We start from the raw sequence: 114,360 nt of genomic DNA on the forward strand, positions 1-114,360 counted from the left end.
CGCCGTTCCCGTCGGCTCCCACGGCGGCGCCGACGCCGCCGGCCCCGCCGGGACCGCCGTTACCGAACAGCCAACCGCCATGGCCCCCCATGCCGCCGGCCCGGCCGGGGCCGGACGCCCCGAACCCGCCGGCCCCGCCGACCCCGCCGGCGCCCAGCAGCCCCGCAGCGCCGCCGGCACCGCCCGGCAGGCCGTTTGCGCCGGAGCCGCCGGCTCCGCCGTCGCCGAGCAACCATCCGCCGGGCGTCCCGCTGGCTCCGCTGCCCGCGGCGCCGGGGACGCCGTTGCCGATCAGCGCACGCCCGGTCAGGGCCACGCTGGGCGCGTTGATCACGTTGAGCACCGCCGCCGGCATCAACAGCCCGTTGGCGCCGTTGCCGCCGGCCGGTGCGCCGAGGCCGCCGATCCCGCCAGACCCGCCAATGCCGAGCAGCACCGCCCTGCCGCCGGCCCCGCCGACCCCACCGGCAAAACCGCTGGCGCCCTGGGCGCCGGCCCCACCGGCACCGCCGTCGCCGGCCAGCAGGGCACCGGCGCCGCCGGCACCGCCGGCACCGCCGGCCCCGGCCGACGCGAACCCGCCGGCCCCACCGATCCCGCCGAAACCGATCACGCCGGCGTCACCGCCGGCCCCGCCGTGGCCGCCGGTGCCGCTGCCAAAGTTGTTGCCGCCGGCGCCGCCCGAGCCGGCGGAGCCGAGCAGCCAGCCGGAGTGGCCGCCGGTACCGCCGGCCCCGCCGTCGCCGCTGAAGCTTGTGCCGCCGACACCGCCGGGACCGCCGTTACCCACCAGCAGGGCGCCGGCGCCGCCGGGTCCGCCGGCGCCGCCGGCCCCGGTGCCGCCCAACCCGCCAGCGCCGCCGGCGCCACCGGCACCGACCAGCATGCCGCCGGCTCCGCGGCACCGCCCGCCCCGCCGATGTCCCCGGCTCCGCCGGCCCCGCCGGCGCCGCCGCCGGCGCCGAACAGCCCGCCGAGCAGCCCACCTGACCCGCCGGTTCCACCGATTCCGCCGGTCCCGCCCGCCGAGAACCCGCCGACCCCGCCGGCCCCGCCGCTGCCGCTGGTGCCGGGGGCGGCGTTGGCGCCGTTGCCGATCAGCGGCCGGCCCGTAAACGTCAGTGAGTAGGCATTGAACGTGTCCAGCAGGTTCCGCTCGACGGCCCGCAGGCCGGGAAGCCCCAGAAACGCCGCGCTGGTCGCCTCGGCGGCCGCGTATGAGCCCGCGCCGCCGCTCAGGGCCTGCATGAACTCCTGCTGAAACGCGACCGCCTGGGCGCCCAGCGTCTGATACGTCTGCGCATAGTTCCCGAACAGCCGCGCAATCGCGGCCGAGACCTCGTCGGCGGCAGCCGGCGCGATCCCCGTGGTGGACGGGGCCCACGACGCCGTAGCCTCCTTGATCGCCTCACCGATTCCGCTCAAATCCGCCGAGGCCGCGGCCAACGCCTCCGGTGCGACGATCAGGTAACTCGACATCTGCGGCTCCCCTCAACTTCATCGGGGTGACTCGAACCGGCAAACTGTATTTAACAAGACCCAGGTCTGTATAGCCCAGATATTTCCGGATCGAAGCTCGGTTCTTTGCGCCACGCGGCTTCGTGTTGGCGTCGTGCTCCGACTCGAAATTCAGACGGCCGCGATGGCCGCTCGAGGAGGCGCGTTACGAGCCCGCCGCGTGGGCCAGATCGATGGCGTACTGGCTCACGAAGGTGCCCGCCGGTGGATCACCTTTGTCGCACGTTCCGTCGGATTCGCCGGGACGTTTGATCCACAGGTAAGCGTCGGCGTGCGCGCCCGCGGTAGCAGTGGTCGGGGGAGCGCCGAGTCCTCGGCCACTGGGATTGCACCAGTTGAGCCCGGAGTCGGGAGCCGGCCCGGCGCCGTTGCGCGACGTGTCGATCACGTAGTGCGAGCCGTTCGTGAGCCCGGAAATCGCCTCCCCGTAACCGATTTCGTCCCCGGTGGTGAAGAAGTTCGCGGTGTTGAGGCTGAAACCCCGCGCACGGGCGACATCGACCTTGTTGAGCCGGGCGGCCATGTCCTCGGCGCTATGCCAGCGCAAGTGACCACCGTCGACGTACACGGCCGTGCCCGGATTGCGCGTCAGCGTGTCGACGGCGTAGCGAATCAAGTCGTAGCGTTCCTGGCGCTGGTCGGCCGACAGGCAGTCGGCCATGGCGAGCGCATCGGGCTCGAGGATGATCGCCGTCCGCGTGCCGCCCACCTGGGATGCGATCCCGTCGATCCACCCGCGGTAGTCATCGGCCGACCCCATGCCGCCCGCCGCGAAGCTGCCGCAGTCGCGGTGCGGAATCCCGTAGATCGCCAGAACCGGGATGGCGCCGGATGCCGCGGCGTCGCCGGTGTACTTCGCGACCGTCGATGCGGACGAGCCCGGGACGATCCAGTACGCCTGCGGCGTGTTGGCGATCGCGGTCAACTCGGGACTCGCCGGATCGGCATGCTGTGCCGCACGCATGGCCGCCGAGTTCGGGTTGACGTAGAACGGCATGCCGGCCAACGGGTTGGCGTCATCGATCAACCGCACCGCCGGGGCGGGACCGACGTGCACCGGGTCGGCTAGAAAAGCCGCAACCGCTAGAAGAGGGGCGATCCACCGCGCGACTGCGCCAGCTGAGAACGTCACCCGAGGAAAATTAGTGCATTCAGCGCCGATCGCCGACGGCAGGTGATGGTGCGGTCGCCGCTTGGCGCGGTGGCGACCCGCCGGGCGGCGGCCGGCGGCGGGCTAAATTACCGGTATGCGCGCTGTTCGCCTCTTCGGTGTGGTCCTGACGATCCTGACGGCGGGGCTGCTGTGGGCGACGCCCGCCGGCGCGCAACCGCCGTCCAAGCTGACCGATCACATCACCGACACCACCGGGGCGCTGACGGATTCGGACCGGGCGGCGGTCAGCACTGCGATCGACCGGTTGTACCGCGATCGCCACATTCAACTGTGGGTGGTCTACGTCGACAATTTCTCCCGGTTCAAACCCGAGAACTGGGCCGACCGAACCCGCAGCGCGAGCGCGATGGGCGACTACGACGCCCTGCTTGCGGTGGCAACGAACACCAAACTGTACGCGTTCACCGCGCCGCCGAACATGGAGGGCCTCACGGCGGCCGAGCTGAACAGCTTGCGCAGCAACAAAATTGAACCAGCGGTGAACGCCAAAGACTGGCGCGGTGCCGCGGTCGCCGCGGCCGACGGGTTGAACAAAGCGCCAAGCTCGTCTAAACGGATCTGGCTGCTGATCGCGATCGGCGTCATCGTCGCCGTGATCGTCGTCGTGGTGGGTCTCGTGCTCTATCGCCGTCACCGCCGCCGTCGCGCCGCGCAGCGGGTCGACGCCGGCGACGCGCAGGCGACCATCGAAGCGCGCTCGTTGGCGCAAGCGTTATCCACCGCGGACGCCAGATTGCGCCAGATCACCGACTACGTGGCCAGGCATCGCCAGAGCATCGGTGCCGAGGCCCAGCGCCGGTTGGACGAGGCACAACGGCATTTGCAAGCGGCGCACGGCAAGGAAAGAACGAACGAACCCGAAGCGATTGCGCATGCCAACAGGGCGTCGACGCTGGCCGCTCAGGCACAGACGCTGGCCAACGCCGACGTGCAGGCAGCGCATCGCCCGCCACGGCGTCGAGCGTCGACGCGATGATCGGTGCCGGGCTAACCCTTGCCTGAATAGATCGTGCGTTTCCAGATCGTGGCCAATGTGTCCACGAGCGCGCGCATTTCCGCGTCAGAGGTGTCAGGGGTCAACGTCAGCAGCCGGTGAACGTTCATGGTCACCAATGCCGTCGCGGCACCCCGAGGATCGTCGAGATTGCTGTCCGCGCCGTCGATGATGGCCTCGGCAACGTCGATCACCGGGTCGATCAGCGCCGAGCGGGCCGCGGCCACCTCGGGATCAGTGCCCGACGACCAGAACACCGCACGCAGAATCGCGCCGTGCCGGCGATAGGTGTCCGCCGCGCTCACCAAGGCCTCGCGCCCGGCCGCGACCGGATCTTCAGCCTGGCGCCATCGGGCCAGGGCGGCGTCCGCCTCGACGCGCAGGGGCCGCACCAGCGCGCCGATCAGTTCGGCGCGGTCGCGGAAATATACGTAAAAGGACTTGCGCGACAGCGTGGTTCGATCCATGATCGCGGCCACGCTTACGGCGTGCGCGGGCTGCTCGGCCAGCAACCCGGCCGCGGCCTCGAGGATTTCGCGGCGCGCCTCCGCGGGCGCGCGACGGCGCCGGCGCGGGGGACCGGAGTCCCGGCCATTGGTCACTCCCCTTATTGCCACAGTGGCAGTATAGTCAGTCTCGTTACTGCCGCTGTGGCAGTAACGGAATTGAGAGGAGCTTCCGATGAGCTCTGGCTGGACGGGTACGACGATGGCCCCGCGCTGGTATTGCGTCGTCGTTGCGTTATTTCTCGGGGTGCGCGCCACCTCAACATTGGTGGCGGGGGCCAGCTTCAGCCTGCCCGGAGACGGTTGGCGATCGGTCTGGCAGCTCGCGACGGTCGTCGTGCTCGCGGTCGGTATCGCATACCGCCGAGTCGCGTTCGCAGCAGCCCTGGCGGTCGGACTCGTCTATGCCGTCGTGACCGGGCTTGAGGCATTTCACGGCACCGACCTGATGGGCGTGGTGCCGGTCGACATGCGCGACCGCATCGTTCACCCGTTGCTGGGGGGGTTCGCCCTGTTTTGCGTGCTACTGGGACGTCGCCGCAGCACCGACCGGCAGCCGTCGCGTCGCTGACCAGCAAGGCCCACAACAATTTTCGTCATTGTCCTTGCGCCGCTTGGCATCTGGCCTGGGCTATCCCATCGGGGACCGGAAAAGCCACCTCAAACCGCCGTCGACCTCACAGGGCCTACGTGCCGGTTTGTGAGTGGCTTGTAGCAAGTAGGTCATCGCGGGCAAGCCTTGCCGCAACAACACTTTCCTACCGTTCTCGCATGCCGCTAATGACGCGCCAACACACGATCGACGACTGGGACGCCGAAGACGTCGACGCCTGGAACAACGGCGGAGCCAAGATCGCGCGCCGCAACCTGATCTGGTCCATCTTCGCCGAGCACGTCGGGTTTTCGGTCTGGTCGATCTGGTCGGTGATGGTCCTTTTCATGCCGCAGAACATCTACCACATCGATGCCGCCGGAAAGTTCTTTCTGGTCGCGATGCCGACGCTGGTCGGAGCGATCCTGCGCCTGCCCTACACGTTCGCGACCGCAACATTCGGCGGGCGAAACTGGACCGTGTTCTCCGCGATGGTGCTCGTGATCCCAACGGTGTTGACGCTGTACTTCATGGCCCATCCCGGGACGTCCTACACGACGTTCATGGTCGTGGCGGCGGTGGCCGGATTGGGCGGCGGCAACTTCGCGTCGTCGATGACCAACATCAATGCCTTCTATCCCCAGCGGCTCAAGGGGTGGGCGCTGGGGCTCAACGCCGGCGGCGGGAACATCGGCGTCGCAATGATCCAGGTCGTCGGACTGTTGGTGATCGCGACCGCGGGCAACCGCTCCCCGCACTGGGTGTGCGCGGTGTATTTGGTGCTCCTGTCCGTCGCCGCCGTGGGCGCCGCGCTGTTCATGGACAACCTGACCAACCAGCGCACCAACGGCCGCTCGATGATCGACGTGATGGCCTACCGCGACTCGTGGCTGATTGCCGTGCTCTACATCGGCACCTTCGGATCGTTCATCGGCTTTTCGTTCGCCTTCGGCCAAGTTCTTCAGATCAGCTTCCTGGCCAACCTGAGCCACGGCGCGAAGGTGACTCCGGCCATGGCGGCGCACGCGGCGCTGCACGCCGCGCAGATCGCGTTCATAGGGCCGCTGCTGGGTTCGATCGTGCGGCCGGTCGGCGGTTGGCTGTCCGACCGCATCGGCGGCAGCAAGGTCACGCTGTACACGTTCGCCGCGATGATCGCCGCGGCCGGGTGGCTGGTCGGTTTCGGCGCGATGGCCGACGCCAAACATCGCGCCCCGTCGGGCGGCGTGCTGGTTGCCTACGTGGTCGGGTTCGTCGCCCTGTTCATCCTGTCCGGAATCGGAAACGGTTCGGTATACAAGATGATCCCGTCGATCTTCGACGCCAAGGCGCAGAGCATCGACGGTGTCAGCCCAGGGGAGAAGGCCGACTGGTCGCGCCGGATGTCGGGCGCGCTCATCGGAATCGCCGGCGCCATCGGCGCGCTCGGCGGCGTCGGCATCAATGTCGTGCTGCGGGCGTCCTACCTGTCGCCGGCGAAATCCGCGACGACGGCGTACTGGGTCTTCTTGGGCTTCTACGTGCTGTGCGCGGTGATCACCTGGTTCGCCTACGTGCGCACGCCCGGCACGAAACGCGAAGCGAAAGCCGCTCTGGCCGGAGAAGCGCTGGCGCCTGCTGCGTGAACTGGTTGGAACCCAAGAGGATTGAGCGAACCGGCTACAAGAACGGCTTGATCGGCGCCATCCAAATCGGCGAGAGCAGGACCGGGTCGGTCCAGGCTGGCCACAGCAGCGCCGGGTTCGCGCCCGGCGGTGGCCAGTTGTTGTCGTTGTTGTACGCCCAGACCTCCCAAGGGTTGTCGTAGTACGACGCCGTCTCGACCAGGCTGAACCAGTCCAGGTTCGGGTGCAACAACCAGTAGCCCGTCCCCACGAAGTATCCGCCGACCGCCCAAGCGGCGTAACTGGTTTGGAACAGCGGGCCGAAAAGCCTGCTCTGCCAGACGTGCACCTCTTCGTGGTTGACCATCACGTCGTCGGCGCCCGGGCCGGTTCCCAGATGGGTGGTGACGTTGCCCATCGTGCTGGCAAAGCCGGGCAGCCCGATGCCGCCGCGGTAGACGTAGGATCCCACCAGCGCGCTGAAGGCGGCGTCGTAGCCGCCCCCGTTCGGCGTGAACGCGTTGAGGGCTTGCACGCCGTAGCCCAGCGCCGTGCCTTCCAAGCCCCACGTGTAGTCCAACAAAAACGCGGCCCATCCGCGCCAGTCGCGAAAGTTGTAGATGCCGAACTCGCGCTGGGCGAGCAGGTTGAGGTCGTTGATCGCCGCGTCGGCCACGCCTGTCCCGGCGGCACTGCCGGTGCCGATCAGCGGGCGGCCCGACACCGCTTCGGTGGCTGCGTTGACGGCACCGAGCAACGACGCCCCCGCTTCGTCCACGGCAACATACGAGCCGGCCGCCGCATTGAGGGCCTGCGCAAACTGTCGTTGAAACGCGCCGGCCCGGGCGCTGAGCGCCTGATACTGCTGCCCGTAGGCGGTGAACAACGCCGCCACCGCCTGCGAGACCTCATCGCCGGCGGCCGCCGCCATCCCCGTCGTCGGAAGCGCGGCCGCCAGATGCGCCGCGCTCACCGACGAGCCGATGCTCTCCAAATCCGCGGCGGCCGATGTCAATAACTCCGGGGCCACCACCAGAAGCGACACGTTTCCTCCTTGTCCCTGTGCGGATGAAGCGTATGCACTTCTCGATTCGCCAGATGCGTTTTCACCGCGTCGGTAATCGAGCTGTTGCCAAAACCTTGACAGTGTCATTGTGACAGTGTCAGTATCGACGGATGGCCGACGTGGCGTCCTGGACGCTGGACGAGCTGGTGCGACGGGTGGCCTCCGGGCTGGCCGATCCCGCGTATCCGGGCGCGCCCAACGGGCGCGTCCGGGGCCTGCCCGATCGCCGGGCTGTCCGGTGGTACACGACGACCGGGCTCGTCGACCGGCCGACCATGCAGGGGCGCTCGGCGCTATACGGCCCGCGGCACCTGCTGCAGATCGTCGCGGTCAAACGGCGCCAGGCCGAGGGCCGCTCGCTCGCCGACATCCAGGCCGAACTCGCGGGAGCGACGGACGAAGCGTTGCGCAAAGTCGCCGCCGTGCCCGACGAACTGATGGCTGCGGATCTCGAGGAACCGGCGCCGAGTCCCGTTCGCCGACAACGCTTCTGGGCCGAACCACCCGCCGCCGCCGAACCGGCGGCCAACGGCGACGGCGCTGACAGTGTCACCAAGTTGGCGGCCGTCAGCCTGCCCGGCGGGGCACTGTTGCTGCTGCCCGCCGGGTCTACGGGCGGCGGCCGGCCCGACGAAGACGACATCGACGCGATCCGTGCGGCCGCCCGGCCGCTGCTCGAACTGCTGGCCGAGCGTGGCCTGCTGACCCCAGATGAACGGAGCCCCTCATGACCGTCCGCATCACGTCGATGGCCGACGCCGAAACCGATCGGGTGGCCGCCCCGGACGACGAGGCCGGGCTTGGCGCTCTGAGTACCGAGCGCGGGAACCTGCCGCTGGAGCGCATCGACGTGCGCGCCGAGATCACCGGGCTCACCAGCCGCGTCGAGCTCACGCAGGACTTCGTCAATTCCTTCGACGTGCCCTTGGAAGCCAGCTACGTGTTCCCCGTGCCGGATCGGGGGGCGGTCACGGGGATGCGGATGACCGCCGACGGGCGGGTCGTCGATGCCGAGCTGCGGGAGCGCGGGGCCGCCCGCCAGGCGTACGACGACGCCATCGCCTCGGGCCGGCGCGCGTCCATCGCCGAAGAAGAGCGGCCGGACGTCTTCACCATGCGGGTCGGCAACATCCTGCCCGGCGAACGGATCAGCGTCGCCCTGACGCTCGTCATCCCTTTGGCCTACGCGGACGGCGACGCGACGTTCCGTTTCCCGCTTGTGGTTGCGCCGCGGTACATCCCGGGTCGCGCGCTCGCGGATATCGCGGTCGGTGACGGGCACGCCGACGACACCGACGCGGTCCCCGACGCGTCGCGCATCACCCCGCCCGTGCTGTTGCCCGGGTTTCCTCACCCGGTTCCGCTGTCCATCGAGGTGGGCATCGACCCCGCCGGTCTGGCGCTGTCGGAGGTGCGCTCGAGCCTGCACGCCGTATCCACCGACAACGGCCGGATACGGGTCCACCCCGGCGAGCGCGCCAACCGGGATTTCGTGCTGCGGCTGCGCTACGGAGCGGAAGATATCACCGATTCGCTTGTGCTGGTGCCCGATTCGGAGGGCGACGAGGGCACCTATCAGCTCACCGTGCTGCCGCCGGCGGCCAGCGCGCCACCGCGCCCGCGGGACGTGGTGCTGGTGCTCGACCGCTCCGGCAGCATGGCCGGCTGGAAGATGGTGGCGGCCCGCCGCGCCGCGGCGCGGATCGTCGACACGCTCACCGCCGAGGATCGCTTCGCGGTCTTGACGTTTGACGATCGGACCGACCGTCCCGCCGGACTGCCCGACGGGCTGGTCGAGGCCAGCGAGAGACGCCGGTACCGCGCCGTCGAGCACCTTACCCGAGTCGACGCGCGCGGCGGCACCGAGATGGTCGCGCCGCTGCGGCAGGGCCTCGCGTTGCTGGGCGGATCGCGCAACGGCGAGGCCCGCGACGCCGTCGTCATCCTCGTGACCGACGGTCAGGTCGGCAACGAGGACCAGCTCCTGTACGAACTGTCCGGCGACCTGCAGCAGGTGCGCGTGCACGCGGTCGGCATCGACCAGGCCGTCAACGCCGGATTCCTTTGGCGCCTCGCCAGTGTCGGCGGGGGGCGCTGCGAACTGGTGGAAAGCGAGGACCGCCTCGACGAGGCGATGGACGCCATTCACCGCCGCATCTGCGCGCCGCTCGCGTGTTCGTTGTCGCTGTGCGCCGAGGGGCTGGCGATCATCGAGGGCACCGCGAGCCCGGCCCGGCTGCCCGACTTGTTCCCCGGGGTGCCTTTGGTGGTGAGTGGGCGGTATCGGGGGAGCGCGTCCGGTTCGTTGACGCTGCGCGGCACGACGGGTGAGGGCGGGGACTGGTCGGTCACCGTCGCCGGGCGACGCCTGGCGGCCCCGGCCGTGACCGCGCAGTGGGCCCGGGCACACCTGCGCGACCTCGAGGACCGCTACGCCGCGGGTGCCACGCCGGACCTGGAGAAGCGGATTATCAAGACGTCGTTGCGGTTTGGCGTGTTGTGCCGGTTCACGGCATTTGTCGCGGTGGACAGCCGCGTCGTTGCCGACGGTGAAGTGCCGCACCGCGTGATGCAACCCGTCGAGGTGCCAGCTGGCTGGGAGCAGCCCGCAGACCACGCCGTGTTTGCGGCCGCGCCGCGGTCCCTGTTGGTCGGGGCCGCCGTGACGCCCAGTCAACCTGCCCCGCCCACCAAGGAGCCATCGGGCAAATCGCAGGCGCGAACCGTCAAGCTGCGCAACGTGATTGCCGCGGCGGTGGTCGGCGCGCTACTCATCGGCGGCGGCTGGACCTGGTCGGTGAGTCGGGACGGTCGTTCCGCCCCGACGGCTGACGGCATTGTCAGCGGCAAGATTCCAGCATCAGAGGATAGGGGCGCCGCGGGCCAGATTTCCGGGACGAGGGCCGGCGTTCCGGAGAACACCGTCTCGCTACCGGAAGCACCGCCACCGCCACAGGCCCCTGCGGACGCGACCTACAAACGTGACGTCATCACGACGGGGTCGATGCAGATGGTCGTCTCCGAGCCCGCCCAGGTGGCCGACCGGCTCGTCACCGCCGTCATCGACTCCGGCGGCCGAGTGGACTCGCGATCGGAGCGGTCCGGATCGTCCTCGCCGACAGTGGATCTCGTCTTGCGCATCCCCGCCGACAAACTCGACGGGGTGCTTGGCGACGCCAAGAAACTGGGGACCGTCGACTCGATGTCGATCGGGCACAACGACGTGACGTCGCAGCGCGTCGATCTCGACGCCCGCATCCAAGCGTTGCAGACCTCGGTCGATCGCCTGTTGGACCTGATGCGCCGGGCCGGCAGCGTCGGTGACCTGCTCGCGGCGGAGTCATCGCTGACCCAGCGACAGGCCGAGCTGGACTCGCTGCGGGCGCAGCGTGCCACGCTTGGCGACCAGGTCTCCTACGCGACGATCAACGTCAGCCTTTCGACCAAACCGGCGGCGATTCCTCAGCCTGGTTTCCTGAGCGCGCTTCAACACGGCTGGCAGTCGCTGCTCTCCGCTATCCACGGCGTCGTAATGGCGGTCGGATTCCTCATCCCGTGGATACCGGTGCTGGCCGTGGGGGCATTGGTCGTCGTGTTGGTGGTGCGCCGCAGGCGCTTTCGGGGTAAACCGTCCGGCGAGGCTAGCCAGGCCGATTGAGCTCGCCGAATCTCGCGAGTGCGGCCTCGAGGTCGGCCTGGTCGTAGACCTCAACGCGGTCTAACAGATCGCCTTCGACTGTGAGGACGTTGATTGTTCGCCACTCGGCGTCAAAGCCTTCGTGCGAGGTTCCACGCGCAGCATGGGTGATGACGCATCCGAATTCACACAGCCGATGCACCGCCTCGATGTAGGCGCTGATGTCCGGCATGAGGTCCCACATGGCGGGAAGATACGCGGCCAGATCCTCCGCCTCGGTCGCTACGCCTGGCCGATGGTCGACGAAAGCCGAATCCGGTGTCACTCCAGGAAGTTCGTGCCTGTTAGCTCGGGCGTACGCCTGCATCGCGACCGACCACGACTGTGCGTAGGTGGCCGCTTCGCCGGCGAGGTAGCGGGCGTCGAGTTCCTCGAAGGCTCCGTCGATGTCGTCGGAATCGAAGAGCACGGTGTCGTGCATCAGCTCGTCGTCGCCGACTTGCGTGACTTGTAGGAGCTCAACCGCAATCGATCGATCGGCATCATCGATATCTCGGTAACGAGCCCGGGTCAGCGAGAGGCGGGAGCCCCTGACGGCGACTGGGTCGACCTTTAACCGCCAGGTGCCGGGAATCGTCTCGAACATGGCCTGCAGTGACTTTCGTCCCGGTGTTGGCCCTTCGAACGCATCGCGCAACCCTAATCGGCGGTCCTCGAATCGGTGGTCCACACTGGCGAGCGCAAGGAGCCCGTCGACGTCGCGGCGGTTGACCGCGTCGGCGACGAGTGCCCAGATCCGCGTCGCCGCATTCTCTAGCAGCGGCGGCCGATTGAGCTCGTCGAACCTAGCGAGCGCGGCGTCGAGGTCTGTGTCGTCGAACATCTCGCAGCGGCTGACCAGGTCGCCCTCGACCGCAAAGATGGTTGTCATTCGCCACTCGCCGTCGAAACCCTCTTGTGAGGTCCCGCTCGACACGAGGGTGACGGCTGCTCCGAGGTCGTTCAGCCGATGTACGGTCTCGACGTAGATGCTGTACACGCCATCGTTTAGCGCCGCACGGATGTAAGCCATCAGGTCACCAGATCCGACTGCGGCAAGGGGCCGATGGTCGATGTCGACAAAGTCTGCGGTCGTTGCGAAGAGTTCGCGTCGGTTGAGCGCGGCACACGTTTGCATGATGACCGACCACGTGTGTGCGTGGGCGGCGGCTTCGCCGGCGAGATAGCGCGTATCGAGTTCCTCGAAGGCAGCCTTGATGTCCTCGGGATCAAAGCTCACGCTGTCGCGCATTAGTTCGCCCCCGTCGACTCCCGCGACTTGCAAGAACTCGACGGTGACTGGTCGATCGGCGTAATCGGTATCGCGGTAACAGATATGGATCAGTGAAAGACGAGATCCCCTGATCGCGATGGGGTCCGCCGTCACCCGCACGCTGGTTGGTAGGGACTCGAACATCGTTTGCACGGCCTTACGCCGTTCTAGACCCTCGAATTCACCGCGCAGGCCTTTTCGTCGATCTTCATATCGCAGGTCCGCAGCGGTTAGGGCCAGGAAACCCTCCATGTCGCGACGGTTTGTCGCGTCGGCCATGCGAGACCATGTACGGGTGGCGTTGTTCTCAAGTGGTGGTGGCCGATTGAGCTTGTCGAACCTCGCCAGGGCTGCGTCAAAATCCGCCTCGTCGAACAGCTCCGTCCGTTTGATTTTGTCGCCGTAGTACGTCGAAACGTCGATGGTCCGCCACTCGGCTTCAAAACCTTGGTGTGAGGTCCCTTTCACAACTTGGGTGACGACAGCTCCGACCTTGCTCAACCGATGCACAGCCTCGATCCGAATGCCGGATTGCGGCGAGAGGTCCCATGTTGCAAGAAGGTATGCGCTCAGACCACCGGCCGGGATTGGCGCGAGTCGGCGGTGATCGATGTTCACCCAGTCGTGGGCCGTCTTGGGGAGTTGGCGTCTGTTGAGCGCTGCATACGCGCGTGTTACGAGTGACCACGTGTGCGCGTGGGCGGCCGCTTCACCGGCGAGGTAGCGGGCGTCGAGTTCCTCGAAGGCCGCGTCGAGGTCTTCAGGGTCGAACACGACGTGCGCCGTCAGTCGCTCGTCGGCATCGATCTCGACGATGCTGAGCATCTCACTGCGGAACGCCCCATGCGGCAAGTCGCTGTTCGAGGAACAGATACGGGTCAAGGCGAGGCGCTCCCCGCGGGTCGCAATGACGCCCAATGTCGTATGTGCCCCTGCCTCGCCGAGGGTCCGCAAGTTTGCGATCACGACATCGCGACCGTGCCAAAGCCCAATATTCACCACGTGTCGGTGATCATCGATGTAACCATCGTCCGCCAGGACTTTGGTCAGGGTGTTCCACTCGCGATCCCGTAAGTATGCAAGGAAGCGCCCGTAGACCCGGATTGCCGCGTTTTCCAGGCGCCGCCTCTGTGAGTGCAATTCATTAAACCGGGCCAGTGCCGCTTCGAGGTCTGCCTCGTCAAATATTTCGCAGCGGTTGACCAACTCACCTTCGAATGTGTAAAGGGCGATGTGTTGCCACTCGGCTTCCAGGCCCTTTCGGGATATCCCATGTATCGCTTGGGAGATGACCGCGCCGAGACTGCTCAATCGATACACCGCGACAATGCGGAAGGCGGCGTCCGGCATGTCGTCGAACGTGTCACGGGCATACCGGACGATGTCGCCTGGCGCGAAAGCTATCCCGCGCCGGTGGTCGATGTTGACCCAATCTGGCGTCGTCGGGTGCATCTCGTGGCGGTTGAGCGTGGCGTGTGTCTGAGCTATGACCGACCATGTGTGCGCGTGGGCGGCGGCTTCGCCAGCGAGGTATCGGGCGTCGAGTTCCTCAAAGGCGGCGTCGACGTCGTCGAGTTCGAAAGTCACGATCGCCTTAATCATGTTGTCGGCGTTGGTCTCGACGACGCCGAGCGCTTCTACGATGAACGTCGCGGACGCTTGATCATGACCCGAGAAGCAGACACGACCGAGGTACAGGCGCTCGCCGCGCGTCGCCAGGACGGTCCCTGTCATGTTCTTCGTCCCCACCGCGGCGGTGGCCTTCATGCCCGCGATCTCGGCGTCCCGGCCGTGTCGGATTCCCGCGCCGACGATGCGACGGCGATCGTCGGTGCAAACGTCGTCGGCGAGCAATCCCGCCAATGCGTTCCAATCGCGGGCCGCGAAGCAGGCACCGATTCGCTCTCCTATCCGGGTTGCCGCGTTTTGCAGTCGCGGTGCCGGTGCGTGAAGTTCTTCAAAGCGGGCGGTCGCGGCATCGAGGTCTGCTTCGTCAAAGACCTCCACCCGGGTGTAGAGGTTGCCTTCGACTATGCCAACGACGATTACTCGCCATTCGGCGTCAAAGCCGTCTTGCGAGGTTCCATGCGCAGCATGGGTGATGACCGCTCCTAAATCACTCAGCCGATGCACCGCCTCGATGTGGACGCTGATGTCCGGCATGAGATCCCAGATACTACGAAGATATCCGGCCACATCCTCCCGCTCGGTCTGCAACGTCGCGCGATGGTCGATGAAAACGGAAGCCGGTGTCATGCTGGTAATTTCGTGACGATTGGACTCGGAATAGCTCCGCGCGATGACTGACCAAGCGCGCGCGTGGGCGGCTGCTTCGCCGGCTAGGTAGCGGTCGTCGAGTTCCGCGAAGGCGGCATCAATATCGTCGGGCTCGAACAGGACCGCCGCCGCGATCTTGTTGTCGGTGTCAATCTCGATGAGATTAAGTAGCTCGATGCGGAACTCCCCATGCTGCAGGTCGCGATTTGAGCTACTGACACCGGTGAGCGCGATGAGCTCGCCGCGGGTCGCAATGACGGTAACCGTTATGTCCGCCCCGATGTCGGCAAGAGCTCTCAGGTTGGCGATTTCGACTTCTCGCCCTCGTTGAATCCCAGCGTTGATGACCCGGCGTCGATCATCCGTGCGAATGTCCTTGGCGAGCAACTCCGCCGCGCAGTCCCAGGATCGGGCGGCGTAGTGGCTCCAAAAGTCTTGACAAACATGGCTGGCTGCGTTTTCTAGTCGGGGCGCCTGCGGTTGCAGTTCGTCAAAACTAGCGACCGCGGCGTCGAGGTCTGACTCGTCGAAGATCTCCAACCGGGTGATCTGATCACCTTCGAATATCAGAACGGCAATCAACCGCCACTCGGCGCCGAATCCTGCCTGCGAGGTGCCGCGCGCTGCGTGGGTGAGCACCGCTCCGTAGTTGCTGAGCCGACGCACAGTTTCGACGTAGTGGCTGAGGTCCGGAATGACTTCCCACACCTCGCGGATCCATGTCGCCAGATCGGCCGTCTCGATCGGTACGAGGGGTCGACGATCGATGCACACCGAATCCTTTGTCAGCGCCGGATACTCGTGTCGATTGAGCGCGGAGTAAACCGCCCTGACGGCCGACCATGTGGATGCATAGTCGGCCGCTTCATCGATAAGGTAGCGCGCCTCGAGCTCCGCGAACGCGGCGTCGACGTCGTCGGGGTCGAAGGCGATGACGGTAGCCATCTTTTCGTCAGCGTCGATCTCAATGATGATGAGCCCCTCGACGAGGAACGCCTGCGGCTCGGTGTCGAGGCCCGAGAACCGGGCACGAGTAAGAGCGAGGCGGTCGCCGCGGGTCGCGATGACGTTAATCGTCGGCCTGAGCCCAATATCGGCGTACGCCCGCATGTCTCGCATTTGGGCATCGCTTCCCTGCAGGACTCCAGCACCCACCATCCGACGGCGATCATCGTGGCGCATGTTCTCAGCGAACAACACATTCAGCTTGTCCCAGTCGCGCGCGTCGAAGCATTCCCAAATCCGGTCGTTCACTCGGGTTGCGGCGTTTTTCAGCCCAGGGGCTGGGCGGCTCAACTCCTCGAACCTCGTGATCGCCGCGTCGAGGTCGGCCTCGTCGAATACCTCGCAGCGGTTGAGCCTGTCACCTTCCACCGTTCCAATGGTGATCACCCGCCACTCGGCGTCGAAGCCCTCGTGTGAAGTCTCACGCGACGCGTTAGTGACGACGGCTCCGAGATCACTGAGGCGATGCACTGCCTCGATGGAATGCCTGAGGTCAGTCGTGAGGTTCCAGGCCGCGTCAAGCAACGCAGGCATTTCACCGGACGCAAACGATGTTCCTCGGCGGTGGTCAACGTTCACCCAATCTGCCGTCGTCAAAGGCATTTCATGCCTATTGAGTGCGGCGTAGGCCTGCAAAAGGACAGACCATGTGCGTGCATGGGCCGCCGCCTCCCCGGCGAGGTACCGGGCGTCGAGCTCCGCGATGGCAGCGTCGATGTCGTCGGCGTCGAACACGACTACCGCCGCCATCCGGTCGTCGGCATCGATCTCGACGAGCGCGAGCATCTCGATGCGGAACGCGTCGGGCCGTTGGTCGCGTCCCGAAAATCGGTAATGACTTAGCGCGAGGCGCTGTGCGCGTGTCGCAATGACCGTTGATGTCACATTCTCGGATCCGACAACTGCGTATGAATGCACGCCGAGTTCGGCATCTCGACCCTGCAGGTTCCCCATGTTCACGACTCGACGCCGATCTTCAATCGAAAATCCGTCGGACAGCATCTCGGCCATTGTTTCCCAGTCGCGGGCGGCGAAGCACGCCTGAAAGCGCGTATCCACCCGGCTTGCCGTGTTTTCGAGCTGGGGTGTGGGCTGACGGAGCTGTTCGAATTTCGCAAGCGCGGCGTCCAGATCTGACTCATTGAACAGCTCACAACGGCTCACTAGGTCGCCTTCGACCATGAGCAGGGAAACATCCCGCCACTCGGCATCGAAGCCCGCTTGCGAGATCCCATGTGCCACATGGGTGACGACCCCGCCAAGATTATTTAGCCGATGCACAGCCTCGATGCAGATCTTGGTGTCAGGCGAGTCGTCCCATGCGGCTTGGAGGTACGCGATAATGTCGCCGGGGGCAAATGCTGCTCCGCGACGGTGGTCGATGTTCAGCCAGTTCGGTGTCGTCGCGGACAGCTCACGCCGGTTGAACCCGGCATAAGCCTCCGTGATTGCCGACCAGGTGCGCGCGTGAGAGGCCGCCTCGCCGGCGAGATAGCGGGCGTCGAGTTCGGCGATGGCGGCGTCGGTGTCGCCGGGTTCGAACACGATGCGCGCCGCGATTCGATTGTCGGTGTTGACTTCAACAACGCTGAGGGTATCGACGAGGAAGCCTTCGGCCGCTTGATCTGCGCCCGAGTGGCGCGTGCGCGTGAGGATGAGGCGCGTTCCGCGGGTCGCGATGACGGTCGACGTCATGTTCGTGCCCCCGAGGTCGTAACCGGCACGGATGCTTGCGATTTCGACATCTCGGCCGTGTCCGAGGCCCGCGCCCACCACGCGTCGGCGATCCTCGTTGAAGAAGTCGGCGGCGAATATGTCCGTCAGGGCGTCCCAGTCGCGGGCCGCGAACCGTTCTAAAAAGCGTTCGGCCACTAGGCTCGCCGCGTTTTCGAGCCGCCGTGCCGGCTGGCTAAGCTGTTCGAACCTCGCGAGCGCTGCGTCGACATCCGTTTCGTCGAAGACCTCGGTGCGGTTGACCATGTTGCTTTCGACTGTGAAAAACGCGATCCCGCGCCACTCGGCCTTCATGCCCTTTGGCGAAGTCTCTTGTGCCGCGTAAGTAACGACTGCCCCGATATCGCTTAGCCGATGCACTTGCTCGACATAGATATTGATGCCTGGGGCGATGTCCCATCCAGCGCGGATGTATGCGGTCAGGTCGCCGGGCCCAAACGCTGTCTCCCGGCGGTGATCGACGTTTACGACGTCCGGCGAGGTCAGGGGCGGCTCGCGGCGGTTGAGTGCAGCGTAACTACCCGCAATGACGGACCACACTTCAGAGTGAGTCGCCGCTTCGCCAGCGAGGTAGCGGGCATCGAGCTCGGCGATGGCGGCAGCAATGTCGTCGGCGTCGAACATAACGTGGGCAGAAATCTGGTCGTCGGTGATCTCGACAACGCCGATCACGTCGTAAGCCTCGGTCCAGTCGCGGAAAGACACATCGTGACGACAGAGGACGAGGCGCTCTCCACGCGTCGCGATCGTGGTCGGCGCGATGTTGATGATCCCAATCTCGGCAAATGACTGCATGTTCGCGATTTCGGCATCCCGCCCGCGCCGAACCCCTGCGTTAACCACTCGCCGACGGTCGTCGGTCAGAAAGTCGTCGGTCAGCGTCTCGGCCATGACGTCCCAGTCGCGGGCGGCAAAGCGGGCGAAGTAGCGCTCGAGCATTCGGATTGCCGCGTTTTCCAGCCGTGGTGTGGGCCCGCTCAGCTGATTGATCCTCGCGAGGGCATCGTCGACGTCCGCCTCGTCGAACAGCTCACAGCGGCTGAGTAATTCATCTTCGACCGTGAGGAGGAAGACCTCCCGCCACTCGGCTTCGAAGCCCTCTCGTGAGCTTCCACGGGTGACATGTGTGACAACCGCACCGAGGTTATTCAATTCGTGGACCGTCTCGATGTAGGTGCTGCCGTTTTGTGCGAGATCCCAAGTAGCGCGGACGTATGCGATCAGGTCACCGGGCGCGAACTTCGTTCCGCGGCGGTGGTCGATGCTCGCGAATTCTGTTGTTGTTGCGGCGATCTCGTGTCGATTTAGCGCGGCGTAGGCGCCGGTGACGACTGACCACGAGTGCGAATGGGCGGCCGCCTCTCCGGCGAGATAGCGCGCGTCGAGCTCGGCAATGGCGGCATCGAAATCCTCCGGGTCGAATGTTACGGTCGTCGCGATCCGATCGTCCGCGTCGATCTCGACGACGTTCAGGGCATCATTTGAAATCGCCTCGGGGTCGCGGCCGGCGGCGCGAACACGTGCGAGTACAAGACGCGTTCCGCGAATCGCAACTGCGCTCACCATCGAGATCGTGAAGCCGACTTCGGCGGCCGCCGCCAAGTCTCTGACCACCGCAGCCCGACCATATTGCGTGTCCGCGCTCACGACCCGCCTGTGATCGACGCCGATATAGTTGTCGGCGACGGTGTCCCCCAAGGCGTCCCAGTTGCCAGTGGCGAAGTGAGACCAGACATGCTCGAATACCAGCGCCGCCTTGTTCTCCAACCGCCGCCGGCCTGGCTGCTCCGCCTCGAATCGGGCGTCGAGTTCGGCGATCGCGACGTCGATGTCTTCGACGTCGAAGAACATCTGCAGCGCGACTCGACCGTCATCGTCGATGGCATACAGGTGAAGCAATTCGTCGTACGGGGCCCCAGGGTCCACGTCTTCGGTGCCGGCCCTCATTCGAGCGAGCGCCAGGCGCTCGCCTCGCGCCGCGACCATGACGTGCTTGACCCGCACGCCGCTCGTCTCGACCTCGCGCCTCCAACCGCGTAGCCACTGGTCGGATGGCAGCGTAAGACCGACGACCTTCCGGCGATTCTCGATCAAGACCCCGGGCGCGAACAGTCGCTCGACCTCGTCCCAGGCTCCGCGGTGAACGGCGGCCATCACGCGTTCGCCCACCCGCACGGCCGCGTTGTCGATTTCGACGCTCGGAGGTTCGGGTAGAGCCTCGGCCACCGGCGGGACGCGCTCGTGAACTCTGGTCGCCGCATTTTCCAACCGCCGCGCCGTCGGCTGCTCCTCCTCGAATCGGGCGTGCACGGCGTCGAGTTCGGCGATCGCTGCTTCGATGTCTTCGACGTCGAACCACACCTGCAGGTCGAATCGACCTTCCTCGTCGATGCCGTAGAGGGAGAGAAATTCGTCATACGGCGCTCCGGGGCTTACATCGGCACTGCCCACCCTTAGTCGGGAGAGAGCCAGGCGCTCGCCCCGTACGGCGATAACCACTTGGTTGACCCGCGCGGCACCCGTCTCGAACATGGGCCTTTGCGCTGGTACCCAGTCGCTCGACGCCATCTGCGTAAACCCGACTACCTTCCGGCGACTCTCAATGAATGCCTTCGGCGAGTACATCTGCGCAATTTCGTCCCACGCTTGGCGTTCAAAGAGAGCGCTCATGCGTTCACCTGCTCGCACGCACGCGTTGTCCGCTTCGACCTGCCGCGGAGTTTCCCGTGGAGCCGGGAGGGTTCGGTCTTCGGCGCCGAGAAGTGCATGTGCCTTCTCCGCAAGTGCCGCCGCACCTTTGCGCTCGTACAGCCCGACGGCCCGCTCGGCGGAGGCCCGCGCGCCCGCGACGTCGCCGGCGGCGCCCAATACCGTTGCCAGGGAAAGGCATGCGTCGGCGTGATCGACCAGCGCGTCGGTCCGTTCGGCCAGGCCGACGGCCGCCTCGGCGACGCGCCGAGCCTCGCCGTGTTCGCCCGCGCGCGACAGCAGCCGTGCCCGAAGCGTGCGCCAGGCGATCGACGGCTTCAACGCGTGACCGGCGAGACGCTCGCTCTCCGAACACAATTCTTCGGCCTCAGCGTCTCGGCCGAGCGTCAGACACGTGCGGCCCAGCAGCGCGGCGGTCTCGGCCGTGTCGGCGTCTAGGCCCATGCGACGAAAGCCGTTGTAGGCCTTGCGCAGGTGTGGCTCGGCGGCCGCGGGATCGTCGACGACCAGCTCGACGATGCCGGCGAACTGCTCGACCTCGAGAAGGGCATGGCGCAGGCCGAGCTCGGTAACCGTGCGCCGGGCGGAGTCGATCATCCGTCGGGCCGCCGCGGCACGGCCCCGGAAGGCCTCCAACACAGCCTGGCACCGCGTCGACGTCGCCTCGACGGCGGGCGAGTCCGTCGTGATCCGCAGCAGGCGCACGACGTCAAGGCACCGCCCGCCCGCGCGCGGCACCGGGTTCGGTCCCCACAGCGCCGCGAGTGGCGCATTCGCCAAAACCGCATTCACCCGGCGATGTTCGCGTGCGCGGCGCGCCGCGGTCAGGGCGTCGTCCAAGGCGACTTCGCAGTCGCCGATTCTCCCGAGCCGTGCCAGGCAGCCGGCACGAACGGTGTGCGCCTTGGCTTCGCCTGCGGCATCGCCCAGTTCGGCCAGCTTGTCGGCCGCCGCGCCCACCGCAGCCTCGACCTCGTCCAACCGCTCGGGATCGGTCAACATCGACAGCTGGCCGTCGAAGCACGTCGCCCAGGCCGCCAGCCGGGCGGAATCGACTGTGGTCCCCTGCAATTGAGAGACCGCCCTGGCGGCGGAAGTCACGTCACCCGCGGCCAGCAGGGCCTCGCAGCGCGCGATCAGCAGCTCGGCGGTCTGGTCGTCGCGGTCGGGCAGCTCGTCGTCGATTTCCTCGAGCGCGTGCAGCGCCCGGTCGTAAAGGTCGGCCGCGCCCTCGTACGCGAGGCGGGCCATCGCCTGGTCCGCCGCGCGCCGGCAGTACTCGACGGCCTTGAGCGCGTTTCCCGCCCAAGCACATTCGAAGTAATGGTGCGCCAGCTCGGCGAGCAACTCGTCGTCGGCGCCGGGCTCGTTCTCCAGCGTCGTGGCGATGCGTTGGTGTAGCCGCATGCGCCGCACCGACGGCAGCTCGGCGAGCAGAGACTGTCGGACGAGCGCGTGGTTGAACCGGTAGTGGCCGCCGGGCTCTTCGATGACAATGCCGGCCTTGCAGGCCTCGTCGAACGGGTCGACCAGGTCGTCGCCGACCACCCGCTCCACCAGCTCCAGGGCGAATCGGCTACCGACGACCGCCGCCGCGGCAAGGGCCTTGTTCGTCTCCGTGGTCAGCCGAGAAAGGCGGCGACTCACCGCCTCCCGGACCCCTTGCGGCAGCGTGCTCTGATCCCACCTGCCGCCACTTTCGTCGACGTGCCGCAACGCCTCGATGAGGAAGAACGGGTTGCCACCCGTCACTGACGCCAAAGCCCGAGCCAGCTCCTCGTCGTTGTAGCCGGCCTCGGCGACGTAGGCGGTCACGTCTTCCTCGTCGAGCCCGCCGAGCTGAAGGCGATTGGCGGTGCCGTCACGGTGCAGGTCGGCGAGCATGGCCGAAAGGGGATGGGAGCGGTCGAGATCGGTGCTGCGATAGGTGCCGATGATTTGCACGCGGGCCCGCTCGCCGAACCGCAGCAGATGCCGCAACAGGAGCAACGTGGGTTTGGCCGCCCAGTGCAGGTCATCGAGGATCAGGACGACGGGCGCGCTCGCCGACGCGACACTCAGCAGCGCAACGACGGCGTCGAATAGTGCGTAGCGTTCGGTGTCGGGGTCGGCGCGCGTCGGCGCGGCCAGGTCGGGCAGGACATCGGTCAACGCGGGAACCAGGGGGAGGAGCGCTTCCGCGCCCCGCAGCTCACGAAGCCGACTGCTACCAAGGCATGGGACCAATGAACGCAGGGCTTCCGCGAACGGCTGGTACGGCGCACCGAGGTCCTCGTCGCAGCGCCCGTAAATGACAAGGGCGCCTTGGTCGTAGGCCTGTCGTGACCATTCGCCGGCCAGGCGCGTCTTGCCGACACCGGGTTCGCCGGCGATCAGCACGGCGTTCGTGCCGCCCTCGAGCGTGGTCTGCCACGCGAAAAAAAGCCGCTCGAGCTCTTGCCCGCGACCGACGAACGGCCCCGGGCCGACCAGCACCGCCGGCAGGCCCGGGCGTTCCAGAGGCGCCTCGCCGGGGACTTCCGCACCGGGGTCTTCCGCGGTCTCCAGCCGCAGCTCGAAGACGTGCTCCGGGCGCGCGAGGTTGCGCAGCTGGCGCGTGCCGAGGTCGGCGAGCACGACATCGTCGGGCAGGGAGTCGATTACGAGCTCGGCGGTCGCGCCCGAACACAGGATCTGCCCGCCCGCCGCCAGCGACCGCAGCCGCGCGGCGCGGTTGACCGCCCTTCCGAAGTAGTCGCCGTCGCGGAACTCGGCCTCCCCGGTGTGCAATGCCACGCGGACCCGCATGGGCTCCCGCAGCGCCCACGGCTCGTGCGTGATCGCGTCCTGCAGCTCCAGAGCGGCGGCGGCGGCCGCGGACGGCCGCTCGAAGACCGAGAACGTGGCATCGCCCTCACCGCGGGTCTTGATCAGCCGTCCGCCACGGGACGTGACGACCTGTTCGACGAGCTCGTCGTGGCGTGCGAGCGCGATGCCCATGGCGGCGGCGTCGGCCTCCCACGCGGCGGTCGACCCCTCGATGTCGGTCAGTAGGAAGGTCACGGCGCGGGTCACCGACGGAACATTTTGCGCGCCAGGTGTTTCCAGCGCGCCGTCCTGCGCGACGATCGCGGCCTCCAGCCGGCGCAGCTCCGGCCCGGGATCGACGCCCAGTTCATCGGCCAGCAGGGTCCGTGCCCGCTGGTAGGCGCCCAGGGCCTCACCTTGCCTGCCGGCACGGTAGAGGGCGAGCATCAGCTGGGCCCAACGCCTTTCGCGCAGTGGCGCATCGGCCACCGCGGCCTCGAGCTCGCCGATGATCTCGGCGGCGCGACCCGTCGCGAGCAGCGCATCGGCCCGGTCCTCCACCAGCGCGGCGTGGCCCTCGATCCACCGCGTCTTCTCGGATGTTCCCCTGCGGCCGTCGGGCAACTCGGGGATGCCGCGCCAGAGTTCGAGCGCCTCCTCGAAGCGGGCCACCGCCTGGCCGGTGTCGCCGGCCGCGGCGGCGTCGCGTCCCCGTCGTGCGGCCGACTTGTAGCGCGAGGCGTCAACCGCGCTCTCGGCCAGGGTCCAACCGGAGCCTTCCGTCAACACGAACCCGTCGCCCAGGGCGCGACGCAGTGCGGAGATGTGGGTTTGCAGGGCCTTGGCTGCCGTTCGCGGGGGATCCTCGCCCCACAACAGCTCGACGAGCGCGTCGGCCGACACGACCGAACCGACATGCAGCCCGAGCATGGTGAGGATCGCCCGGGGTTTGGCGCCCGGAATCGCGACCGGCACGCCAGCGCGCCGGACCTGGAGAGGCCCCAAAACCCCCAGTTCCACCTCTAGAAGACTAGTCACGTCCGCAATCGTCGGTAAGACGATTCAACAAGCAGTCAAGATCGAGTAAAAGCGGGCTCACCTGCATTTCTGATCGTGCGGGCCTGGGCTTCGGTCTTGGTGCGCAGCAACGTGATCAAAACGGGGCCGGACCTCGCCAGTATTGGGTTTTTCAGGCCGTAAGTCCGAGGAATACCAGCAGCGCGCGGTTGAGCTGAACTAAGTCTCCGTCCGATAGACGACCGACCTGCTGGCTCAGGCTGGAGCGGGGTACCGTCGTCACCTTGTCGAGCATCAGTCGGCTGGCCTGAGCCAAGCCGGTGGTGTCCGAGGGCTCAACAGGTATTCGAAGTAATGGCGCCTCGACGTCGCTCGTCGTGAACGGCACAACGGTTACGGAGGCCGTTGCGTCGAACCGATCATCTTGAATGACCACCACCGGACGTGGTTTCCCGCTGTAAGCACCGCGGGCTGCGGCGGTGTAGATGTCGCCTCGTCGCATGTTTAGGTGGCGTCATCCCAGTCGGCCGAGATCGCGTCGACGAAGGCCTGGTCGTCGAGTTCCTGTTCGCTGGCGGAGACCAGTGCCGATTGGCGGTGCGCTTCACGAACGAACTCAGGGGCGTTCACGTCCGGGACCCAGATTTGGATTGGCCGCAGGCCTCGTTGCCGTAGTCGTTCGCGGTGTCGCCGAACGCGATCTCGGGCAGATGACATAAAGCTATGTTACATGTAACGGCGCCAAGGTGGGGTGGAAGATACGAATCGCATCCGCTGTTGAGTAGGCGCGGTAGCTCGGTCACACCTCCACGGCGGCGGCAATCTTGTTGACGACCTCGCCCGCTTGATCGGTGGTGTCGAATCCACACCACAGCGTGTCGATGACGACGTTGTTGCGCACCCCCACCGCGCGTTGGCACGAGAAGCCGCGGCCGGTGTCGAGGGTCTGCACGAGGCTCAACGTGCTGTCGGTCGCCACCAGTCCGCCGAACTTCCACGCGACCGGGTTGTCGCCGGGTTGGGTGATGGTCAGGGGCCGGTTTGCGCACGCGGCCCACCGCGGCTTGGCCTGGCTGAAGAACTGTTGGGCCACGTCGGCGTCGCGGAACCTAACTACCGCCTGAAGCAGCGCGTGCTTGTTGTGGTCGGCCTTCGCGCGAGCGTTATCAAGGAACTGTCCTTCCAGCGCGACCCAGTTGCTGTCTCGGTAGACGCTGGCCTCGACCGGCGAGTAGGCGTCGAGGCAATTCCGGTCGGAGACCACGTCGTCGCTGTGCGACATCTCGGAGATCGGCCTGCGCAGTGCCATGGCGGTCGTCTGCCCGACGGCGTTGACGTCCTTGGCGCTCAAAAGCAGGTTCGCCAAGCGCGCGTTGAGGATTGGCGCCGGTTGCCAATGGCCCAGGTTCGGCGCCGCCACGGGTCGCCCTGTGGCGGACACCGTGCAGCCGGTCAACATCAGGCACAGGCCCACCGCGGTGACAACCACATAGCGCACACCGGCACCGACGGATCCGGATGCGTTCACTGATGTTGCAGTCATTCGCTGTTCTCCTGCCCGGTCGTCCTCCCGCACAACACCGCAAGTGCGATTTAAATTCACAGTGTGGTCTCGTGTGGCACCGTTTGCGCTCAACTATGAAGTTATGAACAGCAAAAGCGGGTGTGAAATGCCGGTTATGAGCTATCTATGCGTTTTTGCATGAACTCAGAGTGTCGGGTGCCTACTTCCGGGTCGGATAGACGATCGCCTGGGTCACGCTGCCACCGTTGACGGTCGGCCCCAGCAACGCAGTGAACGTGTTGGCCGCGGGGTCGTAGGCCAGCAGCGAAGTGCCGGGACCGCAGCCGGCCTTGGCCACGAGGACCAGCTTGTCACCGCTTACGCCGTCGACGACCACACTGTCGGACAGGCCGGGCACCTTCACTCGGGTGGCGTGCCCGTCGGAAGTCAGGCGGGACAGGAACACGGTGCCGCACCCGCCGATCGACTGCAGGAATGTGCCGCTCGGCAACTGCCATGCGTCCGTGTCACCAAGGTCGCCGCTGAATCCGGGATCGCGGCCATTTCCCGAGTTGACCGCGGTCAGCGCGGTCGGCGTCGTGCCGTCGACGGGCACTTGCCACAGCTGGCCGGTGTGGGAAAAGCGGCCGGTGTCCGTGCAGTTGGCGAGGACCACGGTCGAGGTCCACCACCGAACCGGTGAGCACACGGTGAGGTTCCCGGGCACCGGCAGTTGCTTGCCGGGCGTCCCGTCGCTGCCCATCAGAGCAAGGCCGTCGACGGCGCCAAGGACCAGCTGCGTGCCGTCGGGTGCTGGCAGAGCGCCGCCCGTGTACTCCGGGCCCAGCGGATACGTCAGCTCCTCCTTGCCGGAGAGGTCGACCCGATGGAGGGTGGGCCTATCCGGGTAGTGCCCCCTGCTGATTAGCATGGCGGTGCCGTCGGGGCGCGCGTAGCCGATGGGGCCGCCATCGGCGATGGGGAATGTGGTCTGGTTGCCGTTGCGAAGGTCGACTGCGATGGCCGATTCGTCGTACAAGGACCCGGGTTTGGTCGTGTACATAAGCGCGTGGGTCCGGTCCCCTGACCAGTCGAGCAACCGGGCGGTGGATCCGGGCTGGAACGTGGTGATCGGGTAGCGCCCGCCGGCCGGGTCCACCAGGTACAGCGTCGTGGTGACCTTGTTCGCGTCGGGCTCGTTCGGGTCGCGTTTCTCTCCGGGCCGGTGGCTGATGGCCGGGCTCCACAAGGCGAGCATCCAGCCCGGGCCGACCTGCGACCACGGAATGGTCTGGATCGCGGCCTCGACACCGTGGGCCGCCGGTTGTGTTTCGGCCGCCGGCGCGCCCGACGGGCCATGCGCCGCAGGGATTCCGCTCGACGGCGCGCACCCGGCGGCCAGCACCGCCGCCAGCGCGGCGACGCCGACACGAGCGCGCCATGCGGCGGCTCGTCCTCGAATACCTCTGTGTTTCATGTTGATTCGTTCCTTTCCCGGATCAGCTCAGGATTGATGCGAGTTCGATGCGGGGCACCGCGACTTTGTGTGGTCCCGCGTTGTCATGCACCACTTGGTCTTGGCCGAAGAAGAAGATCACCGCGTCGTCGGTTATCCCGAAGTTTTGGTACGTCGTCGCGTCGAGATCGGCAGCAGGCGCGTCTAATTCGGCCCGCACGATCGGGTTGAGCAGCTCCAGTGGTTTGCTCCCCGGCTTGAACAACGTGTCGAACGTGATGGGGACACGTTTGGCGAGGTCGAAGTTGAACGCCTGGAACGTGGTGTTCGGGTGACCTTCGTGGGCGAAACCGGTATCGTTGTCGATCTTGAGGAGAAGGCTTTGGGTGCGGGCGTCCGGTTTTCCGGAACGATAGGTCTTTGCGGTGACGGAGTACTGATACGGCCGGTTGCGCCCACCGTGCGGCCCGATCTTTACGACCCAGTCGACGAAGTCGTCGCGATTCTTTTTCAGGAATGCGGCGACCGCCGGCATTTCCGGGTAGTCGAGGGGAAAGCTCATGTCGATCGTGTAGCTGGGGGTCGCGCTTCGGACCTGGCAGATCCCTTTGGGTCCAATGGTTCCGCCGAGATCGGTGCACGCCGATTGTCCTTGCGCCGCGGCCGATGCGGTCGCCGTCGTGGACGGGGCCGTCGCTGTGCCGCTGGTCGTGGAGCAGCCCGCCGTTGACATCGCCGCCGCGGCGAGCCCAACCGCCAGGGCTCGGATGAGCAATCTCTTCATGCGTATAAGGCTGCGGGGGAGGCCTTGCGCGATTCTTGCGTGAGCCTTGCGTCAGTTGACGGCCTGAGCTCCGTCGCTCGTCATCGTGAGGTCGCCGCAGCTGATGTTCGCCGCCGAGGTCCACGCCGGGTCTTGAGCCGACGTCGCGGTGACGGTGTCCGAGCGGCCGATCGTCGCCGTCGCGCCATCGAGGTCGATCTCGGTGCGGCGCACGGAAAACAGGGGCGTTCCGTGTTCGTCCCGCAGCTGGAGCAATCCGACCAGGCGGCGGCCGTCGCCGAGGTCGCTGCAGCCAATGCCGTCGCCGTTGCCCCTCCGGTGGCCGCGGTCGAATCGGAATTCCGTGCCCTGCGGGTCGACAACCGGCGTGATGGTGCAGCCAGACACCGTGTATAAAATCGCCTCCCGGCCGGTGTCGACGATGATCTGGTGATTGCCGTCTTGCTGGGCGTCGATCAGCAACGCCGAGCGCCGGATGGGGCTGGCGCTCAATACCTTTGCCTCGCCGTAGCCCTGGGCGGTCGTGATGCCGACGGCCATGTCGTTGATCCACAGCGTGGCCGGCTGGCCGTAGACGTCGCTGACGTCCCTGCTCGCCGCACCGGGCGGCGGCCCGCCCGGTCCGCACCCGGCGTCGGCGATCGCGGGCGGCGCGATGACGACACCGAACGACGCCATCGCGATGGCAACCAGGCCCGACAGCTTCGGCTTCATTTCTGGTCTCCTGGATCAAGTTTGACCACGTTGTGGTTGCCGATGTCGGTGACGTAGACGCTGCCCGTGGCGTCCACCGCGACCGTTACCGGTTGATTGAGGCCACTGAACGGCAGCACGATCGGCTTGTCCGCCCCGGCCGCCAACTTCAGCACCTGCTTGCGTTCGGCGTCGACCACGTACACGCCTCCGGTGGAGTCCACCGCCATGCCTCCGACACCGCCAAGGTCGAGCGGCAGCACCGTTTGGGTGTCCGTGCCCGCCGCCAGCTTCAGCACTTGTTTGAACTCGCCCGCGTACACATTTCCGGCGGCGTCCACCGCCATTCCGCCGAGGCCGAGGATGTGTGTGAACGGCAACACTTTCGGGGTGTGCGACCCTGCCTCGGCCTTCACCACGTTGACACGCCTGCAGCACCCGCCGTCGGGGTACACCCCGCCTCCGTCGGTGCCGTAGGCGCCGCCGGCGGAATCCACTGCGAGAAGTTCGCTGCGCAAGCCGAGATCGGGCAGTGGCAGCACAGTCTGGGGGCTCGACCCCGCCGCCAGCTTCACCAACTGTTCGTGTCCCGCGTCGATGACCCACACGCCGCCCGCGGAGTCCGCCATCAGGTCGGCATTAACGAACTGCGGCAACACCGTTTGGGTGGTCGACCCTGCCGGCAGCTCGATCACGCGGGTGGTCACGGAGGGCAGTCCCGTTTCGCCCTTGGAGTGATGAAGGTCGGTGACGTACACGTTGCCCGCGGTGTCCACCGCCAGACTGTGCGGACTTTCGAGGCCGGTGAACGGCAGCACGGTCTGTCGGGGCGCGGGCGTCCGTCCACTGGGCGAGCTGGTCGACGCCGCGTTGGGGGTGCTCGTTGAGCATGCGGCGCCGAACGTGGCAGTCGCGATGGTCAGCGCCGCTATCAGCAGACGTTTTCTAAGTCGTTGGCGGCGTGCGGTTTTGGTCACGTCGGTCGCCCTCTCTACCGCTGGCCCGGGTAGGGCACCGCTGTGATGACACCGCCGCCGTTGACCGGCGGCCCGAGCAACACGGTAGAGGTGCCTGCGGCGGGGTTGAAGTCGATCAGTGCCTGACCGCCCCCGCACCCGGCCCTGGCCCTGAGCTCGAGGTGGCCGTCGTTGACGCCGAGCACGGTGACGCTGTCGCTTTTCGCCTCGGGCACCGAGACCTTCGATGTGGTGCCGTCGTCGTTGACCTTGGCGAGGAAGATGACGCCGCACGCGCCCGCGGCCTGAACGTACCTGCCGGCGGGGACCTGCCACGCGTTCAAGTCGCCGTAGTCGGGCCCCTTCTGGCCGTTGTTCGGCGCGGTGAGCGCGGTTGGTGTGCCACCGTCGATGGGCACCAGCCACAGCTGCGATCCGGCGGAGCCACTGCAGCGCGTGACGGCGATCGTCGAGTCGGCGTCCCAGAACCGGGTCGGTGTGCACTCCCGCTCCCCAGCGACCGGCAGCGCTTTGCCAACCGCACCGTCGTTGCCCATGAGAGCCAGGCCGGAGGCGGTGCCCAGCACCAGCTGCGTGCCGTCCGGTGTGGACAGATACCCGTCGAAATCCTGACCGACCGGATAGGTCAGCTGATGGTTGCCGGCAAGGTCGACTCGTTCGAGCGACCCGGGCTTCGAGTCCTTCCACTTGTACAGCAGCACCGCCTTGCCGTCGGGGCGGGTGTAGCGCGGGTTGACGCCGGTGCGGTCGACGGTGAACGTCGTCTTCGCGCCGCTGCGAAGGTCGACCTCGGTGAGGACCGTGCGGTCCTTCTCGTCCATGGAGAACAGTGCGCGGCTCCCGTCGCCCGACCAGTCGACCAGCTTCGGGCTTTGACCCTTGCCCGGCGGTGGGAAGGTGGTGATCGGGTAGCGGCCACCGGCAGGGTCGACCAGGTACAGCGTCGTCGTTGCCGTCTCCCAGGTCGGTGCGCCGGGCGGCGGCGTCTCGCCCGTATGCAAGCCGGGAACCGGGCTCCAGACGGCGAGCATCCAGCCAGGACCGACCTGCGACCAGGGGACGGCCCCGAGCGGGGCTTCGACGCCGTGGGCGGCCATCGGCTGGGAGTTTTCGGGTTCGGCGTGCGCGGCCGGTGCCAGGGTGATCGTCGCGGCCGTGGCCATTGCCATCAGCGCGAACGTCGCGCGGGACGTGGTGGTCATATCGGGCTCCTGAAGTACGTGTCCGGGTCTTCTGCCCGGTCACGTAGAGGCTGCGGCGCCGACCTTGCGCGTTTCTTGCGCCAACCTTGTGCACGGCCGACAAGCCGCCGGTGACGGCGCGCGCAGCAAAGAGCTGCACCGCCCGGCCGCCTCGGGAGATACTGCCTCGGTACCCGAGGAATCGAGGCGGTGGTGGTGGACTCGCGCGTCGGTACGACGTTCGGCAAGTACAACCTCACGCGTCTGCTCGGCAAGGGCGGCGGCGGGGTGGTGTACGAGGCGTACGACACCGGCAAAGGCCGGACCGTCGCGCTGAAAATCCTCGCCGACGAGCTCTCGACCAGCGACACGTTTCGGGCCAGGTTCCAGCGCGAGTCCCAGGCGGCGGCGATGCTGCAGGAGCCGCACGTCATTCCGATCCACGACTGGGGCGAGATCGACGGCAGCCTCTACATCGACATGCGCCTGGTGCAGGGCCAGACGCTGCTCGACCTGATCGCTCAGGGCCCGCTCGCGCCCGCCCGGGCGGTGGCCATCATCGGGCAGGTCGCCGCCGCTCTGGACGCGGCGCACGCCGAGGGATTGATTCATCGCGACGTCAAACCGCAGAACATCATCGTCACCCCGGCCGATTTCGTGTATCTGGTCGACTTCGGCATCGCCCAGACCAAGGGCGACCCCCGGCTGACGACCGTCGGGACTCAGATCGGCACGTTGAATTACATGGCGCCCGAACGGTTTAACGACAGGGCGACGACCCCCGCCGTGGACGTCTACTCCCTCGCGTGCGTGTTGTACGAGGCGCTGACCGGAGACGCCCCGTTCGCCGGCGACAGCCTCGAGCACCTGGTAGCGGGCCACCTCGTGTTGCCGCCCCCGCGACCGAGCGTGGTGAATCGGCGCGTTCCAGCGGCGCTCGACGAAGTCGTCGCCCGCGGCATGGCCAAAGACCCCGACGAGCGCTACGGAACGGCGGGTGCCCTCGCCCGCGCGGCGCAGCGCGCGCTGGGCAGCTCGTCGACCGACGGCGACGGCACCCGCCCGTTTACGACCGTCGGCCTGGCGTCAGGCGGCGCGACGGACGAGATCGCCACGGGCGAACTCCCGAAGCGCGGTTCGAGCGGACGCAAGCGGAAATGGCTGCTGCCGACCGTGATTGGGGTCTCGGCCGCCCTGATTCTCGCGGGCATCGGTGTGGCCATCGCGCTCGTCGCCCATTGGCCGAGCGGACAGCCGCAGACCTCGCCACCGCGCGCCGCGGTGCCCCCGCTGATAACAGGACCGGATCTGAGCGTCCTGCATCAGTCCTGCGACCAAGGCTTCTCCCTGCCGACGGCCACCGGGTTCGGCACCCACGCCGGACGCGGGACTCCGGAAACGTCATGCCTTTTCGCCAACAGCGTCCTGACGTCCTATTGGGCTGAATACGGCAACGCCAGCCCGCTGCCTCGGGCCGTCTCGGCACCGGGCGCCGTCGACTGCAAGACCGTTCCCGGCGCCCTGTGCAACGGCTCGAACTTCCTCATGCACTGCCAGCAGCACCCGGGTGACAGCTGGATTACCTGCGTCGGGGGCAGCAGCGCCCGCGTGTACCTCTGGTGACGGCGAAGGGACGCGCGATGGCCGATGACGCTCTCCGGTTCGGGGTGTTGGGACCGTTGCAGTTGTGCGCCAACGGCACCGAGATTGCGCTGGGCCCGGCGAAGCAGCGAGCCGTGCTGGCCGCCCTGCTGATCAATCGAAATCGCACCGTTTCGATCGACTCGCTGATCGACGCGGCGTGGCAACAGCAGCCGCCGCCCGAGGCGCGGGCGAGCCTGCACGCGCACGTGTCTCGGCTTCGTCGACTGATGGGCAGCGCCGCCGTTCTGGTCAGCGCCCAGCCGGGATATCGGCTCAACGTGCCCGACGAGGCATGTGACGTCGGGCGCTTCGCCGTCGAGCAAAAGGCCGGAATCGAGGCGGCCGCGGCCGGCCGGTTCGATCAGGCCAGCCACCACCTGTCGACCGCATTGGCCGAGTGGCGGGGCCCGGTGCTGGAGGACTTGCGCGACTTCGAATTCGTGGAGGCCTTCGCCGCCGGATTGGGGGAGGACAAGCTGGTGGCGCTGACCGCGCGCGCGGAAGCCGAGATCGCTTGCGGGCGAGTCCATTCGGTTATCGGCGAGCTCGAAGCGCTGGTTTCCGAGCACCCTTACCGAGAACCGTTGTGGGCACAGCTGATAACGGCCTACTACCTGAGCGAGCGCCAATACGACGCGCTCGACGCGTACGGCCGGCTGAAGACGACGCTCGCCGACGAGTTGGGCATCGACCCCGGTCCCACTTTGCGGGCCCTGCACCAGCGGATCCTTCGCCAGGAGCCGCTCGACGTCAAACAGGTGGCCCGCGCGACGGCGAAACGTGTTGTCGCGACTCTGCGTAGGCCTACCGAGGACTCACGTGACTCCGTCGTGGCGTACCTGCGCGATGCCGCCGGCGGTCGTCATCCGCTGCGCGGAGCGACGACCAGGATCGGCCGCCTCTCCGACAATGACATCGTCATCGACGACGACACGGTCAGCCGCCACCACGCCGTGATCGTCGACACCGGGAACAGTTTCGTTATCACCGACCTGCAGTCCGCCAACGGCGTCGACGTCGCGGATCGACGAGTCCGCACCAGCGCGACGCTGGCCGGCGGCGACCGCATTAGCATCTGCGGCCACGAATTCACCTTCGAAATGGGTGAAACCTGAACAGCTTCAGGCTTGGGAGGCCGCTTTTGGCCGGTCGGTGAGCTTCACGTCGCGCCCGGCGCCGGCCGCCATCGTCGCGGCCTCGCCCCGAGCCAGGCCGATGGTCGCAACGATCACCACCACTGCGGCCACCGCCAGCAGGAACCAACCTTTGCCGTCGGCGTTCAAAGTCTCGGAAAGCACGGTGATTCCGAGCACCCCGGCGACGACGGGTTTGGCGACGATGATCGTCGGCAGCGACGCGGTGAGCGCTCCGGCGCGATAGGCCGATTGATGGATGATCATCCCGGCGACTCCGGTGAACAGCCAGGCATACAGCTCGGGCGTGTGCCACAGGTCTCCCGCGTGGTGTTCGATGACGTCGACAACGCCCTTCATCAGCACCGAGAACACCGCCAGCAACGAACCGGCCACCGCCGCCAACAGCAATGCCGCGGCCGGACGGTTCGACCAGATCCGGGCGCCCAGCAAGAACAGCAGCAGCGGCGGGCCCATCACGATCGCCACCACCAGCCAGGCTGCGAGCGTGCCGCGCTCCTGGCCACCCGCCGGTTGCCCGACCGCGATCATGACCGCCAATGCCGCGGCCAGCACTATCGCCCACAACCATTCGCCGCGGCTCACCCGATGACGGGTCACCCGCGCGTAGATCGGCAGTGCGAACAGCAGCGCCGTCACCTGAAGCGACATCACCAACAGCACCGATCCCTCGTCGAGGGCCCAGGCCAGCAGAAGGTAACTCGAGATGTCGCCCAAACCGCCTAGCCACCAACGCTTGTCGCGCAGCAACATGCCGAACAGTGTCAGATGACCGACCTGTTTTTCGGTGACCTCCTGCGCGGAGCGCTGCCGAATCACATTGCCAATCGCGGATGCCAGCGCGGCGCACAGGGCGAGCAGAACCGCCAGGTTCGTATCCGACATGGCATAACCTCCTCACCCGAACTCGTTCGCTGTTAGCTGGCTCGCCGTAGCGGACCCGCGCAGCAAGCTGCTGACTGGCTACCCACAAATCTAACCGCGACTCGTGGGAGGGGCGCGTCGACGGCTTCGCGGTCAGCCTCAGAGCGGGAATTTCGTGCCGGTGAGCTGTTCGGACAGCTCCCAGAGCGCAGCGGCAGTGGTTGCGCGCCTGGCCGGCCAATTTCGCCAGGTCGGCTGGCTGCGGCCGTACAGGCCGAACCGAGGGCCGACGAACGTATCGCCCGCCAGGTCTTGCGATGCGGCATACAACGTTTGCCGGGCACCGAAGTCGGCGTCGGTGGACACGAGGCGGTCGACCGCCAACACCGCCGCGTCGCCGAATTTGCGACCCGAGTTGCCCTGCAGGTTCGTGTGCGACCAACCGGGGTGCGCCGCCAGCGCGCGCAGCGGAGAACCGACCGCATCCAGGCGCCGCTGCAGCTCGCTAGTGAACAGCAGGTTGGCCAGCTTCGACTGGCCGTAGGCCAGCCACGCCGAGTACGGCCGGGACTGCCAGTTCAGGTCTTTGCGGCTGATGTAGCCGATGTGGTGTAGCAGCGAAGACACCGTCACAACGCGATCGGTCAGCCTGGGCAGCAACAGGTTGGTCAACGCGAAATGACCGAGGTGATTGGTGCCGATCTGGCCCTCGAACCCGTCGACGGTGAACGCGCGCTTGGTCGCCATGATGCCGGCGTTGTTGACGAGTACGTCGACTCTGTCGACCTGGTCGGCGAAGTGTCGCACCGACGAGAGGTCTTGCAGGTCGAGCCGGCACACCTCGACTTGGCCGGTCATTCGCGCGGCCGCGGCGTCGCCCTTGTCGGTGTTGCGCACCGCCAGGATGACGTGGGCGCCGACCCGCGCCAACTCCCGCGCGGTCACTTCGCCCAGCCCGCCGCTGGCACCGGTGACGATGGCGGTCCGTCCCGAAAACGACGGCAGGTCCGCCGCGGTCCAACCTGACATGGCAGCCACCCTAGCCGCGAAGCGGCAGGGGCCGTCCCGGGCAATGCTTTTGCTCCACCGCGACCGTGCGGAGATTCGCGTCGGCTCGCCCACATCGCCATCGCGGGTATCGTCGCGGAGATGGCCAGCGAAATCCCACGTCCGCGTTGCGGCCGGCGTGAGTCGGGGAGCCCCAGATGCATCTAGGGGTCATCGTCAATCCGCTTGCGCGCAAGAACCGTGCCGCGCGCCACGATGTCGCCGCCGACATGCGCCGCATCGTCGGCCCGTGGGGCGAGGTGTACGAAACCACCTCGGTGGCGGAGCTGCGCAACGCCGTCGGGCACCTATACCCGCGGGTCAGCCACCTGATCAGCGACGGCGGCGACGGGTCGCTGAACTGGTTGATCAACGAAACCCGGCACTGCGTCGACGATCCGGACCGCTGGCCGGCGTTCGTGCCGAGCAATGGCGGCAGCGTCAACGCCGTCGCGCGCAAGGCGCGGGTACGAGGCCGGCCCGAAGCGGTTTTGCGTGCCCTGGTCGCCGCGGCCGAGGCGAATCAGCCTCCGCCGGAAACGTTTCTGGACACCCTGGAGCTCGACGGCGAAACCGCGGACGGCGCAGAGTTTTACCGGCTCTGCTTTGGCCTGGCCGCCGGGGGCGTCGGCAACCGGTTCTACGACAAGTACTACGACAACCACACCCATGGCCGGGCGGACGTTGTTCGGGTAATGGCCCGTTCGTTCGGCGACTACGTGACCAACAAGGTGGTCCCCGGACACTCGAACAAGTCCAACTATGCGACCCGCCTGTTCGCGCCGACGCGCGCGCGTGTCCTGATCGACGGCGTCGAGGTCCCTACGCGGACACACACATTGCTGCACGCCGGCGCGATCGACCTGCACATCGGCGCAGGTTTCCGGCTCTTCCCGAAAGCGGCTGAACCTGGCGCGCTGCACTTCCAAGCCGGGTACCTGAGGCCGTCGAGGATCATCGCGCACCTGCCCGCGGCGCTCCGCAACGGAACGCTTCCCGGTGATCGGGTGCGGGATGTCAACGGCGAAGAGATGATCATCGAGTCCGAGGAGGAGCCGCTGTCGCCCATCATCGACGGCGAGCGTTTCGACGGCATCGTCCGGCTCGTCGCCCGCGCCGGACCCCGAATCCGCATCGCACAGGTCGGTCGCCAACTACCGGCCGCGCTCGACGCGACGCCGCTGCGTGACGCAGTGGCCCGCGGAATCGATTCGCGGCGTTTGGAATCCTGACGACGGGCGCTACCGCTTGGCCTGGATGCTGCGCGTGATCTGGGCCGCGAGTTTGGGGTCGGTAAGCAGTTGGTCGACGAGCGTGGCGAGCACCTCTTGCCCAGTGACGCGGGCGACGCCGAGGCGGTCGGCGGCCTCTCGCTGCCAAATGTCGAGAGCTCGATGCTGGGCGGGCGTAAGGTCAACCGTTCGTCGGGTGCGGGGATTACGTGTGCGCCCGACCGCGAAGCGATCGGTCGGCGCCGCGGCCATGCGGTCCGGAGTGCTCATGGGTGACTCTCTCGTCGTAGCCGGTAGGCGATTGATCAGTAAGTCAGTTTCAGTATATCCGTAGGTTCTGAGTCCTGCCCCGGTCGCGTCGCCGCTGCGCCCATCTAGCTCACGCCTCGAATTGCGGTCGTCATTCGGCCGGCCTTGGGCGTGTTGGAAAAGCAACTCCGCAATAGCGGCGAATTTGCAAAGGGGCCCTTTCTGGCCGGCTTATCAGAACGGCGTCATTGGCCGGCCGCGCCCGGGCTGCGTCGTTGCGTACGGAACGTCGTATGTCCGTAGGTCAGTATCCGCGTATCGTTGCCCCACCAGGGTTTATCACGGAGCCAGGGCGCACTGAACTACTGAAACCAGTATCCACATAAACAATTCCTGGCTACCCCGAAATTGCCCGCGCTGTGGGATGCGTCACGCGCACCTGTGAAATCCGTGTGTGGCATCGAAATGGCTTTGCGAGACACCGATTAACGGCGCTACCGTGAGTGAATTACGACGTAACCAGTTCTTCTTTTGATTTCGGCTAAATCGGGCCACCAACCTGGAAGGGGAGTGACTCCGTGACGGAGACCCTGATCGACTACCTGCAGATGTGGGAAGCGCGGAAACCGGACCAGACCCTCTTCCGGTTCGTCGATGCCGACGGCCACGAGCTCGAGCATTACACATTCCGAAGCTTCGCGGAGCGGACGCGCGAGCTGGCCGCCTACCTGTCCACCGAAGCCGGGCTCCGGCCGGGAGATCGGGCACTACTGGTCTACACGCCCGGTCTGGAGATGGTGGCCGCGTTCTACGCCTGCGCGCGCCTCGGAGTCATCGCCGTCCCGGTAAGCCCCCCGCTGCCCATGGCTTTCGAGTCGGGGCTGGCGAAGCTCAGCTTCATCGCCCGGGACTGCCAAGCCAAGGCGGTGCTGTCGACCAAGCAACTCGAGTCCGACTTCCGTCAGCTGCTCGACCACCGGCAGGGCGCGATGCCTTGGCCCGACGCCGAGAGGCTTCCGGAGCTCCCGTGGGTCGCGACCGACGGGACGCGCAACTTCGGCGGTGCTCCCGTCGCCGACAAGCCCGGCCGAGTGCTCTTCCTGCAGTACACATCCGGTTCCACCAACGATCCCAAGGGTGTGGTGGTGACCCACGCCAACGTCATCGCCAACGCGTCGGCCTTCCCCGACAGCGAGGTGGTGGTCAGCTGGCTGCCGCAGCACCACGACATGGGCTTGATCTCTGCCTACCTGTTCATCGTGGTGATCGGTGGCAGCACGCACGCGATGTCACCGGAGGACTTCCTGAAGCGGCCCGCATCCTGGCTGCGGCTCATCAGCGAGGTGCGCGCCACCCGCACGCCCGCGCCGAACTTCGCGCTCGAGTACTGCCTGCGTGAGGACAAGCTTCCGGCGTCGCATCTCGACGGCATCGATTTGAGCAGCCTCGAGTCGATGCTCATCGGGGCAGAGCCGTTGCGGGCCAAGACGTTTACCCGCTTCCGGGAGCGCTTCGCCCCCTATGGACTGCGGCCCGACGCCGTCACCGGCGCCTACGGCCTGGCCGAGAACACCCTGATCGTGTCCGTGCGGGGCCGCCAGACGCTGGCCGTGAACAAGCGGGCCCTGCAGCAGAACGTGGTTCGAGTTGAAAAGGCCCTGCCGGAGAACAACAACCAGACCCCCCTGGTGAGCAGCGGCAAGCCCGCCGAAGGGAATGTCGTTCGCATCGTCGACCCCGAATCCCGGCAGGCGCTGGGCCAGGGCAAGGTCGGCGAGATCTGGCTGGACGGACCGTCCAAGGGGGGCGGCTACTGGCATCGCCCCGAGGCCAGCGCGGAAACCTTCGGCGCTCGCATCGCCGGCGATGATGAGCACACCTATTTGCGGACGGGCGATCTCGGCTTCCTCTACGAGGGCGAGCTGTTCGTCTGCGGCCGGACCAAGGACCTGATCATCGTCCGCGGCGTCAACTGCTACCCGTCGGACATCGAAGCCGTCGTGGAACGGTCCGCCCCGCAAGTCCGGCATGGCTGCGTCGCCGCGTTCGCGGTCGAACGCGAGGAGTCCGAGGCGGAGGAAGCGTTGGTCGTGGTCGCCGAGGTGCGCGACGGAAACGACCTCCCGGACGGCAAGGCCCTGGCGCGAGCGATCCGCAGGCACGGCCACATCGATCCGCACACGATCGTGTTCGCGCCGCCGCGCAGCATCCCGAAGACCACCTCGGGAAAGATCAGGCGTTCACAGACCCGCCAGCTATGGCTGGACGGCAAGCTGCCCGCGCTGGCGAGCTGGGTTAACCAGACGGCCCACCACACCCACAACGGGCCGGACGCCGGCGCGGGCCCCCTCGCACGCTTCCAAAACCTCATCGAGAGCTACGACCTCACCGGCTACGAAGATTGCTCCTTCGCCGATCTCGGGATCGACTCGCTGGCTCTGGCGGAGCTGCGCGCGGACCTACAGGCGCTGCTGGAAGAGCACGGGGCGGGGGAGTTGGCCGAAGAGGTCAACACGCGCCTGCTTCAGCGCCTGACCGTCGCCGAGTTCTTCCGGCTCATGCGGCAATTCGGTGATCGGTCCGGGCAGCCCGTGGAGGCACTGCGGCAGGCGCTGGACCAGATCTCCGCCAGGTACGAGGCGCAGGAGATCGAGCAGATGCGCGCCGATGCGCGGCTGCCCCTGCCGGCGCTGCCGATCGCGCAATCGGGCCCGGCGAGCGACATCCTGCTCACCGGGGCGACCGGATTCCTGGGGCCGTTCTTGGTGAACAGCCTGCTGGGCCAGACTTCCTACACGATCCACGCGTTGGTCCGCGCCACGGACGCGGCCCACGGGCTGGACCGGATCGTCGCCTCGCTGCGCCGCGCCCAGCTGTGGTCCCCGGCTCTGGAAGCCGAGGTTCGGGCGCGGGTGCGAGTGATCTGCGGTGACCTCGCCGAGCCCCACCTGGGCATCGGTGAGGCGGCGTTCCTGCGACTGGCCGAAAGCGTCGACGCGATCGTCCACAACGGCGCCTTGGTCAACTACGTCAGGACCTACGACGCGCTGCGCGCGGCCAATGTGATTGGCACACATGAGCTTTTGCGCCTGGCGATGACCGCTCACCGCAAGACCTTCCACCTGATTTCCAGCACGTTCATCTACGGCTGGAGCACCGAGCCGGTGGTCGGGGAATGGGATGCCAACACCAAGATGAGCGGTCTGGACTTCGGCTACTCGCAGACCAAATGGGTCGCCGAGCAGTTGGTCCTGGCAGCGCAGCGGCAAGGGCTCGACGTGCGCATCTTCCGGCCCTCGCTGATCTCGCCCACCCGCGCGGGTTTCGGCAGCGAGGACGACATCCTGGTGCGCCTGACCGCGTTCATGATCGAGCACGGGGTGGCCGTCAACGCGCTCAACCAACTCAGCATGCTGCCGGCGGACCTGATCGCCGATCACATTGTCGCGCTGATGGACCTCCCCCCCGAGGCCGGCAGCGTCTTTAACATGACCGCGGATGACTACTACAACCTGACCGACATCACGCGGATCCTGTCGGAACGCTACGGCTACCGCTTCGAGTACCACGACATCCCGTCCTTCACCGAGCAGCTGAACCGCCGGTGCACGCCGCGCGATCAGCTCTATCCGCTGGTCGATTTCCTCACCCGGTCGGCGGACAAGATCGCGGCGATGCGGGAAAAGCGTTACGACAACACCCAATACCGGCACGCTCGCACGCTGGCCAAGGTTCATCTGCGGGAGCCGGCCCTGACGAAGACGGTCGAGAATCTCGTGCGGTTCTTGCGTCAGGAGGGCCTGATCACCGAGGCTGAGGGGGAGGCGCAACGCAGTGCCTAGCGACGTTGGGGGGTCCACCATGTTCAAGGTCGATGACCAGGCGACGGGTCCACACGACGCATCCCTCGATCACGAGCGGATCGTTCTGCAGGCGCGTGACGTTGACTTCGACTGGGCGGCGCTGCCGTTCTACTACGTGCCCAACGAGCCCTTCACCACCCATTTCTGCAACGTCCTACACCTGCTGCTGCCCGCGGGCGAGGAGTTCATCGTCGAGGCGTTCAAGAGCACCCTGCCGCTGATCAAGGACGATCAGCTGCGGTTGGACGTTCAGGGGTTCATCAGCCAGGAGGCGATGCATTCCCAGGCGCACGCGGGGGTGCTCGGGCACTTCGCGGCCAAGGGCATCGACGTGACACCGTTCACCGACCAAATGGCCTGGCTGTTCCAGCGGCTCATCGGCGACCGGCCCCAGTGGAGCCGGCGACGACGCGAAAGCTGGTTGCTCGAACGGGTTTCGATGGTGGCCGCCCTCGAGCACTACACCGCCATCCTGGGTGAATGGATCCTCGACACGCCGCAACACGACGCCTTGGGCACCGACCCGGTGATGCTGGACTTGCTGCGCTGGCACGGCGCGGAAGAAGTCGAACACAAGGCCGTCGCGTTCGACACCATGAAGCATCTGCGCGCGGGCTACTGGCGGCAGGTACGGACCCAACTACTGATCACGCCGGCGCTGTTGTGGTTGTTCGTCCGCGGCGTCCGGTTCATGTACTCCGTCGACCCGAACCTGCCGCCGGGGACCAAACCGCGCTGGCGGGATTATTTCCGCGCGGCGCGACGGGGATTGGTACCCGGCCCATTTGAGTTCCTGGGCGTCATCGGCGCCTACTACCGGCCGAGCTTTCACCCTTCCCAACTGGGTGGGGTGGGACGTGCGGTCGACTACTTGGCCAGATCGCCCGCCGCGCGGGCGTCGCACTGAGCCCGCGGAGAACTCGAGCATGACCTATACCAGCACCGTGACCGCCTCCGACGGGGTGGCGCTCGCCGTGCACGCGCACACCGGAATCGACCCCGAGCGGCCGACCATATTGGCGATCCACGGTTACCCGGACAACCACCACGTATGGGACGGCGTCGCCTGGGGACTCGCCGACCGGTACAACTTCGTCGCGTTCGACGTGCGTGGCGCCGGCGAATCCTCAACGCCGGCAAATCGATCGGGCTATCACCTCAACCAGCTGGTCGATGACATCGACTCGGTGATCGACAGCCTAGGTGTCGACGAGGTCCACCTGCTGGCCCACGATTGGGGATCGATTCAGGGTTGGGCCGCGGTCACCGACGAGACGGTGATGGGCAAAATCGCCTCGTTCACGTCGATCTCGGGGCCGCACCTGAACTACGCGGGCCGGTTTCTGCGGTCGGCACGTACGCCCCGCGCCGTGCCCGACGTCGTCAAACAGGTTCTGGCTTCGTCGTATATCTGGTTCTTTCTGTGTCCGGGTGCGCCCGAGGTGGCGATTCGATCCCGCGTGACCGTGAAAGTCTTTGAGGCGGTTGAGCTTATCGGCCGCTCCAGGCGCCGCGGCCAACGGCGTGCGGCGTCGATCCGCTCGATCGATGACTACCTCAACGGGCTCAACCTGTACCGTGCCAACATGCCTGCGCCGATTTTGGCGCCGCCGGAAAGGCTGCCGCAGACCGAAGTCCCGGTGCAGGTGCTGGTGGCTCGCAAAGACTATTTCGTCAGCCCTGCCCTGCAGCGGTTCACCGGCTCGATACCGCCCGAGGGCAGGATCGTCTCTATCGAGGGCGGCCACTGGGTGGTCGCCTCGCATCCCGACGTCGTCGCCCGGTATACGGGCGAGTGGGTCAAGCTGACCTCCGGAGTTCGGCAGGCATAGGAAATTGACTGTGGCAGAGAGTATTTGGGCGAGCAGACCAGTCGACCTCTACGGTCGCCGCAAGCGCGACCGCAGCTACACCGCGTTGTGGGGTGTGGGTTCGCTCTTCGGCGGCTTCGCGTCGGCGTCGCGATGGACTCCGTCGCGGATATCGCCGGTGCAACGGACCGTCACCGCGGCGGTGATCAAACGTGAGCTTCTCACGCCCGACGTGGTCGCATTGACATTGGCCGATCCCCAAGGCGGATTGCTGCCGTCCTGGACTCCTGGCGCGCACATCGACGTTCGGCTGCCCTCGGGTCGCCGCCGGCAGTATTCGCTGTGCGGTCCGCCCGGGCGGCGCACCGACTACCGCATCGCGGTGCGCCGGATCGCCGACGGCGGCGGCGGTTCCATCGAGATGCACGACGCGTTCGACGTGGGCGACACGTTGGAGTTCGAGGGCCCGCGCAACGCCTTCTATCTCGTCACCGACGAACGTGACATCTTGTTCATCATCGGCGGCATCGGGGTGACGCCCATCCTGCCCATGATCCGGCTGGCTCATCAGCACGGAATCAACTGGCGCGCAATCTATGCCGGCAGGCGACGCGACCACATGCCGCTGCTGGACGAGGTGCTGGCGGTGGACGCCGATCGGGTCACCGTCTGGGCCGACGACGAGCGGGGCCGCTTCCCGACCACCGAGGAGCTCCTGGCCGGCGCGGGCCCGGCGACGGCCGTGTATATCTGCGCGCCAACCGCCGTGCTCGAAGCGGTTCGTGCGGCCCGGGACTCTCACGTTGACGCGCCACTGCACTACGAGCGGTTCAGCCCGCCGCCGGTCGTCGACGGTGTCCCGTTCGAACTCGAACTGGCGCGATCCAAACAGGTGCTCAGCGTGCCGGCGAACCGGTCGGCGCTCGCCGTCATGCTCGACCGCGAACCGGCGACCGCGTATTCGTGCCAGCAAGGGTTCTGCGGGACATGCAAGGTCAAGGTGCTTGGGGGGCAGGTCGATCGCCGGGGCCGAACCGTGGAAGGCGACGACGAAATGCTGGTCTGCGTGTCCCGGGCGACAAGTGACCGGGTGGTGATCGACGCCTGACGGCCGGCTACGACCCGGCGCCGAGCGCGAAGGCGAACTTTCGCCGGCGGCACGTTTCGAACACGCGTGCGATGGTTATCTCTAGTGCATGACTGACGACACGCAACAGGCCCCGCGCGAGACTCCCGAGAAGGACAGATCCGAGTGGGTAACCGGCGACGAGCCGATGACGGGACCCCAGCGCAGCTATCTACATACGCTGGCCCAGGAGGCGGGTCGCGACGTTCCCGACGACATGACGAAAGCGCAAGCCTCGGAGCTGATCGATGAATTGCAACAACAGACGGGACGGGGCGCCAACTAGCCGGCGGGCCGGCTACGGACGGCCGGCGTCTGCTGATCGCCTTCCTTGCGGGTGAGGTCGCGGAACCTGACGCTGACTCGCTGAAAGCCCTTCACGCGCTCGGCTTTTGCTCTCTTGGCGTAGGTCTTCCGGTCGGCCTCGGTGAGATCCGCGTCCTCGACGAACGGGGTGAGCAATGCGCGCGGGTATAGCCGCTCCACGAGAACGACGTTGATCTCGGCGCACAGGACCAGCGTCGTCGCGATGAGGTACAAGAACGCCAGCAGCCCCAGCACCAAGGCGAAGACGCTGTTGGTGGCGCTGGCCGTCTTGACCGTGTGCGCAACGTAACCGGCGCCGAACCGCTGCAGGATCTGCCAAATGAACGCCGCCGCAAGCGCTCCCGGCCAAACCTGGCGGTAGCTGAGCTGGCGGGCGGTGGTCACGCGAAACGCCACCAGGCAGATCAGACCGTTGATGGCTATGGCGGCGAGCGTGAGGCCGAACTTTCCCACGAACCCGAGGGAGCCCGTGGCCTGGCCGATCGCGGACAGGACGGTGGACGCGACGGCAGCCGAACCGAGAACCAACAACAACAGCGCGCTGCGCACGCGCGACAGTATTGGGTTGGGGCGCTTGTTCCTTGGCACGGCCCACACGGAGTCCATCGCGTTCTGCACCGCCTGTCCGACGCCCAGGCCGCCATAGAGTGCGCCTGCGATGCCGACGACCACAGCGACGGTCCCGCCGCTGAGCCCCTCGGGCTGATGCAATTGGCTTCCGATGACGGGGAATTGGCTCAACGTGCTGTGCAGCACCTGCTCCTGCAGGTCGGGGCGTCCGGCCAGAATCACCCCCAGCCCGGTCGTCAGCAGGAGCAGCAGTGGGAACAGCGACACGAACCCGTAATAGGTGATCAAGGCCGACAGATAGCCGCCTTGGTCGTCCAGGTATTTATAGATGACGGCGATGGTTACGCCGACGGGGCGGTTCCGCCGCTGCAGCCTGTCCAGCCAGCCGACCATGCGTGCTCACTTCATTTCTCAAGCCGACACCCAATCGATGGGATGACCAGGTCATACCCAGATTCTTGAGGTGTCAATCCACCGCCCTGACTCCTCGCTCCCTTCGTGCGGCCCCACTGTTCGTAGATGCAGCGAGTCTAGGCCTGATGGCGAACTTATTGCGTTGGCGCACAAGCGATTCCCGATCCGCCGCGCGGGCCTGCAACGGCCATGCACCGATTGCCGTCGGCTGCGGGACCACATAGACTTTTGCCGTCGGTATGCCCGCACGACTTCCCAGAGGCCCGCCGGCTCAAACGGAGGGATCGGCTGATGGCCAAAGTCCTGTTCGTCATGACCGCAACAAGTTTCTGGACCCTCAAGGACGGGACCAGGCACCCGACGGGTTACTGGGCCGAGGAGTTCGCGGCCCCGTATAGCGCGTTCAGCGGCGCCGGCCACGAAATCGTGGTGGCGACTCCCGGTGGCGTGGTGCCCTACGTGGACGTGATGAGCCTTCGTCCGTCGATGGCCGGCGGCGAGGAGATCGCCCGTCAGCTCGAAGAGATTCTGCGGTCCGCCGAAGAGTTGCGCAGGCCAATCGAACTGGCCGACGCGCGCCTGGATGACTACGACGCGGTGTATTACCCCGGCGGGCACGGCCCGATGGAGGACCTGTGGCGGGACGCCGACTCGGGTCGGCTGCTCACCGCCGCCCTCGCGTCGGGTAAACCCCTCGCCATCGTGTGCCATGCGCCGGTCGCAATGCTGGCCACCCGGCGCAACGGCGTCTCGCCCTTCGCCGGCTACCGGGTCACCGCCTTCACCAACGACGAGGAGGACGGTGTCGGCTTGCGTGAGACGGCGCCCTGGACGGCCGAGGACGAACTGGTCAAGATGGGCGTCGACTTCGTCCGCGGCGAGATCTGGAAGCCTTTCACCGTCGTCGACCGAAACCTGTACACCGGGCAAAACCCCGCCTCGGCGGGGCCGCTCGCGCAGGAATTGCTGAAAGTCCTCAAATAGGAAGTCCTCAACTGGGCGCGGACGCGAGCGCTCGGCCGTCCACGTCGGTGTTCGGTCCGCTCGACGCGCGGCGCCGGCGACCCCACCGGCGTCCCACGCTCAGCCACAGCAGCGATGCGAACGCGGCCGCAGTCACCACACACAACCCCGTCATGGCAGACCAGCCGAGGTGCGCGTGGCCGAGCGTGAGCAGATACGGCACCGCAAATCCGAGGTAACTCAACGCTTGATAGGCGGACGTCGCGACCCCAAGCCGGGCCGGCTCGGCCACGCGTTGGATGTCGGCCAGACCCGCGAACTGGGTGACGCCATACGCGGCGCCCAGCACCGCCGCGGCGATCAGTACCGCCCACACGCTGGACGCGGACGCGGCCCATACGGCGACGATCAACGCGCCGACGGCGATCAGCATGGCCGGCGTGAGGATTCCGGACCGGGCGTCGGGGCGCAGGCGGGCCGCCAGCGGCTGGACGAGCACTCCGGCCACCGCCGGGATGGCTGTCGCGACCGCGGCGAAGGTCAACGGTTGCGAACCCGCCCGATCTGCGACCAGAGCCGGCAGGTACGCCAGCGCGATGGCGGCGGTCCCGAATACCCAAGGCGCGAAGGGCGCTGACACCGCCAGCAAATGCTTCGCCAGCGACTCCTCGCGATCGGCACGGCTTTGGGTGCTTGCCGTCGGCGCGACACCGCCCGATGCGTCGCCGCCGGCCCGGTTCACCGCGAAGAGCGCCAGCACCGAGAGCGCGATCTGGGGCACGTAGGGCCACAGCTCGGGACGCGAAACCTGTTGCGCGATAAGCCCCGCGACCAGCGGGCCCCCGGCGAAGCCGATCGTCATCGCGATCGTCGCGCGCCGGGCCCCCGCCTGGTGATGAGCGTGCGACGACGACAGCTCCTTGATCCACGCGGCACCGGTTCCGAACGCCAGGCCGCTGCTGATTCCGGCCAGCAGCCGCCCCGGGAACAGGAGGCCATGCCGCGCCGAACCCGCCATCAGGACGGCCGAGGCGGCCAGTGACACCACCAACGCCGTCATCACCACGACGCGGCGCCCCGCCCGGTCCGACCACCGGCCACCCACCAGGAGCGCCGGGACCAGACCCACCGCGTAGAGCCCGAACATCACCTCCGTCGCGGCGACGGAGACGCCGCGCTGCTGATACAGCACGATCAGGGGCGCGAATTGGTTTGCGCCCCAACCGATTGCCGCGACGGCGGCGGCGGGCCGCAGCCAGTCCTTCATGGGGGTTCTCCGAGTCATGCCTTCAGCATCAGGCCCACGGCAGCGACACACCAGTGGCCGATATGACACAAACCGTACAATTTCGGTCATGGCCCATGTTGTGGCGATCGCACTGAGTGACCAGGTGCCGATCTTCGAGCTCGCAGCGCCGTGCGCGATCTTCGGCACCAACCGGTCGGACCTGGCGGGGGACTGGTATGAGCTCAGGGTGTGCAGCCCGTTCGCGGGCGCACGCGTGGACCGCTGGTTCACCACGACGACGCCCTATACCTACGCCGACCTCGTCGCCGCCGACACCGTCATCGTCCCCGCCTGCCACGACGACGCCCTGGAGCCGCCGCGCGATCTGGTGGACGCGATCAGGCTGGCGTCGCAGCGGGGTGCCCGGGTCGCGTCCATCTGCACCGGCGCTTTCGTCCTAGCGGCGGCCGGTCTCCTCGATGGCCGGCGCGCGGCGACCCACTGGATGCACGCGGGCACGCTTGCCGAGCGCTACCCCAAGATCCGGGTGGACTCGGCGGCCCTGTACGTCGACGAAGGCGACGTGCTCACCTCCGCGGGGAAATCCGCCGGCACCGACCTGTGTCTGCACATGGTGCGACGGGATTACGGCGCGACGGTTGCCAATCAGGTTGCGCGACGGCTGGTGTCGCCGCCGCACCGCGAAGGACACCAGCGTCAATACGCGAACCCGATACCCGAGACCGCCAGCAATGACGTCGTCGGGGACACGATGGACTGGGCGCTAACGCATCTCGACGAACCCCTGACCGTCGAGGGGCTCGCCCGGCGATCCGGCGTGAGCGTCAGAACCCTTCACCGACAACTGGTTACGCGGACCGGAAGTACGCCCCTCGATTGGCTGAACGGTCAACGCGTGCGCCGAGCGCAACAGCTCCTGGAAACTACCGATTTACCCATCGAGCGCATCGCAACCGACTGCGGCTTCGGCAGCGCCGCCACGCTGCGACGGCACTTCCGGGACACGCTTGCCACCACGCCGGACGCTTACCGGCGCACCTTCACCACCGCCGGATGACCTGAAAATCGCAAAAATGCCGGTAAACACCCGTGCGGAGCGATTAAATCGGTAGGCATACGGCATGAGGAGGACCGACATGACCAAAACAAGGGATCTTCGAACGCGTTGCGCCATTGGCGCGTTCGCGCTCGCGTTGGTGGGGTTGCCTGCGATCGCGATCGCCGCGCCGGCGATCAGCAGGGCCGACGATCCGCCCCCCTGCGCGCCGGGGTGGGCGTGGAGCGTCGACTTGAATCAATGCGTGTTCGTGCTCCCCGCGGCAAATGGGCCCGGCGGCCCGGGCGGGCCCGGCGGTCCGGGTGGCCCGGGCGGCCCCGGCGGGCCTGGGTTACCGGGCAGTCCCGCCGGACCGGGCGGTCCCGGCCGGCACTAGCCCGGCCCGGCGTTTGCGTGTGAATCCTGGTCTTACTCTGTGCATCCTGGGCGGGAAAGCGGCCGAGATTTCGCCCTGGGCACCCACGCAAAGCCGCCAGCGCACACTGACGCGGCGACCAAGGCCATACTGGGCGGATGACGTCAGCTCAGCGCCGCGGGCTCAACGATGCGGTCACCCGGATGTGGAGCTTCCTTGCCCCCGCCTACGACCTGCCTTTTCTGCAGCGGTGGGTGTACCGCCCGCCACACGACGAGGTGATCGCGCAATTGCGCGCCCACAACTGCCGCAAGATCGCTGACATCGCTTGCGGCACAGGCATTCTCAGCGATCGAATCGAGCGTGAACTGCATCCCGGCGAGATCTATGGCGTCGACATGTCCGACGGCATGCTGGCCCAGGCGCGCGCCCGGTCCGACCGGGTGCAGTGGCGGCGCGGCCCTGCCGAGCAGCTGCCCTTCGCCGACGGGTCCCTCGACGCCGTCGTGACGACGTCGGCCTTTCACTTCTTCGACCAACCCGCGGCCCTGCGGGAATTCCATCGCGTGCTGGCCTCCGGCGGGCTGGTGGCCGTCTCGGCCCTAAGCACCCGGCAACCGATGTTGCAGGCTCCCGCGACCAATCGGTGGAAACCACAGCACAACGCGTCGCCGGCCGAGATGCGGACTTTGTTCGAGGACGCCGGGTTTACCATCAGCGATCAACACCGCATTCAACGGCCGCTGTGGACGCGGGTCGTGTCGGACCTGATCACCGTCGGCACCAAGAGCTAGCGCAAATGAAGTTCGCCTTCCCGCTACCGCACATGCTGCGCCTCAAGGCGATCAGCCAGCCCTGGGAGGCCGGCGTCACCGGCGCCGATCAGACCCGAACGGCCAAGCGCGCCGAAGCGATGGGCTACGACATGATCGCGATCCCCGAGCACTACGTCATCCCCACCGACCACGTCGAGCTGTCGGGCCCGCATTACCTTTCAGCGACCGTCGCGCAGGCCTACATCGCGGGAGCCACCGAGAAGATTCGGCTGAATTCGTGCGTCACGATACTGCCGCTGCAGCACCCGATCGTGCTCGCCAAGGCGCTGGCGACCGCCGACTGGATGAGCAGTGGGCGGATGATGGTGACCTTCGGAGTCGGTTGGCTCGAGCGCGAATTCGACGTCCTCGGCGTGCCCTTCCGCGAACGCGGCCGCATCGCCGACGAGTACCTCGAGGCGATCATCGAGCTGTGGACCAGCGACTCGCCCCGTTACGAGGGCCGTTACGTGTCGTTCCAGGACATGGCGTTCGAGCCCAAACCCGTTCAGAAACCGCATCTTCCGGTATGGATCGGTGGCGACGCCGATGCCGCGCTGAAGCGCGCGGCGCGATTCGCGTCCGGGTGGTGGCCGTTCTTGACCCCGCCGGAAAAGATTGCCGAGCGGCTCGAGTTCATCAAGGTTCAACCCGCCTACGACGGGCGCCCGTTCGAGGTGATGCACGGGCTGGGCACCAACCGCGTCGGCGAGGGACATCGCGCCGTCAGCGATCCACACGCGCCTCCCGGCATGAGCGCGCAGGAGATCGTCGACCGCCTGAATTGGCTCGCCGAGCAGGGGGTGACCTTCAGCGCGGTGCCCGTTCCCGCCGTCCGCGGGGTCGACGAGTACCTCGACTACGCCCAGTGGGTCATCGAGGAGATCAAACCCAAAGTGGCCTAGGCTCGACCGATCCCGACCGATCCCGCCGATGCCCGCCCCGCCGGTCGGCGAGACGGGCATCGGGCCGGTCGGCCTGTTACAGCGGAATCCAGACCCCGAAGAACCAGAACCCCCACTGGTTGAAGCCGGGATCCCAGACGGGCGTCTCGTCGTAGCCGTAGTAGTGGATGGGGCCATACCCCCACGGGCCGCCGGGTGGCGGCAGCGGCCGATCCCACGCCGGCCGCGGCGGTGGACCGTATCCCCAAGGTCCGGGCCCGTCGCCCCACGGGGCGCCGTGGAAGTAGCCGCGCTGCGGGTCGCCATGCCAGGGACCGCCCGGACCGCCGGGTCCACCGGGTCCGCCGGGATGGTCCGGACCGCCGGGTCCACCGGGTCCGCCGGGATGGTCGGGACCGCCGGGTCCGCCCGGGCCGCCAGGCCCGCCGGGACCACCCGGTCCATCGCGGTGATCGGGTCCGCCGGGACCACCCGGAGGACCACCAGGCCCGCCCGGGCCACCCGGTCCGCCCGGGTCATTCGGCCCCGCCGGGCGGTGATCCCCGGGCGCCGGGCCGCCGTGGTTACCGGGCGCCGGCGGAGGCGCTCCCGGAGCGGCGAACGCCGACCCGGCGCCCATGCCCAACGCGGCGGCGCCGAGAGCGCCGGCGATCGTTCCCCCCGCGATCAATTGCTTTAATTTCATAGTCCTTCACCTGTCCATAAGTGAGTTCCTAGAACCCCCCAACAACCCACACGTTAGATAGCGCGTCTATGGATTAGCTGTGACGGGCCCATGCGCGACGTTTGGGCGGCGACAAGTCACCGAGAACGGCGAATGAGGCAAGGCCGCGCTCGCTTTGGCAAGCCTATATTTGCTGGTCGGAAGCCATTTCGCCGTATATGGTTGCGGACGTGTCGACTACCTCCCACCCGGCCGAACCCCATGTGGGTTCGGTCTCGTCGAGGCTGAATTGGCTGCGCGCCGGCGTGCTGGGCGCCAACGACGGGATCGTGTCCACCGCGGGCATCGTCGTGGGCGTCGCGGCGGCGACGGTAGAACGCGGCCCGATCTTGACCGCCGGCGTCGCCGGTCTGGTCGCCGGGGCCGTGTCGATGGCGTTGGGCGAATACGTCTCGGTCAGCACGCAACGCGACACCGAGCAGGCGCTGCTGACCAAGGAAATGCAGGAGTTGCGCGACGACCCGGCCGCCGAATTGGACGAACTGGCCGAGCTTTACGAGGCCAAGGGTCTGTCACCGGCGACGGCGCGCACCGTGGCCGAGGAACTCACCGACCACAATCCCTTCGTCGCCCACGCCGAGGTCGAACTAGGTATCGACCCCGACGAGCTGACCAATCCCTGGCAAGCGGCGATGTCCTCGGCGCTGTCGTTCACCGTGGGCGCGTTGTTGCCGTTGATCGTCATTCTCTTGCCGCCGACGGCATGGAGAATCCCTGCCACTGTCGTCGCGGTGCTGCTGGCCTTGGTGCTGACGGGTGCGGTGTCGGCGGGACTGGGCGGCGCGCCGCAGGGCCGGGCGGTGGCCCGCAACGTCATCGGCGGTGGGCTCGCGTTGGCGGTCACCTACGCGATCGGACACCTGGTGGGCGCCGCGATCGCATAATCCTCTCGGCTGGACTGGAAACAGAAACTGTAATATCAACTGTTGCCGTCCTGACGAGAAAGAGCGTGCTTTGACCGAAACCAATATCGCGCCGGATGACGTTGATTCCGCGGCGCAGGCGCCGTACTTTCTGCGCGACGAAAACCGTTTTGTGCCAAACGGAATCGCGCGGGGCGGTTGGGGCCCGTCGCTGAGTGGACACGTCGTGGGCGGTCTCTTGGGGTGGGCCGCCGAACGCGCGGTGGACGATCCGCAACTGCAACCCGCGCGGCTGACCGTCGACCTACCCGCGCCCACCGCGCTCGAACCGATCGAGGTCCACACGCAGGTGCACCACGATCGCCGGCGACTGCGGCTCGTCGAGATCGTCCTCACCCAGCGCGGTACGCCTGTCGCGCGGGGGAGCGCATTGTTTCTGCGGCGCGGCCCGCAGCCCGAGGGGGATGTGTGGTCACCGACCGTGCAGATGCCGCCGCTACCCATCGACGACGGCCCCGCGCCGTCGCTTTTCATGCGCACCTACGGCTGGGGCACCGAGATTCAGAACCCCGATCCCGATTGGCCGGACTCGGGACCGAAATACACCTGGCTGCACGAGACCCGTGCGCTGATCGACGGCGAGCCGCTCACCCCTTTCACCCGCGCGGCCATGGGCGCGGACATCACGGCCTCACTGGCCAATTGGGGCACAAACGGTTTGCAGTTCATCAACGTCGACTACACCCTGACGCTGACCCGGCTGCCCGAAGGACCCCACATCGGGCTGGCCTCACTCACGCATTACAGCCACGACGGCGTCGCCACCGGCTCGGCCGTCCTCGTCGACCACCGCGGACCGATCGGCAGTTCCGTGTCGGTTGCCATCGCGCACTCCGGATTTCGGCCGATCACCGCGCCACCGGCCGGATGAAGGACCTCACCTACTGGGCATTGATCGCCGAGGCCGCGCGGCGAAGACCGGACCTGCCGCTGCTCGCCGACGAGTATGGGCGCAGCCTGACCGCACGTCAGTTCCGCGACGCCGCGTGCGCGACGGCCGCCGCGTTCGCCGAACGGGGGATAGGCGCGGGAACCGTGGTGTCCTGGCAGCTGCCGACGACGCTGGAAACCGCCGTCGTCATGGCGGCGCTGGCCCGACTCGGCGCGGTCCAGAACCCGATCATCCCGATACTGCGTGAACACGAGGTCGGCTTCATCACCGCCCAGCTGTGTACCGAATTCCTTGTGGTGCCTGAGTTTTGGCACCGATTCGACTACGGTGGCCTGGCGCGGGCTCTCGCCACGGACCGGGGCTTCCGCGTCATCACCGTCGACCTGGCGACGCCACCCGCGGCCGGTGAGCTTCGGCTGCCCCGCGCGAGCGCCGATGCCCTCGGCCCGCCGCGGGGACCTACCGGCGACGCGCGATGGATCTACTACTCGTCCGGAACCACCGCGGCCCCCAAGGGGATTCGCCATACCGATGCGTCGGTGATGGCGCCCGCCGCGGGCTTGGCGGAAAAGATGGGCATCACCGCCAGCGACGTGGATCCCATCGGCTTTCCCTTCGCCCACATCGGCGGTGCCGTGATGCTGGCCGTCGGGCTGATGACCGGCATGCGGTTAGCGCTGTTCGAGGTATTCGACCCGGCCACCACGCCGCTGTCCATCGCCGCCCACAACCCGACTTTTCTGGGCATGGCGACACCGTTCTTCCTGGCGTTCCTCGAGGCCCAACGCGACCACGGCGACGAGCCGCTGTTCCCGTTCGTGCGGGGCTGCCTGGCCGGCGGCGCGCCGATCACCCCCGAACTGGGCCACCAGGTCCGCGAAACCTTCGGTGTGGCCGGCATCGCGAACGCATGGGGCCTCACCGAGTTTCCGGTCGCGACCTCACCGCCGCTGACCGGGGCGCCGGAGGTGCTCGACCACACCGTCGGCGCGCCGGGACCCGGGGTCAGCGTCCGGGTCGTCGACGCAGGAATTGAACTGCCCGCCGGGCGAGAGGGTGAGCTGCGGCTCAAGGGACCCCAATGCTTCCTCGGCTACGCCGACGCCGCGCTCGACGCCGACGCGTTCGACGCCGAAGGATGGTTGCGCACAGGCGATCTCGGGCTGATCGACGAGAATGGCAACGTCCGCGTCACGGGCCGGATCAAGGATGCGATCATCCGCAACGCCGAGAATGTCTCGGCCCAGGAAGTCGAAAACGCGCTGGCCACCCATCCCGCTGTCGCCGACGTCGCGGTCGTCGGAGTACCCGACCCGCGCACCGGCGAGCGCGTCTGCGCCGTGGTGGTACCCGCATCGAGTGACGACGTGTCGCTGGAATCCCTGGTGCAGCACTGCCATTCGCAGGGGTTGAGCCGCTACAAACACCCCGAGCGCCTGGTGATCGTCGATGCGCTGCCGCGCAACCAGTTCGGCAAGGTGATCAAGAAGGAGCTGCGCGAAGCCCTCGCCAGCGGTCGTCTGCAGACTTGGTAGTCCGGCTACAACCCCTTGGGCGCGTCGCGGACCGCTTGCACCGCCGCCGGGTCGCCGTCGAACTCGACCCGAGCCTCCCGGCCGACGGAGAACAGCAGCAGCTCCTCGGGCGGACCGGTCACCACGACCGCCGGGCCGGAGCCGGCCGTCAGCACCGTCTTGCCCCCGGGCGTGCGCAACGCCACCCGGCCCGGGACCTTTCCGAGGGTGACCCGGGCCATCAGCGACAGCGTGCGACGCAGCGCCCGGCACATCCCTTGCTCCAGCACGCGGGGCTCCCAGGCCGGCTGCGCGCGGCGCACGTCCTCGTGGTGGATGAACATCTCGGCGACGTTGGCCACCGGGTCGAGCAGGATGAACGGTGAGTAGACGGGCGGGCCGGACGCGATTTTGTCCACCAACTCGTCCCAGTCGTTCTTCGATGCCGCCTCTTCCTGCACCTTGGCGGTGTGCGCCGCGAAGAACGGGATCATGATGCCCGCGGCGGCGTCGGGCCGGTACTCCCGGATCACCAGGTGGGCGGCCAGGTCTCGCGTCTTCCAGCCCTCGCACAAGGTGGGCGCCTCGGGGCCGACGGCCCGCATGGTCGCGACGAGGGCGGCGCGTTCGCGCTGAGCAACGGACATGGGTTCAGGGTAGGGCCAGCCCGCGGGCATGGACCAACCGCACCTCGGTAAATTTGCACCGTCGTGTCAGGAAGGAAAGTGCAGGGAGTGTCATGAACGCGCGTGTCGAGCAGTTGGAGTTTCAGGCCGAGGCCCGGCAACTGCTGGATTTGATGGTCCATTCGGTCTACTCCAACAAGGACTCGTTTCTGCGGGAGCTGATCTCGAACGCCTCCGATGCGCTGGACAAGCTGCGCCTGGAAGCGTTTCGCAACAAAGACCTCGACGTCGACACCTCCGACCTACATATCGAGATCGACGTCGACAAAAGCGCACGAACGCTGACCGTCCGCGACAACGGCATCGGGATGACGCGCGAGGAAGTGGTGGACCTGATCGGCACCCTGGCCAAGTCCGGCACCGCCGAGCTGCGCCAACAGCTCCGCGACGCCAAAAATGCGGCGGCCTCCGAGGAACTGATCGGCCAGTTCGGCATCGGGTTTTACTCGAGCTTCATGGTCGCCGACAAGGTCGAGCTGCTGACCCGCAAGGCCGGCGAGAGTGCCGCCACCAGGTGGGAATCCAGCGGCGAGGGCACCTACACCATCGAATCCGTGGACGACGCACCGCAGGGAACCTCGGTCACGCTGCACCTCAAGCCCGAAGACGCCGAGGACGAGCTGCACGACTACACCGCGGAGTGGAAGATCAGGCACCTCGTCAAGCGGTACTCCGACTTCATCTCCTGGCCCATCCGGATGGAGGTCGAGAAACGCACACCGGGCGAAGACGGTGGCGAGGAGACCGTCACCCTCGAGACCGAGACCCTCAACTCGATGAAGGCGCTGTGGGCCAGGCCCAAGGAGGAGGTCTCCGCCGAGGAGTACAACGAGTTCTACAAGCACATCGCCCACGCCTGGGACGACCCGCTCGAGGTCATCGCGATGAAGGCCGAGGGCACCTTCGAGTACCAGGCCCTGCTGTTCATCCCGTCGCACGCCCCGTTCGACCTGTTCGACCGGGACTTCCACGTCGGGATCCAGTTGTACGTCAAGCGCGTGTTCATCATGGGCGATTGCGACGAGCTGCTGCCGAAATATCTGCGCTTCGTCAAGGGCGTCGTCGACGCACAAGACTTGTCGCTCAACGTATCTCGCGAAATCCTGCAGCAGGACCGGCAGATCAAGGCGATCCGTCGCCGCCTGACCAAGAAGGTCCTGTCCACGATCAAGGAGCTGCAGTCCGAGCGGCCGGAGGACTACCGCACCCTGTGGACCCAGTTCGGCAGGGCCATCAAGGAAGGGCTGCTGTCCGACGCCGACAACAAGGACATGCTGCTGCAGGTGTCGTCGTTCGCCTCCACTCACAGCGACGAGGAGGCCACCACCCTGGCCGAGTACGTCGAGCGGATGAAGGAGGGCCAGCAGCAGATCTTCTACGCCACCGGCGAGACGCGCCAGCAGCTGCTGAAGTCACCGCACCTCGAGGCGTTCAAGGCCAAGGGCTACGAAGTCCTGCTGCTCACCGACCCGGTCGACGAAGTGTGGGTGGGGGTGGTCGACGAGTTCGACGGCAAACCGCTGCAGTCGGTGGCCAGGGGCGAGGTGGACCTCGACGACGAAGAGGGCAAGAGCGAGGCCGAGCGCGAGGAGCAGGAGAAGGAGTTTGCCGACCTGCTGACCTGGCTCAAAGAGACCCTGAGCGAGCACGTCAAGGACGTGCGGCTGTCGACGCGCCTGACCGAATCGCCGGCCTGCCTGATCACCGACGCCTTCGGGATCACCCCGACGCTGGCGCGCCTCTACCGCGCCACCGGGCAGGACGTTCCGGTCGGCAAGCGGATCCTTGAGCTCAACCCGAATCATCCGCTCGTCACCGGCCTGCGGGACGCGCACAAGGACCGCGCCGACGACCAATCGGTCGCCGAGACCGCCGAACTGCTCTACGGCACAGCGCTTCTCGCCGAAGGCGGCGCGCTCGACGATCCGGCGCGCTTCGCCGAGCTGCTCGCGCAGCGTTTGGCGCGAACGGTTTGAGCGTTTTCCGGTGGCCAGGGTCGGCTAATTGCGATTGAATTTCCCCCGGAAGGGATAATCACAGCGCATGGCCAAGTTCCGGATCATCGACCCACATGGCGGGATTGTGGCGACCAAGGATTTCGAGAGCGCCGAGGCCGCATACGTGTGGTTCACCGACGCCGTCGCGGGCAGCACCGAGCTGGGCTGGCGCATGGAGGTCGACGACGCGGGGCGCTGGGCATTCTTCGATGACACCGAAGGCTTCACCGCCCCGGCGAGCCGCCGTCCGTTTCGGCGCTGAATTACGCGCCCTTTTCTCGTCCCGATTCGGCATCCGCGGTTGAGCCGACCACATTGGTGTTTTCGCCGAGAACGCGGTGGAGCAGCTCGCCGGTGCCGAGCAGGTGCCGGGTGACCAGCGACTGCGCGCGCTCGACATCACCCCGGCGCACGGCCCGCAGCAGCGCCGCGTGTTCGCGGTCGGACTCGCCCTTGTAGGACGGCAGCCCGAACTTGAGCCGCAGGTAACGCTCGCCGCGCTCATGCAGCATGCCGATCAGCGCCAGGAGTTGTGGGCGCGCGGCCGGCTCGTAGAGGCTCATGTGAAAGGCCTCGTTGCGTGCGACGTACAGCGACGGCTCGGTTTCGGCCGCGGCCGCCTTGCACAGCGCCTCGCAGTGGCGCAGCGTGTCCGCCGTGTGAGCGGGTATCGCCAGCCCGATGGCGAGGCTCTCGAGGGCGGCGCGGATCTCGTACACCTCGCGCGCCTCGCCGGCCGCCAACGGGGCCACCGTCGCCCCCTTGTTCATCTCCACCTTGGCCCAGCCTTCGCTCTCCAGCTGGCGCAGGGCCTCGCGAACCGGGATGGCGCTGACCGAGAAGTGCCGCGCGATGGCGTCCTGGCGCAGCGGTGCCCCGGGGGCGAGGGTGCCGTCGACGATCGCGGCGCGCAGCGCGTTGGCGATCAACCGCGACGTGCTGCCGCGTTCCGCCAGCGAGAGCGCCGTCGGTAACGCGCCCAACACATTGTCCGACGGAGTGCGACCTGTTACGCTCATCACTATATTATATACAATGTGATGCCGGCCGACGCTAGACCGGCTCGCGTATGCGAATTCCGACAGTCGTTCTACCAGTGCCAACGGAGGCGAGATGACGTCAACGACGGAGCCGGCAAGCCTCGCCAGGCGTCGCACACCGCTCAATCGCTCCCAGATCGCGGGGTTCTGGGGCGCATGGACGGGCTGGACGCTCGACGGAATGGATTCGTTCATCTACGCGCTCGTGCTCGCGCCTGCGCTGACCGAGTTGTTGCCCCGTTCGGGTTTCGCCGCGACGTCGACCAATGTCGGTCTCGCGGGATCGATCCTGTTCGCCCTGTTCCTGGTGGGCTGGGGCCTGTCGTTCATCTGGGGGCCGATCGCGGACCGCTTCGGGCGCACCAAGGTGCTGGCCGCGACGATCTTTACCTTCGCCATCTTCACCGGGCTTTCGGCCGCGGCGCAAAACGTCTGGGAGCTGGCGATTTTCCGCTTCGTCGCGGGCGTCGGCATCGGCGGCGAATGGGCGCTGGCGGGGACTTACGTGGCCGAAGCTTGGCCCGAGGACCGGCGCAAGATGGGGGCGGGCTATCTGCAGACCGGCTACTACGCCGGGTTCTTTCTGGCGGCGGCCTTGAACTACACGATCGGCGTCCATTTCGGTTGGCGCGCAATGTTTCTGACGGGCGCTGTGCCGATCGTCGTCGCGATCCTGATCCTCACGCGGGTGAAGGAGACGGAGAAGTGGGAGAAGCTGGAGGCTCAGCCCAAGGCCCGCGTGAAGCCGCTGCGCGAGATTCTTGGGCCGCGCTACCGGCGTCGCACCTGGGTGGCCTGCGCGCTGCTGACGATCGCGATCGTGGGCCTGTGGGCCGGCGCCGTCTACGAACCCACCGCCGTGATTCAGTTGGCGCAGCACGCGGGCTTCGATAAGGCGGGCGCGACCAGGACGGCGTCCTGGGCCACGGGCCTGTTGTCCATCGGCACCATCCTGGGGTGTCTGATCGTGCCGGTGCTCTCCGAGCGCATCGGGCGCCGAAAGACGCTGGCGATTTACTTTGCGGGGATGGCCGTTTCGATCGTCGGCAGCTTCGGGTGGGCGTTCTATCTGCCCAACGGGCTCGCACCGTTCATCGCGTGGCTGTTCGTGCTCGGGTTCTTTGGCGGCAACTTCGCGATCTTCAGCCTCTGGTTGCCCGAGCAGTTCGAGACGCGTGTGCGCGCAACGGCGTTCGCGTTCTGCACGTCGTTCGGCCGTTTCGTCGGCGCGGGTGTGAACTTCCTGCTGGGCGCGGCGGTGCTGCACCTGCATACCCTGGGACTACCGGTCGCTTTGACGGCCACCGTGTTCGTGATCGGGCTTTTCATCATTCCGTTTGCGCCCGAGACGCGGGGCGAGGCGCTGCCCCAATAAGGGGCGAGACTCAGCGGCCGAGCTGGACGGCTTTGACCACTAGCAGCAGCGCGCCGACGACCAAGTAGCTGCGCAGCGCGATCATGCCGAGCCGGGTGCCGGGGGACCAGGTGACCGGTTCGAGCAGCGTCAGCGGCGGCATCCGCCAGGTGTTGCGGTCGACGGGACGTGCCGGCTCCTTGGGGGCCGGCGCGGCGGGCTGGCCGCGGGCCATCCAGCGCAGGGCCGGCACCGCGGCGGCGGCGAGTATGACCAGTGCCAGCGAAAGGTAACCGGCCACGGCGACCACGTCGATGTGGGGGAACAGGGTGGTGGCCATCAGGATGCCGGAGAGCAACAGCAGGATGCCGACGATCAGCCCCGCAACCCAGTTGAGCCAGCGACGATTGACCCAGGGCCCCAATACTTCCCGGTCGTTGCACAACAACAGCAAAAACACGCTGGCGCTGGGCAACAGCAGGCCGGCGAGGGCCTGCACGGCGGTGGTGATCAAGCCCAGCGGGGCACCGGGGATGAGCACGATGGCCGCGGCGAGCGCCACCATCGCGGTGTAGGACAGGTAGAACTGCTTGGCGTCGGCGAACCCGCGGTGCAGCGAATGCTTGAGGCCGAAGACGTCGCCGAAGGCGTAACTGGTGGCCAGCGTCACCGCGGCCGCGCCGATGATGGAGGCGTCCATGAGCACGATGGCGAAAAACGCGCCGAGCGTCCCGCTGTGCTGGCCGAGCAGGTGCGCGATGGCCCCGGCGTCGGTGAAGCCGCCCACGGTGTTGGTTGAGCGCGCCGCCCAATCGCCGGTAATCACCAGGGCCGCGGCGCCGACGATCACGACGAAGGCCCCGATCACGGTGTCGGCGCGCTCGTAAGCCATGAACCGCGGCGTGATCCGTTTGTCGACGACGTTGGACTGCTGGAAGAACAGCTGCCAGGGCGCGACGGTGGTGCCGACGATGGCGATGATCAGCAGCACCGCATCCGAACTGACCCCGCCCGAGATGCTCGGCACCACAAACGACTTCGCCGCATGCGCCCACTGCGGGTGCGACATGAACAGCATCGGGATCTGCAGCAGGGTGACGGCGATGAAGATGAACATCGCCCGCTCCCAGCGCCGGAAGCTGCCGCTGGCCATGATCGCGACCAGCGCAACCGCCGAGATGGGCACCACAACGTATTTGGAGATGCCGATGTAGTCGGCGGCCAGCGTAATGCCGATGAACTCGGTGACGATCGTCAGGAAGTTGAGCAGGAACAGGTCGCCGACGGAAAACCAGCCCCAGCCGCGGCCGAAGCGTTCATTGATCAGCCGGGCGTGACCGACGCCGGTCACCGCACCGAGCCGGACCACCATCTCCTGGTTGACGATGAGCACCGGGATGAGCAGCAGCAGCACCCACAACAGGGAGTAGCCGTAGTTCTGGCCGGCCTGCGTGTAGGTGGCGACCCCGCCGGCGTCGTTGTCGCCGACCATCACGATGATCCCGGGGCCGACGATCGCCAGCAGCGTCAGCAGCCGGGTCTTCCACGTCCGCGGGTGGTCGGCCTCGCTGAGCTTGACGCGCCCGAACGCACCCTCGATGTCGCCCAGGTGTGCGGTGTCGAGCACCGCGCTGAGCCCCTGTTTGGTCTCGTCCGCGTCCGACGTCACGGTGCCTGGCCTCCAGGGGCGTGGCTGTCGGCCGGTTCGGTGATTTCACGCACCGGACGGGGGGCGGGCTCGCGTCGGCGCCAGTCCTCGGGGATGGTCGCTTCCAAGACGTCGTCGACGGTCACCACGCCGAGCACGCGGTCCTCCTCGTCGACGACGGGAATGGAGTAGAGGTTGAAGTCGGCCATCAACAGCGCGATGTCGGTCAGGTCGGCGTCGGCGCTGACGCACACCGGGTCCGAATCCATCAGCGCGCCAACACTTTCGACGGGATCCGCCTGCAACAGGGTGATCACCGACACCACACCGGCCAGCCGTTCGCCTTCATCGAGGACGTGCACCTTGATCAATGCCTCCGGCTGGACGGTGCGCGCGGCCGCGATCAGGGCCAGCGCCGTGCCGGCGGTGGCGGTGGCGGCGCACGAGACGAAGTCGACGTTCATCAACCCGCCGGCGCTTTCGGGGTTGAACCCCATCAGGGTGATCACCTTGGTGCGCTGCGGGGCGGGCATCAGCTCCAGCACGCGCCGACGCCGCGACTGGCGCAGGTCGGCGATCGCGTCGGCGGCGTCGTCGGCGCGCATCCGGCCCAACAGCGCGGCGACCTCGTCGTCGGGCATGCCGTCCAGGAGCCGGCTGGCCTTGTCGGGGTCCAGCTCCTCGAAGACGTCGGCTTCCAATTCCGGGTCGCTGCGCACCCGGTCGAGGATTTCGCCGCCTTCGGTCTTGTCGGCCTCCTCGAGCAGGTCGGCGATCTCGGCGGCCTTGAACTCGCCAAACCGGTCTGACAGCCGCCGCACCGCGTCGGAGCCACCGTGGCCGATTAGCGGTTCGAATGCCTTCCAATCGCGTGCCGCATGCCCGCCGGAATGCTTGATCAGGCCGAACAACGTCGGCGGCCGGCGGGTGTCCAGCCGCGCAACCACCCACCCGTCGCCGGTGTCCTCGAGCTCGACGTCGTACGCGCGCACCAAGTCCGCGGCGGCCACATCGATCAACCGATGGCCCAACACGTCGGCGCGCAACAGCACCTCACCGTCGCGGCGCTCGAACCCGCGGAGGTCAACTTTGTTCTTGGTCAAGACGATTCGCTTCGGCGCGAACTCTTCGATGGATTTGGTGCCGATGAATACCCGACGGCCGCCGACCCCCGCCACGATCCCGGTCACCGCCGGATAGTCGTCGGCGCCCCGCAGTCGCACGATCACGTCCTCGACGCGGCCCACGGCCTCACCGGCGCGGGCCACCACCGGCGCGCGCAGCAGTTCGGAGAGGTGAATCACCGGCAGCCCCCCGCGGGGCTTGGCCGTCTCTGATGCGCTCACTTGTCCTCCTCAACGCTGTGCGACAGTCGCCCGCAGGATGCCATCTGCGGGTACGGCTTACAACCAGGTTCGGTGATGGCGCAAGTATCGTGTCTCGACGGGTTCGGCCGCCAGAGCGTACGCCGCTACCGCGGGGGATAGCTACACCCAACAGGTGAACGGCGGGTTGCGATCGGGGAATGCAACCTACCCGAGCTTCCTAAAACGCTTGTACGAGTGTGCTATTGCTTGTCGACCTTGCCGGCGATCTGGTTGGCGACGGTGACGGCCAGGTCCCCGGGGTCCTTGCGGCAGGCGTCGACGTCGATCACGACGTTGTTGCGCACCGTCAGCGCCCGCTGGCAGCTCTGGGACAGCGTGGTGCCGTTCTTGGTCGCGGACACGTTCGTGGTGGTGCTCAAAACCCCGTTGGCGTTGGAGACCGCTCCCACCTTCCATTGGATTTCGGGGGAGTCCGCGTCGGCGGGAATCGTGCCCTGGCGGTTGGCGCAGTCGGGCCAGCGCTGGGTGGAGGTGGTGAAGAAGGCGCTCGCCTCCTTGGCGGAGGGGAACAACACCACCACTTCGGTCACCTCGGGGTCGGGATCGTTCGAATTCGGCGGAAGCGGGGTGGTGCCGCGTTCCCGGTGAACCGCCGTGTTCCCGCTGCCGGCATAGACGGGGGCCTCGCCCGGATGCTGAATGTAAAGGCATTCGGCTGGAAACTTGTACCCCTGCGGGTAGTTGGTCGTGCTGTCGTCCGGCAGCGTGTCGAACTTGTCGCCGACGGTGGTTCCGGTGGCGCCCACCGCGCTGTCGATCTCGGCCGGGGTCAACATCAGATTCGGCAGCGCCGCCTGGGCCAGCGGCGGCTTCGACGGGGTGGTGGTCGTCGTCGACGACGAGGCGGTGCCGCCGCCGCCGCTGCTGCAGGCTGCGGCCAGTATCCCGACGACGGCCACGGTGACCGCGGTTATCTGCTTGCGCATGATTGAGCGCCCTTCGTGCTTGAGTCGGCTCCTCAAGCGTTCCGCGCACCCCCACGCGTCGGCTATTCAGAGGTGATTTGCGGGTGGAGCATACGACAGCGCTTTTGCTGCCACACTGGGGTGTGCCCGAAATCGCATTCGACTCTGTGTCCCCGATCGTGCCCGTCCAAGATCTGGACGTCGCGCTCGAGCGCTGCCGCAAACTCGGATTCGACGCGCGCGCCTACGAGGGCCCGGAGCGCTACGGGTTCGTCGACCGCGGCTGTGTCTCGATCCACCTCACCGAATCGGCCGAACACGATCCGCTGCGTACGGCGTCCAGTGTGTATCTGTACGTTAGCGACGCCGACGCCGTTTACGCAGAGTGGGCGGCGCTGGAAGGCCTCGCCGGCCGGCTGATCGAACCGCAGGAAACGCCCTACGGGCTAAGGGAATTCGCTTATGTCGATCCCGACGGGACCCTACACCGGATCGGTTCGCGGAACATCTGATTCCGTCGCCTGGCTGCGCGCCAGCGCCACCGTCGCGGCGATCATCACCGCGACCGATACGCCAAGCGCGACCATGCCGACCTTGTTGGTGCGAAGCGTCTCACCCAGCACCGTTACGCCGAGCACCGATCCCACGATCGGTTCCGCGACGGTGACCGCGGGGAGCGACGCGGTCAGCGAGCCGGCCCGAAACGCCGACTGCTCCCAGGCCGTCGCCGCGAGCCCCAGCACCGCCCAGATGTACAGCTCGGGTGCGCGCAGCAGCGCCGGGACGCCGTTGCCGAGCTGGTCCACGACTCCCTTCGTCAGCACCGTGAAAACGCCCCACAGCGATGCCGACATCAGTCCCAGCAGCAGCGCGCTGACCCAACCCGAAAACATCTGGGCGCCAATCACACACAGGAACAGGCAGGGGCCCAGGACCAAGCCCACGACGATCCACGTCCGAACCGACCCGCGCGGCACCCCGGCCTGCGGGTTGCCGACCGTGACCACGACCGTGACCGCGGCGGCCAGCAGCACGGCCCAAATCCCTTGCCACCGAGTGATTCTGCGATGGTTGGCCGCCGCGCTGATGAGCAACGCGAACAGCAGGGAGGTCACCGACAGCGCCTGCACCAACACCACGGAACCCAGGCCGAGCGCCGCGGCCTGCAATCCGAACCCCGCGGCGGCCACCAGGCTGCCCGTCCACCATCGGCGGTCGCGCAGCAGCCGGCGAAACAGCGCGAGGGTGCCGACCGGCTTGTCGGTGACCTGTTGCGCGGATCGCTGCTCGAGGACATCGCCGATGCCGATCATGAACGCAGCGCCGATCGCGAGCAGCGCCGCGATGCCCGTCCTGCCCACGAGGACCTCCTGGGTAGTCCGCCAATCTTCGCCGAGCGTGTAACCAGCGCGGAAAATCAGCCGGATGCACGCTCGGTGAATGCACCGCGCTAGCTGTTGCGCCTGATCTTGAGCGCGGTGGTGATCATCGGAATCTGCAGCGGCAGCCGGGCCAGCGCGGCGATCCGCATCGGCCAGGGCTTGCCCCACCACAAGCGGCACATGTTGACGTTCGCCGGGAACACGCAGACGAACAGCACAGCGGCGGCCAACGCGGCCAGCCGCCGGGTGCGCCGCGGCACCAGCAGGGCACCCACGGCAATCTCGGCGACACCGGATGCGTAGGTATAGAACCGGGCGTCGCCGGGAAGTTCGGCGGGCACGATGTCGTCGAAGGGTTTGGGCGCCAGGAAGTGGACGGTGCCAACGCCCATCAACATCGCCGCAACCCGATATGCGGTCGTCCGGGTCGTATCACGTTCCACGAGGGGTGTGGTGGTCATTGCGGGAGCCTAACGCCAGGGCGGACCACTGCGGAATCCTTCGCTGCGGCGTTACGCTTGACGCGGTTCGTGTAAACTTATCTCATTACTATTGCTCCTACAGTATTTGATACGATTCGCGGCGTCTGTCCGCCCACCGCAACGAGGTTGAAAACATGGCCACACCCGTGATCGTCGGAGCCACCAGGACGGCGATCGGCCGCTCCTTCAAGGGCGCGCTCGTCAACACGCCGCCCGAGACGCTGATCACCACGGTGCTTCCCGAGGTGGTGCGCAGGTCGGGCATCGACCCCTCGGCCATCGACGACATCATCTTCGCCGAATCTCACTACGGTGGTGGGGATTTGGCGCGTTACGCGGCCGCCGCGACCGGCATGGAGGACATTCCCGGCCAGGCGGTGAACCGGCACTGCGCGGGCAGCCTCACCGCGATCGGCAACGCCGCGGCCCAGATCGGCTCCGGGATGGAGCGGGCGCTGATTGCCGGCGGAGTGCAGTCGCTGTCCATGACGCCGCTGATGAACCAGCGCATTCCCGGGCCCGAGCTGAAGTTCGAGGAGCGCTGGCTGCCGCCGACGCACGTCGAGACCCCCGACGCGCCGACGAAGGACATGTCGATCACCGTCGGGTGGAACACGGCGCAGACGGTCGGCATCAGCCGCGAGGAGATGGACGCCTGGGCGGCTCGGTCACACGAGCGCGCCATCGCGGCCATGGACGCCGGGAAGTTCCTCGACGAGATCGTCCCGCTGAAGATCACCCAGGCCGACGGTTCGGTGACCGAGTTCTCGGTCGACGAGCATCCCCGCCGCGACACCACCATCGAGAAGCTCGCCGCCCTCAAGGTGCTGCACCCCGAGATCGAGGGATTTTCGATCACGGCGGGCAACAGCAGCGGAACCAACGACGCTGCCGCGGCGGTCGCATTGGTGGACCGCGACTACGCGCTCGCCGAGAAGCTGAACGTGATGGGCACGGTCCGGGCGTGGGCCGCCGTGGGCGTGCCGCCCCGGGACTGCGGCCTGGGTGCGGTCAAGGTGATCGGAAAGGTGCTGCAGCGCGCCGGGTTGTCGGTCGACGACGTGGCCCTGTGGGAGATCAACGAGGCGTTCGCCTCCGTGCCGATCGCCGCGTGCCGCGAGTACGGCATCGAAGAGGAGAAGGTCAACTTCTCCGGCAGCGGGTGCAGCCTCGGACACCCCATCGCGGCCTCGGGCGCGCGCATGGTCACCACGCTGGCCTACGAGCTGGCCCGGCGCGGCGGTGGCATCGGTGTCGCGGCGATGTGCGCGGGCGGCGGTCAGGGCGGCGCGGTCGTCATCGAGGTCTGACCGACTAGTTGCAGAACGTATAACCGATGAACTGTGCGTCGCGGGCGTTGGCGACCGAGTAATTGACGTAGTGCACCGCCGGCATCCCGTTGTACTGGGTGTTGGTTTTCTGCGCGGTGGGCGGTGGGACCGCCTTGGGGAAGGCCAAGATCAGATCGGCAAAGATCTTCAGCCCCGACTGACAGACCGCCTCGGGTCGCGGCGGCTGGGCGTTCCACGCGTGCACAACGACCGGATCGGTGAGCTGATATCCCGCGGCGCAATTGGGGTCACAAATCTTGAAGACCGCGGTGCCGGTCCCGTCGGCGCCCTGCGGTCCCCACGAGGTCCACGACATGTCTTGCAGCGCAACGGCAACGCTGGCGCATCCCAAAATGCTCAGTTTCTTCGGACGCTCGACCGGCGGGACCGACGGGTTGTAACAGCCCGGGATCGCGAAGCTGCTCGGTGGCGACGGCTGGGTGGTGGCCTGGCCCGGAGTGCTCCGGTGGCCAGTTAGAAGCTTCACGCTGACGAAGGCGAGTACACCGATCAGCAGCACAGCGAGGATGACACCCACGACCCCCAGGCGTCCCCCCGGAAACCGCAGCCGGCTCGATGACGAGACGTTGCCGCTCACGGTTACCAGGTTATTGCAGAAACGGCCGACCCGGGGGGCGCTGCCGCAAGAATCGTCGCACGGTAAATTTGGTCAACGCTACCAACTTATTGAGGATTGCCGATGGATGATCATGCTCTGGCGGCGCGGCTGGCCGCGGAGGCGGGACGGCTGCTGCTCGGGGTGCGCGAGCAATTCGCCGAGGCCGACGCCGGTGAGCGAAAAGCGTCGGGGGACAAGCGGTCCCACGACTTCCTGATGGAGGCTCTCTCCCGCGAGCGGCCCGACGACGCGGTGCTGTCCGAGGAGGGCGCCGACGATCCGGTGCGGTTGCGCTCGCAGCGGGTCTGGATCGTCGACCCGCTGGACGGGACGCGGGAATTCTCCGAGCTTGGGCGCGTCGACTGGGCGGTGCACGTGGCGCTCTGGCAGGACGGTGAGCTCGCCGCCGGCGCGGTGGCGCTGCCGGCCCAGGGAGTCACCTTGGCGACGCCACTCGTCGACGCGCCCCCGGTCCCACCGGACCAGCCGCGGATCGTGGTCTCGCGCACCCGGCCGCCGGCCATCGCCCTAGCCGTCCGCGACGCGCTGGACGGCGTCCTCGTCGAAATGGGTTCCGCCGGAGCCAAGGTGGCGTCGATCGTCCAGGGTCTGTCGGACGTCTACGTGCATGCGGGCGGCCAGTTCGAATGGGACTCGGCCGCCCCGGTCGCGGTGGCCCGCGCCGCCGGCCTGCACACCTCCCGCATCGACGGCTCGGCCCTGGCCTATAACCAACCGGACCCCAAGCTGCCCGACCTAGTGGTCTGCCGACCGGAATTGGCCGCGACGGTGCTGGCCGCGATACCGCCAGGCGCCGAGTAGTCGAGACGCCGGCCTCAAAAGGTCATTCGGCGCCGACGGCCCTTGGCCTCCTGGGTCCACTCCTGTTCGATGCGCCCGATCTCCAGCGAGAGCAGCGCGAGAGTCGGGTTGTCGCAATGCACTTCGTGGGCAGTGCGCAATGCCGCCGCATCGCCGGTGGTCGGCAGGTACGGCCGCAAGCCCTCGAACCATTCGTCGCCGACGACATTGGGCGGATCACCGGCTTGCGGGCCGCAAGCCCATTGCTGGTAGGCGTCCCGCGCGTTCGCCAAGCCGCTCCTCCAGCGTTGGATAGCGTCGCAGCGCTGGGCGTGGATGTGCATCTTCATCTGATGTTTGTTGTTGGTGCTCGAAACCATTCCCGGGAGCAAGTTATCGGCGGCGGACCTCGCGACGCCCGCGATGCCCATGGCCGACGCACCCACGACCGTGCCCATCAGGCCCATCGTTACCATGTCCATTCGCTGATCGTCGCACCCCGGGCGGCGACGGCCAAGGACTACCGCATTAACTCCGATCGGGTGAGATCGAGGGCGATGTCGACGAGACCACCCACGAGGGAATTAGCATCCTGAGGGCACACTCCAGAGGGCACCACGAGGAAGTCGCGCCGAACCTGGCCGGCGCGGGCATTTGATCGACAAGGGAGCAGCGATGTTGCGGATCGACACCCACCACCACGCCATCCCGTCCTTCTACCGAGACCTGTTGCGAAAGGCCAAGATCGACGAGGAGAGCGGCCGTGCGCTGCCGGAGTGGAGCCCCGAGGAGTCGCTGCAGACCATGGGCGAACTGAACGTCGCCACCGCGATCCTGTCGGTGTCCACGCCGGGCACCGCGTTCCTGCCGGACGCGAAGGATGCCGCCCCGCTCGCCCGCGACATCAACGACTACCTCGCCGAACTCGTCCGGGCCCAGCCCGACCGGTTCGGGTTCTTCGCGACCGTCCCAATGCCGCACCTCCGAGAGTCCGTCGACGAGGTCGCGAGATCCCTTGACGAGTTACACGCCGACGGGGTCGTGCTGCTCGCCAACAACGCGGGAACCTATCTGGGCCAGGACGGACAGAACGATCTGTTTGCGGCGCTGGATGCGCGCTCGGCGGTGGTGTTCATCCACCCCGCCAACCTGCCGGGCCCCGTCGTGGACGGCGTCCCACCGTTCGCGGCCGACTTCCTGCTCGACACCACTCGAGCGGCGTATTTGCTTGTCCGCAACGAGATTTGCCGCAAGTATCCCAACATCCGGTTCATCCTCAGCCACGCCGGCGGATTCGTGCCGTACGCGTCGCACCGCATGGCGCTCGGCATCCTGAGCGACACCGGACGGAGCCCCGCCGACAGCCTGGACGACTTCGCAAGCTTCTACTTCGACACCGCGTTGTCGTCGAGCGCCGCTGCGCTGCCCAGCCTGCTGGCCTTCGCGAAGCCGGGACACGTCACCTTCGGCTCCGACTGGCCCTTCGCTCCCGTCGCGGCCGGCAAGCTGTTCGCCGCGGGCCTGGAAACCTACCCGGGGCTCGACGCGGACGCCCGCACGGCGATCGAGCGCACCAACGCGCTCACGCTGTTCCCGCGTTTGGGGGCCGCGGAGCCGCCGGACACCGGGTCCGCCGTCGATCGGGCGCGCCACGCGGCCAGCAGGGTGTTGATGCGCGGCGTCACGCGGCTGATCAACAGCGGCTAGCGCCGTTCAGTGCAGCGCCTGCTGCCAGGACAGCACGCGTCGGGCCAGTTCGGGTCCGGCGTCTTCCTGGATGAAGTGGCTGGCCTTGATGCGGGCGTGCGGCTGGCCGGCTGCGCCCGGGATGTGCTTGATCAACGGGCGGTCCGCTTGTCCGAGGATGGGATCCCTGTTGCCGAAGATGGCCAGGCAGGGCTTGTCCCACTGGCCCAGGGTCTTCCACGCTGCGCGGTTGGCCGGGATCGCCGGGTCATACGGTGATGTCGGCACCAGCTGAGGGAACGCTCGGGCGCCGGCCTGATAAGTCTTGTCCGGGTAGGGGGCGTCGTAGCCCGCCCGCACCTTCGGGGGCACCCGGCGGACGGTGCCGAAGGCGACGATGAGTCCGGCGGGCAGCACCGGGGAGTAGCGGGCGAACGCCCGCCACAGGCGGAACGCCGGTGGCGTCGGCCGCTCGGCGGTGGGCAGGAATCCGTTCGCGACCACCAGCCGCGCGATCCGGTCGCCCTGCTCGGCGGCGATGCGCAGGCCGATCAACGATCCCCAGTCCTGCACGAACAGGGTGACGTCCTTCAGGTTGAGCCGCTCGAACCACGAGGTCACCCACTCGACGTGGCGCAGGTAGGTGTAATCCTCCATCCGGCTGGGCTTGTCGGAGCGGCCGAAGCCGATCAGATCGGGCGCGAGCACTCGGTTGCCGGCGTCGGCCAGCGGCGGAATCATCGTGCGGTACAGGTAGCTCCACGTCGGCTCGCCGTGCAGCAGCACGATCGGTGGGCCGTCGACCGGACCCTCGTCCAGGAAGTGCATACGCAGCGGCGGGGTGTCGCTTGCAGTCACGTCGATGTAGTTCGCTACGAACGGATAGCCCTCCAGGTTTTCGAATCGGGAGTCTGGGGTTCGCAGCACATCCATATTCGGCTCCTCCGGGGGTGAGACCTCTGCAAGCCTCTCGCGGCAGCGCGATTTCGTCCAGTGGCAGATTCATTGAGACGGTAGCTGGCAACAATTAAACTGCCCCCATCATGGCCATCCGGCAAGCGGTACTGCTCATCGCCGACATCGGCGGATACACCCACTACATGAGCTGGAACCGGACGCACCTGGCGCACGCGCAGCTAACCGTGGCCGGGTTGTTGGAAGCCGTCATCGACGCCGGCAAAGGGCTGAAACTCGCCAAGTTGGAGGGCGACGCGGCGTTCTTCTGGGCGCCCGACGGCAACGCCAAAGTGCTGGTATGCGAGCGGCTGTCGCGGATGCGCGAGGCTTTCCTCGCAAAGCGCGAGCGGTTCAAGGTGGACATCGCCTGTGACTGCGCGAGCTGCGGGCAGCTGGACAATCTGTCGCTGAAGTTCGTCGTGCACCAGGGCGAGGTCGCGGAGCAGAAGGTGAAACGCCACGTCGAACTCGCCGGGTTGGACGTCATCCTGGTGCACCGGATGCTGAAAAACTCGGTACCAGTTGTTGAGTACGTGTTGATGACCGATCCGGTTGCCGCATGCCTCGACGACCCGATGCGCGGGCTGTGCAAGCCGCTGGTCCACCACTTCGAGGGCATCGGGGACACCTCGACGCATTACATCGACCTCGCCACGTCGGAGGTGCCCGTCGTGCGGCCGCGGCGCAGCGGTTTCGGCCGGTTCGGCGCCACGGCCAAGTTGGAGCTGAGCGCATTGCCGTTCCTGTTGGGCATCAAGAAGCCCGCGGAGGGCTTCCGCAACCTGGACCGCGGTGCCGAGGACGTTCCCGTGTAGCCGAAAGTCGTTCGACGCTATCGGAAATCACATGAGTCACGTGAGTATCGTCAGCTGGTCATAAGGCGACTTCGTTTTGCGATATCACCGGCGATATCGAAAATACAACTCACCCATTGGCCCCGTCGCGCAACGGTTTTGCGCTCACCGGTTCAGGGACCGGCCCATTCGCGATATCGCTTCGGTGAGAATGGCTTTCGAAGTGGCGAAGTTCAACCGGACATGCCCGGCGCCGCCGGTGCCGAAGACGTGACCGGAGCTGAGCGCGACGCGGGCGTGGTCGCGGAACCAGCGGGCCGGCCCCGCCATGTCGGCCACCACCGCCAGCCCGTCGCCGGTCTCCTCGTCGAAACCGAGCTCGCGGCAATCGAGCCACGCGAGGTAAGTGCCCTGGGGCCATTGGTATTTCACGCCGGGAAGGTGCTCGGCGATCAGACTGCCCAGCAGCGTCCGGTTCGCGTCGAGGCCGTCGAGCAGTGCGTCGAGCCACTCGCCGCCGCTGCGGAACGCTTCGGCGTGGGCGATGACGCCGAGGTGGCTCGGGCCGTGGCTGACCTCTTCCGGCATCCGGCGCAGGTCCGCCGCCGCCTCCGGACCGGCAATGGCCAACGCCGCCTTCACGCCTGAGAGGTTCCACGCCTTGGAGGCGGACGTGAGGGCGAGTGCGTTCTCCGCGCCGGGCACGGTTAGGTAGGGTACGAACCGCGCACCCGGCAGGATGACCGGAGCGTGGATCTCGTCCGAGACCACCCGGACGCCGAACCGGCGGGCAAGATCGGCGACGGCGCGCAGCTCCTCGAACGTGTGCACCGACCCGGTCGGGTTGTGCGGATTGCACAGCAGGTACGCGACCCTGCCGCCCGACGCGCTTGCCCGGGCGAATGCGTCCGTCAAGGCGCCCAGGTCAATTCGGCCGTCGACACTAAGCGGCGCCTCGACCACCCGGCGGCCGTCGTGCGACACGAACGCGTAGAACGGCGCGTACACGGGCGGGTTGACGACGACGGCGTCGCCGCGGTCGGTGACCAGACGGAGCATTTCGACGGCGCCGAGCATGACGTCGGGAACGATCGCGGTGCGGCCGACCTGCAGGTCGTGCCATTGCCAGCGCTGGGAGGCGAATTCACTGACCGCCTCGGCAAACGCCGTGCCGCAGGGATATCCGGTGTCGCCGATGTCGATCGCCCTGCGCAGGGCCGCGGCCACCGTCGGCGGCAGCGTGACATCCATCTCCGCGACCCACAGCGGCAACACGTCGTCGGCGTGCGCGCGCCATTTCATGCTGGTGCGCAGCCGGAGTTGCTGCAGCGTGAGTTCCTCGAGCGGGTTAGCGGTCACCCCGGCAGACTAGGTGGCGAAGGCGCGCTTTGGAATCGGCAGTGCCGCGCCACGTCTTTGACTAACCGTTGACGCAGCTCTCGGCGGGCACGTACCGTACGCGATACAAATATTAGGTTGGCTAGGAGTCGCTAGTGTTCACGCTGCGCTTCGACATGCGCGCCCCCGCGTGGGGAGCGCCGCGAGTAGCGCTGTACGGCGCCGTGCCCGAAATGTGCGCGTGGGCCGAGGATCATGGCAGCCTCGCCGCGGTGTTCTGTGAGCATCACGGGTCCGAGGACGGCTACCTGCCGTCGCCGTTGTTGTTGGCGTCGTCCGTGGCCGCGAGGACGGAGCGCTTGGCGCTGAGTCTCATCCTCATCCTCCCGTTCTACGACCCGGTGCGCCTCGCCGAGGACATGGCGGTCCTCGACATCATCAGCAAGGGACGGGCGTCGTACATCCTGGCCCTGGGCTACCGGCCCGAGGAGTTCGAGCACTTCGGCGTGGCAATGCGCGGTCGCGGGCGGCTCGCCGACGAAAAGCTCGCGCTGCTGCGCTCGCTGCTGTCCGACGAGACGGTCAGCAAGGACGGGCGCCGGATCACCGTCACGCCGCGCCCGCACACCGCCGGCGGCCCGGGTCTGATGTGGGGCGGCGGGACCGTGGCGGCGGCCCGCCGGGCCGGCAGGTATGGCCTGGGCATGCTCGGCAACGCCAACGAACCAGGTATGCGGGAGGCCTACGAGGAGGCCTGCCGCGAACACGGTCACACGCCCGGCCCGACGATGTTCCCCAGCCGCGACACCCCCTCGGTCGTATTCGTCGCCGACGACGTGGAGCAGGCGTGGAAAGAGCTCGGCGAGCACCTGCTGCACGACGTGCGGACCTATGCCGCATGGAATCCCGGGGACGAGACGACGGCCGGCTTCTCGCACGTGAAGACCATCGATGAGCTGCGTGACAACCCGGCGTCGCACGTGATTATCTCTGTCCCGGAGGCGATTTCGCGGGTCCGCGCCGGCGAGATACTCAACCTGTCGCCGCTGTGCGGTGGGCTGCCACCGGAAGTCGCGTGGCCCTACCTCAAGCGCGTGGGCGAGGTCGTGCTGCCGGAGGCGCTGGCGGAGACGAAGACACCGCTATGACCGGGGCGAGCACGGCGAAGGTTTACTACGACCCCTTCGATTTCGAGATCGACGACGATCCGTACCCGATCTGGAAGCGGCTACGCGACGAGGCGCCGGTCTATTACAACGAGAAGTACAACTTCTACGCGCTGAGCCGCTACGAGGACGTCTCCCGCGAGCTGATGAACTTCGACACCTACCGGTCGGGCCGCGGCACCACGATCGAAATCATCAAGAGCGGCATCGAGGTTCCGCCCGGGATCATCCTCTTCGAGGATCCGCCGATCCACGATCTGCATCGCCGTTTGCTCTCAAAGGTTTTCACGCCGCGACGGATGGAGGCCATCGAACCGCTGACCCGCGCGTTTTGCGCACGCGCGCTCGACCCGCTGGTGGGTACGGGCACGTTCGACTTCATCGAGAATCTCGGCGCGATGGTCCCGATGCGCACGATCGGCTACCTGCTCGGCATCCCCGAAGAGGGCCAAGAAGCGATCCGCGACAAGGGCGGCCGTCAGCTCACCCTGAAAGAGGCGACGTTCCGGCCCGCCACGCAAGAATTCTTCGAACGCAGCTATGAGATGTTCGCCGACTACATCGATTGGCGGGTGGACCACCCGTCGGACGATCTGATGACCCAGCTACTCAACGCCGAGGTCGAGGACGGCGGCGAGGCCCGGCGGCTGACGCGGATCGAGGTGCTGCAGTACACCAGCATGATCGCCGGCGCGGGTAACGAGACGACGACGCGCCTGATCGGCTTCCTGGGCCAGCTGCTCGCCGAGCACCCCGACCAGCGCCGGGAGATCGTGGCCGATCCGTCGCTGATCCCCATGGCCATCGAGGAGACGTTGCGCTACGAGGCGCCCTCGCCGGTGCAGGCGCGGTACGTCGCCCGCGAGGTTTCAAGCCACGGCACGACTGTTCCCGAGGGCTCAATCATGTTGCTGGTCAATGGATCCGCCAACCGGGACGAGCGCAGGTACCCCGACGCCGACAAGTTCGACATCCACCGCGGCGACACCCACCTCAGCTTCGGCCACGGGCTGCACTTCTGCATGGGATCGGCCTTGGCGCGCATGCAGGCCCGCGTCGCGCTCGAGGAGGTCATCAAGCGCTGGCCGGACTGGGAAGTCGACTATGCCAACGCCGCCAAGGCGCACACGACCAGCGTGCGGGGTTGGGTGAAGCTGCCGGTGTTCACCGGGTAGGTTGCGGCTACTCGGGCTGGTTCGGTACGCCCGGGAACAACTGTTCGGGCGGCCCCGCGGTCACCCACCCGCCCAGCTTCGTCACCAGGTGCGGCGCGAAAACGGTGCCGTAGAGCAGGTTTCCGACGACGACGATCGCGGCGATCGACAGCACCGACGACTGCAGGCGAGTCTTCGATCTCTTGTCGGCCCACATCTCGATGACGTTGCGTCCCTCCGCATCGGTGCGCCCGAGCAGGTAGGTGAAGACCATCATCTGTATGCCCATCGCGAGGGAGTCGTAGAGCGGGTACTGGTGAATGGTGCCCTCGCGTATCGCGAGCCCGGGGATCACGCGTCCGTAGTAGAAGACGCCGAGCTTGGCTCCCAGGAAGCCGTTGAACAGCAGCGCCCAGCAGAAGCCGACGACGAGCCCGACGATGAGGAGGGTGGTTGGCCTGCGCCACTGGAACTTTGCGCTCAACCACCGCCCCAGCGCCGCCCCGGTCACGGCCGGGAGCACGAAGTAGGAGATGTAGCCGATGGGAACGAACGAGGGCAACCCACCCCAGGTGACGTTCAGCGGCCACCATGACGGCATCCGCGGAATGGCGGGCGGGAACTGGGCGTACATCGCCCAGTCGTAGGGCGCCTCGATCCACGAGAACGAGATCGCCGAGATGCACAGAAGCAGCAGCGGGTGTATCCGGCGTTGGCGAATGCTCAGGTAGACACCGATCGCGGTGAATGTGATGCCACCGACGAGGGCGAAGCCGCTGGCCGCCTGCATCACGGGCGTCATCCCGCTGCTCATCGACCGCCCTCGTGTCCGCGGGAGCGGCGCGCCTCGGGGTCGAAACGCAGCACCAGGCCAAAGATCAGGACGATCAACCCGAACAGCGTGCCCAGCATCATGACAGCACCCACGTCGGCACCCCTTCCAGCTTCGGGTCGATCCTCAAGATAGTGCATGCTATCTTAAAAGTCGTGCCCCAGCGACCCCCGGTTGCCGCGGCCACGCGCCGGCCCCGCGGCGCGCCGCGCAAACTGCTGCTCGACGCCGCGCGGGAGCTGTTCGCGCGGCAGGACTACCGCGGCACCACCACACGCGAAATCGCCCAGGCCGCAGGCGTAACCGAACACCTGCTGTTCCGCCACTTCGGCTCGAAGGCGGCGCTGTTCCGCGAGGCCCTCGTCGCACCGTTCACCAGCTTCGTCGACGAGTTCGGCCGCACCTGGCAGGCGGTCGTGCCCGAGGAGACCAAGGAGGAGGATCTGGCGGGTCATTTCGTCGGGCAGCTCTACGACGTGTTCGTGGAACACCAGGGTCTGCTCTTGACGCTGATGGCGTCGGAGGCGCTCAGCGACGAGGAGAAGGCCGACGCCGGCATCGACGACGTCCGGCGCGCCATCACGGTGCTCGGCCAGATCAGCGCCGAGGGCATGCACCTGCGCGGGTTGCGGTCGGATCACCCTGATCTGCCGGCGCATTCGACCGTGGCGATGATCGCCGGCATGGCCGCATTGCGGTCGACCTATTTCGGACGCAAGCAGCCGCCGAGGGAAGTGATCGTCGAGGAGCTCGTCCAGGCGATACTGCACGGCTTCCTGCACCGAAACGATTGAGAGGCAAGATGTTACGTTCAGCCGAGCTGTATTACGACCCATACGACGTCACCATCGACGACGACCCGTACGCGGTGTGGAAGCGCATGCGCGAAGAGGCGCCGCTGTATTACAACGAGAAGTACAACTTCTACGCGCTGAGTCGGTACGAGGACGTGGCACGCGAACTGCCGAACTGGGAGACCTACCGATCCGGCCGGGGGACCACCGCCGACATCCTGTTCAACAACATCGAAGTGCCGCCGGGCATCCTGCTGTTCGAGGACCCGCCGCTGCACGACCTGCATCGACGCCTGCTCTCCCGTGTGTTCACGCCGCGGCGCATGCTGGCCGTCGAGTCCATGGTCCGCGGATTCTGCGTCCGCGAACTCGACCCGCTGATCGGTGCCGGCGGTTTCGATTTCATCGCGGATCTCGGGGCGATGATGCCGATGCGGACCATCGGCTATCTGTTGGGCATCCCCGAGGAGGACCAGGCGAACATCCGGGATCGCAACGGAGCCTTCATCGAAATGGCCGAGGGGCGCAAGCCCGGTGAGGTCAACCCGAATCTGTTCTCGGACACCATCGCGATGTTCGCCGAGTACATCGAATGGCGCGCCGACAACCCCTCCGACGACCTGATGACCGATCTGCTGCGGGCCGAGATCGAAGAACCCGACGGGACCCGACGTCCCCTGTCCCGGACCGAGGTGCTGTCCTACACCGCGATGATCGCCGGCGCCGGAAACGAAACCACCGCTCGCTTAATCGGTTTCATGGGGCAGCTGCTGTCGGATCACCCGGATCAACGCCGCGAGCTCGTTGCCGACCCGTCGCTGATCCCCGGCGCGGTCGAGGAAACGCTGCGCTACGAACCACCGTCGCCGGTGCAGGCCCGCTACGTCGCCCGCGATGCCGAGCACTACGGCCGCGTGGTGCCGGAAGGGTCGTTCATGTTGCTGCTGAACGGTTCCGCCAACCGGGACGAGAATCGATTCCCCGATCCGGACCGCTTCGACATTCATCGCCAGGGCGGCCACCTGAGCTTCGGGCAGGGCCTGCACTTCTGCCTCGGCTCAGCCCTGGCCCGGATGGAAGCCAGGGTTGCCCTCGAGGAGGTCCTCAAACGCTGGCCCGACTGGGAAGTGGACTACGCCAACGCCCAGCGGGCGCACACCGCCAGCGTGCGCGGGTGGGCGCGGCTGCCCGTTGTCGCCGGGTGATAGCCGGCCCCGCGCCCAATGCCCGGCCAGCAGGGCGCTCGGGCTCGACTGCCCGGCCAGCCGGGCGTTCGGCGGAGGAGACGGCTACACGGCGCTTTCGTCGACCAGCACGGCGCCGCCGGGCTGATTGCCGAGCGTCTGCAGCGGGATGTCCCCGCCCTCGGCCGTGAGGCGAACGATCTGGGCCAGTTCGCCGGGCGCGTCGCACTGCAGGTAGTGGTCGGCGCTGGGCACCACCCAGTAGCGGTTGCGGCCGGGCTTGCTCTTCAGATACGTCTGCCAGACGTAGTTGGGGACGCGCACGGGTGAGACGTTGTCGTGGATGCCCCACACCACCGTGGTGTTGACGGGGTTCTTGGAAAGCGCCTCCAGCCAACCGGTTTCGTCGGCGGCCCGCTCCTTGAGGTATTGAATGGTGTCCGGCAGCACGCGGATGCCGTCGTTGTGGGCGAAGCACCGCGCCAGCGCGGCGATCTCCGGGTCTTCCAGTGTCCGCCGCGGCATGAAGGTGCTGACGCCCAAGCCGGCGGCGAGCATCTCCGGCGTGGTCGCCGCCGCGGTGTCCCGCCCCGTCGCGGCGTCGAGCAGCGCGGTCTGGAACACGGTCAGGTTCGAAAGCGGGAGATAGATGTTGGCGTTGGTCAGGATGAGGTCGACGGGTACGACGGGCGGGTCTTGGGCCGCCAACATTTCCAGCGCGATCATGCCGACGCTGCTGCCGCGATCGTGTGTGAGCATGCGGAATTGGGTCAGCTTCCACACCTGGGTGATCGCGTAGACGAGCAGGCGCGCATCGTCGTACAACGAATAGACGTACGGGGCCGGCGGCTTGTCGGACAATCCGTAGCCGGGAAAGTCGAGCACGAACATGTCGAACTCTGAGGCCAGCTCGTGGCACAGGCCGAAGTAGTCGATGCTCGACGTCGGAAAGCCGTGCACCAGCACCAGCGCGGGTGCTCCGGGGGTACCGCAACGGCGGCTGAATACCGTCACTTCCTGCCCGTCGTTGGCGGCCGTTGTCGACCGCCACCGCAGCTCGGTCCCGCCGCTTTGCCACTCCGCGAAGATGTCCAAGCTGACAGCATCGCAGAGGTGGTCGCGGTGGACAACCAGGCATCGATAATTCCCAGGCATCACAGGAAATTGGGATGCGCCGCTGTGCCCGCCTCATAGCGACAACTTGTTGCCGTTTACCGCTTGTCGCTGTGAGGCGGGCAACAAGCCACCCAACATCCTGTGGTGACGAGAGTGACAGAAGAGGCCCGAAAAACAAACTGCGGCAGTTGGTTTAAGACGTCGCTCAGGGGCAGGTCACGTGGATCCCGAACGTCACCTGGTGCACGTCGCCCTGATTGGGCGACACCCCCTGGCCCGTCCCGGTCACGGTGTAACTCTTGCCGTCCTTCGTTGCCTGCACCTGGGTCGCGGACTGCGGCGCCTGGTAGGGCAGCTGGTACTCACCGGATCCCGCTTTGAGCGACAGGGAAAAGCCGTCGACGCTGGGTGGCTTTTCGTCCGACAGCGCCAGCGACACGGATGCCGAATCGTCGTGAACGCTGATGCGGGTGGTCAGGTCCCCGGACTCCGGGGGTGTGGCGCTGGGTTGTGCCGCGGTCGCGGTGCATTCGACCTTCGTCATGATCGTGTGTTTGTTGCCGCCGATCATGACGGTCGTGCTCGGCGGGGCCGCGCTTGTGCTCGTGGCAGACGATGGCTGGCCGCTCTTGCTCGAGCAGGCCGGCAGGGTGGCCGCCACGGCGATCACGCCGAGCGCGGCGGCGAGAACGAGTCGCGAACTGGTCATCTCAGGTCCTTTGCTAGAGCTCAGAAGGACTATAGAGGCCGTGCGTTGCGGCGAGGTCTCATCCCTCTGGCGACCGGCCGAACGGCGGATCCGCGCAGTTCACGGCCAGGCTTCCCAGCTGACCATCGTTCGTAACGGTCCCGCGAAGAGGGGCCGCACCGCGCCCGACCGCCACCGTTCCTCGATGAGCGGAGCCAGCGCGTCGACGGTGGTGAGCGGTTCTCCGTCGAGGTAAACGACCGTGATGTATTGGTGGTCCGTCAGCCACCCCGCGGGTAGGTGGCTCCACCCGGTGCTCGTACCGAAAGTCCAAGCGCCGGCGGTGCCGGGTGTGGCGAGCAGCGCCGGATGATGTTCGGCGTGCAGCCATTGCAGCCACGCGTCGGGGCGGCCTTCGGTGGGTTCCTCGACGATCAGCACGATGCCGCGGTGCGGCCGAAAGGGCACCACCTCGGGCGAGACGAGGGCGTGCGGCGCGGCCTGCCACTGCAGCAGCCGCAGGCCGGCCACCTGCAGCGACGGGCGCGTGACGGGAAAGCGGCCGTTCTCCCGCAGCGAGCGGCCGAGCGCGACGAAGTCGTCAAAGGTTTGTTCAACGGGGTCACCGATCAGGTAGTGCACCACGTTGCCGACCTGCGCAAGCGGCCCGTCGGCCGTCAGGCGGTGATCGGGGTAGGCGCCGTCGGCGATCCAGCGCAGCCCGTGGACGATGCCTGGCAGTTGGTATTGCTCGGGCATGTGATCCAGCAGGTGCCAACGCAGATAACTGCCGTCGTCGTCGGCCGCGGGAGGGGTAAGGCTGAAAAAGCCTGCCTTGACATGGTTCACGTGCCCGGTCCGATCACGAAGCACCGGCCGCTGCTGCTGGTGAGCAACACCTCTTGGACGGCGGACTTGTCGATGGTCGCGAACTCGAAGCGATGCACCTGCTGTCCGGCTTCGATGTTGGCGTCCTGGGACTCGGTGCTGCCGTCCTTCTTGCGAACCAGGGCGGTGACCTTGTCAGGCTTCGACATGTTTTGCGGCTCATGGAAATACCACACCTCGATGCCGGCTCCCGAGCCCTGCCAGCCGTCGGAGTAGTAACACCCCGGGTTGCCCTCGGCGTCCGGCGGCGGTGGCGGGCATATCGAGAGGCCGACGCACGACGGCGTGCTGGTGGCCGTCGGCGGGGAAACGATCACAACACCCGCACAACTCAACACGAGGACGGCCAGCACTGGGATCGCCTTCGACATGGAAGCCCTTTCCTACGACGGTTGCAGTTCCGCGAGCGCCGTCAGATTGTCCAGATACTGCTGCAGCGAGGCGTGTTTGAAGATCGCGCTGACGATGGTGGCGCCGTGCGCGGCGAGCTCGCCGAGCGCGTCGCGGGTGCGTTCCGGCTCGTTGATCGGATCCAGCGGCGCCGACGGCGGCAGCACGACCTCGAATCCGGGCGGAAGCTCGAAGCGGCCCAGCCATTCTCGGACCTGCTGCGGGCTGACGTTGAACGGGGCCCAGCCGTCGGCCAGGGTCGCGGCGCGGCGCAGCGATCGCAGCGTGCGCCCGCCGATCCAGATGGGGACGCGTTCCTGGACCGCGCAGGGGTCGACGACCATCCCACCGAACGAATAGAACTCGCCGTGGTAGGCGGGTTCGGGGACGGACAGCGAGGCGCGAAGCGCGCGCAGCGCGTCGTCACCGCGTGGCCCGCGGTCGTCGAAGGGGGCGCCGAGGAGCTCGAACTCCTCCTTGAGGCTGCCCACCCCGACCCCGAGAACGAGCCGGCCGTTGCTGACCTTGTCCAGGGTGCCGTAGCGTTTGGCGATCTCGAGCGGATGGTGGTAGCCGAGCACCAGCACGTGGGTGGCCAACCGGATCCGCCGGGTGCGCGCCGCGAGGTAACCCAGCGTGGCCAACGGATCCCAGTAACGGGCACCGCGGCGATCGCGCTCGGCGGCGGGTAGCGCGATGTGCTCGCTGCAGGTCAGGTGGTGATAGCCGAGTCGGTCTGCGGCCTCGGCGATTTGGGCGAGGTCCTCGATGGAGGCGTCTCGGGTCCATTCGCTGCTACCGGGCAGCATGGTCACCACGGGCGTGGCCACCGATAGTTTGACTGCAGCGGTGCTCATCCCTGCATGTACCCTCCGGCGTCGACGGGGATGGATTGGCCGGTGATGGTTCGGCTCTCGTCACTTGCCAGGAACAGCGCCAAGTTGGCGACGTCCTCGGGCGAGGAAATGTCTTGCAGCGCTGCCCCTTTGAGTGACCTGGCGCGTTGGGTTTCGTAGTCGACCCCCTGCTCGTCGGCGGTGCGTTGCACCCACTTGCGGAACAGTTCGGTGTCGATGGCGCCGGGCACGATGCAGTTGCACCGGATGCCGTACGGACCGACCTCTAGCGCAACGGCTTTGGTGAACGCGCGCAGTGACGCCTTGGCGGCGACGTAGTGGGTCTTGCGGACCATTCCGCCGTAGCTGGCCGTCGAGGAGAAGTTCAGGATGACCCCTCGCCGGCGTTGCAGCATCGACCGGTTGAGCACCTCTCGAGTGCACAGCATCGCCGCGGTGACGTCGATGGCGATGGTCGCGTTCCAGTTGTCCAACGTCTGCTCCCATATCCAGCGGTCCTGGCCGGGCGCGGCGGCGTTGTTGCACAGGATGTCCACCTGGCCGAACTCGTCCACGGCCCGCGTCACCATGGCGGCGACATCGTCCTCGTTGGTCACGTCGGCGCGCATCGCGACGGCGCCCGGACCCGCCGCTGCCGCGGCGTCGCGGACCAGCTCTTCTCGCCGCGCGGCCAGCAGCACCCGGGCGCCTTCCGCGACGAACAGCGACCCCATCACCGGCCCCAGGCCGCTGCTGGCGCCGGTGATGATCGCGACCTTGCCGTCGAGCCGCGCGGTCATTTCGGCGACGCCGCCGGACAACGGGTTTCGAGCCAGGCGTGAATTCGCTCGGCCACGTCGGCCCAGCCGGGCTCGAGCATCATGTCGTGCGCCATTCCCGGAATGAACTCCGCCTCGGTGTGATATGCCCTCGCGGTCGCCCGCACTTCCCGCGTCGAGAAAAGGATGTCGTCTTCGGCCCCGAGGACCAACATCGGGGTGTTGACGAGGGAGGGCTTCGGCAGATCGAGCCATAGCATGCCGAGCACGTGTTTGCCCACATACTCCTCGTCAAGCTCGGCCGCGTAGCGCGCCACGTCGGCGAGGGGAGTCGAGTCGGAAAAGAAGCTTTCCCGGGCCAATTCGGGTGTGCGGCCCATGCTTCCCCTCGATTTGGCGATGGCCAGGTGACGCGTGGTGAGCCAGGGGTGCAGCCGGAACCTGCGCAGCAGGAATCTGGCGATGCCGCTGGGCGGTACGGACGCGAGCAGGACGGCGGCCGGCGCGTCGTGCGACTCCAAATACTTCTGCACCACGAAGCCGCCCATGGAGTGGCCGATCACGACCGGTCGTTCGGGCAGGCCGTCGGCGACCGAGGCGACGTCGTCGACGAAGTCCGCCATCGAACAGAAATGCATGCGTTTGGGCGCGGGGCTCTTCCCGTGGCCGCGCAGGCTGACGGCCACCGACCGATAGCCCTTCGCGGCGAAGAAGTCCAGGAAATGTTCGTCCCAGCACCAGGCGCCGTGCCAGGCGCCGTGGACGAACAACAAGGGCGTTTTGCCGGAGCCGCCGTCCGGTCCCTTGTCGATCACTTCAAGCACGCCGTTGAGACTAGCGGCAATAACGACACGAAATCGCTAAACAAAAAGAACGATAACGAATATTCAGCGGCGCCATCGATGCGCGAAAATCAACCCATCACATTAGCCACGTCGATAAGGCAGCGAGTCTCGGCATTCATGTCCGACAAAAAACCAGGGGGAGCGTGCTCAAGCCTTTTCGCGTCGCCGCCATGGTGGCGCTCGCGCTGTCGGTGGGCGCCGGCGTGGCCGCCGCCGAGCCCGCAGGCGCGCCGGAGGTGACGACGGATTCCTGCGAACAGCGCACGCTGGTGCTGTCCGCTTTCCCGGCCGAGGCCGATGCCGTGCTGTCCTTCACCGCGCTGGATCCCCACCCGGTGGTGCGGTCCGAGCGCCGGCGCTATTACCTCGGGACGATCGGCGGCAAGAAGGTGATCGTGGCGATGACCGGCATCGGCCTGGTGAACGCCACCGAGACCGCCCAAACCGCCTTCACGCGGTTCACCTGCGCGTCGTCGGTTTCCATTGGCGCGGTGGTGTTCTCGGGCGTCGCTGGGGGCGGGGCGCGCGTCAACATCGGGGATGTCGCGGTGCCGGCGCGCTGGAGCCTGGATCAGGGCGCGACGTTCCACCCCGTCGATCCCGGCATGCTGGCCGCGGCCCAGGCGCTGAGCGTGGACCTGGAAAGTGTTAACTACCTTGGCAATCCGATCTGCCTGTGCAAGAACGCCCCCCGCGTCAAGCTGATCAACCTGAAGCGCCAGCCGAGGCTGGTGGTCGGCGGCGATGGTTCCAGCTCCGACAACAACAACGGCCGCGCGTTCCCGTGCGTACCGAACGGCGGCGACGTCTTCGGCTGCCAACCCTGCAGCGCGCCCGATCGCTCGCTTTTCTACACCGGCAACTTCTTTCAGGCGGCGGGGCCGTGGCTGCGGAACTCTCTGATCAGCAACCTGAACATCGCGTCGACGGCCAACCCGGCCTTCGACGCGACGGACAACGAGACGGCGGCGGTGCAGGCGGTCGCCGACGCGCACGGCGTGCCGTTCCTGGGCATCCGCGGGGTTTCGGACGGCGCGGGCGACCCGCTGGGCCTGCCGGGGTTCCCGTTCGAGTTCTTCTTCTACAAGCAGATCGCGGCGGAAAACGCGGCGCGGGTGACCGCGGCATTCCTGCAGAGCTGGGCCGGCGTCTGAGTCACTCGGGGCCGCGGGCGACCGGGCGGCTGGGATCCGAACACCACTCCGACCACGATCCCGGATACAGCGCCGCTTCTCGGCCCGCCGCGGCGAGCGCGGCGATCGTGATGGCCGCGGTGACACCCGAGCCGCAATACACGCCCACCGGGACCTCGCGATCGATGCCGTGGTCGGACAGCAGTTGGGCGAGCGCGTAGTCGCCGACGAACGTCCCGTCACCCGCCAGGACGGCGCCGCTGGGAATGTTTTTCGCGCCGGGGATGTGACCGGCGACGGGGTCGAGGGGTTCGACGTCGCCCCGGAACCGTTCGGAGGCACGCGCATCGAGCAGGGTCCCGCCCTCGCCAACTTGGGCGGCCGTCAACGTGGGTCGTGCGCCCGCGTACAGATCATCGTGCGGCACAACCACATTCCCGGGCTGCGGTTCGACCGGGCCGGCGTCGAGGCCCCGCCCGGACGCGCGCCACGCGGCCAGGCCGCCGTCCAGGATGCGGACGTTTTCGAGCCCCGCGGCCGTCAGCACCCACCACGCCCGCGCGGAGCCGGCGCGGTTCCAGTCGTCGTAGACGACGACCAAATCGTCTTGGTCGATGCCCCATCGGCGCGCGGCCGCCTCCAGGCTGCGTCCCGACGGCAGTGGGTGGCGTCCGCGGCCGGCCAGGCCGTGGTCGCTGAGCTCGTCCTCGAGAGACACGTACACGGCGCCCGGCAGGTGGCCTTCGAGATAGGCCGCGCGGCCATCCGGTTCGTCGAGGCGCCAACGCACGTCGAGTATCGCGAGCGGGTCGCCGCCTTCGATGAGCGCGGCCAGCTCGGTCGCCGTGATGAGTACCCGGTCGCGCGCCTCCACCCCCGCGAGCCTAGCCGCGCGCCGAGAAGTAAACGCCGTCGGAACCAAAGGTGAACACTTGCGGTCCCCGACGAGGTCGGCCGCGCGTTCAGAATTAAACTCGACCAGAACTAAAACTGAACGGCGGATTGAAGTTTGGCTTTCGGCGTGCGGTCCCGCGAGAAGACTATTGACCATGGAACCGCTCGCACGCGAGGATTAATTACAGTGGGCTTCCGGCCCGTGTGGTTTTCGAAAGTGATGGGGAAATGAAGAAGAAGCTTTCTGCGGTCGCGTTCGGCGCGTTCCTGGCTTTCACGTGGGTGCCCGCAGCCGTCGCACACGCCGACCAGACGGACCAGGACTTCGCGGAATACCTGGCGGGGCACGGCATCAACTTGGGTTCGCCGTCGCAGGTCGTGAACATGGCACGCACCATGTGCGCGGACCTCGAGGCGGGCTACACCCAGAAGGACGAGATCGACCAGCTGACCGGGTCGCACAAGCTGACCCAGGCGCAGGCCGAGACGTTCATCGGCGCGGCCACCGCGGACTACTGCCCGGGCAAGCACGCTCCCAGCAAGCCCAGCGGCGGATAACCGCTAAGCAACTTTCTTGACGCACCGCACCTGAGCTGCGGTTATCAGCGCTACGCGCTTTCTTTGGTTTCGCCGGTCGCCAACGACGCCAGCATGCCGGCCGCGGCGCGTTCCCAGGTGAAGTTCTCCGCGCGGCGCCGCGCGGAGCGACGGCGGTGGTTTTCCGGTCGGCCGACGATCGCGCCGACCGCCCATGCGATGGCGAAGGGGTCGTTGTCGGCCAGCGCGCCGCTGTCCGGGGTGATGATCTCGGTCAGCGCCGACGTGCGCGACACAACGGCCGGTGTCCCGCACGCCAGCGATTCGAGCGCGGCCAGCCCGAACGTCTCATGCGGGCCCGGCGCCAGCGTCACGTCGGCCGTGGCCAGCAGCTCGGCGACGGTGCGCCGGTTGTTGATGAAGCCGGTGAAGTCGATCGGAAGGCGGGAGGCCTGCCTTTCCAGCCTGGCCCGCAACGGCCCCTCGCCCACGACGACCAGCCGGGCGTCGACGCCGGCATGGCACAGCGCGCCCAGGGCGTCGATGCTGCGGTCGACGCGCTTTTCCACCGACAGCCGGCCGCAATGCACCAGCAGGATCTGCTCCGGGGTTGCCCAGCGCCGCCGCACCAGATAGGAGTGCCGGCGCGGGTGGAACGTCTGCAGATCCACGCCCAGGGGCACGGTGACGGTGTTGGTGGCGCCGATCCGGTCGAACTCTTCGCGCGCGAACGCGGTGGTGCACACCACTGTGTCGTAGTTGGCGGCGGTGCGCCGGTTGGCGAAGTCGGCGAACTTCTCCGCGCTGCGCCGCGGAAGTACTTGCCCCACAAGGCGATCCAGGCGCTCGTGTGAGATCATCACCGTGTTGGCGCCGTATTCGCGGCCCCATGGCCCGAGCGACCGCAGGGTGAGCCGGTCGGAGACCTCCAATGCGTCGGGCTTCAGCGCCGCCAGCAGTGCCTTGACGGGTCCCGGCATCACCGCGCGGTAGCCGCCGGTGAAGGGAATCAACCGGGCGGGCATGGTTATTCGCACCACGCCCGTGGGCAGGTCGGTGCGTTCGGCGTTTCGGCCGGGGACGATCAGGAACACCTCATGCCCGGCGGCGCAGTATTCGGCGCCCAGCCGGTCCACCGCGGTGCGCAGGCCGCCGGAGCGGGGGCCATAGAAGTTGGCGACCTGTGCAACGCGCATAACGTGAGGACACGCGGCGCGTATGTGCATTCATCGATGTGGAACCGTCGCGTGCCTGAACAGTCTGTGAATTCGCCTCACCTGCCGTGACGGCGGGCGAGAATCGCGGCGGTTTCCCGGTCGGCGGGCAGGAACGCCTCGAGGCGCAGCTCCGACACGGTGACATCGAGCGCCGTGACGAACGTCGAGATCGTCGCGATCAGTCGCACGTCCCCGTCGGGGCAGCGCAGGTGCAGCGGCACCGCGAACCCGAGCGATTCGATCGGCCGCCCGCCCGGCGCCGGCACGCCGTATCCCTCGAGTTCCTCGATCAGCGCGTCGATGCGCGGGTGCGGACCGCGCTCGCGCAAGCCGTGCAGAATGTGGCGCCGCCAATCGTCGAGGTTCACGATGCGCGCCGCCATGCCCTCCGGATGCAGCGCGACGCGCAACACGTTGACCGGCGCCTCCAGCAGCCACTCCGCCACCCCGTCGGTCAGCAGTCCGAACGCGCCGTTGGCGGCGACCAACTCGCCGAAGCCGTCCATCACCATTGCCGGATAGGGCAGGTGGCCGTCGAGCACATGCTGCAACGCCTCGCGCACCGGTTGCAGCAGCGGCGCGTCGGGCGCCGACTCCGGATACGCTGGCGCGAACCCCGCCGCCGAGAGCAGCGAGTTGCGTTGCCGCAGCGACAGCTGCAGCGAATCGGCCAGCCGGCTAACGATGTCGCGCCCCGGCACCGATCGACCCTGCTCCAAGTAGCTCAGGTGCCGTTGGGTGGTGCCGGCATCGTTGGCCAGGTCGATCTGGCTGAGCCGTCGCCGATTACGCCACTCCCGCAGCGCCGTGCCGAAGTCGCCCTGCACCGAAACCGACATGCAAACAGTCAACCCGTTCGCGGCGCTGGCCGCTATTCCCTCGAGGGAATTGCCGCGCGCCAGTGCGGGCGACACGATCGCCGTATGAATCAGCCACTCCGCCTCGGTGTGATGCCGCCCCTGGCCGCCGAACCATGGGCCGGTACCGACCTGCGCCGCCTCCTCGACTTCGCCCGCGCCGTCGAGGATCTGGGGTTCGACTCGCTGTGGGCGAACGACTCGTTGGTGCGCCCGCGCATCGAAGCGCTGACGTTTCTGTCGGCGGCGGCCGCGGTCACCGACCGGATCATCCTGGGGACCGCCGCCCTGCAGCCGGTGCTACGGCGACCCGTGCAGACCGCGCAGGTCCTGGCCTCCATCGATCGGCTGTCGGGCGGGCGGTTGGCGGTGGCGGTCGGCGCCGGTTTCCCGGGCTTGTCCGAGGTGGAGTACGCGGCCTCAGAGGTCCCGTGGCGCCGCCGCTTCGCGCGCCTCGACGACACCGTCGCACTATGGCGCCAGCTGTGGAACACCAAGGAGCCCAGCTCTTTTCACGGGGCTGTGCTCCATCTCGACGACATCCCGGCCGGCATCACGCCGTTCAACGCGTCCGACCCGCCGGTATGGCTGGCCGCGGACACGCCTGGTGCGCGGGCCCGCGCCGGCCGTGTGTACGACGGGTGGCTCCCGTATCCTCCGACACCGCACGCCTATTCGTCTGGCCTGGCCGAGGTGCGGGCCGCGGCCGAGGGCGCAGGCCGCGCCGCCGACGCGGTGACGCCGGCCCTGTTCGTGACCGTGCTGATAACGGATGACCCCGACGGCGGGCGGGCGGCTTTGGATCATTTCGCCACCCAGACTTACGGTTTCGGCATCGATGTCATCGAGCAGATCCAGACGTTCGCGGCGGGGACGCCCGACGCCGTGACCGCAAGGCTGGCGAGCTATATCGGCGCGGGCGCGCGGGATCTGGTGTGCCGAATAGCCGTCCTCGGCCCGGACGGATTCATCGAGCAGCCGCGCCAGCTGCGGACGGTGGCGGAGGCGTTGCGATGACCACCATCGTGCGGCCCGGACCTGATCGAGTCGCGACGATCACGGGCCTTGTCGACGAGTACCGCTCGTTCGCCGAACTCATCGGCGCACTCGATGCATCGGAGTGGATGCGCGAAGCCCGTTGCGTCGGCTGGCAGGTGCGCGACGTGGCCGGCCACGTGGTGGGTCAGGCCGTCGACACCGTCAGCGGCGTGATCGGCACGCGTACACCGGACGACCAAGCGGCGGCCTTGCGCGGCGAATCACCGGCCGCGCTCGCCGAACGGCTACAGACCGCGGCGGATTCCGTTGCGCGCCTTGCCGCGGTGATCGACGACGCGACATGGTTGGCACCCAGCCCGGTGCCGGGGCTGACCCTCGGCGAGGGCGTGCACGCGCTGCTGAACGACGCCTACGTGCACGGCGACGACATCCGCTGTGCGGTCGGTCTGCCTTTCGACGCCGGGCCAGGCTTGCACGCCAGCGTCGACTTCGTGCTCGGCGCCCTGCTGCGCGATGACGCGGCCGCCGCGGAACCGGCCGTCGCGCGGCTGTTGGGAGCTTCGGTTGAGCAATTCCCACGGCAAACCGGCATGGCGGTGCATGAGTTTCTCCTGGCCGCCACCGGGCGCGGCGATCCGGCGCGTCTGCGGCTGCCCGACAGCGTGAACATCTACCGCTGAGGCAGCGGGCGACCGGCCAAGGCGACTTGTCACATCCGTCACGCTGGCCTCTGGTGGGAAGGATGAGCCCTCGTGCCCGCCTCTGAGCGACAATTCGCCGTGATCGAGTGTGCGCCCGCAGTTGTCGCTATGAGGCGGGCACGAAGGGTGCCCGCTCGGACGGAGACTCGTGTGGCGGATGTGACTTTACCGCGCATCGCCTTTGGGCCCTTCGGCCTTCCCGATCCGCTCGGCGAGATCGTCACCGGCCAGTTGCGCACCGAGAAACCCGCCGGACGTGGGCAGGCTCAGATGCAACTGGGAGGCGCCGCTGACCGAGACCGTGCCGCGCTCGAGGGTGAAGTTGAGGACATGGCCGCCGCCGGTCCGGTCATCATTGAGGAAGTGCAGGTGATATCCGGCCACGGAGATGCCCTGTTCGAAATCGGGTGTGCGGAACCCGACGACCGTGCCCGAAACGTCGGTGAATACCGTTTCGGCCTGGTCCTCGGTCGCTTCCGTCAATGGGGGATAGGGCTCTTTTTGCTCCATCACCGTGCGGGTGCGCAGCTCGGCGAAATCACCGACAATCCGGATCGCGTAAATCAGGTTGGGGCTTTGGATTTTGCGGTCGATCGCCGCGCTCACTTCCGCGCGCCCGGTGCGTATCCTGACCGGGATCGTGAAGTCGGTGTGGAACCGCGTGACCGCCGCGAATGGTGTGCGGTCCGTTGGCTGTGCCCGGGTGGCGGTTCCGTCCGAGCGGAGTCGGTAGCAGATGCCGTCGAGGATCACCATTTCGCCGTCGAGATGGTTGAAGGTGCCTAGGCCGAAGTCGCCGTGCCGAAGGATATCGGCAACGGTGGCGTCGCCGTCGTACACGCCGTCGAGCAGGGCGCTGATCGTCGAGAACTGATATACCTCCCCGCCGTGGTGATGCCCGAGAAGCGTTGCAGCCCAATGGCGGAAGAGCTCGTATGCGTTACTCATGGTCCCGGCTCATTCGAAGGGGTCGTCGTGCAGGTGCGCGGCGAGATCGGTGTTTCGGCTGTAGTCCACCGGGACGTCGATCAAGGTCGGCCCCTCCTCGGCCAGCGCCTGGCGCAAGGTGGCGCCGAACTCGTCGAGCGAATTCACTCGGTATCCGCGGGCACCGAAAGCGCCCGCGTAGCTGACGATGTCGTAGTCGGCGAGTTGCACGCCGGACTTGCGCTGATACTTCAGCTGCTCCTGGAAGCCGACCATGTCGTAGGTATTGTCGCGAAAGATGATGTGGGTGAACGTCAGGCCCAGGCGGGTCGCGGTCTCGAGTTCCTGGGCGGAGAACAGGAATCCGCCGTCGCCGGACACCGACACGACGGGTGTGCCGGGCCGCACCAGGCAGGCGGCCATCGCCCAGGGCAAGGCCACGCCCAAGGTCTGCTGCCCGTTGGAAAACAGCAGCCGCCGGGGCTCGTAGACCCGAAAGTGGCGCGCCATGTAGATGTAGACGGAGCCGATGTCGCAGGTGACGGTGGCGGTGTCGTCGAGTTCCTCGCGCAGGCGCAATGTGACCGCGACCGGGTTGAGCCCGGGGCCGCCTGGCGCTTGGTTGCGTGCGGCGTTGTCTATGTCTGCCAACGCTTTTCGCTGGCTATCGATCTGGCCCCGATACTCGTCGGTGAGCGTGATGCCGGCGAGGTTGCCGGTCAGGTCGGTGAGGGTGGCCGCGACGTTGCCGAGCAGTTCCAGTGCCGGCTGATAGTGGTTGTCGATCTCGGCGGGTATCGAATCGACGTGGATGACGGTGCGCCCGTGAAGCTTTGCGTCGTTGTTCCACAGCACCGGGTCGTATTCGACGGAGTCGTAGCCGACGGTGATCAGGACGTCGGCGTGGTCCAGGATGACGTCGCCGGGTTGGTTGCGGAACAGGCCCACCCGGCCCAGGAAGTGATGCTCGAGCGCGCGGGAGATCACCCCCGCGGCCTGAAAGGTTTCCACCACCGGCAGCCCGGTGGCCGCGACGAGGGCGCGCAGCGCTGCGCAGCTGTCCGGGTCGGCGCCGCGCATCCCGACCAGGAGCGCCGGCCGTCGCGCGGCGCGGATGAGCCCGCCCGCCTCGGCGATGGCGAGCGCCGGGGCCGCCGCCAAGGGTGGGATCGGCAGCCGCGCCGCGATGCCGGCCGTCGTGGGAGCCGCCAGGACGTCGGCGGGCAGGACGACGGCGGCCGCTCCGCGAGGCTCGCTGGCGGCGGCGCGGAACGCGCCGACGGTGGCCTCGACGGCGTTGTCGGGGTGGTTGATCTCACCGGTGAACTTGGTGACCGTCCGCAGCATTGCCGCGGCGTCCATCGACTGGTGGGTGCGCTTGAGCCGGTCTTCGCGGCTCACCGCGCCACACAGCGCGACCACCGGGTCCTGCTCGGTGGTCGCGGTGAGCAGTCCGGTCGCCAAGTTGGTCGTGCCCGGTCCCGACGTCACCAGCACCACCCCCGGGTTGCCGGTGAGCCGGCCGATCGCCCCCGCGATGAACGCCGCGTTTTGTTCGTGACGGCACACCACCAGTTGTGGGCCGCCGTCGACCAGGGCGTCGTAGACGGCGTCGATCTTGGCTCCGGGCACGCCGAAGATGTACTCGACGCCCTGCGCCGCGAGCACGTCGACGATCTTCTGCGCGCTGCGCACCGGCTCGCCGGGATTTGTGGGGGCCATGGAGCCCAGTCTGGTCGCTGGCGCGGCTACCCGCTCGACCCGGGCCCGAACCACCGCTCCAGCGCGGCGCGCAGGCCGGCCTCTTCGTCCGGCCCGAACGCATCCGCCGCCCAGTCGACGTATCCGTCCGGCCGGATCAGCAGCGCGGCGGCGGGCGGGTCGGCAGCGGCCGAGTGGACGACGTCGACGCGATCCAGCCAACCGCGCGCCACGGCGCCGGCACCGCCGTCGAGGTCGAGCAGGATGGGCCGGGCGTCGTGCAGCAGCTCGGCGACCCGCCGGCCGTCGTCGAGGGTGAGCTCGGGCACGGGCCAGCCCGAGAGCGGGTGGTCGTCGCCGACGTCGTAGCGGACGTCGTTGCCGGCCAGCAGCCTCGCCATGTGCCTCGCGGTGTCGGGCAGGGCGAAGAGTTCGCCCAAAAGCGTTCGCAGCGCGGCGACTTCGGGACCGGGCGCCATGAGCGCGGTCTGGGCCATGGACTGCATCATCACGCGCTCGCCCACCGGGTGGCGCTCGGACTCGTAGGTGTCGAGCAACCCGGCGGGCGCCCAGCCGTTGAGCTGGGCGGCGAGCTTCCAGCCCAGGTTCAGCGTGTCCTGCAGACCGAGGTTGAGGCCTGGCCCGCCCATGGCGCTGTGCACGTGGGCGGCGTCGCCGAGCAGCAGGACCCGCCCGTCGCGGTAACGTTCGGCGTGACGGGTGTTCTGCCCGTTGATCCGGCGAAGGGCATGCGGCCCAGGGCCTTTGGGTTCGCCGAACGCGACGTCAACACCGAGGACGCGGCGGGCGCTTTCGCGTAGCTCGGCCAGGCTCATCGGTTTGTCCTCGACCGGCGGTGAGAATTCGATGGTGCCGAACAGCGAGCGGCCCGGTTCGAACTCGGCGTAGATTACGCCGCCGGTGTCCAACCGGGTGTGGCCGAACCGGAGCGTGCCGAACCCGGGGATGTCGATGCCGCCGTCGGGGCGGCGCAGCTCGTCGGGGATCTGCACGTGCGCGAGCCGGCCGACGGTCTGCGACGTGTGGCCCGGGAAGTCGATGCCCACGGTCTTGCGCACCACGCTCCGCCCGCCGTCGGCGCCGACCAGGTACCGCGACGCGATGCGGTACTCGCGCTCGGGCGAACTCACCACCACCTCAACGGATTCGGGCTCCTGGCGCAGCCCGGTGAGCTCGTGGGCCCAGCGCAGGTCCACCCCGAGGTCGCGCGCCCGCTTCTCCAGCATCCGCACCAGTCGGGGCTGTTGCATGGGCAGCGCGTACATCGGATTGTCCGGCATACCAAGGAAATTTAGGGTCATGGCCGCGAAGATCCAGCCGTAGACCGGTTGCGGCGGATTGGGGTCGCCGGTGAACTCGCGATACAGCCCGCGCATGTCGAGCATCCGAACCACCTGCCCGATAAGGCCGTTGGCCTTCGGCTCCGCGCTCGGCCCGGGCAGGGGATCGAGCACGACGGGCCGGATGCCCGCAAGCGCCAGTTCGCAGGCCAGCATCAGCCCGTTGGGGCCGGCGCCGGCGATGACGACGTCGGCGTGTTCGTCAGACAAGGGGCGCCTCCTTGCATTTGGCGGGCTCGGGCAGTCCCGCGGTGACGGCGGCGAAGCCGTCGCGGATCAGGTCGGTGATCGCGACCGGCGGGTCCGCCCGCACGTAGGCCTCCGCGGCGGCGTCCCCGACGGCCCGCACGACGGACACCACCAGCCGCGGGTACAGGTCGCGCTCGGGATCGGTGCCGGTGCGCTCGGCGATGACCTCCAGCCACTCGTCAAAGAGGTCCTGTGGCAACGCGTTACGCACCTGCGGATTCATCAGCAGCTTTCGGACCTCGACCAGCTCTTGGCGGCTGGGCACCCGGTTCTCCTCGCCGTAGACGTCGCCGAAATCGGCCTCGAGGGCTTCCAGCACGACGTGGGCGATCGACGTCCACAGCGGCTCGCCGGCGGGGCGCTGCCGCAGCGCGGCGACGCTGCGGCGCATTCGCTCGGTCTGCCGGTAGGCGAGCGCCTCGTACTTGCCGGTGAAGTAGTTGTTGAACGTGCGCAGCGACACCCCGGCCAGGTTGGCGATCTCGTCGCGCGTGACGTTTTCCAGCCCGCGTTCGAACGCCAGGCTCAGCGCGGCGTCGCTGAGCGCGCGCCGGGTATCGGCCTTCTTGCGCTCGCGCAATCCGAGGGACGGGTCGGTCACGGGGACCAACGTACGGGAAAATTGCATGGTGGGCAAGATTGCCTGATGGGCAAGGTTAGCGTTTGCCCCATTCCCAGGGCGGCGTCGTCAGCAGGCCCTGGCCGGTGATGCGGGTTTCGCCCCATTCCTTGTACAGCTCGATCTCGACCGTCTCGTCGCCGGCGGCCTCCAGCAGCGCGCGCGAATGGGTGACCACCACGACCTGCGTCCGCGCGGCGGCGGCGCGGATCAGCGAGGCGAGCGGTCGCACCAGTTCCGGGTGCAGGGAGGTCTCGGGTTCGTTGAGCACCATCAGCGAGGGCGCCTGCGGGCTGAGCAGCGCGGCGGCCCAGAGCAGGAATCGCAGTGTGCCGTCGGACAATTCGGCCGCCCGCAGCGGGCGCAGCATGCCGCGCTGGCGTAGCTGGAGATCGAACACCCCGTCGTGCACGGCCACCGAGACGGTGGCGCCGTCGAACGCGTCGGCGACGGTGCGGGCGAGGTCGTCGAAACCCGCCTCGATGATGGTCTGGATCGCGGCGGCGAGATCGTGGCCGTCGTCGGAGAGCACCGGCGTGCGCGTGCCCACCTGCGGGTGCCGCGCGGGCGCCCCCGCGTCGACGCGGAAGCCGTCGTAGAACCGCCAGCCGCGCAGCCGCTCGCGCACGGCCGCGAGTTCGGGCAGAGCGTGCGGGTTGGCGTACTCGGCCAGCACGCTGCGATACGACGGCAGGGACCGGCTCAGCTCTTCGAACCCGCGGCCCGACTCGGCGCTGACCTCGGCGAAATCGCGGGTCCGGCGCACCAACGTCGCGCCGGTCCGTAGCACCGGGCCGGCGAACACCGCTTCCCGTTTGATCTCGGGATCCCGGCCGAACGCCGACGCGATCCCCGCCATCTGCGGGATGCCGAGGTCCACCAGGTAGCCGAAATCGTCAGCGGCGAAGCCCATTTCGAGCGACACCGGCCGCGTGCGCACCGTACCCTGGGCCTTGCCGGTGCGCCGCGCGCCGCCGAGTTGCTCGGGACCGGCCCACAGCACCGACTGCAGCCCGCCCTCGCGGGCGAGCGAGCCGATCACCTCGCCGCGGCCGCAATCGGCCAGCAGCCGCAGCGCGCGGTACAGCGACGACTTCCCGGCGCCGTTGGCCCCGGTGACGACGGACAGCCGCCCCAGCGGCACGATCACCTCGCGCAGCGACCGGTATCCGCGGATGGCGACCGTCTGCAACACGGTGTGCCCTACTCGTCGTCGGCGGCGTCGAGCAGTTGGACCTCCTCGAGGTCCATCTCGTTCTGCAATTCGCGCAGCACGATGTCGTCGATCAGGTTCTGGTTGCGCAGGGCGGTGATTTCGCGTCGCTTGTGCTCGAGCACGCCCAGGCGCACCCGTCGCACCTTCTCCTTGCCTTTGACCAGTCGGTGGTTGGTGGAGCCGTCTTCGGTGGCCTTGACCAGTGCGGCCTTCTCTTCGTATTCCTTGCGTAGCCGCCCGAGTAGCTCCTCGCTGATGCCGACCTCGTCGGCGACCGTTGGGAGCGCGTCGAGCGCCGCTTGAATGCCCCGGCAACGGGCCATTTCCAGTTCCTGGACGTAGGCGTGGTCGTCGGGCATGTTGGCCCAGCGGACCACGGCGGGCAGCGTGCTGCCCTGGACCAACACGGTGACCAGAATGACGAAGGTCACGATGAAGATCAGCAGGCTGCGGTCGGGGAAGGGCGTGCCGTTCAGGGTGGTGGCCGGGACGGCCAGCGCCGCGGCGAGCGACACGGCCCCGCGGAATCCCGCCCAGGCGACCACGAAACGCTGACGCCAGGGGGCGCGGCGTTCACGCTGGGCCTCCCGGCGATCGATGAGGCGAATCAGACCGGTGGTGATTTCGCCCCACACGATGCGGGAGACGATCACCACTCCGGTGACGGCCAGGGCGATGTAGGCGGCGTGGCGAAGGCCGCCGTCCACGTGGGAGATGCCGTGTAGCGCGCCCGGGATCTGTACGCCGACGAACACCCACAGCGAGCCGTTGAGCAGGAAGGTCGCGATGTCCCAGAACCCGAAGGCCGCGAGGCGGGACCGCGCTCGGATCACCACCGGCCCGGCGTACGCGAGGACCAGGGCCGACACCATGACCGCGACCACGCCGCTGCAGTCGAATGCCTGGGCCAGCAGGAACGCCGCGAACGGCGTCAGCAGGCTCATGGCCCCTTCCTCCTGCGGCGCGTCGATTCGCTTGCGCGCCAGCACCACCAACCCGCCGACCAACAGGCCGGCGGCGATGCCGCCGAGGTAGGACAGGATGAACCGGCCGCTCACTTCGAGCGGGGTGATGGCGGATCCGCCGATGGCCACTGTGACGCTGCCGGCGAACAGCACTAGCGCCGTGCCGTCGTTGATGAGGCTCTCGGCCTTCAGCACGGTCAGCTGCCGGCGCGGCAGCTTTTTCGCCAGGCCGGCCACGGCGGCGGCGTCGGTGGGGGACAGCACGGCGCCCAGGACGCCCGCAGCGTGGGGGTCCATGCCCAGCGATCGTGCCGTCCACGACACCGCCGCCGCGGTGGCGATCACCAGGGCGATGCTGAGCAAGACGATGACGCGCGCGTTGGCGCGGATCTCGCGGAAGCTGGTATTCATGCCCTCCCAGTAGAGGATCGCGGGCAGGAACAGCAGCAGCACGACCTCGCCGTCGACGTGCACGTGACCGAAACTGGGGATGAGGCCCAGCAGCGCGCCGAGCGAGATGAGCAGCACCGGGGGACCCACGCGGTAGCGCCGGCCGATGACCGTCCCCACGATGACGGTGGAGACCAGCGCGACGATCAGGACGAGGCCAAACACCTCGCCCATCCTGCCGGACGGGTACGACGTGCGCCGTTTGGGGTTTTGAGGGGTGCCCAGGCGAATCTCAGATGCGATAGCGCCGGCGCTATCGAGTTTGGGAGTCGTGTGCTCCCCAGTTCAGGCGAACTTGGCCGCCCGCTTGTTCACGAACGCGGCGATGCCCTCGCGGCCGTCGGCGCCGTCGGCGCACGCCGCGATCAGCCGGCCCTCGATCTCCATCTGCTCCTCGAGGCCGTTCCCGAAGGTCGTCATCAGCAGCTTCTTCACCGCCGCGTTGGAAGCCCTTGCGGCCGAGGCCATTTCGGTGGCCAGGGCGTCGGCGCGCGCGGCCAGCTCGTCGTCGGGCACCACCTCGGTGACCAGCCCGTCAACCAGCTCGCGGGCCAACGCGTCGTTGATGCCGTTGGCGGCGTCCGGCCGGTTGAGCACGATCCGGGTGACGGGCCCGGTCTGCGTGAAGGTGAGCGTGTCGTAAGTGGCCATCACCTAACAATCGCAGCAGCAGTCGTCGCAGCAGCAGTCGCAGCCCTCGCAGCAGCACAAGCAGGTGCCGTCGCCGCCCTTCTTGCGTTTCCCGGGGTTGGGGGTTTCGCCCTCGTCGGTCGGCTCGCCGGGGCCGCCGGGCTGGTTGCCGAAGTTGATCGGTTCCTGCTGGCCGCGCGGCGTCCCGCTTTGCGCGGTGTAACCGGCGTGGCTGAAGGTGCGTTTGATCGCGCGGCGCACCTCGCCGGTCAGCAGTCGCTGGGCCAGGCGCCCGTCGGTGAACTCGACGTCGGCCAGGGCCAGCTCGATGCCCAGGGCCGCGTCGTCGCACAGCGCGCGGGCGTCTTCGACGGGAGTTGCGGTGGCGGCCAACGGATTCCACTTGCCGCGCGCCACGTCGTCGCGGTAGTCCTCGACCGCGTCGAGCAGGTGGGCCACGCGGCCGAACAGCTGCCCGATCTCGCGCAGTGGCGCGGCGTTGCCGGGGCGCCCGGCCAGGACGGCGGTATGCGCGAAGGCTTCGGCGACCGCGGTCTCGGTGGGTTCGGTCACCGTCAACAGCGGGCTGCCCGGGCCGGCGGAGGCTTCGAGGGCGGCCTGCCGGTCGATCGCGGCGACGAGCACGCCGGTGTCGAAGCCCAGGGTGTGGCCGGCGTCGGTGCCCTGGCGGACCCAGCGCTCGGCGATGCGCCGGGCCGCCGGGCGAACTCCGGCCACGCCGACCAGGCCGTCGCGGTCGTCGACGTGGTCGCGCACCCGCGCGGCGGCCAGCGCCAGCGAGACCACCGCGGCCAGGCGCACGCAGTCGCCGGTGGCCACGTCGGCGCGCCGCATCCCGCGCAGCGCGCAAGGGCCGGCCTTGCGGCGCGTCGGCTGCGCGGCCGACTGCGCCTCGACCAGCAAGGAGACCACCAACCCGTCGTAGTTGGTGGCGATCCGCGCGACCTGGCCGTAGTCGTCGCGCAGAGCCAGACACAATCCACATAATTGGGCTCGCCAGGCGTCCGCGAGCTCGCCGCCGAGCCGATGACGGCAGGGCCGGATGATGCCAAACATGCACAGAAGCTACCCGAGCTTCAGCAAACGCGCGCCGCAAAACGCCGTGCGACGGGTTCCACCTGCGGCGACACCTCGCGCTCACCCGGGCCTGGGATATTAGGGTGCTGAGGCGAAATCGAAGGGGGAATTTCGTGAAGACCAGACTGCTCCTCGCAGTCGCCCTGCTCGCGGGCTCGACGGCCGTGGGCTGCCATTTTGCGTCCCGGAACCCGCCGACAAACCAGACCCTCGGGGTCGCGATGGGCGACGTACTGAAGCAGAACGCCATCACGCAGGACGTCACGCTGGGGGTCGGCAACACCCTGACCCTGAGGTTGGGCTCGAACTACACCACCCCGTACCGGTGGACGATCAACACGAAGATCGGCGATCCGACCGTCGTCAAGCAAACCAGCCACGAGTTCGTGCAACCGACCTCCGACGCGCTGGGGGCGCCGGGCACGGAGGTCTGGACGTTCGAGGCGTTGAAGCCGGGGAAGACGACGATCAGCACCGCGTACTCGAGCATCGTCGGCAAGGACTCGAAGACGGCGTGCACCTACACGGCCAACGTCACGGTGCAGTAAACGTCTGTGGCAAACGAGTGCGCGCCGGGCTACGGTCTTGACTGTGTTTGGCTTTCTTCGTAATTGGGCCGAGATCGGCAAGTTGCCCGCGGAGCTGCGCGAAGAACTCGACGCCGAGGGTGTCATCTTCACCGCCGGCAGGGTCGGGGTGAGCCGGCACTTCAGCGGCCACGTGCCGGGCGTCTATTCGGCCAGCGGCGTCGCCCGCTATGCGGGCGGGTTCGGCTTCAGCGTTGCGCGGATCGTCGCGCTTTTCCCGGTTCGCGCGGACCCCAACCTGCGGGCCGTCGATTGCTCCTGGGACAGCGACAAGGGACCGGCGCGGGTGACCATTACCGAGAAAGGGCTGCGGATCGAAATCGACTTGCACGGAGTCGATCCCGCCTTTTCCGGCTCGATGAAGCTGAACTATCGGAAAACGATCCCCGCCGACGTGCTAGAAAAGCTGCCCACCACGTCGCTGCGTTTTCGGGTCGACCCGGTATTCGTGTATCGCGCCGCCGGGGTGCGGCCCAAGCCGTAGTTGACCAAATGCCCTATTCGCTGCCGTGCGGTCGGCTGAAGATCGGGGTATGAGCGTCAGCCATGCCGATTCGACCGATGTCGACAAATGGGATCGCGGCCTGACCGAGCACGTCGTCGCGCTGACCCGGCCGATCGTCAAGCACTATTTCCGTTCGGAAGTGCGCGGCCTGGACAATATCCCGCCCGGCGCGTCGCTGGTGGTGTCGAACCATTCCGGTGGCCTGACGTCGTTCGACCTGTCAGTATTTGCCGTCGACTATTACGACAAATACGGCTACGAGCGCCCGCTCTACGCGCTCGGGTTTGACACGCTATTCGGCGGAGTGGCGGGCGAATTCCTCAACCGCACCGGGGTGATTCGCGCGACGCGCGAAAACGCCGCCGAGGCATTGGCTTGCGGCGCCGTCGTATTGGTCTTTCCGGGCGGGGATTTCGACGTCTACCGGCCTAGCATGCGCGAGAACGTCATCAACTTCGGCGGCCGCACCGGCTATGTCACCACGGCCCTGGAGGCGGGGGTGCCGATCGTGCCGGCGGTATCCATCGGCGGGCAGGAGGGCCAGCTGTACTTGAGCCGCGGCACCTGGTTGTCGCGCCTGCTGCGGCTCACCAACTTCGAGCGCAAGTACTTCCGAACCGACATCCTGCCAATAACTTTCGGGTGGCCGTTCGGGCTGAGTGTCCTGGCACCGGTCAACGTGCCGCTGCCCACCAAGATTGTCACCGAGGTGTTGAAGCCGATCGACGTCGCGACCGAGTTCGGCGATTCGCCCGACGTCGAGCACCTCGACGCGCTGGTGCGCGGTCTGATGCAGAAGGGCCTGGACGCGCTGGCCGCCAAGCGGCGCTTCCCGATATTCGGCTAGCCCTTGGTGGGCTGCAGCATCCGGCCGGCGACGCGCGCCGAGATCGACCCGGGCCCGAGGCGTGCGAAGGTGGACGTGAACCGGTTGCGGAACCCGGGCACGACGACGGGGCGCCCCTTGTCCAAGGCTTTCAGCCCGGCGGCGACGACGGGTTCTGGCGGCGCGAGGCGCCGATAGACCGCGGTGTGCGAGACGTCTCCGCCGAGGGCGTCGACGAACCCGGTGCGAGTGGGGCCGGGGCAGAGCGCCGTCACGGTGACTCCGGTTTTGCGAGTCTCCGCCCACAGCGCCTGGCTGAGCGACAGCACGAACGCCTTCGAGGCGCCGTAGGTGGCCTGATACGGGCCGGGCTGAAAAGCGATGGTGGACGCGACATTCAGGATCCCGCCGCGCCCGCGGGCCAGCATGCCCGGAAGCACGGCGTGGGTCAGCCGCACCAGCACGTCGACGTTGACGGCGACCAGCTCGTGCTCGCGCTGCGCGTCGACCTCGGCGAACGGGCCGTAGGTGCCGAACCCGGCGTTGTTGACCAGGACGTCGACGTCTTTCCCGGCGAGGTGGGCGATGAGGTCGTTGGTGCCTTCGTCGGTGCCCAGGTCGCCGACGACGAGTTCGGCTTCCTGGTTGATTCGCTGCGCCACCGCCTTGAGGCGGGTTTCGTCGCGGCCGGCGAGCACGAGGCCGTGGCCGCGTTGCGCGAGCTGCTCGGCGAAGATTGCGCCCAGTCCGGAGCTGGCGCCGGTGATCACTGCGGTCGACATTGCTAAACCCCTTGATATTCAACTGTTTTGGCGATCGGCCGGACGGCCAGGGCGTGGCTGACGAGGCCGATGCCCGCGCCGAGGATGGGCCAGATCGGCCAGAAGTATGTCACGGCTGTCGCCGCCCAGACGGTGAGAACGACCGTAGTCATCGCAAGGAACGCGGCGAGGTGGATGCGCACGCTTGCGCGGGCCTTTCGCGCGGCTGCGGCGCGGCGGCGCGGGTCGGCGCGCCGGATGCGATCCAGCGGCAGGTCGGCGACGAGGTGCTTGAGCTCCGCGGCGGTCTGGGTTTGGAAGGCGGCCTGGAGGCGCCGGTCGTACTCGTCGAGCTGCAGGTAGCCCTGGGCGAGCGCCTGGCCCAGTCGGGTGGCGGTCTTTTGCCGGTCGCGGTCGCCGGCGCGGGCGATGGTTGTGGTTGTCATGGTCCGAGTCCCTTCGGTGGGATGTGAATGGCATTAACATACCCCTGAATGTTAATGTCGTCAACATGGCACGTTCGGTTGCGCCGGCACGGCGCGATAGCTACCACCACGGCGACCTGAAAAGGGCGCTGACCAGCGCAGCGCTGTCGCTGGTGGCCGAGAAGGGGCCGAAGGGCTTCACGCTGACCGAGGCGGCGCGACGCGCGGGCGTCAGCGCCGCGGCGCCGTATCGGCACTTCGCGGACAAGGCCGCGCTGTTGGCCACGGTCGCCGAGCAGGGCTTCCGGGAGCTGCACGCCGCGCTGCTCGCGGTCCCTTCGGGTGAGCCGAAGGCCCGGGTGGTCGAGCTCGGTCGCGCCTACGTGCGCTGGGCCGTCGCCCATCCGGACCACTACCGGGTGATGTTCGGCGCGGACATCGGCAACGCGGAACACCCGGGTTTGGCGGTCGCCGGGGAGCAGGCGTTCGGTGAATTAGTCGACGCGCTCACGGGGGTGGTCGACGATCAGGACCCGCGTTCGGTGGCCGCGCCGCTGTGGGCGCTGGTGCACGGCGTCGCGTCGCTCGCCATCGGCGGCGAGCTGAACGCGGTGGGGGTTCAGTCCGAGCCGGAGGCCATGGTCGCGAACGTGGTGGCCCGGGTGCTTGCGTAGACCTCGGCCAGGAACTGCTCGACGGCGACGGCGGCGTGCACCGCGCGGGCCGAGCCGAAGATGTCGAAAGCGTGCTGGGTGTAAGGCAATTCGGCGTACACGACGGGCTGGTTGCTGACCTCGCGCAGCCTGGTGGTGAACGCGCGGGCCTGCTCGACGAAGGCCAGCGAGTCATTCTTGCCGTGCAGCACGAAAAACGGGGGAGCGTCGGCGTTTACGTGATGGATCGGCGACGCGGCCTTGAAGGTCTCGAGGTGCGTCGAAGGCCGTTGCTTGATGATCGATTTGATGAGCAGCCCCGGCATCATCGCGTGCATCGAGTCGTCGAGGCGGGTGAAGTCGTAGATCCCATAGAAGGGCACGGCGGCCTGCACCCGGGTGTCGGCGTCCTCGAATCCCGGTTGGAACTGCGGGTAATTGGGCGTCAGCGCCGCCAGCGACGACAGGTGGCCGCCGGCCGAACCGCCGGTGATGGCGATGAATTCGGGGTCACCGCCGTACTCGGCGATGTGTTGTTTGACCCAGGCGAGGGCGCGTTTGACGTCGACGATGTGGGCGGGCCAAGTGTTGCGCGGGCTGTGCCGATAGTTGATCGCGACGCAGATCCAGCCGAGCTCGGCGAGGTGGCTCATCAGCGGATGCGCTTGTCCGCGTTTGTTTCCCGTCGTCCAGGCGCCGCCGGGGATCTGGAAGAGCACCGGTGCCTTGCCATTCGGGTCGAGGTCGGGGCGGCGCCAGATGTCCAGGTGGTTAGCGCTGCCGAATTCGCCGTAGCTGATGTTGGAGTCGTGGGCGTAGTCGCGGTAGATCCGCATCATCCGCAGCAGCCCGGGCGCCTTGGCGATTCCGGGGCCTTTGGGGCGGCGCCACAGGTCGGCCGAGTCGGTGCGCCGTTCGGGGCCCAGACCGTCGTCGAGTGCCTTGGAGAGCGGCACATTGGCCTGGTGGCCGGCGCGACTGAAGTTCAGCAGGCCCGCGGTCGAGACCGCCGCCGTCAGCCAGGCGAGGATCCGCACGGGCCGGTTAAGCCGGCGCGCCGTCAACGCCAGCCCGCCGAGCTGGCTGGCCATCGCCTGCAGCGGCAACTCGGTGACAACGAGGCCGAAAAACCACGAGAACAGCGAGAGGTACCCCTTGCGGGCCAGCGGGCGGTAGGCGTTGAGGGTGGAGGTGGCCGTTACCGCCGTGACCACAAGAGACGCTGCTTGCCGGAGGTTGTGCATGACTCGAGCCTTCTGCATTGCCCCACTGTAAAGAGGTGACCGTAGACTCCGGCGTTGTGGTGCTGGATGCTGCCGAGCGCCGTTCGCTGTGTGACCTTTTCGACGAGCTTGGCCCGTCGGCTCCCACCCTGCTCGACGGGTGGACCTCGCACGATCTGGCCGCGCACCTGGTGTTGCGCGAACACGATGTTGTCGCCGGACCCTGCATGGTCCTGCCCGGTCCGTTCGCCGCGTTCGCCGAGCGGCGTCGCGCCGCGTTGGCCGGGCGCTCGGAGTTTGCCGAGCTGGTCGCGCGCATCCGTTCCGGCCCGCCCGTCGGATTCTTCCGGATCGGGTGGGTGCGCTCGTTGGCGAACCTCAACGAATTCTTCGTTCACCACGAGGACGTGCGGCGGGCCAACGGGCTGGGGGTTCGCAGCCTTGGACCTTCGATGGACGCTGGGCTGTGGCGAAACGTGCGCCGCGGGGGGCGGTTTTTGAGCCGTCGGCTCCGTGGGTGCGGGCTGGAGGTCGAGTGGGCGGGCGACGGCGAGCGGGTGACGGTTCGACCCGGCGCGCCGCTGGCGCGGCTCAGCGGTGAGCCCGGTGAATTGCTGCTGTACTTGTTTGGGCGCCAGGCGGCAGCGCAGGTCGAGGTGGGTGGGCCTTCGGAAGCCGTTGCGGCGGTGCGTAGCACGCACTTTGGCATGTGAGTCACATTGGCCACAGGCGTCCCTGGAAAAGTCGGCACCCTTTGTGCCCGCCTCAGAGCGACAAATTCCGAGGGCGCCGTCGGTTGTCGCTAAGAGGCGGGCACGTTGGCATATCCCTGACTTCTTGTGACTCGAGCCGGGCGCCGTTATCTGCACGCTCGATGTGGGAATCCTCGTGCAGGCCGAGCGAAAGGATGTCGATTGTTTACCCCGTATCGTCGCTCGCGCGTCGGCACCCGGTTCGGGCCCTACGAGCTGCGATCGCTGATCGGCGCGGGCGGAATGGGCGAGGTGTACCGGGCCTACGACACGCGCAAGGGCCGGATGGTCGCGCTCAAGCTGTTGCGCCCCGAGCTGGCGGCTGACCCGGGTTTCCAGCGGCGCTTTCGGCGAGAGTCCCAGCTGGCGGCGCGCTTGCAGGAACCGCATGTCATCCCGGTGCACGACTTCGGCGAAATCGACGGGGTGCTTTTCATCGACATGCGCCTGGTCGACGGCGGCAGCCTGAAAGATCTGCTTCGCGAGCGGGGCCCGCTCGACCCCGGGCAGGCGGCTGCGATCACGGCACAGGTGGCGTCGGCGCTGGACGCGGCCCATGCCGAGGGCCTAGTCCATCGCGACGTGAAGCCGGAGAACGTGCTGCTCACCCACGACAACTTCGCGTACCTGGTCGACTTCGGCCTTGCGCAGGCGCACGGCGACCCCAGCCTGACGGCGGGCGGCCCCTTGATCGGGTCGTGCGCCTACATGGCGCCCGAACGATTCGACGGCGGCCCGGTGGGACCGCAGACCGACGTCTACTCGCTGGCGTGTGTGCTTTATGAGTGCCTCACCGGCCAAGCGCCGTTTGAGGGCGCGGAGATCCCGGCGCTGATCACCGCGCACCTGCAGATGCCGCCGCCCCGGCCGAGCATCATGCGCCGGGGCATCGACAAGGCGCTCGACGACGTCATCGCCCACGGGATGGCCAAGGACCCGGCCGCGCGGTTCTCCTCCGCGGGGGAACTGGCGACTGCGGCATTCGGCCTGGCGCCGTCGAAGCCGCTGCCGCCACCGCCTCCGGCGCCGCCCAGCCCGCCGCAGCGCACCCGCGCGTTCTCGACGGTCTACCCCAACCCGGACGACACCGGTTACAGCCCATATCCGCCGCCTGCGCCGGTGCCCCAGCGGCCGGCCAATCCGCTTCTCGGGCGGGCTCCCGTCCTGATCGGCGGGGCGGCGGCGGTCCTGCTGGTTGTCGCGGCGGTCATCGCGGTGACGCTGGTGCTCTTCGGCGGTGAGCGCCATGGTTCGTCGGCCGAAACTGCGTCGGCGGCGCCCCCGGCCCCATCGACGACGACGCCGTCGCTGTCACAACCCGTCCAGGGCGCCGACGGCCTGGGCTTCGTCGGCCATACCGCGCGGTGCGAGCCGGGCAACCCTCCCGCCGCGGTGGTGCGAACCGCGCAGTCACTCGCGGTGGTGTGCCAAACTGCGCCCGGCAGTTATTACTACCGGGGCGAGCGCATAAGCGATGGCGCCAACATCGAGCTGACCGACGCGGTGCCGTCCGCGGGCGGATTCGACGTCACCAATCCGGCCAACGGGGTTCGCTATGAGGTGCGCCCGGAGCGGCTTCGGATCATCAGCAACGGTCACGTCGACTCGTCGGAGCCGGTGCTGCAATACGCAAGGGCCACTTAGGCTTCGCCGAACAGCACGTCGGGGTTGAGGATGCCCGCCGGGTCGAAGCTCTGCTTGATGCGGCGCATGAGGTCGACCTTGACCGGGTCCTCGAGCTGCAGGAAGTACGGGGTCTTGGCGCGGCCGAGACCGTGTTCGCCGGAGATCGCCCCACCCAATTCCATTGCCAGCGCCAGGATGTCGGTCATCAGCTGCTTCTTTTTCCCCGGGTCCTTGCAGATGATGGCCAGGTGCACGTTGCCGTCACCGGCGTGCCCGCAGCCGGCCGCCGCACCGCCGGCCGTCGCCGCCAGCTCGCGTGCGGCGGCGAGGAACTTCGGCATCGCCGAGCGCGGCACGACGGTGTCGATGATGTCGTCGGCGCCGATCGCCTTGGCCGTCCAGAACGCCTTCTCGCGCGCCTCGATCAGCTTGCGCGCCGAAATCCCTTCCAGCACATAGGCGTCGACGGCGCCCAGCTCGACCACCAGCTCGCCGGCCCGCTCGACGTCCTCATCCAGCCGTTCCGCGGTGCGGTTCTCAAGTGCCACAACGAGATACGCCTGACAGCTGTCGCGCACCTGGTCGGGAACGCCGAGCTCCAGCTTCTGTGTGTGGACCAGCGCGGCCATCGTCATATTGTCGATGTATTCGAGGATGTAGGGCGCCAGGCCGCTGGCGAGGACCTGCGGCACCGCCTCCATGACCTGGTCGAAGTCGGCGAACGGGGCGAGCACGGTGGCGGCGTGGTCAAGGCGCGGGTGCAGCTTGACGATCACCTCGGTGGCCAGGGCCAGAGTGCCCTCGGAGCCGACGATGAGCTGGGTCAGGTCGTAGCCGGTGGAGACCTTGGCGATCTTGCCGCCGGTGCGGATGATCTCGCCGGTGGGCAGCACCGCCTGCAGCCCGAGCACGTTGTGGCGGGCGATGCCGTACTTGACCGCGCGCATCCCGCCGGCGTTGGTGCCGACGTTGCCGCCGACGCTGGAGGACAGCTCGCCCGGCTGCACCATGTAGTTCAGCCCGGAGTTGACGGTCGCGGTGTCCAGCTCGGTCAGCGTGACGCCGGGCTGGACGACGGCGACCTGGTTGGTGGTGTCGACCTCCAGGATCGCGTTCATCCGCTCGAAGGAGATCAGCAGCCCGTCTGCGCGCGGGATCGCCGCGCCGGAAAGCCCGCTGCCGGATCCGCGGGCAGTCACCGGGATCTTGTTCTCGCTGGCGGCCTTGAGTAGCCGCGAAACCTCTTCGGCGGTGGCCGGTTTGGCGACATATGCCGGCTGCTGCGGCGCCGAGGTCAACACCTCGTCGTGCCAATAGTCCTCGGGGATCGCGTCGCCCGTCAGCAGGTTGTGCTCGCCGACGATTTCGGCGAACCGCGCTGTCATATCGCTCATCGCTGGCCTCACCTTCCAAGGTGCCGGACAGCGATTCACTCTAGTGGGCGGTTACCGGGTATCGGCGGACCAGAGGTGACCGCAGGTCGGGCACTGCAGATGGACCACCCAGGCGCGGTTGCTCAGCAGATACTGCCAGTGGTTTGTGCAGTTGCGGGGGCCGCGGCAGTCGTCGCAGTGCCTGGCGTGATCGCACTGCGGGCAGGGCAGCCAGGCGCGTCGGCCGCGGTCGGCGTGGGGATCAATCGGTAACACGGTTCGCCGCCCGATCCGGGAGAACTCCCGCGTCGACCAGCTCGTCGTAGATCCGCTGCTGGTCGTCGTCCAGCCCGCTGTACAGCAGGTCCCAGGCGCGCTCTTCCTCCGCGAGCACCTCAACGGGATCCCAGTCGCCATCGATCGCCTCGAGAACCGCCGCGCGCCGACGCGCTTCGTCGAGCGTCAGGTCATATCGGTACGCGAAATCGCCTCGTTTTTCGGACATGGGTCTCCCACAAATTGGAATTATGATTCCGGCGCTGGCGCCGGTGCACTGGCCGATCACGGCCGAGAGGTTTCGCAGAGACTAACCGGGCGCGACGGGTCCGGAAACTTGAACGCGGGCTAGATCACACGCGTCCGCGTCGCCTGTGCGGTCGCAGCTGGGCGTTTCCGGTGTCGCTGTGCACAACATCACACTCGTGAGGGTGAGTTGGTTGGTGTGTCGGCCCGGGCTGCGGCTGCGGGGAAAAGTTTTTTGAAGGTTGTTTCGAGTTGCCGCTGCTGTTGGGCGTCGAGCGTGTTTTGCAGGTCGCTGATTGTTTGGTCGATTACGTCTAGTCCCGCCGGGGTGTAATCGGTGCCGAAGACGAGGTGCTCGGCACCGCACATGTATAGCGCTGGCTCAATGCCCGCGGGCGTGCCGGCAATTGCGGTGTCGAGGTAGAGCGAGGCGAGTTGTTGTTCTAGGTCGTCTCGGTCAAGGCGGTGGGGGTTGTCGACCCAGTCTTGACTGCCTAGGTGGAGGATGCGCGAGAACAGGGCAGGTAATACGCCGCCTGCGTGGGCAAGTACGAATTTAATGTTGGGGTGCCGCAGCAACAGTCCGGCGAAAACGGCGTCAACGATTGTCCTGGCGGTGTCCATTGGATATTCGATAAGAGGTCCGGGTCGTCCCAGGCCCAGTTCGGAAAATGGGGCCGGACTGGTTGGGTGTACGAAAACGCTGGCATGCAGACGGTCTAGTTCAGCGAAGACCGGTTCAAAGAGCTCATTGCCGAGGTAGTTGCCGTCGTAGTTGCTCAGGAGAATGAATCCGTCGACGCCGAGTTCAGCGACCGCATGGCGTATCTCGTCGACGGCTCGTTCGGGTTCGGCCATGGGCAGGGAAGCAAGGGCGCCGAACCGTCGTGGATGTTCGGCGACGATGTGTGCCACTTGCTGGTTTGACAGCCTCAGAGCCTCTGCGGGCAGCGGTACCGGCAGCGACAACAGCTGCATCGTGATGTCGCGGGCATCCATGAATTCGATGGCGGACTCGGGGCTCCACGCAGCAGGCGGCCCACCGCCCACAAAGCTCTCCTGGCGCATCAGCGAGGCCATGAGCTCGGGATCGGCGCCGGGGCCGGAGTCCAATGTGAAGTGGGCGTGAACGTCGAACCGCTGCACCTCAACTCCTTTAACGTATGTTAACTATCAACGATTGTTAACATATGGCAATGGACGAGTACGCGCAAGCGCTCGATGTGGTGAATCTGCTGCATCGGCTCAGCCGATCTTTGGCCGACGACATCCGCGAACATGTAAAGGGTGCCGCCGATTTGGGGATCAGCGAGTTCTTCATGCTGTGGGAGATCACCTCCGGCACAGCCACCGCAGGAGATATTTCTCGCGCACTGAGCAGTCATCCCGCGGCTACCAGTCGCGCACTCACCCAACTAGCGCGAGAGGGCTACATCGACCGACGACCCGATCTGAGCGATTCGCGACGCAATGTTGTGACTCTCACCGAACATGGCCAACGCGTAGTTGATCAGATTGCCTCACGGATTCGCCCGCGCCTCCAACAACGAATGGACCGGCTCGCGCCCGGTCAGGCAGCGAGCCTCATTACAGCCTTGCAAACGCTTCTCGACGAATCCGGAACGCACGATTAGGGATCAGATCGCCTTCGAACAACAGGCGCGCGGCGGGTAGTACCCGCGCAGACGCAGACGCCTCACCTCGTAGGAGTGTGCACGACGACGGACAAAACGCGCGCGATTTCGGTTGTGCGATTGCGGTATTGGTGTGGCGTCGCGGGGTCGAAGGCCAGCGAGTCGCCCTCATGCAGTCGCAGGGTGTCGAAGCCGATGACGGCCTCCAGCTCTCCTTGCAGCACGTAAAGGTATTCCCGGCCGTCGTGACGTACGGCCTGACCACCGTCGCTCGATTGGCCACCGGGGGTGTAAATCACCTCGAGAAAGTCGACCCGGTCGTCATGCGTCGGTGTGAGTCGCTCCCAGCACACCCCCGTCGAGAGTTCGATGACGCTGCGATCGCCGGCTCGTTGCACGATCCCCGCTCCGTTGGCGCCGCTGGCGCGACCCCATTGGTGGAACGCGGAGGGTGGCGCCGAGAGTGCATCGCCTGGCGCTGACGATGCGTGCGGGGAATTCAGTGGGTCGCCGGCGCCGAACAGGAAGTCCAGCGAGATGCCAAGCTCATTGGCCAGTGCGTAGACGACGCTGGCGGACGGTGTCGTGACACCGCGTTCCACCTGCGAGATCAGGCTCGCTGAGCAGCCGGCCCGGCGCGCCAGTTCCCGCACTGAGATACCCCGCGCATTGCGGAGCTGTCGAAGCCGCGGGCCGAGGCCTGTCGCGCCCTCGGCCACGTGAGGCGTTGATCCGTCTGCTTTCACCATTACTCCGATTGTCCGCTATATTGTACAGCTGTCTTTGGGTCAGGGTACACAACAGCGGCCATAATCCGCACGAAATGTGCCGTCACGCACCAGAAAGTCGCGTTTGGTACAGCGCCACCCAACGACCCCGGTGTGCATTATGCTGCACACAAGCGTACTGTAAAGCAGACAAGCGCGATCGCAACTGACGAGGAGTTGAGGCAAGCATGGATCCTGACATCCGGATAGGTTGGCTGGGCACCGGCCGACTGGGGAGTGCTCTGGCGGCTCGCATGATCTCGAGTGGCGTCGCGGTGACCGTCTGGAATCGGACGGCATCGAAAACCGCGCCGCTGGTGAAATTGGGGGCCTCCCGCGCGGACACGCTGGGCGCGTTGGGCCGCTGCGACCTGGTGTTCGTCACCGTGATGTCTTCACCAGATCTTCTGGCCGTCACACTCGGCCCCGACGGGTTGTTGAGCAGCCAGCCCGCGCCGCGCATCATCGTGAATTGTTCGACAGTCTCCGCCGAGGCCGCCGCCGAGGTCAGAACCGAGGCCGCACGCCACAACGTCGGGTTTCTGTCTGCACCCGTCAGCGGTAACCCGGACGCGATTGCCAGTGGATCCGGGTCCATTGTCGCTTCGGGCCCAGCGGAGGTCTTCGATGCCGCGCGGCCCTATCTGGAGGCGATCGCATCCGGGGTGACCTACGCCGGTGCGGGCGAGGAGGCGCTACTGGTCAAGCTGGCCCATAACTTGTTGGTGGGCATTACCGCCCAAGCGTTGGCCGAGGCGACGACTCTGACGGAGAAGGGGGGCGTGGCACCCTCGGTGTTTCTCGATTTCATCGACGGCTCGGTGCTGGGCTCGAAGTTGGTTGCGGCCAAGGGCAAAGCGATTCGCGCCCGCGACTACGAACCCACCTTCACCACCGCGGGCATGCGCAAAGACTTCGATCTTGGGCTGGCAGCGGCACGGGCGCTGGAGGTTCCGATGCCGATTGCCGCGAGCACCCACCAACTGCTCCAGACCGCCATCGGCCACGGATACGGCGAGTCTGACTATGTCGCGCTGTACGCGATGGCGGCCCACGGCGCCGGGCTTGCCACCGGCTCGTAACCCGAAGGGAGAACTAATCATGACCGAGGAAACAGTCAATTCGCCTGGTGGCGTTGCCATTGCGGGGGCGCGCGCATTGGTGACCGGGGCTAACCGGGGTCTCGGCAAGGCGTTCGTGCGAGAGCTGCTCGACCGGGGCGCGGCCCGCGTTTACGCGGCGGCACGAAATCCGGGCGCGGTCGACTTCGACGATGCCCGGGTCGTCCCGATCAGCCTGGACATCACTAACTCGGATGACATCCGACGCGCGGCATCGGGGTGTGGAGACGTCACAGTGCTGATCAACAACGCCGGGGCGATGCTGCGAAGTCCCCTGCTAGCCTCGCCGGACCTGAGCGCGGCGCGCAGCGAGATGGAGACCAATTACTTTGGCACACTGGCGATGTGCCGCGCATTCGCACCCGTGCTTGCCCGTCAGGGCGGCGGCGCGCTGGTCAACGTGCTGTCGATCGCCAGTTGGCTCGCCAATCCGTTCAACGGTTCTTATGGGGCGTCGAAATCTGCCGAGTGGGCCCTGACCAACGCGATTCGCGTCGAGCTGCGCGCGCAGGGAACCCTCGTCGTCGGCGTACACGCGGGGTGGATCGACACCGACATGGCGGACACCGTGGCAGACGCGAAGATTTCGCCCGGCGACGTCGCTGCCCAGACGCTGGCTGCGATTCAGCACGGTGACGAGGAGGTGCTGACCGACGACAGGACCCGCCATGTCAAGGCGTCGCTGACCCACGACCTCGCTTCGCTGTACCCCGACGTTCAAAAACGCTGGGACGCCGGCGACGTGCCCTGGTGACTACTGACGCGAAAGGAATCACTGATGTCGCTCGAACCAACGGCCGGCCTTGCCATCAATCACGTGGGGGTGACCGTCCCCGATATCAACGCGGCGATTGACTGGTATGGGGCGGTCTTCGGCTTCCGCTGCATCATGGGCCCGCGGGAGCTTCATTCCGACGGACACCCAGAGGCCGCCGGCGTCTTCGGCAGTCGGTTCCGCCGAGCCTGGCAGGCGCATCTGCTGAGCGCGAATTCGGTTGGTATCGAGCTCTTCCAGTTCGTCGACCCGCCCACGCGCGGACCGCGGTCGCCGGAGGAGTCGATGCCCTGGCTCGATCGCGGCCTGTGGCACTTATGCATCACCCACCCGGACGTCGCCGGCCTGGTCGACCGCATCGTCGATCAGGGCGGCACGTTGCTGGCGGCGCCGTACCATTTTGTGCCCGGACGGCCCTGGATGCTGGCGTACACCACCGATCCGTGGGGCACCGTGCTCGAGGTGATGAGCCACAGCTACGCCGAGGCGTTCAGCAATTGGCCTCAGCCGGGGCAGTTGTCGCCACCCACGCTCATGTGACCGCCGTGCCTAGCGCTGTTCGACGTGCCGGCTCAGGGTGGCGATCGTGCAGCCGTTCTGCCCCGCGCGCCACGCGTGGGAGGCAGCCACGATGGTCACGGCGTGGCCGGTTCGAAGCCACGCCTCACCGGTCTCGGATTCGAGCGCGACGGTGCCGCTGAGTACCAGGCAGTGGTCCACGCTGCAAGTCGCGTGCATGGGAATGTAGCTGTGGGGCCCGATCGAGGTGATGCTCCAGCTGATTTCGCCATCGCCAGTGGCCGGGGGTGAATCTTCGGGCGCAGCGGCCTCGCTGAGCGGCCACAGTTGCCAGAAGAGCACGGCGGCCTCGCGCGGGGGTTGCTCGGCTGATTTCCACTCGAGCGCGGCTCGGGTCGCCGCATCGGTGAAGGATATCGCCTCAGGTTGCAGCCTTTTGTCGGTCAGGATTGCCGAACGTCCGTTGCCGGCGATCCCGACAACGACGACGCGAGCAGTCATCACCCGAACTCGGCCAGTCGGGGGACGACCTGGTCGCCCAGGCGGGCAACATAGCCGACCGGATCCGGATTGCCGGGCAGAGGGCCAATGTTGATCAGCTCGACGCCGGCCCGAGCGAATCCTTCCACTGCGCGCCAGAAGGCTGTCGGATCATTGAACGGGTCGAGGCGAGGTCCCATCATCAGGGTCTTGCGAATCTCGGCGGGGTCCCGCCCGACCACGTCGCAGTGCTGCCGCAAGACATCGACTTTGCGCCTAAAGTCCTCTGCAGTCGGGACACTGCTGTTCCATATGTCGGCGTATTGGGCAACCAGCCGTAGCGTCTTCTTTTCCCCGGAGCCGCCAATGAGGATCGGAGGACGCCTGATGGGCGGCGGTTGGCAAATCGTTTCGGCGAGCTGATAGTGCCGACCGTGGTAGGGCCCGTCGTTGTCGCTCCACATCTGTCGGCAGATCTGGATTGACTCCTCGACCATCTCGAACCGTCGCGCCAACGGGGGATAGGGAATACCGAGCGCCACGTGCTCGCGCTCATACCATGCCGCGCCGATGCCGAGCACGGCACGGCCCTGCGACAGAACGTCCAATGTGGTGAACGTTTTGGCAAGGACACCGGGATAGCGATACGTCACCCCGGTCACCAACATGCCCAGGGAGATCTTTTCTGTCCGTGCGGCAACGAATCCCAGCGACGTATAGCCCTCAAGGAAGGGATCAGTCGCCTGGCCGATCCCTTCCATCTGGAACAGGTGGTCGGCCAGTGTGAACATGGTTGCCCCCGCCTGTTCGGCGCGCTGGGCCGAAGCCACCAGGGTTGGTGCCAATTGCTGCGGAGCGCCCGGCAGAAAATCGATGAAATGTATTCCGAGATCCATGTCTTCGTCATCTCCCTCTGTGTGATGATCGCGGAGGGTCACCGAACGGCTAAACT

At 67.3% G+C, this 114,360-nt stretch carries 103 protein-coding genes and 2 pseudogenes; 47 read left to right on the forward strand and 58 right to left on the reverse strand.

The window, feature by feature from the left end; genetic code table 11:
- Together AWB92_RS31030 and AWB92_RS09840 are read right to left on the reverse strand one after the other, a co-directional pair.
- A pseudogene (locus tag AWB92_RS31030) lies at positions 1-1,479 on the reverse strand (PE family protein); the annotation flags it as partial.
- A gap of 184 nt (positions 1,480-1,663) precedes the next feature.
- Complete coding sequence (locus AWB92_RS09840) at positions 1,664-2,650, reverse strand: glycoside hydrolase family 6 protein (RefSeq protein ID WP_085185180.1); 987 nt, start codon at positions 2,648-2,650, stop codon at positions 1,664-1,666.
- 115 nt (positions 2,651-2,765) lie between these two features.
- Between AWB92_RS09840 and AWB92_RS09845 the strand changes: the two genes are divergently transcribed.
- Positions 2,766-3,668, forward strand: a complete 903-nt coding sequence (locus AWB92_RS09845) for a TPM domain-containing protein (RefSeq protein ID WP_085185181.1) — start codon at positions 2,766-2,768, stop codon at positions 3,666-3,668.
- A gap of 11 nt (positions 3,669-3,679) precedes the next feature.
- On the opposite strand, the gene AWB92_RS09850 is transcribed toward AWB92_RS09845, so the two are convergent.
- Positions 3,680-4,303, reverse strand: a complete 624-nt coding sequence (locus tag AWB92_RS09850) for a TetR/AcrR family transcriptional regulator (protein WP_241523414.1) — start codon at positions 4,301-4,303, stop codon at positions 3,680-3,682.
- A gap of 64 nt (positions 4,304-4,367) precedes the next feature.
- Here AWB92_RS09850 and AWB92_RS09855 point away from each other — a divergent pair, with 64 nt between their 5' ends.
- Positions 4,368-4,763 carry a hypothetical protein gene (locus AWB92_RS09855; protein ID WP_142282029.1) on the forward strand — a complete coding sequence of 132 codons (396 nt, stop codon included), beginning with the start codon at positions 4,368-4,370 and terminating at the stop codon, positions 4,761-4,763.
- A 200-nt stretch (positions 4,764-4,963) separates the two neighbouring features.
- Entirely contained in the window at positions 4,964-6,409 is a 1,446-nt protein-coding gene (locus AWB92_RS09860) for a nitrate/nitrite transporter (RefSeq protein WP_085185184.1), read from the forward strand.
- Between the two features lie 34 nt (positions 6,410-6,443).
- Here the strand turns inward: AWB92_RS09860 and AWB92_RS09865 are convergent, their stop codons facing one another.
- Positions 6,444-7,433: a PE family protein gene (locus tag AWB92_RS09865; RefSeq protein ID WP_085185185.1), complete on the reverse strand. Its 990-nt coding sequence runs from the start codon at positions 7,431-7,433 to the stop codon at positions 6,444-6,446.
- A gap of 131 nt (positions 7,434-7,564) precedes the next feature.
- Here AWB92_RS09865 and AWB92_RS09870 point away from each other — a divergent pair, with 131 nt between their 5' ends.
- Together AWB92_RS09870 and AWB92_RS09875 are read left to right on the forward strand one after the other, a co-directional pair.
- On the forward strand, positions 7,565-8,185 hold the full coding sequence (locus AWB92_RS09870) for a MerR family transcriptional regulator (protein ID WP_085185186.1): 621 nt from the start codon (positions 7,565-7,567) through the stop codon (positions 8,183-8,185).
- Positions 8,182-11,112: a DUF4349 domain-containing protein gene (locus tag AWB92_RS09875; RefSeq protein WP_085185187.1), complete on the forward strand. Its 2,931-nt coding sequence runs from the start codon at positions 8,182-8,184 to the stop codon at positions 11,110-11,112. Before AWB92_RS09870 ends, AWB92_RS09875 begins: the two co-directional genes overlap by 4 nt.
- On the opposite strand, the gene AWB92_RS09880 is transcribed toward AWB92_RS09875, so the two are convergent.
- From AWB92_RS09880 to AWB92_RS09920, 9 genes are all read right to left on the reverse strand, one after another.
- Positions 11,096-23,935, reverse strand: a complete 12,840-nt coding sequence (locus AWB92_RS09880) for a BTAD domain-containing putative transcriptional regulator (RefSeq protein ID WP_277622286.1) — start codon at positions 23,933-23,935, stop codon at positions 11,096-11,098. The genes AWB92_RS09875 and AWB92_RS09880 overlap by 17 nt on opposite strands.
- Positions 23,936-24,104: 169 nt before the next feature.
- Entirely contained in the window at positions 24,105-24,434 is a 330-nt protein-coding gene (locus AWB92_RS09885; protein ID WP_085185189.1) for a type II toxin-antitoxin system PemK/MazF family toxin, read from the reverse strand.
- 2 nt (positions 24,435-24,436) lie between these two features.
- Complete coding sequence (locus AWB92_RS09890; protein WP_085185190.1) at positions 24,437-24,649, reverse strand: antitoxin MazE family protein; 213 nt, start codon at positions 24,647-24,649, stop codon at positions 24,437-24,439.
- An 82-nt stretch (positions 24,650-24,731) separates the two neighbouring features.
- Positions 24,732-25,475: a sensor domain-containing protein gene (locus tag AWB92_RS09895; RefSeq protein ID WP_085185191.1), complete on the reverse strand. Its 744-nt coding sequence runs from the start codon at positions 25,473-25,475 to the stop codon at positions 24,732-24,734.
- A gap of 181 nt (positions 25,476-25,656) precedes the next feature.
- Positions 25,657-26,913, reverse strand: coding sequence for a hypothetical protein (locus AWB92_RS09900; protein WP_085185192.1), 1,257 nt, complete (start codon positions 26,911-26,913; stop codon positions 25,657-25,659).
- 22 nt (positions 26,914-26,935) lie between these two features.
- Positions 26,936-27,676, reverse strand: coding sequence for an esterase (locus tag AWB92_RS09905; RefSeq protein WP_085185193.1), 741 nt, complete (start codon positions 27,674-27,676; stop codon positions 26,936-26,938).
- A 51-nt stretch (positions 27,677-27,727) separates the two neighbouring features.
- Complete coding sequence (locus AWB92_RS09910) at positions 27,728-28,390, reverse strand: hypothetical protein (RefSeq protein WP_085185194.1); 663 nt, start codon at positions 28,388-28,390, stop codon at positions 27,728-27,730.
- Positions 28,387-29,346: a hypothetical protein gene (locus AWB92_RS09915; protein ID WP_142282030.1), complete on the reverse strand. Its 960-nt coding sequence runs from the start codon at positions 29,344-29,346 to the stop codon at positions 28,387-28,389. The genes AWB92_RS09910 and AWB92_RS09915 overlap by 4 nt, the downstream gene beginning before the upstream one ends.
- A gap of 14 nt (positions 29,347-29,360) precedes the next feature.
- Positions 29,361-30,548 (reverse strand): hypothetical protein, encoded by a 1,188-nt coding sequence (locus AWB92_RS09920; protein WP_085185196.1) that lies wholly within the window; start codon positions 30,546-30,548, stop codon positions 29,361-29,363.
- A 195-nt stretch (positions 30,549-30,743) separates the two neighbouring features.
- Between AWB92_RS09920 and AWB92_RS09925 the strand changes: the two genes are divergently transcribed.
- Positions 30,744-32,150 carry a serine/threonine-protein kinase gene (locus tag AWB92_RS09925; RefSeq protein WP_085185338.1) on the forward strand — a complete coding sequence of 469 codons (1,407 nt, stop codon included), beginning with the start codon at positions 30,744-30,746 and terminating at the stop codon, positions 32,148-32,150.
- Positions 32,151-32,167: 17 nt separating this feature from the next.
- Positions 32,168-33,286, forward strand: coding sequence for a BTAD domain-containing putative transcriptional regulator (locus AWB92_RS09930; RefSeq protein WP_085185340.1), 1,119 nt, complete (start codon positions 32,168-32,170; stop codon positions 33,284-33,286).
- Positions 33,287-33,292: 6 nt separating this feature from the next.
- Here the strand turns inward: AWB92_RS09930 and AWB92_RS09935 are convergent, their stop codons facing one another.
- Positions 33,293-34,210 carry a DMT family transporter gene (locus AWB92_RS09935; protein WP_085185197.1) on the reverse strand — a complete coding sequence of 306 codons (918 nt, stop codon included), beginning with the start codon at positions 34,208-34,210 and terminating at the stop codon, positions 33,293-33,295.
- A 138-nt stretch (positions 34,211-34,348) separates the two neighbouring features.
- Positions 34,349-35,218 (reverse strand): oxidoreductase, encoded by an 870-nt coding sequence (locus AWB92_RS09940; protein WP_085185198.1) that lies wholly within the window; start codon positions 35,216-35,218, stop codon positions 34,349-34,351.
- A 176-nt stretch (positions 35,219-35,394) separates the two neighbouring features.
- Here AWB92_RS09940 and AWB92_RS09945 point away from each other — a divergent pair, with 176 nt between their 5' ends.
- Positions 35,395-36,468, forward strand: a complete 1,074-nt coding sequence (locus AWB92_RS09945; protein ID WP_241523415.1) for an acylglycerol kinase family protein — start codon at positions 35,395-35,397, stop codon at positions 36,466-36,468.
- Between the two features lie 9 nt (positions 36,469-36,477).
- On the opposite strand, the pseudogene AWB92_RS09950 reads toward AWB92_RS09945, so the two are convergent.
- A pseudogene (locus AWB92_RS09950) lies at positions 36,478-36,720 on the reverse strand (hypothetical protein); the annotation flags it as partial.
- A 605-nt stretch (positions 36,721-37,325) separates the two neighbouring features.
- Between AWB92_RS09950 and AWB92_RS09955 the strand changes: the two are divergent.
- The 5 genes from AWB92_RS09955 (at position 37,326) to AWB92_RS09975 (ending at position 43,803) form a co-directional block, all read left to right on the forward strand.
- Positions 37,326-40,559 carry a thioester reductase domain-containing protein gene (locus tag AWB92_RS09955; RefSeq protein WP_085185342.1) on the forward strand — a complete coding sequence of 1,078 codons (3,234 nt, stop codon included), beginning with the start codon at positions 37,326-37,328 and terminating at the stop codon, positions 40,557-40,559.
- A gap of 19 nt (positions 40,560-40,578) precedes the next feature.
- Positions 40,579-41,487, forward strand: coding sequence for a metal-dependent hydrolase (locus AWB92_RS09960; RefSeq protein WP_085185200.1), 909 nt, complete (start codon positions 40,579-40,581; stop codon positions 41,485-41,487).
- A 19-nt stretch (positions 41,488-41,506) separates the two neighbouring features.
- Positions 41,507-42,412 (forward strand): alpha/beta fold hydrolase, encoded by a 906-nt coding sequence (locus AWB92_RS09965; protein WP_085185201.1) that lies wholly within the window; start codon positions 41,507-41,509, stop codon positions 42,410-42,412.
- 4 nt (positions 42,413-42,416) lie between these two features.
- Positions 42,417-43,499 (forward strand): PDR/VanB family oxidoreductase, encoded by a 1,083-nt coding sequence (locus AWB92_RS09970; RefSeq protein WP_085185202.1) that lies wholly within the window; start codon positions 42,417-42,419, stop codon positions 43,497-43,499.
- A gap of 88 nt (positions 43,500-43,587) precedes the next feature.
- Entirely contained in the window at positions 43,588-43,803 is a 216-nt protein-coding gene (locus AWB92_RS09975) for a DUF3072 domain-containing protein (RefSeq protein ID WP_085185203.1), read from the forward strand.
- Here AWB92_RS09975 and AWB92_RS09980 read toward each other — a convergent pair.
- Positions 43,800-44,807 carry a YihY/virulence factor BrkB family protein gene (locus AWB92_RS09980; protein ID WP_085185204.1) on the reverse strand — a complete coding sequence of 336 codons (1,008 nt, stop codon included), beginning with the start codon at positions 44,805-44,807 and terminating at the stop codon, positions 43,800-43,802. The genes AWB92_RS09975 and AWB92_RS09980 overlap by 4 nt on opposite strands.
- Positions 44,808-45,119: 312 nt before the next feature.
- Between AWB92_RS09980 and AWB92_RS09985 the strand changes: the two genes are divergently transcribed.
- On the forward strand, positions 45,120-45,812 hold the full coding sequence (locus AWB92_RS09985; protein WP_173817393.1) for a type 1 glutamine amidotransferase domain-containing protein: 693 nt from the start codon (positions 45,120-45,122) through the stop codon (positions 45,810-45,812).
- Between the two features lie 7 nt (positions 45,813-45,819).
- Here AWB92_RS09985 and AWB92_RS09990 read toward each other — a convergent pair whose 3' ends face one another.
- A complete protein-coding gene (locus AWB92_RS09990) occupies positions 45,820-47,076 on the reverse strand; it encodes an MFS transporter (RefSeq protein WP_158090372.1) in 1,257 nt (418 codons plus the stop codon).
- A gap of 70 nt (positions 47,077-47,146) precedes the next feature.
- Between AWB92_RS09990 and AWB92_RS09995 the strand changes: the two genes are divergently transcribed.
- The 4 genes from AWB92_RS09995 to AWB92_RS10010 all read left to right on the forward strand — a co-directional run bounded on the left by AWB92_RS09995 (position 47,147) and on the right by AWB92_RS10010 (position 50,172).
- Positions 47,147-48,097 carry a helix-turn-helix domain-containing protein gene (locus AWB92_RS09995; protein ID WP_085185206.1) on the forward strand — a complete coding sequence of 317 codons (951 nt, stop codon included), beginning with the start codon at positions 47,147-47,149 and terminating at the stop codon, positions 48,095-48,097.
- Positions 48,098-48,176: 79 nt separating this feature from the next.
- Positions 48,177-48,473 (forward strand): hypothetical protein, encoded by a 297-nt coding sequence (locus tag AWB92_RS30455; protein ID WP_142282031.1) that lies wholly within the window; start codon positions 48,177-48,179, stop codon positions 48,471-48,473.
- A gap of 137 nt (positions 48,474-48,610) precedes the next feature.
- Positions 48,611-49,246, forward strand: a complete 636-nt coding sequence (locus AWB92_RS10005) for a class I SAM-dependent methyltransferase (RefSeq protein ID WP_085185207.1) — start codon at positions 48,611-48,613, stop codon at positions 49,244-49,246.
- A 5-nt stretch (positions 49,247-49,251) separates the two neighbouring features.
- Entirely contained in the window at positions 49,252-50,172 is a 921-nt protein-coding gene (locus AWB92_RS10010) for a TIGR03619 family F420-dependent LLM class oxidoreductase (protein WP_085185208.1), read from the forward strand.
- A gap of 76 nt (positions 50,173-50,248) precedes the next feature.
- On the opposite strand, the gene AWB92_RS30460 is transcribed toward AWB92_RS10010, so the two are convergent.
- Positions 50,249-50,857: a chitin-binding protein gene (locus AWB92_RS30460; RefSeq protein ID WP_142282032.1), complete on the reverse strand. Its 609-nt coding sequence runs from the start codon at positions 50,855-50,857 to the stop codon at positions 50,249-50,251.
- 209 nt (positions 50,858-51,066) lie between these two features.
- On the opposite strand from AWB92_RS30460, the gene AWB92_RS10020 reads away from it, so the two are divergent.
- The 3 genes from AWB92_RS10020 to AWB92_RS10030 all read left to right on the forward strand — a co-directional run bounded on the left by AWB92_RS10020 (position 51,067) and on the right by AWB92_RS10030 (position 54,246).
- Positions 51,067-51,780, forward strand: coding sequence for a VIT family protein (locus tag AWB92_RS10020; RefSeq protein WP_085185346.1), 714 nt, complete (start codon positions 51,067-51,069; stop codon positions 51,778-51,780).
- 130 nt (positions 51,781-51,910) lie between these two features.
- On the forward strand, positions 51,911-52,690 hold the full coding sequence (locus AWB92_RS10025) for a thioesterase family protein (protein WP_142282038.1): 780 nt from the start codon (positions 51,911-51,913) through the stop codon (positions 52,688-52,690).
- Positions 52,687-54,246 (forward strand): AMP-binding protein, encoded by a 1,560-nt coding sequence (locus AWB92_RS10030; protein ID WP_085185210.1) that lies wholly within the window; start codon positions 52,687-52,689, stop codon positions 54,244-54,246. The genes AWB92_RS10025 and AWB92_RS10030 overlap by 4 nt, the downstream gene beginning before the upstream one ends.
- A gap of 5 nt (positions 54,247-54,251) precedes the next feature.
- On the opposite strand, the gene AWB92_RS10035 is transcribed toward AWB92_RS10030, so the two are convergent.
- The gene (locus AWB92_RS10035) at positions 54,252-54,872 is read right to left on the reverse strand and encodes a TIGR03085 family metal-binding protein (RefSeq protein ID WP_068181233.1); all 621 of its coding nucleotides are present in this window, start codon (positions 54,870-54,872) and stop codon (positions 54,252-54,254) included.
- A 92-nt stretch (positions 54,873-54,964) separates the two neighbouring features.
- On the opposite strand from AWB92_RS10035, the gene htpG reads away from it, so the two are divergent.
- Positions 54,965-56,887, forward strand: coding sequence for a molecular chaperone HtpG (htpG, locus tag AWB92_RS10040; protein ID WP_085185211.1), 1,923 nt, complete (start codon positions 54,965-54,967; stop codon positions 56,885-56,887).
- Between the two features lie 67 nt (positions 56,888-56,954).
- Positions 56,955-57,170, forward strand: a complete 216-nt coding sequence (locus AWB92_RS10045; protein WP_085185212.1) for a hypothetical protein — start codon at positions 56,955-56,957, stop codon at positions 57,168-57,170.
- Between the two features lies 1 nt (position 57,171).
- Here AWB92_RS10045 and AWB92_RS10050 read toward each other — a convergent pair whose 3' ends face one another.
- Positions 57,172-57,927: a GntR family transcriptional regulator gene (locus AWB92_RS10050; RefSeq protein WP_085185213.1), complete on the reverse strand. Its 756-nt coding sequence runs from the start codon at positions 57,925-57,927 to the stop codon at positions 57,172-57,174.
- Between the two features lie 94 nt (positions 57,928-58,021).
- Between AWB92_RS10050 and AWB92_RS10055 the strand changes: the two genes are divergently transcribed.
- Positions 58,022-59,323 (forward strand): MFS transporter, encoded by a 1,302-nt coding sequence (locus AWB92_RS10055; protein ID WP_085185214.1) that lies wholly within the window; start codon positions 58,022-58,024, stop codon positions 59,321-59,323.
- A gap of 10 nt (positions 59,324-59,333) precedes the next feature.
- Here AWB92_RS10055 and AWB92_RS10060 read toward each other — a convergent pair whose 3' ends face one another.
- The 3 genes from AWB92_RS10060 to AWB92_RS10070 form a co-directional block, all read right to left on the reverse strand.
- Positions 59,334-60,971, reverse strand: coding sequence for an NRAMP family divalent metal transporter (locus AWB92_RS10060; RefSeq protein WP_241523416.1), 1,638 nt, complete (start codon positions 60,969-60,971; stop codon positions 59,334-59,336).
- On the reverse strand, positions 60,968-62,260 hold the full coding sequence (locus AWB92_RS10065) for a CBS domain-containing protein (RefSeq protein WP_241523427.1): 1,293 nt from the start codon (positions 62,258-62,260) through the stop codon (positions 60,968-60,970). Before AWB92_RS10065 ends, AWB92_RS10060 begins: the two co-directional genes overlap by 4 nt.
- Before the next feature lie 257 nt (positions 62,261-62,517).
- The gene (locus AWB92_RS10070) at positions 62,518-63,264 is read right to left on the reverse strand and encodes a sensor domain-containing protein (RefSeq protein ID WP_085185215.1); all 747 of its coding nucleotides are present in this window, start codon (positions 63,262-63,264) and stop codon (positions 62,518-62,520) included.
- 131 nt (positions 63,265-63,395) lie between these two features.
- Here AWB92_RS10070 and AWB92_RS10075 point away from each other — a divergent pair, with 131 nt between their 5' ends.
- Positions 63,396-63,755: a VOC family protein gene (locus tag AWB92_RS10075; protein WP_085185352.1), complete on the forward strand. Its 360-nt coding sequence runs from the start codon at positions 63,396-63,398 to the stop codon at positions 63,753-63,755.
- On the opposite strand, the gene AWB92_RS10080 is transcribed toward AWB92_RS10075, so the two are convergent.
- Both AWB92_RS10080 and AWB92_RS10085 read right to left on the reverse strand, forming a co-directional pair.
- Positions 63,726-64,604: a DMT family transporter gene (locus AWB92_RS10080; protein WP_085185216.1), complete on the reverse strand. Its 879-nt coding sequence runs from the start codon at positions 64,602-64,604 to the stop codon at positions 63,726-63,728. The genes AWB92_RS10075 and AWB92_RS10080 overlap by 30 nt on opposite strands.
- A gap of 89 nt (positions 64,605-64,693) precedes the next feature.
- Positions 64,694-65,086: a MauE/DoxX family redox-associated membrane protein gene (locus AWB92_RS10085; protein WP_085185217.1), complete on the reverse strand. Its 393-nt coding sequence runs from the start codon at positions 65,084-65,086 to the stop codon at positions 64,694-64,696.
- 155 nt (positions 65,087-65,241) lie between these two features.
- Here AWB92_RS10085 and AWB92_RS10090 point away from each other — a divergent pair, with 155 nt between their 5' ends.
- Positions 65,242-66,417, forward strand: a complete 1,176-nt coding sequence (locus AWB92_RS10090; RefSeq protein ID WP_085185218.1) for a thiolase family protein — start codon at positions 65,242-65,244, stop codon at positions 66,415-66,417.
- 4 nt (positions 66,418-66,421) lie between these two features.
- Here AWB92_RS10090 and AWB92_RS10095 read toward each other — a convergent pair whose 3' ends face one another.
- The gene (locus AWB92_RS10095) at positions 66,422-67,036 is read right to left on the reverse strand and encodes a hypothetical protein (RefSeq protein WP_085185219.1); all 615 of its coding nucleotides are present in this window, start codon (positions 67,034-67,036) and stop codon (positions 66,422-66,424) included.
- A 102-nt stretch (positions 67,037-67,138) separates the two neighbouring features.
- Between AWB92_RS10095 and AWB92_RS10100 the strand changes: the two genes are divergently transcribed.
- A complete protein-coding gene (locus AWB92_RS10100; protein ID WP_085185220.1) occupies positions 67,139-67,879 on the forward strand; it encodes a 3'(2'),5'-bisphosphate nucleotidase CysQ in 741 nt (246 codons plus the stop codon).
- Between the two features lie 14 nt (positions 67,880-67,893).
- Here the strand turns inward: AWB92_RS10100 and AWB92_RS10105 are convergent, their stop codons facing one another.
- The gene (locus tag AWB92_RS10105; protein ID WP_085185221.1) at positions 67,894-68,340 is read right to left on the reverse strand and encodes a hypothetical protein; all 447 of its coding nucleotides are present in this window, start codon (positions 68,338-68,340) and stop codon (positions 67,894-67,896) included.
- A gap of 193 nt (positions 68,341-68,533) precedes the next feature.
- Here AWB92_RS10105 and AWB92_RS10110 point away from each other — a divergent pair, with 193 nt between their 5' ends.
- Positions 68,534-69,565 carry an amidohydrolase family protein gene (locus tag AWB92_RS10110; protein ID WP_085185222.1) on the forward strand — a complete coding sequence of 344 codons (1,032 nt, stop codon included), beginning with the start codon at positions 68,534-68,536 and terminating at the stop codon, positions 69,563-69,565.
- 6 nt (positions 69,566-69,571) lie between these two features.
- Here AWB92_RS10110 and AWB92_RS10115 read toward each other — a convergent pair whose 3' ends face one another.
- On the reverse strand, positions 69,572-70,477 hold the full coding sequence (locus AWB92_RS10115) for a haloalkane dehalogenase (RefSeq protein WP_068112394.1): 906 nt from the start codon (positions 70,475-70,477) through the stop codon (positions 69,572-69,574).
- A 110-nt stretch (positions 70,478-70,587) separates the two neighbouring features.
- On the opposite strand from AWB92_RS10115, the gene AWB92_RS10120 reads away from it, so the two are divergent.
- Positions 70,588-71,316 carry a DUF2652 domain-containing protein gene (locus AWB92_RS10120; RefSeq protein WP_085185223.1) on the forward strand — a complete coding sequence of 243 codons (729 nt, stop codon included), beginning with the start codon at positions 70,588-70,590 and terminating at the stop codon, positions 71,314-71,316.
- Positions 71,317-71,460: 144 nt separating this feature from the next.
- Here AWB92_RS10120 and AWB92_RS10125 read toward each other — a convergent pair whose 3' ends face one another.
- A complete protein-coding gene (locus AWB92_RS10125; protein WP_085185224.1) occupies positions 71,461-72,654 on the reverse strand; it encodes a MalY/PatB family protein in 1,194 nt (397 codons plus the stop codon).
- A gap of 134 nt (positions 72,655-72,788) precedes the next feature.
- Between AWB92_RS10125 and AWB92_RS10130 the strand changes: the two genes are divergently transcribed.
- Together AWB92_RS10130 and AWB92_RS10135 are read left to right on the forward strand one after the other, a co-directional pair.
- A complete protein-coding gene (locus AWB92_RS10130) occupies positions 72,789-73,781 on the forward strand; it encodes an LLM class flavin-dependent oxidoreductase (protein WP_085185225.1) in 993 nt (330 codons plus the stop codon).
- Positions 73,778-74,974: a cytochrome P450 gene (locus AWB92_RS10135; RefSeq protein ID WP_085185226.1), complete on the forward strand. Its 1,197-nt coding sequence runs from the start codon at positions 73,778-73,780 to the stop codon at positions 74,972-74,974. Before AWB92_RS10130 ends, AWB92_RS10135 begins: the two co-directional genes overlap by 4 nt.
- 7 nt (positions 74,975-74,981) lie before the next feature.
- Here the strand turns inward: AWB92_RS10135 and AWB92_RS10140 are convergent, their stop codons facing one another.
- Positions 74,982-75,767, reverse strand: coding sequence for a spirocyclase AveC family protein (locus tag AWB92_RS10140; protein ID WP_085185227.1), 786 nt, complete (start codon positions 75,765-75,767; stop codon positions 74,982-74,984).
- A gap of 173 nt (positions 75,768-75,940) precedes the next feature.
- Here AWB92_RS10140 and AWB92_RS10145 point away from each other — a divergent pair, with 173 nt between their 5' ends.
- Positions 75,941-76,579: a TetR/AcrR family transcriptional regulator gene (locus AWB92_RS10145; protein ID WP_085185228.1), complete on the forward strand. Its 639-nt coding sequence runs from the start codon at positions 75,941-75,943 to the stop codon at positions 76,577-76,579.
- Positions 76,580-76,587: 8 nt separating this feature from the next.
- Positions 76,588-77,784, forward strand: a complete 1,197-nt coding sequence (locus AWB92_RS10150; RefSeq protein WP_085185229.1) for a cytochrome P450 — start codon at positions 76,588-76,590, stop codon at positions 77,782-77,784.
- Positions 77,785-77,868: 84 nt separating this feature from the next.
- Here AWB92_RS10150 and AWB92_RS10155 read toward each other — a convergent pair whose 3' ends face one another.
- From AWB92_RS10155 to AWB92_RS10185, 7 genes are all read right to left on the reverse strand, one after another.
- Positions 77,869-78,858, reverse strand: coding sequence for an alpha/beta fold hydrolase (locus AWB92_RS10155; RefSeq protein WP_085185230.1), 990 nt, complete (start codon positions 78,856-78,858; stop codon positions 77,869-77,871).
- Positions 78,859-79,084: 226 nt separating this feature from the next.
- Entirely contained in the window at positions 79,085-79,588 is a 504-nt protein-coding gene (locus AWB92_RS10160; protein WP_085185231.1) for a lipoprotein LpqH, read from the reverse strand.
- Between the two features lie 99 nt (positions 79,589-79,687).
- Complete coding sequence (locus AWB92_RS10165) at positions 79,688-80,416, reverse strand: hypothetical protein (protein ID WP_085185232.1); 729 nt, start codon at positions 80,414-80,416, stop codon at positions 79,688-79,690.
- Positions 80,413-80,826 (reverse strand): hypothetical protein, encoded by a 414-nt coding sequence (locus AWB92_RS10170; protein ID WP_241523418.1) that lies wholly within the window; start codon positions 80,824-80,826, stop codon positions 80,413-80,415. Before AWB92_RS10170 ends, AWB92_RS10165 begins: the two co-directional genes overlap by 4 nt.
- 12 nt (positions 80,827-80,838) lie before the next feature.
- Complete coding sequence (locus AWB92_RS10175) at positions 80,839-81,702, reverse strand: LLM class F420-dependent oxidoreductase (RefSeq protein WP_085185233.1); 864 nt, start codon at positions 81,700-81,702, stop codon at positions 80,839-80,841.
- Positions 81,699-82,481: an SDR family oxidoreductase gene (locus tag AWB92_RS10180; RefSeq protein ID WP_085185354.1), complete on the reverse strand. Its 783-nt coding sequence runs from the start codon at positions 82,479-82,481 to the stop codon at positions 81,699-81,701. Before AWB92_RS10180 ends, AWB92_RS10175 begins: the two co-directional genes overlap by 4 nt.
- Positions 82,478-83,284, reverse strand: a complete 807-nt coding sequence (locus tag AWB92_RS10185; RefSeq protein WP_085185234.1) for an alpha/beta fold hydrolase — start codon at positions 83,282-83,284, stop codon at positions 82,478-82,480. The genes AWB92_RS10180 and AWB92_RS10185 overlap by 4 nt, the downstream gene beginning before the upstream one ends.
- Before the next feature lie 164 nt (positions 83,285-83,448).
- Between AWB92_RS10185 and AWB92_RS10190 the strand changes: the two genes are divergently transcribed.
- The gene (locus AWB92_RS10190; protein ID WP_241523419.1) at positions 83,449-84,459 is read left to right on the forward strand and encodes a 5'-methylthioadenosine/S-adenosylhomocysteine nucleosidase; all 1,011 of its coding nucleotides are present in this window, start codon (positions 83,449-83,451) and stop codon (positions 84,457-84,459) included.
- A gap of 1 nt (position 84,460) precedes the next feature.
- On the opposite strand, the gene AWB92_RS10195 is transcribed toward AWB92_RS10190, so the two are convergent.
- Positions 84,461-85,312, reverse strand: a complete 852-nt coding sequence (locus AWB92_RS10195) for a sulfurtransferase (protein ID WP_085185235.1) — start codon at positions 85,310-85,312, stop codon at positions 84,461-84,463.
- A gap of 248 nt (positions 85,313-85,560) precedes the next feature.
- On the opposite strand from AWB92_RS10195, the gene AWB92_RS10200 reads away from it, so the two are divergent.
- Complete coding sequence (locus AWB92_RS10200) at positions 85,561-85,890, forward strand: DUF732 domain-containing protein (RefSeq protein WP_085185236.1); 330 nt, start codon at positions 85,561-85,563, stop codon at positions 85,888-85,890.
- A 50-nt stretch (positions 85,891-85,940) separates the two neighbouring features.
- Here AWB92_RS10200 and AWB92_RS10205 read toward each other — a convergent pair whose 3' ends face one another.
- Positions 85,941-87,065: a glycosyltransferase gene (locus AWB92_RS10205; RefSeq protein ID WP_085185237.1), complete on the reverse strand. Its 1,125-nt coding sequence runs from the start codon at positions 87,063-87,065 to the stop codon at positions 85,941-85,943.
- Between the two features lie 77 nt (positions 87,066-87,142).
- Complete coding sequence (locus AWB92_RS10210; RefSeq protein WP_085185238.1) at positions 87,143-87,925, reverse strand: helix-turn-helix transcriptional regulator; 783 nt, start codon at positions 87,923-87,925, stop codon at positions 87,143-87,145.
- Between the two features lie 84 nt (positions 87,926-88,009).
- On the opposite strand from AWB92_RS10210, the gene AWB92_RS10215 reads away from it, so the two are divergent.
- Both AWB92_RS10215 and AWB92_RS10220 read left to right on the forward strand, forming a co-directional pair.
- The gene (locus AWB92_RS10215; protein ID WP_085185239.1) at positions 88,010-88,960 is read left to right on the forward strand and encodes an LLM class flavin-dependent oxidoreductase; all 951 of its coding nucleotides are present in this window, start codon (positions 88,010-88,012) and stop codon (positions 88,958-88,960) included.
- Positions 88,957-89,622, forward strand: a complete 666-nt coding sequence (locus AWB92_RS10220; RefSeq protein ID WP_085185240.1) for a maleylpyruvate isomerase family mycothiol-dependent enzyme — start codon at positions 88,957-88,959, stop codon at positions 89,620-89,622. Before AWB92_RS10215 ends, AWB92_RS10220 begins: the two co-directional genes overlap by 4 nt.
- A gap of 186 nt (positions 89,623-89,808) precedes the next feature.
- Here the strand turns inward: AWB92_RS10220 and budA are convergent, their stop codons facing one another.
- The 8 genes from budA to AWB92_RS10260 all read right to left on the reverse strand — a co-directional run bounded on the left by budA (position 89,809) and on the right by AWB92_RS10260 (position 98,838).
- Positions 89,809-90,591, reverse strand: coding sequence for an acetolactate decarboxylase (gene budA / locus AWB92_RS10225; protein ID WP_085185241.1), 783 nt, complete (start codon positions 90,589-90,591; stop codon positions 89,809-89,811).
- A gap of 9 nt (positions 90,592-90,600) precedes the next feature.
- A complete protein-coding gene (gene alsS / locus AWB92_RS10230; RefSeq protein ID WP_085185242.1) occupies positions 90,601-92,292 on the reverse strand; it encodes an acetolactate synthase AlsS in 1,692 nt (563 codons plus the stop codon).
- A 26-nt stretch (positions 92,293-92,318) separates the two neighbouring features.
- Positions 92,319-93,842: an FAD-dependent monooxygenase gene (locus tag AWB92_RS10235; protein ID WP_085185243.1), complete on the reverse strand. Its 1,524-nt coding sequence runs from the start codon at positions 93,840-93,842 to the stop codon at positions 92,319-92,321.
- Positions 93,835-94,482: a TetR family transcriptional regulator gene (locus AWB92_RS10240; RefSeq protein WP_241523421.1), complete on the reverse strand. Its 648-nt coding sequence runs from the start codon at positions 94,480-94,482 to the stop codon at positions 93,835-93,837. The genes AWB92_RS10235 and AWB92_RS10240 overlap by 8 nt, the downstream gene beginning before the upstream one ends.
- Positions 94,483-94,537: 55 nt before the next feature.
- Positions 94,538-95,695, reverse strand: a complete 1,158-nt coding sequence (locus AWB92_RS10245; protein WP_085185245.1) for an AAA family ATPase — start codon at positions 95,693-95,695, stop codon at positions 94,538-94,540.
- An 8-nt stretch (positions 95,696-95,703) separates the two neighbouring features.
- Positions 95,704-97,296 (reverse strand): Na+/H+ antiporter, encoded by a 1,593-nt coding sequence (locus AWB92_RS10250; protein WP_085185358.1) that lies wholly within the window; start codon positions 97,294-97,296, stop codon positions 95,704-95,706.
- A gap of 120 nt (positions 97,297-97,416) precedes the next feature.
- Positions 97,417-97,782 (reverse strand): enoyl-CoA hydratase-related protein, encoded by a 366-nt coding sequence (locus tag AWB92_RS10255; protein WP_085185360.1) that lies wholly within the window; start codon positions 97,780-97,782, stop codon positions 97,417-97,419.
- Positions 97,783-97,785: 3 nt separating this feature from the next.
- A complete protein-coding gene (locus AWB92_RS10260; protein ID WP_085185246.1) occupies positions 97,786-98,838 on the reverse strand; it encodes a DUF5685 family protein in 1,053 nt (350 codons plus the stop codon).
- A gap of 134 nt (positions 98,839-98,972) precedes the next feature.
- Here AWB92_RS10260 and AWB92_RS10265 point away from each other — a divergent pair, with 134 nt between their 5' ends.
- The 3 genes from AWB92_RS10265 to AWB92_RS10275 are packed head-to-tail and all read left to right on the forward strand — an operon-like array spanning position 98,973 to position 100,798.
- Positions 98,973-99,407, forward strand: a complete 435-nt coding sequence (locus AWB92_RS10265) for a protease inhibitor I42 family protein (protein WP_068112319.1) — start codon at positions 98,973-98,975, stop codon at positions 99,405-99,407.
- A gap of 43 nt (positions 99,408-99,450) precedes the next feature.
- Positions 99,451-99,930 (forward strand): hypothetical protein, encoded by a 480-nt coding sequence (locus AWB92_RS10270; protein WP_085185247.1) that lies wholly within the window; start codon positions 99,451-99,453, stop codon positions 99,928-99,930.
- A gap of 49 nt (positions 99,931-99,979) precedes the next feature.
- On the forward strand, positions 99,980-100,798 hold the full coding sequence (locus AWB92_RS10275; RefSeq protein WP_085185248.1) for a lysophospholipid acyltransferase family protein: 819 nt from the start codon (positions 99,980-99,982) through the stop codon (positions 100,796-100,798).
- Here the strand turns inward: AWB92_RS10275 and AWB92_RS10280 are convergent.
- Together AWB92_RS10280 and AWB92_RS10285 are read right to left on the reverse strand one after the other, a co-directional pair.
- The gene (locus AWB92_RS10280; protein ID WP_085185249.1) at positions 100,795-101,559 is read right to left on the reverse strand and encodes an SDR family oxidoreductase; all 765 of its coding nucleotides are present in this window, start codon (positions 101,557-101,559) and stop codon (positions 100,795-100,797) included. The genes AWB92_RS10275 and AWB92_RS10280 overlap by 4 nt on opposite strands.
- A 2-nt stretch (positions 101,560-101,561) precedes the next feature.
- Positions 101,562-101,984 carry a DUF1707 domain-containing protein gene (locus AWB92_RS10285; protein WP_085185250.1) on the reverse strand — a complete coding sequence of 141 codons (423 nt, stop codon included), beginning with the start codon at positions 101,982-101,984 and terminating at the stop codon, positions 101,562-101,564.
- A 65-nt stretch (positions 101,985-102,049) separates the two neighbouring features.
- Here AWB92_RS10285 and AWB92_RS10290 point away from each other — a divergent pair, with 65 nt between their 5' ends.
- Entirely contained in the window at positions 102,050-102,637 is a 588-nt protein-coding gene (locus tag AWB92_RS10290) for a TetR/AcrR family transcriptional regulator (RefSeq protein ID WP_085185251.1), read from the forward strand.
- Here the strand turns inward: AWB92_RS10290 and AWB92_RS10295 are convergent.
- Positions 102,583-103,878, reverse strand: coding sequence for an alpha/beta hydrolase (locus AWB92_RS10295; protein ID WP_085185252.1), 1,296 nt, complete (start codon positions 103,876-103,878; stop codon positions 102,583-102,585). The genes AWB92_RS10290 and AWB92_RS10295 overlap by 55 nt on opposite strands.
- A gap of 17 nt (positions 103,879-103,895) precedes the next feature.
- On the opposite strand from AWB92_RS10295, the gene AWB92_RS10300 reads away from it, so the two are divergent.
- Together AWB92_RS10300 and AWB92_RS10305 are read left to right on the forward strand one after the other, a co-directional pair.
- Positions 103,896-104,552 (forward strand): TIGR03085 family metal-binding protein, encoded by a 657-nt coding sequence (locus AWB92_RS10300; RefSeq protein WP_241523422.1) that lies wholly within the window; start codon positions 103,896-103,898, stop codon positions 104,550-104,552.
- Positions 104,553-104,753: 201 nt separating this feature from the next.
- Positions 104,754-106,235 carry a serine/threonine-protein kinase gene (locus AWB92_RS10305; protein ID WP_085185253.1) on the forward strand — a complete coding sequence of 494 codons (1,482 nt, stop codon included), beginning with the start codon at positions 104,754-104,756 and terminating at the stop codon, positions 106,233-106,235.
- On the opposite strand, the gene AWB92_RS10310 is transcribed toward AWB92_RS10305, so the two are convergent.
- The 3 genes from AWB92_RS10310 to AWB92_RS10325 form a co-directional block, all read right to left on the reverse strand.
- Positions 106,232-107,611 carry an FAD-binding oxidoreductase gene (locus tag AWB92_RS10310; RefSeq protein WP_085185254.1) on the reverse strand — a complete coding sequence of 460 codons (1,380 nt, stop codon included), beginning with the start codon at positions 107,609-107,611 and terminating at the stop codon, positions 106,232-106,234. The two genes, AWB92_RS10305 and AWB92_RS10310, sit on opposite strands and share 4 nt — an antisense overlap.
- A 241-nt stretch (positions 107,612-107,852) precedes the next feature.
- Positions 107,853-108,095: a DUF6400 family protein gene (locus AWB92_RS10320; protein ID WP_085185255.1), complete on the reverse strand. Its 243-nt coding sequence runs from the start codon at positions 108,093-108,095 to the stop codon at positions 107,853-107,855.
- A 188-nt stretch (positions 108,096-108,283) separates the two neighbouring features.
- Positions 108,284-109,258, reverse strand: coding sequence for an amidohydrolase family protein (locus tag AWB92_RS10325; protein ID WP_085185256.1), 975 nt, complete (start codon positions 109,256-109,258; stop codon positions 108,284-108,286).
- Between the two features lie 50 nt (positions 109,259-109,308).
- Here AWB92_RS10325 and AWB92_RS10330 point away from each other — a divergent pair, with 50 nt between their 5' ends.
- Positions 109,309-109,746: a MarR family transcriptional regulator gene (locus AWB92_RS10330; protein WP_158090373.1), complete on the forward strand. Its 438-nt coding sequence runs from the start codon at positions 109,309-109,311 to the stop codon at positions 109,744-109,746.
- A 62-nt stretch (positions 109,747-109,808) separates the two neighbouring features.
- Here the strand turns inward: AWB92_RS10330 and AWB92_RS10335 are convergent, their stop codons facing one another.
- Positions 109,809-110,495 carry a cupin domain-containing protein gene (locus AWB92_RS10335; protein ID WP_085185258.1) on the reverse strand — a complete coding sequence of 229 codons (687 nt, stop codon included), beginning with the start codon at positions 110,493-110,495 and terminating at the stop codon, positions 109,809-109,811.
- A gap of 206 nt (positions 110,496-110,701) precedes the next feature.
- Here AWB92_RS10335 and AWB92_RS10340 point away from each other — a divergent pair, with 206 nt between their 5' ends.
- The 3 genes from AWB92_RS10340 to AWB92_RS10350 are packed head-to-tail and all read left to right on the forward strand — an operon-like array spanning position 110,702 to position 112,949.
- Entirely contained in the window at positions 110,702-111,595 is an 894-nt protein-coding gene (locus AWB92_RS10340; protein ID WP_085185259.1) for an NAD(P)-dependent oxidoreductase, read from the forward strand.
- A 19-nt stretch (positions 111,596-111,614) separates the two neighbouring features.
- Positions 111,615-112,388 (forward strand): SDR family oxidoreductase, encoded by a 774-nt coding sequence (locus AWB92_RS10345; RefSeq protein WP_085185260.1) that lies wholly within the window; start codon positions 111,615-111,617, stop codon positions 112,386-112,388.
- Positions 112,389-112,412: 24 nt separating this feature from the next.
- Positions 112,413-112,949 (forward strand): VOC family protein, encoded by a 537-nt coding sequence (locus tag AWB92_RS10350; RefSeq protein WP_085185261.1) that lies wholly within the window; start codon positions 112,413-112,415, stop codon positions 112,947-112,949.
- 9 nt (positions 112,950-112,958) lie between these two features.
- On the opposite strand, the gene AWB92_RS10355 is transcribed toward AWB92_RS10350, so the two are convergent.
- Both AWB92_RS10355 and AWB92_RS10360 read right to left on the reverse strand, forming a co-directional pair.
- Positions 112,959-113,429: a hypothetical protein gene (locus tag AWB92_RS10355; RefSeq protein WP_085185262.1), complete on the reverse strand. Its 471-nt coding sequence runs from the start codon at positions 113,427-113,429 to the stop codon at positions 112,959-112,961.
- Positions 113,429-114,304 (reverse strand): LLM class F420-dependent oxidoreductase, encoded by an 876-nt coding sequence (locus AWB92_RS10360; protein WP_085185263.1) that lies wholly within the window; start codon positions 114,302-114,304, stop codon positions 113,429-113,431. The genes AWB92_RS10355 and AWB92_RS10360 overlap by 1 nt, the downstream gene beginning before the upstream one ends.
- Positions 114,305-114,360: the final 56 nt, after the last annotated feature.

It is taken from the genome of Mycobacterium sp. IEC1808 (genome assembly GCF_002101935.1).
Classification (GTDB): Bacteria; Actinomycetota; Actinomycetes; order Mycobacteriales; family Mycobacteriaceae; genus Mycobacterium.

Excerpts from the sequence above, each read along its gene's own strand:
- AWB92_RS30455 (WP_142282031.1), top strand. The coding sequence starts at position 48,177 with ATGACCAAAACAAGGGATCTTCGAACGCGTTGCGCCATTGGCGCGTTC.
- AWB92_RS09885 (WP_085185189.1), bottom strand. The coding sequence starts at position 24,434 with ATGCGACGAGGCGACATCTACACCGCCGCAGCCCGCGGTGCTTACAGC.
- AWB92_RS30460 (WP_142282032.1), bottom strand. The coding sequence starts at position 50,857 with ATGAAATTAAAGCAATTGATCGCGGGGGGAACGATCGCCGGCGCTCTC.
- AWB92_RS10340 (WP_085185259.1), top strand. The coding sequence starts at position 110,702 with ATGGATCCTGACATCCGGATAGGTTGGCTGGGCACCGGCCGACTGGGG.
- AWB92_RS10120 (WP_085185223.1), top strand. The coding sequence starts at position 70,588 with ATGGCCATCCGGCAAGCGGTACTGCTCATCGCCGACATCGGCGGATAC.
- AWB92_RS09900 (WP_085185192.1), bottom strand. The coding sequence starts at position 26,913 with ATGAAACACAGAGGTATTCGAGGACGAGCCGCCGCATGGCGCGCTCGT.
- AWB92_RS10355 (WP_085185262.1), bottom strand. The coding sequence starts at position 113,429 with ATGACTGCTCGCGTCGTCGTTGTCGGGATCGCCGGCAACGGACGTTCG.
- AWB92_RS10085 (WP_085185217.1), bottom strand. The coding sequence starts at position 65,086 with ATGACCACCACACCCCTCGTGGAACGTGATACGACCCGGACGACCGCA.
- AWB92_RS10280 (WP_085185249.1), bottom strand. The coding sequence starts at position 101,559 with ATGTCGACCGCAGTGATCACCGGCGCCAGCTCCGGACTGGGCGCAATC.
- AWB92_RS10070 (WP_085185215.1), bottom strand. The coding sequence starts at position 63,264 with ATGCGCAAGCAGATAACCGCGGTCACCGTGGCCGTCGTCGGGATACTG.
- AWB92_RS10110 (WP_085185222.1), top strand. The coding sequence starts at position 68,534 with ATGTTGCGGATCGACACCCACCACCACGCCATCCCGTCCTTCTACCGA.
- AWB92_RS10310 (WP_085185254.1), bottom strand. The coding sequence starts at position 107,611 with ATGAGCGATATGACAGCGCGGTTCGCCGAAATCGTCGGCGAGCACAAC.
- AWB92_RS10005 (WP_085185207.1), top strand. The coding sequence starts at position 48,611 with ATGACGTCAGCTCAGCGCCGCGGGCTCAACGATGCGGTCACCCGGATG.
- AWB92_RS10180 (WP_085185354.1), bottom strand. The coding sequence starts at position 82,481 with ATGACCGCGCGGCTCGACGGCAAGGTCGCGATCATCACCGGCGCCAGC.
- AWB92_RS09995 (WP_085185206.1), top strand. The coding sequence starts at position 47,147 with ATGGCCCATGTTGTGGCGATCGCACTGAGTGACCAGGTGCCGATCTTC.
- AWB92_RS10175 (WP_085185233.1), bottom strand. The coding sequence starts at position 81,702 with ATGAGCACCGCTGCAGTCAAACTATCGGTGGCCACGCCCGTGGTGACC.
- AWB92_RS09910 (WP_085185194.1), bottom strand. The coding sequence starts at position 28,390 with ATGAAGCCGAAGCTGTCGGGCCTGGTTGCCATCGCGATGGCGTCGTTC.
- AWB92_RS09980 (WP_085185204.1), bottom strand. The coding sequence starts at position 44,807 with ATGGTCGGCTGGCTGGACAGGCTGCAGCGGCGGAACCGCCCCGTCGGC.
- AWB92_RS10215 (WP_085185239.1), top strand. The coding sequence starts at position 88,010 with ATGAATCAGCCACTCCGCCTCGGTGTGATGCCGCCCCTGGCCGCCGAA.
- AWB92_RS10290 (WP_085185251.1), top strand. The coding sequence starts at position 102,050 with ATGGCACGTTCGGTTGCGCCGGCACGGCGCGATAGCTACCACCACGGC.
- htpG (WP_085185211.1), top strand. The coding sequence starts at position 54,965 with ATGAACGCGCGTGTCGAGCAGTTGGAGTTTCAGGCCGAGGCCCGGCAA.
- AWB92_RS09965 (WP_085185201.1), top strand. The coding sequence starts at position 41,507 with ATGACCTATACCAGCACCGTGACCGCCTCCGACGGGGTGGCGCTCGCC.
- AWB92_RS09875 (WP_085185187.1), top strand. The coding sequence starts at position 8,182 with ATGACCGTCCGCATCACGTCGATGGCCGACGCCGAAACCGATCGGGTG.
- AWB92_RS10100 (WP_085185220.1), top strand. The coding sequence starts at position 67,139 with ATGGATGATCATGCTCTGGCGGCGCGGCTGGCCGCGGAGGCGGGACGG.
- AWB92_RS09960 (WP_085185200.1), top strand. The coding sequence starts at position 40,579 with ATGTTCAAGGTCGATGACCAGGCGACGGGTCCACACGACGCATCCCTC.
- AWB92_RS10160 (WP_085185231.1), bottom strand. The coding sequence starts at position 79,588 with ATGACCAGTTCGCGACTCGTTCTCGCCGCCGCGCTCGGCGTGATCGCC.
- AWB92_RS10260 (WP_085185246.1), bottom strand. The coding sequence starts at position 98,838 with ATGTTTGGCATCATCCGGCCCTGCCGTCATCGGCTCGGCGGCGAGCTC.
- AWB92_RS10360 (WP_085185263.1), bottom strand. The coding sequence starts at position 114,304 with ATGGATCTCGGAATACATTTCATCGATTTTCTGCCGGGCGCTCCGCAG.
- AWB92_RS09855 (WP_142282029.1), top strand. The coding sequence starts at position 4,368 with ATGAGCTCTGGCTGGACGGGTACGACGATGGCCCCGCGCTGGTATTGC.
- AWB92_RS10090 (WP_085185218.1), top strand. The coding sequence starts at position 65,242 with ATGGCCACACCCGTGATCGTCGGAGCCACCAGGACGGCGATCGGCCGC.
- AWB92_RS09975 (WP_085185203.1), top strand. The coding sequence starts at position 43,588 with ATGACTGACGACACGCAACAGGCCCCGCGCGAGACTCCCGAGAAGGAC.
- AWB92_RS10220 (WP_085185240.1), top strand. The coding sequence starts at position 88,957 with ATGACCACCATCGTGCGGCCCGGACCTGATCGAGTCGCGACGATCACG.
- AWB92_RS10045 (WP_085185212.1), top strand. The coding sequence starts at position 56,955 with ATGGCCAAGTTCCGGATCATCGACCCACATGGCGGGATTGTGGCGACC.
- budA (WP_085185241.1), bottom strand. The coding sequence starts at position 90,591 with ATGAGTAACGCATACGAGCTCTTCCGCCATTGGGCTGCAACGCTTCTC.
- AWB92_RS10150 (WP_085185229.1), top strand. The coding sequence starts at position 76,588 with ATGTTACGTTCAGCCGAGCTGTATTACGACCCATACGACGTCACCATC.
- AWB92_RS09870 (WP_085185186.1), top strand. The coding sequence starts at position 7,565 with ATGGCCGACGTGGCGTCCTGGACGCTGGACGAGCTGGTGCGACGGGTG.
- AWB92_RS10030 (WP_085185210.1), top strand. The coding sequence starts at position 52,687 with ATGAAGGACCTCACCTACTGGGCATTGATCGCCGAGGCCGCGCGGCGA.
- AWB92_RS10105 (WP_085185221.1), bottom strand. The coding sequence starts at position 68,340 with ATGGACATGGTAACGATGGGCCTGATGGGCACGGTCGTGGGTGCGTCG.
- AWB92_RS09920 (WP_085185196.1), bottom strand. The coding sequence starts at position 30,548 with ATGACCACCACGTCCCGCGCGACGTTCGCGCTGATGGCAATGGCCACG.
- AWB92_RS09985 (WP_173817393.1), top strand. The coding sequence starts at position 45,120 with ATGGCCAAAGTCCTGTTCGTCATGACCGCAACAAGTTTCTGGACCCTC.
- AWB92_RS10115 (WP_068112394.1), bottom strand. The coding sequence starts at position 70,477 with ATGGATGTGCTGCGAACCCCAGACTCCCGATTCGAAAACCTGGAGGGC.
- AWB92_RS10035 (WP_068181233.1), bottom strand. The coding sequence starts at position 54,872 with ATGTCCGTTGCTCAGCGCGAACGCGCCGCCCTCGTCGCGACCATGCGG.
- AWB92_RS10210 (WP_085185238.1), bottom strand. The coding sequence starts at position 87,925 with ATGTCGGTTTCGGTGCAGGGCGACTTCGGCACGGCGCTGCGGGAGTGG.
- AWB92_RS10255 (WP_085185360.1), bottom strand. The coding sequence starts at position 97,782 with ATGGCCACTTACGACACGCTCACCTTCACGCAGACCGGGCCCGTCACC.
- AWB92_RS09890 (WP_085185190.1), bottom strand. The coding sequence starts at position 24,649 with ATGTCATCTGCCCGAGATCGCGTTCGGCGACACCGCGAACGACTACGG.
- AWB92_RS10320 (WP_085185255.1), bottom strand. The coding sequence starts at position 108,095 with ATGTCCGAAAAACGAGGCGATTTCGCGTACCGATATGACCTGACGCTC.
- AWB92_RS10335 (WP_085185258.1), bottom strand. The coding sequence starts at position 110,495 with ATGGTGAAAGCAGACGGATCAACGCCTCACGTGGCCGAGGGCGCGACA.
- AWB92_RS10010 (WP_085185208.1), top strand. The coding sequence starts at position 49,252 with ATGAAGTTCGCCTTCCCGCTACCGCACATGCTGCGCCTCAAGGCGATC.
- AWB92_RS09935 (WP_085185197.1), bottom strand. The coding sequence starts at position 34,210 with ATGTCGGATACGAACCTGGCGGTTCTGCTCGCCCTGTGCGCCGCGCTG.
- AWB92_RS09955 (WP_085185342.1), top strand. The coding sequence starts at position 37,326 with ATGTGGGAAGCGCGGAAACCGGACCAGACCCTCTTCCGGTTCGTCGAT.
- AWB92_RS09905 (WP_085185193.1), bottom strand. The coding sequence starts at position 27,676 with ATGAAGAGATTGCTCATCCGAGCCCTGGCGGTTGGGCTCGCCGCGGCG.
- AWB92_RS09860 (WP_085185184.1), top strand. The coding sequence starts at position 4,964 with ATGCCGCTAATGACGCGCCAACACACGATCGACGACTGGGACGCCGAA.
- AWB92_RS09945 (WP_241523415.1), top strand. The coding sequence starts at position 35,395 with ATGCATCTAGGGGTCATCGTCAATCCGCTTGCGCGCAAGAACCGTGCC.
- AWB92_RS10275 (WP_085185248.1), top strand. The coding sequence starts at position 99,980 with ATGAGCGTCAGCCATGCCGATTCGACCGATGTCGACAAATGGGATCGC.
- AWB92_RS10140 (WP_085185227.1), bottom strand. The coding sequence starts at position 75,767 with ATGAGCAGCGGGATGACGCCCGTGATGCAGGCGGCCAGCGGCTTCGCC.
- AWB92_RS10200 (WP_085185236.1), top strand. The coding sequence starts at position 85,561 with ATGAAGAAGAAGCTTTCTGCGGTCGCGTTCGGCGCGTTCCTGGCTTTC.
- alsS (WP_085185242.1), bottom strand. The coding sequence starts at position 92,292 with ATGGCCCCCACAAATCCCGGCGAGCCGGTGCGCAGCGCGCAGAAGATC.
- AWB92_RS09930 (WP_085185340.1), top strand. The coding sequence starts at position 32,168 with ATGGCCGATGACGCTCTCCGGTTCGGGGTGTTGGGACCGTTGCAGTTG.
- AWB92_RS10330 (WP_158090373.1), top strand. The coding sequence starts at position 109,309 with ATGGACGAGTACGCGCAAGCGCTCGATGTGGTGAATCTGCTGCATCGG.
- AWB92_RS10050 (WP_085185213.1), bottom strand. The coding sequence starts at position 57,927 with ATGAGCGTAACAGGTCGCACTCCGTCGGACAATGTGTTGGGCGCGTTA.
- AWB92_RS10285 (WP_085185250.1), bottom strand. The coding sequence starts at position 101,984 with ATGACAACCACAACCATCGCCCGCGCCGGCGACCGCGACCGGCAAAAG.
- AWB92_RS10350 (WP_085185261.1), top strand. The coding sequence starts at position 112,413 with ATGTCGCTCGAACCAACGGCCGGCCTTGCCATCAATCACGTGGGGGTG.
- AWB92_RS10205 (WP_085185237.1), bottom strand. The coding sequence starts at position 87,065 with ATGCGCGTTGCACAGGTCGCCAACTTCTATGGCCCCCGCTCCGGCGGC.
- AWB92_RS09845 (WP_085185181.1), top strand. The coding sequence starts at position 2,766 with ATGCGCGCTGTTCGCCTCTTCGGTGTGGTCCTGACGATCCTGACGGCG.
- AWB92_RS10170 (WP_241523418.1), bottom strand. The coding sequence starts at position 80,826 with ATGTCGAAGGCGATCCCAGTGCTGGCCGTCCTCGTGTTGAGTTGTGCG.
- AWB92_RS09990 (WP_158090372.1), bottom strand. The coding sequence starts at position 47,076 with ATGACTCGGAGAACCCCCATGAAGGACTGGCTGCGGCCCGCCGCCGCC.
- AWB92_RS10345 (WP_085185260.1), top strand. The coding sequence starts at position 111,615 with ATGACCGAGGAAACAGTCAATTCGCCTGGTGGCGTTGCCATTGCGGGG.
- AWB92_RS10295 (WP_085185252.1), bottom strand. The coding sequence starts at position 103,878 with ATGCAGAAGGCTCGAGTCATGCACAACCTCCGGCAAGCAGCGTCTCTT.
- AWB92_RS10135 (WP_085185226.1), top strand. The coding sequence starts at position 73,778 with ATGACCGGGGCGAGCACGGCGAAGGTTTACTACGACCCCTTCGATTTC.
- AWB92_RS09895 (WP_085185191.1), bottom strand. The coding sequence starts at position 25,475 with ATGACTGCAACATCAGTGAACGCATCCGGATCCGTCGGTGCCGGTGTG.
- AWB92_RS09940 (WP_085185198.1), bottom strand. The coding sequence starts at position 35,218 with ATGTCAGGTTGGACCGCGGCGGACCTGCCGTCGTTTTCGGGACGGACC.
- AWB92_RS10055 (WP_085185214.1), top strand. The coding sequence starts at position 58,022 with ATGACGTCAACGACGGAGCCGGCAAGCCTCGCCAGGCGTCGCACACCG.